We start from the raw sequence: 113,096 nt of genomic DNA, 5'->3' as shown, positions 1-113,096 counted from the left end.
ATAGGCGGTCATCCGCTTCTCGTCGTCGGTCATCACCATCGAACGCCGCTCGGCGCCCATCATGACCTTGTCCTTGGCTTCCTCGAACTCGGCGGCGGCGACCAGGCGCTTGCCCTTGCGCGCGGCCATCAGCGCGGCCTCGTTGACCAGGTTCGACAAATCGGCGCCGGAGAAGCCCGGCGTGCCGCGCGCGATCGTGCGCGCGTCGACATCGGGCGCCAGCGGCACCTTCTTCATATGGACCTGCAGGATCTTAATGCGGCCCTCGATATCCGGACGCGGCACCACGACCTGGCGGTCGAAGCGGCCCGGCCGCAGCAGCGCAGGGTCGAGCACGTCGGGGCGGTTGGTCGCGGCGATGATGATGATGCCTTCGTTCGCCTCGAACCCGTCCATCTCGACCAGCAACTGGTTGAGCGTCTGCTCGCGCTCGTCGTTACCGTTGCCGAGCCCGGCGCCGCGATGACGGCCGACCGCGTCGATCTCGTCGATGAAGACGATGCACGGCGCCGACTTCTTGGCCTGTTCGAACATGTCGCGCACGCGGCTGGCGCCGACGCCGACGAACATCTCGACGAAGTCCGAGCCGGAGATGGTGAAGAACGGCACGCCGGCCTCGCCCGCGATCGCGCGTGCGAGCAGCGTCTTGCCGGTGCCGGGCGAGCCGACCAGCAGCGCGCCCTTCGGGATCTTGCCGCCCAGCCGCGCGAATTTCGAGGGGTCCTTCAGGAACTCGACGATCTCCTGCAATTCCTCGCGCGCCTCGTCGATGCCGGCGACGTCGTCGAACGTCACCTTGCCGTGCTTCTCGGTCAGCATCTTCGCGCGGCTCTTGCCGAAGCCCATCGCGCCCGACCCACTCGATTTCTGCATCTGGCGCAGCACGAAGAACGCGATCGCCAGCATCAGGATGAACGGCAGCGACTGGACGATCAGATATTGCCAGATCGACGGGCTTTCCTCGGGCTTGACGACGACGTCGACATTGCCGGCCTTCAGCTGCGGGTACATTTGCGGGTCGGCGACGGTCGGCAGGTTGGTGCGGAACGTGCTGCCGTCCTTCAACGTGCCGGTCGCGACGGTGCCCGCAATCTCGACGCGGTTGATCCCGCCGGCCTGCACCTGGTTGAGGAACGACGTGTAGGACAGGGTCTTGCCCGTCGTCTGGCCACCCTTTTCGTTGACCAGCGTCACCAGCAGCGCGAGCGCCACCAGGATACCGAGCCAGATCACCAGGCTCTTCACCCAATTGTTGCCGTTCGCATCGGGACCGGGCTTGTCGTTATCGTTCATCACGTACCTTCGCGTACTTCTCGCCGCTTTAGATAAGCGACCAACCCTTAATGGCAATGCAACGGCGCGATCATGCCGTCCGCCGCGGCGGTGCGAGCGAAAAGCGCCATAGCATCGCTGTCGAATCCCCAGCCTGAACCTTAGCTGAAATCCCGGCGATCGTCACGTCGCGGCCGGCATCGAGCGACTGTACCGCGCGCGCGACGGCGCCGCCGCGCGGCTCGGCATCGGGGGCGAGGTGGCGGACGCAGCGCTCGACCAGCCGCCGCCTGAGTTCGAACGGCAGGTCGTCGGGGCGAAGCGTGGCGGACGATTCGTCGAACGCGCAGCGGTCGCCGGCCAGGCGATCGACCGTCCAGCCGATCGCTTCCTCGGCATCGGCCAGCGCGGCGGCGCTCATCGCCCAACGGTCGACGTCGAGCCAGCCGGTGCCGGCCAGCGCCTTGCGCAACCGCGCGCGGTCGAAGCGGTCGCTGACGTTGCTCGGGTCGTCGACGGGTACGATGCCGGCCTCCGCGACCACCGCCGCCAGTTCCGCCTTGCGCCAGCCGAGCAGCGGCCGGATCACACGCCCGCTCGAACCGCGCACCCCCGCCAGCCCGGCGATCCCGGCACCGCGATTGAGCCGCATTACCAGCGTCTCGACCTGATCGTCGGCATGGTGCGCGGTCGCGATTCGGTCGGCGCCGACGCGGTCGGCCTCGGCGGCGAGCAGGGCGTAGCGGAACAGCCGCGCGCGGGCGGACAGGTTGGCGGTGCGCCCGGCGCGGTCGGGCAGCGGGCCGGTCAGGATCGCGTGGGGGATGCCGCGGGTCGCGCAGAGCCGGGCGACCCAGCGCGCCTCCTTACCCGATTCGTCGCGCAGTCCGTGATCGACCGTCGCCGCCACGCACCGTTCGCCGAACACGGCGTGGGCGAGCAGCAGCAGCGCGACGCTGTCGGGGCCGCCCGACACCGCGACCAGCACGCGCGCATCGGGCGCGGCCAGCGCGGCGACGTCGCGCGCGAACCGCGCAGTCGCGTCGCGGTTCAGCTCACTTGCATTTGTAGGTGGCACGGCCCCGCGTCACGTCGGCCTTCTGCGCCGGAGTCAGCTTGTCGCCATAGACCTCGCCGACTTCCTTGTAGACCTGGCAGATGTCGGCGGCCGGCCGCTTCATCACGGTCAGCGCCCTGGCGAGGTTGAGCAGGCTTTCCGACGCGCGATCGCCGTCGGGCAGCTTGGAATAATTGTCGTAGAATTCCTGCGCCGCATCCTTGGGGCGATTGTCGTCGAGCAGGACGAGGCCGAGCACGTTGCGCGCGCGGCTGACCAGGCGATGCTTGGGGAAGCGCGTGTCGAACTTGTCGAGCTGCGCCTCCGCCTCGGGATACAGCCCGGCCTTCCACAGGCGATAACCGTAATTGTAGGCGTACAGCCCCTTGTCGGCGGCGTCCGCGCCGGTCGGCTTCGCCACGGCGGCGACGCGGTCGGCCCGCTCGGGATCGGCGGCCGGCCTGGTCTTGGTCGGCGTCGCGGTGCGCGGCGGGGTCGCGCTGGGCGGCGTGTCGCCATCGGCCTCGCCGGGCGCGAGCGGAGCGGCGGTCGTCGGCGTCGTCGCGGCGGGACGCGCTTCGAGTTGCGCCAGCCGGGCATCGGTCGCACGGCGATAGGCGGCGAAATCGGCTTCGAGCTGGCCCAGACGATGCTCGGCGGTCTCGACCCGGTTGGTCAGCCCCTGCGTCGCGCGCTCGATCACCGCGACGCGCGCGTCCAGATCGGCGAGCGGCGCGGTCGCCGGCGTGCCAGCGACGGCGGTCGTCGGATCGGCCGGCCCGATCTCGGGCTGGACCAGCGGCCCGCCATTCTGCCGCGTCAGCACGCGCTCGACCGTGTTCATCCGCTTTTCGAGCTGCGTCACGCGCGCGTCGAGCGGATAGCCGGTATTCTGCGCGGCGGCCGGCGCACCCGCCAGCAGCACCCCCGCGACAAGAGCCAGTCCCAACCTACGCATACCCGATCCCCGACCGTCCATTCGCTGCGCGATCTACCCCGGATCGAATCGCGGCGCTAGGGTGTCGCCGAGGGCGCCGGGGCGGGAATGTCGGCCGGCGCGGTCGCCATGTCCGGCGTCGTGCGCTCGACCGGGGCGGCGGTGCGACGGGCCAGGGGCGTGACGCTGGGCACGGGCGCCGGACTTGCCGCCGCCGTGCCGCGCGAAAGCAGGGCCGCCGCGCTGATCGGCACGTCCTTCAACGCGCGCTTGCCGTCGCCGAGCGGGGGCACCGCCGAGCCGTTGACGGTAATCTGCAGCTTCTCGGGCTTGGCCGTGTTAATCATCGGATGGTCGGCATCGGCCGGCACGTCGTAGCGCTCGCCCGCCTTCAATTCCTTCATCAGCAGCGTCTTGCCGTTGGCGTCGTAGACGCGCAGCCACACCGTATCGGTCGCCACCAGCGAGACCTGGCCGCCACCGACGGGGGTCGGCGCCGGCGTCGGGCTGGGCTCGGTCGCGATCGTCGTCGATGCGGTCGGCGCATCGGCGGGCGTGCTGCCCGATCCGCGGATCAGCCCGGTGCCGTAATAGACGACCACGCCGACCACGACGACCAGCGCGATGATCGCCGCCACCGTGGCAAGCCCGCGCGACGGCAGCCGCTTGGGATCGGTCGGCTCGTAGACGCTATAGTCGGTGGTGTTGGCGAGCGGCAGGTTCGGGCTCTGCCGCACCGCGTTCGCGATCGCCTTGTCGTCCAGGCCCACCGCGCGCGCATACGACCGCGCGAACCCGATCGCGTAGGTGGGCGAGGGGATCGCGTCGTAGCGGCCGTCCTCGATCGCCTCGAGATGCCGGATCGGCACGCGCGTGCGATCGGCGACGTCGGCCAACGTCAACTTCTGGGCCTCGCGCGCCTCGCGCAATTGCTCGCCGACGCTCTTGGTGAACAATGCGCCCTGCTCGGGTGCCGATTCGTCGTTCATTTCGCTCTCCGGCGACCTCTAATACAGGCCTTCTCCGATCGCTTGGCCAAGGTCAACGTGCGGTTGGTCATCGCATCGCCGATTCACGCCAATTCGACGCCGTTCGTCGTCGCCCATTCGGTCAGCGCACCGCGCATGTCGCGGGGCGGGTGCGCCAGCAGCCCGGTGACGAACGAGGTCGCCGCACCCTGGTCGAGGCTGCGGATCATCGCCTTGATCGGGCCGACCGCCGCCGGGGTGATCGACAGCCGGTGGATGCCGAGCGCGACCAGCGTCATCGCCTCCAGCGGCCGCCCGCCCATCTCGCCGCACACGGTCAGGTCGACGTTCGCCGCGCGGCACGGCGCCACCACCTTCGCCAGGAAGCGCAGGATCGACGGGCTCAGCCAGTCGTAGCGCTCGGCGAGCTTGGGATTGGCGCGATCGGCGGCGAACAGGAACTGGGTCAGGTCGTTGGTCCCGACTGACAAGAACTGGATGTCGGGCAGCAGCAGGTCAAGCTGTTCGGCCAGCGCCGGTACTTCGAGCATCGCACCGTAGCGGATGTCGGTCGGCAGCCGCTTGCCGCGCGCGCCGAGCCAGTCGCGCTGCGCCTCGAACAGCGCCTTGGCCTCGGCGAACTCCCACGCCTCGCTGACCATCGGGAACATGACGTTCAGCGTGCGCCCGCCGGCGGCCTCGATCAGCGCGCGCGCCTGCGCCTTCATCAATCCGTCGCGTTCGAGCGCGAGCCGCAGCGCGCGCCAGCCCATCGCCGGATTCTCCTCGTCCTCGTCATGTGCGTTCAGGTACGGCAGCGCCTTGTCGCCGCCGATATCGACCGTGCGGAACGTGACCGGCTTGTCCCCCGCCGCGTCGAGCACGTCGCGATAGAGCCGCAACTGGCGCTCGCGCTGCGGCAGCGTCGCCGAGACGAGGAACTGGAATTCGGTGCGGAACAGGCCGATGCCGTCGGCCCCCGTCACGTCGATCGCGGCGACGTCGTCGCGCAGGCCGGCATTGACCATCAGCGTCAGCCGCGTGCCGTCCTTCGTGGTCGGCGGCTCGGCACGCAAAGCGGCATAAGCCGCACGGCGCTTCTGGCGCAGCACCAGCTTCGCGTCGAACGCCTCCTCCATCGCCGACGACGGGCGGACCAGCACCGTCCCGGCATCGGTCACGTCGAGCAGCAGCAGGTCGCCGTCGCCGATATGCTGGCGCACCCCGCGCACGCGGCCCAGCACCGGCACGCCCATCGCCCGCGCGACGATCGTGACGTGCGCGGTCAGCGACCCCTCCTCCAGGATCACGCCCTTCAGCCGGCGGCGGTCATATTCGAGCAGTTCGGCCGGCCCCAGGTTGCGCGCGATCAGGATCGTGTCCTGCCGCAGTCCCATCTGCGCCGCCGTGCCCATCTGGCCCGACACGATCCGCAGCAAGCGGTTGGACAGGTCCTCCAGGTCGTGCATGCGATCCTGCAACAGCGGATCGCCGATCTGGCGCATCCGCATCCGCGTGCGCTGCTGAACGCGCTCGATCGCGGCCTCGGCGGTCAGGCCGGAGTCGATCGCCTCGTTGATCCGCCGGCTCCAGCCTTCGTCATAGGCGAACATCTTGTAGGTCGCGATGACCTCTTCATGTTCGCCGCCGACGCCGAACTCGGCCTGCGCCGCTATCCGGTCGATCTGCTCGCGCATCTTGTCGAACGCGGCATAGACGCGGTGCCGCTCGGCCTCGGTATCCTCGGCGACGGTGTGTTCGATCGTGATGCGCGGTTGGTGATAGACGGCGTGGCCGATCCCCATCCCCTCGACCAGCTTCTGCCCGTCGAGCCGGACGGTGGCGGTCGATTGCGGGCGCGCGGTCGGGTCGCCGCGCTGGTCGACCAGGCCGGCATGCGCGATCAATTCCGACAGCACCATGGCGACGGTCTGCAACGCCTCGATCTCGACATCCTCGTACTTGCGCGGGTCCTGGTGCTGGACCGCGAGCACGCCGATCGCCTGTTCGCGGCGGATGATCGGCACGCCGGCGAAGCTGTGGAACTCGTCCTCACCGGTTTCCGGACGATAGGCGAAGTCGGGATGCGCGGCCGCCTCGTCGAGGTTCAGCGTCTCGACGTTCTTGGCGATGGTGCCGACCAGCCCCTCGCCCATCGCCAGCTTGGTGACGTGGACCGCGGCCTGGTCCAGCCCTTGCGTCGCGTAGAGTTCGAGCAGCCCCTCGCGCAGCAGGTAGATCGAGCACACTTCGCTATCGAGCGAAGTGGCGATGATGCGCACCACGGCGTCGAGCTTGGCCTGCGGGCTCGACCGCGCCGCCATCACCTCATGGAGGTTGACGAGGATCGCTCGAGCGGACGCGGCGGCGGTGACGGCCATCCGCGATTCGCTAGCAGGTTGGCGGCGGCGGCGCGAGGCCACCGCCATCTTAAAATCCGTTGGAAATGCGCATCGGCGCAATTCCAACGAAGCCTAAATCGTCAGTGAATGACGCCTGGTGCGATCGACACGGCGGCGGACACCGCGACGACCGCGCTCGGCACGGGATTCGCGGCGATCTGGTCGGACGGCGTCGGCCAGAACGGCTGTTCAAGCTGCGGCAACGCCGCCTCGGCGAAGGCGGGCAGGTCGCTCGGCGGAACGGACGCGATGCGCGCCAGCACGTCCTTCGCCACCGCGCAGAACTGCCCCTGCGCGGCCGGCTGCGCGAAGAAGTTGTAGAGTTGCGTCATCGCATGTTCGCGCGCGCTTTCCCACTTGGCGCCGAACTGCACCTTGTAGCGCGCGTCGACGACGGCGTTGGCGGTGTCGAACACGGCGTCGTCGCGGTGGAGCATGTCGTTATAGGCGGCGACCGTCGCCGCTTCGTCGCCGTCGCGACAGCCGAGCGCGGCGACGTTGAGCGCGGACCGCAGATGCCACACCTTTTCGAGCGGCGGCAACTCAGTGGTCGCGACCGCCGGGCGAAAGCTTTGCGCGGCGGCCGGCGGCGCGACGAACGCACCCGAGACAAGGACAGGCAGCAGGATAGTCAATTTACGCATGATACACCCCCGGAAAACGCCACCCCGATGCGGCGTTGGCGGGAAGGTCACCCCGACGCGGCCAACAACTCCTTCAAAAGATGGATTAACTTTCCACTCACGACGATAGCGATCGCGCAGGTCGAACGCCCGCTTGACGACTCACATAGTGTGTGACACACAGTGTGCATCACACACTATGTGAGAAACAGGTCGTGCCCGATGACGATATCTTCGAGAAGCTGCGCGTCGAGCTGCGGCGCGGGTCGCTGATCGTGGCGGTGCTGGGGGCGTTGCGCGAGGAACGCTACGGCTACACGTTGCGCCAGACGCTCGAGGATGCCGGCCTGCCGATCGACGAGGGCGCGCTGTACCCGTTGCTGCGCCGGCTCGAGGCGCAGGGGCTGCTGACCAGCGAATGGCGCGAGGACGCCAAGCGGACCAAGCGCTTCTACCGCCTGTCCCCCGCCGGCATGGAAACGCTCGCCCGCCTGCTCGCCGAATGGAACGCGATCTCCGCATCGATCGTGCGCATTGCCGAAAAGGACCAGTGAGATGGAACTGCTCGAACGCTATCTGGCGGCGGTGCGCCGCAACCTGCCCGCGACGCAGAGCGACGACATCGTCGCCGAACTGCGCGAGGAACTGCTCGACCGCGCCGACGCCGAGGAAGCGCGCACCGGCCATGTCGACTGGAGCGCGCTGCTGCGGCGAAACGGGCATCCGCTGGTCGTGGCGGGGCGCTATCGCGCGCACCAGTCGCTGATCGGGCCGGAACTCTATCCCTTCTACCTCTATTCGCTGCGGCTGTTCGGCGGGCTCGCCTTGCTCGGCGTCGCGTTCGCGTCGGCGATCGGGGCGGCGACGCACCCGGACGATATCGGGCATCTCGTCGTCCGGTTCCTCGGCTCGCTCTGGTGGGCGACGGCGACCGTGGTCGGGACGACGACGATCGTCTTCGCCCTGATCGAGCGCTATGGCGGCATGTCGAAGCACTTCCAGGACTGGCGGCCCGAGGACCTGCCCGACGCCGATCGCGAGCAGCAGCCCGGGCGGTGGGAAGGACCGATCGAGACGGTGCTGACGGCGATCGTGCTGCTGTGGTGGATCGGCGTGGTGCCGACGCCGTGGGCGATGGGCAATGCCAGCTTCCGCATCGCGGCGGGGCCGGTCTGGCAGCAACTCTACTGGCCGATCCTCGTCCTGATCGCGGCACGGCTGGTGCACAATCTGGTCGCGTGGCTGCGCCCGCACTGGCGCTCGTGGCGGATGCTGCTCGCGATCGCGACGACGGCGGGGGCGATCGTGCTGGCCGTGATCGTCTATCGCGCCGGACAGTGGCTGACGGTGGTGCCGATCGGCGCGCCGACCGCCGACACGGCGGACCTGCAACGCAGCATCGAACTCGCGGTCCGGATCGGCATCGCCGTGGCGGCCGTGGTGTGGACGATTAAGGGCGTGCAGGAACTGTTGCGCTGGCGGCGCGACGGCCGACGCTGAGGCGAGCGGAGCGCGCGCGGATCAGGCCGCGCGCTTCTCCAGCGCGTGGGCGGCCTCGTCCATCAACTGCGCGATGATCGCGGCGACCGGCTCTTCCGTCGTCACCATGCCGACCGACTGTCCGGCCATCAGGCTGCCATGCTCGACATCGCCGTCGATCACCGCACGGCGCAGCGCGCCCGCCCAGTAATGCTCGATCTGCAACTGCGCCTCGGCCATCGCGACGGAGCCTTCATCCAGCGCCTGCGCCACTTCGCGCTGCTTGACGGTGAACAGGTCGGAACCGGCATTCTTCAGCGCGCGGACCGGGATCACCGGCAGGCGCGGGTCGATCTGCACGCTGGCCACTGCGTCGCGGGCATTGGCGCGCAGAAACGCCTTCTTGAAATTGGGATGCGCGATCGATTCGGTCGCGCAGACGAACCGCGTGCCGAGCTGGACGCCCGCCGCGCCCATGTCGAGATACCCCGCGATCGCCTCGCCCCGGCCGATCCCGCCGGCGACGAACACCGGCACGTCGGCGGCGACCTCGGGCAGGATTTCCTGCGCCAGCACGCTGGTCGAGACCGGGCCGATATGCCCGCCGGCCTCCATCCCCTCGACCACCAGCGCGTCGACGCCCGAGCGGATCAGCTTCTTCGCGAGGCTGAGCGCAGGCGCGAAGCAGATCACCTTCGCGCCGGTTTCCTTGATCGCCTCCAGCGACCCCTTGGGCGGCAGGCCCCCGGCGAGCACGACGTGGGTCACGCGATGTTTCGCGCACACCGCGATCAGGTCGAACAGCTGCGGGTGCATGGTGATGAGGTTGACGCCGAACGGCTTCGTCGTCAGCGCCTTGGTCCCGGCGATCTCGGCATCGAGCAGGTCGGGGGTCATCGCGCCGCACGCGATCAGTCCGAACCCGCCGGCATTGGACATCGCCGCGACCAAGTTGCGCTCGCTGACCCAGGACATCGCGCCGCACAGGATCGCGACCTCCGAGCCCAGGAATTCCACCCCGCGCGCCATCCGCCGGGCCAGGCGCTCCGCGCCGATCGATGTGTTTGCCGTCATGCCGCCGTGCCTAGCGTCGCTCGCGGGTTTGGGGCAAGCCCACGCCATGCGCCAATCGTCCCACGAACTCGTCGTCGCCACGCCGGAGCAAGGATTGCACGATTGTACGGAGGCGGTGACACGCTGGGTCGGCGAGAGCGGGATCGCGACCGGCCTGCTGACGCTGTTCGTGCGCCACACCTCGTGCTCGCTGCTGATCCAGGAGAATGCGGCGCCGGCCGCGCGCCGCGACCTCGAACGCTATTTCGCGAGCGTCGCGCCCGAATCGCGCGGCTACGAGCATGACGACGAGGGGCCGGACGACATGCCCGCGCATCTGCGCGCGGCGCTCACCGCGACCAGCCTGTCGATCCCCGTCGCGAACGGCCGCCCGGTGCTCGGCACGTGGCAGGGCATCTACCTGTTCGAACACCGCCGCGCGGCGCACCGCCGGCGGATCGCGCTCCACCTGATCGGCGACTGACCGTTATTGCGCGGAGCGTACGTCGCTACGCCCGCAAGGACGGGCGCTCAGGCGGCTTCCTCGGCGTCCAGCCCGTAGGCGGTGTGGAGTACGCGGACGGCGAGTTCGGTTTCGTCCTCGTGGATCAGCACGCTGACCTTGATCTCGCTGGTCGAGATCGCCTGGATGTTGATCCCGCGCTGGCCCAGCGTCGTGAACATCGTCGAGGCGACGCCGGCATGGCTCTTCATGCCGACCCCGACCACGCTGATCTTGGCGACGCGGGTGTCGTGGATCAGCTCGTCGAACCCGATCTTGTCGCGCGCATCGTTCAGCGCCTGGATCGTCCGCGCGAGATCCACTGCCGGGACGGTGAAGGTGACGTCGGTCGATCCGGCGCGCCCCTGCGACTGGTGCGCGATGTTCTGGATAATCATGTCGACGTTGATCCCCGCCGTCGCCAGCGGCTCGAAGATCGCGGCGACCGAGCCCGGCGTGTCGCTGACGCTGGTCAGCGTGATCTTCGCCTCGTTCTTGTCGTGCGCGATGCCGGTGATGAGCTGTCGCTCCATTTCGTCGATCTCCTCTTCGCCAACGATCATCGTGCCCGGTAACGTGTCCGCCATCGGCGCATCGTCGGCGACGAACGACGACAGCACCTGGACGCGGACGTTTTCTTTCATGGCCAGGCCCACCGACCGCGTCTGGAGCACTTTCGCCCCGACGCTCGCGAGCTCGAGCATTTCCTCGTACGTCACCTGGCGCAGCTTGCGCGCGCGCGGGACGATGCGCGGGTCGGTGGTATAGACGCCGTCGACGTCGGTGTAGATGTCGCAGCGGTCGGCCTTCATCGCCGCCGCCACCGCGACCGCCGAGGTGTCCGACCCGCCGCGCCCGAGCGTGGACACGCGATCGTTATCGGCGACGCCCTGAAAGCCGGGGATCACCGCGACTTCGCCGCTCGCCAGTGCGGCGTCGAGCGCGACCGTGTCGATCTCCTCGATCCGGGCGGAGGCATGCGCGGCGCTGGTATGGATCGGCAGTTGCCAGCCGAGCCAGCTCCGCGCCGGCACCCCGATCGCCTGGAGCGCGATCGCGAGCAGCCCGCTCGTCACTTGCTCGCCCGACGAGACCACGACGTCATATTCGCGCGGGTCGTACAGCGACGACGCCTCGCGGCAGAAATTGACCAGCCGGTCGGTGTCGCCGGCCATCGCCGACACCACGACGGCGACCTGGTTGCCCGCCTCGACCTCGCGCTTCACGCGGCGCGCGACGGTACGGATACGCTCGATGCCGGCCATCGAAGTGCCGCCGAATTTCATGACGATCCGGGCCATGGCGGGAGAGGAAGTCCTTTGGATTGATGCGGCGCGCCTGATAGGGAGCGGTCATGGATGACGCAACCGTAACGTCCGCAACTATCGATCGAGCTGTTGCGAAGATCGACACGACGATCGATCGAGCTGTTGCGAAGATCGACACGACGATCGATCGAGCTGTTGCGAAGATCGAAACGACGATCGATCCGTCGGAGGCGGAGCATTTCGGCAAGCTGGCGAAGGACTGGTGGGACCCCAGGGGATCGTCGGCGATGCTCCATCGGCTCAACCCGCCGCGGTTGCGCTACGTCCGTGACCAGATCGACCGCCACTGGCAGGGCGACGGCGTCGGTTTCACGCCGCTGGCCGGCAAGCGCGCGCTCGATGTCGGGTGCGGGGCGGGGCTGCTGTGCGAGCCGCTGGCGCGACTGGGCGCGGCGGTCACCGGGATCGATGCGGCGGCGGAGAATGTCGCGGTGGCGCGGGCGCATGCGGCCGACAGCGGACTCGCGATCGACTATCGCGCCGGCGGGATCGAGGCGGTGGGGAACGAGGTGTTCGACCTCGTTACCTCGATGGAAGTGATCGAGCATGTCGTCGATCCGGCCGCCTTCGTCGCCGGGCTGGCGCGCGCGCTGGCGCCCGATGGCCTGCTGATCCTGTCGACGCCCAACCGCACCGCGCTGTCGCGGCTGGCGATGATTACGGTCGGCGAGGGCACCGGTATGATCCCGCGCGGCACGCACGATTGGGACAAGTTCCTGACGCCCGACGAGCTGACCGCTCTGGTCGAGGCGGCGGGCTTGCGCGTGACCGACACGGCGGGGCTCGGTTTCTCGCCGGGCAAGGGATTCCATGTCGGCGAGGATGTGCGGCTCGACTATTTCCTGACCGCGGTCCACGGCTGACGGGCGCGTCCGCCATGTCGCGCGTTGCTGGCCCGCGCGGCGGCTGGTAGCAGCAGCGCCCGTGACGCTTCCCGCCTTTCTCAGCCCCGTCGCGCGGCTGCCGCGATGGAGCCAGTTGCTGCTCGTCGCGATCGTGCTGCGCGCGATCACCTTCGGCGATCCGATCGTCCATGTCGACGAGAGCTTCTACTTCACGACCGCGCGCGCGATGGTCGACGGGGCGCTGCCCTATGTCGACGTGTGGGATCGCAAGCCGGTCGGGCTGTTCCTGCTATACCTGCCGGCGGCGGCGTTGGGCGTGCCGCTGGGGATCTGGGTGTACCAGGCGATGGCGCTGGCGGCGGCGACCGCGACCGCGGCGATGGTCGCGCGCCTGGCCGATCGCGCCGGGTGGCGGCGCGGGGCGCTGGTCGCGGGGATCGCCTATCTCGCCTGGCTCGACATGCTGGAGGGGCAAGGCGGGCAGGCGCCGGTTTTCTACAATTTGCTGATGATCGCCGCCGCCGCACTGATCGCGCCGGGCGAGCGCGACGAGGCGGCGAGCGCGCGATTGGGGCGCGGCGTCGGCGCGATGGCGCTGGTCGGCGTCGCGCTCCAGATCAAATATTCGGTCGTGTTCGAGGGGCTGTTCTTCGGCCTGTGGTGGATGTGGCGGGAGCGGCGGCTCGGCAACCCTGTCGTCCGGATCTTCGCAGGCGCGGCGCTCCTCGCGATCGTCGCCTTGCTCCCGACCGCGCTGGCGTACGGCTATTATGCCTGGATCGGGCAGGCGCCGGCGTTCGTCTATGCCAATTTCCGGTCGATCGGGCAGCGTCAGGCCGACCCATTGCTCGAGCAACTGGGCAATCTGGGCGAGATCGTGCTCATCACCTCGCCATTGTTCGCCGCGGCGATCCTGTCGTTCCGGCGCGGCGAGCGGACGGCGCTACGGACCTGGCTGTTCGCGTGGCTGGGTGCGGCGACGTTCGGCGTGCTGATCTTCGGCACCTGGTTCGATCATTACGCCCTACCGCTGATCGCGCCGCTGTGCATCTGCGGCGCCGGGTTCGCCGACGATCCGCGGCGCGCGCGCCTGACCGTGCCGATCGCGCTCGGGCTGGCGCTGGTCGTGGGCCTCACCACCACGGTGCGCAAATGGGCGACTCGCGGCACCGCCACCGAGTTCGCGCGGATCGCCGACGCGGTCGGGCGCGGGCCGGGGTGCCTCTACGTCTATTCGGGCGACGGCGACGTGATGCTCTATCCCTATACCGGGCGCTGCCACCCGTCGCGCTACGTCTTCCCCAGCCATCTGGGGCGGACACGCGAGCGCGGGGCGATCGGCGTCGACCAGCAGGCCGAGATCGACCGCATCCTCGACGGCAAGCCCGCGATCGTGGTGATGCGCACGCCCTATTCGGGCGAACGCAGCGACCTGCGCGCGCTGGTGATCGAGCGGATGGCGCGCGACTATCGCCTGAGCGAGCAATTGCCGCAGGGGAGCGACAGCATCTCGGTGTTCACGCTCAAGCGGCCGTCGCCGATGCCGGCCGCCGACGACGGCGGATCACCGCCGCCGTGACGGCCGCCGCCGATCCGGCGATGCTGCCGCGCCCGGCATGGTGGGCGCGGCCGTCGTGGCGCTTGCTGATGCTGGTCGCCATCGTCGCCCGCTGGCTGTCGTTCGGCAATCCGGTGATCCAGGTCGACGAGGAATTCTATTACGCGACGGCCCACGCCATGTGGCACGGCGCGCTGCCGTTCGTCGACGTGTGGGACAGGAAGCCGATCGGGCTGTTCCTCGTCTACATGCCGGCGGCGTGGTTGCCGTTCGGCTGGGGCGTGACCGCCTATCAGGTGCTGGCGCTCGCGTCGCTGGTCGCGACCGCACGACTGATCGCGGCGATGGCCGCGCGGGTGGGGTGGCAGGCGGGAGCGCTGGCCGCGGCGATCGCCTATCTGCTGTGGCCCGATCTGCTCAACGGCGTCGGCGGGCAGGCGCCGATCTTCTACAATCTGCCGATGGCGGCGGCCGGGGCGCTGATCGTGCTCGCCGAGCGATCCTCACGCCCGCGCCGGCTCGGTATCGCGGCGATGGCATTGGTCGGGATCGCGCTGCAGATCAAGTATTCGGCGGTGTTCGAGGGGGTGTTCTTCGGGCTGTGGCTGCTGTGGCGCGATTCGCGGAAGCGGTCGCTGGCGAGCACGGCCGGATACGGCGTGGCGCTGGTCGCGGTGGCGCTGGCGCCGACACTGCTGGCACTGATTGTCTATGTCGCGCTCGGGCATGGCGACGCGTTCGTGTTCGCCAATTTCGGCTGGCTCGGGCACCGTAACGGCGATCCCTGGCCGGGGATGCTCGGCAATCTCGGCACGCTGGTGCTGATCCTGTCGCCGCTGGTCGCGATGGCGCTGGCGGGAAGCGGCGAGGCGGATGCTGGGCAAGCAGTCGAACGGCGGTTCCTGCGGTTCTGGCTGGTCGCGGCGTTGGTCGGCGTCGCGGTCTTCGGGACGTGGTTCGACCATTATGGCCTGCCCGTGCTGGTGCCGGGCGCGGCCGGCGCCGCCGGGTTCCTCGGCCGACCAAGGGTGCGACGAGCATTTGGCCCGGCGATCCTGCTGATCGTCGCGATCGGCGGACAGGTCACCGTCGCGATCAACCGCCACAATCGCGGCAACGCGGCGCAGTTCGATGCGCTGGCGACATTGGTCGGGCGTGGCCTGGGCGGCCTCTACGTCTATTCGGGGACGACGATGCTCTATCCGGCGACGGGTCGGCCGGCTTTGTCGCGCTACCTCGTGCCGGCGCACCTCAACCGCGTCCGCGAAGACGGTGCGTCCGGCGTCGATCAGGCCGTAGAGGTGCGCCGGATCATGGCGGCCGGCCCGGCGGTCGTGGTGATGCGGCCGCCGTTCCGCGGCGAACGGCCCGACATCCGCGCGACGGTGCTGGCGATGCTGTTGCGCGAGGGCTATCGCCGCGTCGCGGTCACGCCGATGGGGCAGGAAGCCATCAGCATCTACCAGCGGTGAACGCGGTCAGGCGGCGAGCCGGTCGGTCCGGGCGTCGATACGCGCTCGATAATATTCGATCAGATCGGCGGCATGTTCGCGATCCGTCCGAACGCGCGTCGCCGCGACGATGGCGGCCTTGCGCAGGATCGCCGGCTCTCGGGCGAACAGCCGCTCGATCGCCCGCGCCGCGTCGAGGGCGTTGCGCGGAGCGTAGGTCTCGCTGGTCAGCGGGTCGGCGACTTCGGCGCAGCCGCCGCTGCTCGGCACGATCAGCGGCAGGCCCGACGCCATCGCCTCCGACGGCACCAGCCCGAACGGCTCGGCTTCCGATCCGTGGATCAGCGCGTCGCAGCTCGCCATGATCCGCGCGAGTTCGGGGCGCTGATAGACCGGGCGGAACATCTTGATATGCGGACTGCCGGCGATGCGCCGCTCGATCCGGTGGCTCTGCGGGCCGGTGCCGAGCAGCATCAGCCCGACCGGGATGCGCTCGCCCGCGCGCTCGACGGCGTCGATCACCATCGGCCAGCGCTTCTCGCCATGATGCCGCCCCATCCCGAGCAGCAGGTGTGCCTCGGGCGACAGGCCAAGCTGGCGCAGCATCGCCGCGCGCAGCCGCTCGTCGCGGAGTTGGGGCGAGAAATGGCTGCGCTCGATCCCCAGCGTCATCGCCGCGTCGACTCGCACGCCACGCCGCGCCAGCCGCTTCTGCAACGCTGGCCCGTTGGTCACCACGGTGTCGTAGAGCGACAGGAAGCGGTTCATGTAGCGCGCATAGATCGCGCACCGGTCCTCGATCGCCTCCGGGCTCGCCAGTCCCTCAAGCCAGCGCATCGGATAGGCGGCGATATTGTCGTTGTGCATGAAGAACGACTTCAGCGCGCGCCCCTGCCAGCGGCCGACGATCCAGGCCGGGCGCCACGGCGACGACGCCTCGACCACGTCGGGGTCGAGCTCGTCGAGCAGCCGCCAGATCGGCTCGTAGCGCCAGAACACGCCGTAATTCTTGTCGAACGGCATGCCCGGCGATTTGACGAAGACGATCCGGCCGCCGCCCATCCGCTCCTCGACCCGGTCTTCGGTGCCGCAGGCGACGCAGATCAGCTCGTGGCCCATCTCGGCCATGATCGCCATCTTGCGATCGATATAGGTACGGACGCCGCCGCCGGTCGGGGAATAGAATTCGTTGACGTCGACGATCCGCAACCGACGCCCCTCCGTCAGACCTGGCGCTTGACGAGGCTCTGCACGCCGAACCCGGCGGCGAGCACGACATGGACGATCAGCGTCAGCGCGGCGGTGAACGCCATCAGGCTCGACAAGGCGCTGTTGGTGCCGAGGATCGCGATCGCCACGGTCGAGAACACCAGTTCCTTGTTGGGGATGAACGGCAGGCGCCCGACCATCATCCGCGTCGCCGACAGCGTCAGCCACGCGCCGATCGCGACCGACGGCAACGCGAAATGCCAGGCGAGCGCGATGAACACGCACCCGGTCGCCAGCCGCATCATGTGCACCCAGAACACGAACCACAACGTCTTGCGGTCGAGCGAGAAGACGCGGCGGGAAAAGATCAGGAAGGGCAGGCACATCACGATCACGATCGGGATCGCCCACAGCATCGCATTGGCGACCTCGACATGCTCCGGCGTCAGCAGGCGATAGGCATAGGGCAGCGCCAGCGCGGTCGTAATCAGCGTCATCATGTTGCCGGCCATCGCCGACAGGATCATCACGTCCTTCACCGCGCCGAACGGGGCGGCGACCATCTGCGACCGCTGCCGCGCCCAGGCGTAGAAATACGCCTCGCCCGAATAGCCGAGCACGACCTCGTTCGCGATCCGCTTCTTGGTCAGCGCCATCAGCCCTTCGAGCGGGATGCGCCACAATTTGTGGAAGATCACGAAGTCGCCAACCAACGGCGCGATGTAGAGGATAGCGAACGAGAGGTAATAGAGCGGGCTGTCCGGGATCGCGCGGTCGAGCCCCTTCCACCCCGTCGACAGCAATTGCCGGCCGAGCCCGACGATCATCGCCAGCGTCAGCAAACCGGCCAGGATCGCCGGCCAGCGGCTCTTGATCGTCTTGACCGGTTCGAGTCCGGCCAAATCCTCGGCGGCGTCGGCGATCTGGGGAGCCAAAGCAGGCGCAGCGGCCGTTCCCGCGCGAGTCGATCCCCCGACAAAGCCGCTGTTCATCGAGGTCCCAACTTCCTGTTCGTCCACTGGCGGCGCATTTCCGTGCTCGACCGGACATGCCCGGGGATCATGGCGGATTAACGGCAAGAGCGTTCCACCGCAATGACTTGGCATCCGGCCTGCCGAGCTGAGCCGCGACGCAGATGGATACTAACCCTTTTTATACAAGAGTATGTTGAAACGGAATCCCGCCTCGGCGACATCCGGACGAATCGAGCCCGGACGTCGCCGGATTGAGAAACTTTTGACACAAATCACGGTTAGGTCGCGCTGATGCTCAGTCCTTACGCGCCCGTAAGAATCTTGACCTTCGCACAATCGCTTCAGGGCGGCGGGGTCGAGCGAGTGATGCTGCGCCTGGTGCGCGGGTGGGTCGATGCCGGCCAGCGCGTGACGATGGTGCTGGGCCGCGCGTCCGGTCCGCTGACCGCCGAGATCCCCGACGGCGTCGAACTGGTCGACCTGGGCACGAATCACCTGGGCATGATGGCGAGCCTGCCGGGTATTGTCCGGCGGGTGGCGCCCGACATCGTCTTCTGTCCCGGCAACCATTATTCGAGCGCGGCGGGCTGGCTGAAACTGTGCCTGGGGCGCGACTGTCCGCCGATCGTCGCCAAGGTGTCGAACCGGCTCGATCGCGACGACCAGCGCTTTCCGCTGGCGCAAGGGTACAAATTGTGGCTGCGCGCCCACCCCGGCTTCATCGACCATATCGTCGCGATGAGCCCGGCGATGGCGAGCGAAGCGGTGCGGATGACCGGGATCGCCGCCGACAATGTAAGCGTCATCCCCAACCCGCCGAGCCATCAGCCGCTCGACGCGCCGACCCCGCCGCCGACCGCGGGCGATTACCTGATCGGGATCGGCCGGTTGAGCCAGCAGAAGCGCTGGGACCGCGCGATCGCCGCGCTCGCCGGGGTCGAGCGGCGCGACACCCAGCTGATGATCCTGGGCGAAGGCGAGGCGCGCGGCACGCTGGAGAACCAGATCGGCGTGCTGGGCCTGCGCGAGCGGGTGCGGCTGCCGGGCTATTCGACCAACCCGCGCCCGGCGCTGGCGCAGGCGCGCGCACTGGTGCTGACGTCGGACTTCGAGGGCGTACCGGGGGTGATCCACGAGGCGCTGGCACTCGGCACCCCGGTCGTTACCACCGATTCGAGCGTCGCGATCCGCGAGATCGTGTCGAGCCCGCATCAGGGCTCGGTGGTGCCGACCAACGACCCGCACGCGCTGGTCGCAGCCCTCGACCATTGGCTGGTCCCCGGGCGGCCGCGCCCCGACCCGATCCCCGAACGCGGCGGCGATTCGATCGAACGTTATGTCCGGCTGTTCGAGGAACTGGTGCTCGACCGGCGGCTCAGCCGGTTCTGACCCGATCCGGGTGCGCCGCGGCGACGGCCGGCAGCGCGCGCAGGGCTTCGTCGATCGCGACCAGCCGCGGATAGGCGGTGAGCGGCGTTTCCAGCCGGCGCGCATTGTACATCTGCGGCACCAGGCACACGTCCGACAGATCGGGTGCATCACCGCCGAGGTAGCGCCCGTCGCCGGCCATCGCTTCCAGCGCGGCGAACCCTTCCGCGATCCAATGGCGATACCAGTCGTCGCGCCTCGCCTGGTCGATGCCCATCGCGCCCAGCCGCTTGAGGATGCGCAGATTGTCGACCGGGTGGATGTCGGCCGCGATCACCAGCGCCCGTTGCAGCGTCCGCGCGCGCGTCAGCGGATCGGGCGACACCAGCGACGGTTCGGGGTGCGTCGCGTCGAGATAGTCGATGATCGCGAGGCTCTGCCCGATCGTCTCGCCGTCCACCTCCAGCGTCGGCACGAACCCTTGCGCATTGCGCGCGCGATTGTCCGGCGCGGCCTGTGCGCCCGACAGCAGGTCGACGTCGATCCGCTCGTAGGCGATCCCCTTCATCGCCAGCGCGATCCGCACGCGATAGCTCGCCGAGGAGCGCCAGTAATCGTAGAGGCGGATCATGCCGGTTCCCCTTGCGGTTCCTCTTCCATCGCCCGCTCCGAATTGCGCTCCATCGCGACCTTTATCATCGCCGTCAGCGGATCGGCGAGCGCCAGACCCAGGATGCCGAACAGGGTCGAGGCCAGGATCTGCATCGACAGCGTCAGCGCGGGCGGCAGGTCGACGGTCTTCTTCGCCACCATCGGGATCACCACCCAGCCGTCGAACGTCTGCACGACCAGATAGATCACGATCGCCCACAGCCCCTTGTCGACCCCGGCCGAGAAGCCGACCGAGATCATCAGCGCGCCGCTGATGAACGCGCCGATATTGGGGATGAAGGCCAGGATGCCGGTAATGATACCGAGCACCAGCGCCATCGGGATGCCGGCGATGCTGAGCGCGACCCACATCAGCACGCCTTCGAACGTCATCCCGGCCAGCCGCCCGGCGAGCAGGCGGCGCAACTGCTTCGCCATGCGGTCGAGCGTCAGCGCGAACTCGGCGCGCGAATCGAGCGGCACCATCCATTGCAGCCCGCGGTCATAGATGCGCGGTTCGATCGCGACGAACAGCCCGATTACCATAATCATGAAGATCGTGGTGACGGCACCCAGCGCGGTCCCGACCCAGCTCGTCAGCTTGCCGACCGAGCCCAGCGCCTGCTGCACCAGGCTCTTGATCTCGTCCGCGCCGGGCATGAACCCCTGTCCCGCCGCCCAGTGCGACAGCCGGTCGAGCTGGACCAGCAGGGTCGCCTGCAACTGGTGGAACTGGACGACGATGCCAGCCCCGGTCTTGTACACGGTCAGCCCGATGAACCCGACCGTCAGCAGCACGACGATCAGCAGCCGCCAGCCGCGCGGAATCTTGAGGAAACGCCCGAGCAACCGGACGCCACCGTCGAGCATCGCGGCGAACACGATCCCGGCCAGGATGATGAGGATCGGCTGGATCAGCACGACGACCAGCGCCATCGCCGCGGCCAGCCCCAGCCAGACGCCCGCGCGCTTCAGCTCGCGGCGCATCTCGGGATCGCGCATCTCGTGCGGGCTCGGTTCGGTGACGAGGTCGCGGGGTGCCGTGTCGGCCATGCTACTGCCCCCGCGTCGGATGCAGCGAGGTGCCCGCGCGTCCGCCGCGCAAGCCGCTCCACCACGTCAGCGGGTTCCAGGTCGCGTGACCGTTCTTGCTGAAGGTGATGAACTCCGCCCGCCCGCCGATATATTCGAACGGCACCGGCCCGCCGAGCCCGCCCTGGTCCAGCGGCACGCGGCTGTCGGCGGAACGCTCGCGATTGTCGCCCATCAGGAAGACATGGTCGGGCGGGATCGTGACAGGCGCGAAATTGTCGCCGGCGTAGAAGCCGGTGCCGCTCAGATCGACCGTCTCGTAGCTGCGCCCGTTGGGCAACGACTCGCGCACCAGCGGCAGGCGGCAGACGGTCTGGCCGCCCACCTTGATGATCCCCCCGGGGATGTCGCACGTCGTACCGTCCTGCGGATTGGGCAGCGGCATCCCGCCATAATCGGGGACGTCGACGTAATGTAGCGGCCCGCGCTTGACGGCCACGTTATTGATAAGGACGACGCCGTCGCGCACCTCGATGCGGTCGCCGGGCAGGCCGATCACGCGCTTGATGTAATCGGTGTTGCGCCCCGGCGGCGTCACGATAACGACGTCGCCGCGCTCCGGCACGCGACCGAACAGCCGCCCGCGCACGAACGGCAATTGCACGCCCCAGCTTTCCTGCGGCTGGCGCAGCACCACGTCCTTCCAGATCGCGACCGGATTGGGGATGGTCGGCGAGATGAACGACCAGCCATAGGGGTATTTGGTCACCACCAGCTGGTCGCCGACGAGCAGGCCGGGCAGCATCGATTCGGACGGGATGTAGAATGGCTTGGCGATGAAGCTGTGGAAGCCGAGTACCGCCAGGATCAGCCACAGGATGCCGATGATCTCCCGCCGCCATACGGCCGCGCGCGACGGCTTGGCGGGGGGCGTGGCGGCGGCGGCTTCCACGCCGGCGGGCGCGGTCGGGGGATCGGTCGGCACCGGATCGGTGGGGGAGGCTTGGGGGTCGTCGAACGCCAACAGGGTCACTCTCGGTTGGGCGCGGGCAGCGCCTCGATCACGACGAACGCCTGCGCCCAGGGATGATCGTCGGTCAGGGTCAGGTGGACGCGGGCGACGTGGCCCGGCGGCGTCATGGCGTCAAGCCTCGCCCGGGCGCCGCCGGTCAGCGCCAGCGTCGGCGCCCCGCTCGCGGCGTTGACCACGCCGATGTCCTTCATGAACACGCCGGCCTTGAACCCGGTGCCGACCGCCTTCGAGAAGGCTTCCTTCGCGGCGAAGCGCTTGGCGAGTGTTCCGGCCTTGGTGAGCGGGCGCCGCGCGGCCTTGGCGCGCTCGACCTCGGTGAAGCATCGCGCCTCGAACCGCGCGCCGAACCGGTCGAGCGATGCCTGGATCCGCTCGATGTTGCACAGGTCCGAGCCCAGGCCGAGGATCATAGGCCGGCACCATGCGCTTCGACGCACATCATCTCGCGTCGTCCATCAGCGCGCGCATCCGCCGCACTACCGGCGCGAGACCGTCGAAGATCGCCTCGCCGATCAGGAAGTGGCCGATGTTGAGCTCGGCGATCTGCGGGATGGCGGCGATCGGAACGACATTGTCGAAGGTCAGGCCGTGCCCGGCATGCGGCTCGATCGCGTTCTTGACCGCGAGCGCAGCGGCGTCGGCGATGCGGCGGAGTTCGGCGGCCTGTTCCTCGCCGGTCAGTTCGCAATAGCGGCCGGTATGGATCTCGACCACCGGCGCGCCGAGCCGCAGCGCCGCCTCGATCTGGCGGGGGTCGGGTTCGATGAACAGCGACACGCGGACCTTGGCTTCGCCCAGCGCGCGGACCATTGGCGCCAGGTGGTTGTGCTGCCCGGCGGCATCGAGACCGCCCTCGGTTGTGCGCTCCTCGCGCTTTTCGGGGACGATGCACGCGGCATGCGGGCGGTGGCGGAGCGCGATCGCGACCATCTCGTCGGTCGCCGCCATCTCCAGGTTGAGCGGAATCGGCAGCTCGGCCGACAGCCGGGCGATGTCGTCGTCGGTGATGTGCCGCCGATCCTCGCGCAGGTGCGCGGTAATCCCGTCGGCGCCGGCGCTTGCCGCCAGCAGCGCGGCGCGCACCGGGTCGGGATAGCCCGACCCGCGCGCATTCCGCACGGTCGCGACATGGTCGATATTGACGCCCAGGCGAAGGCGGCGGGGGGTGGAACCGGTCATCGACCGCGACAGATACGGACGCCCGGGTCCATCTGCAACGCCGGTGCGACGGCCTTGCCCACGCAAAAACGTGTCGCGAGCCTTGAAGATCGGCGCTCGCGCGGCGTATAGGCCCGGCACGACGGGCGAATAATGCCCGCTGACGATTCAAGCGAGGGACCGCGGCCGCGGCGCCTCGCCATCAACGGGGTGACGCGACACGATGCGCTTTGGGTTCAAAACTGCGATGCTGGCGGCGGGGCTGATGCTCACCGGCGCCGGTTACGCCGCGCCGCAGACGAATACGGTCGCTGCACCGCCGCCCGCGGTCGCACAGCCGACCCCGCCGCCCGCCGTCGGCGCCGTTCCTGCTGCCCAGACGCCGACCACGCCGCGCCCGGCGACCGCGCAGCCGGTCGCGGCGGCAACGCCCGCCGCCAACGATCCGATGCTGGTCCGCGACGGCGCGCCCGAAATGGCGCCGACGCCGGGCATCGGCATGTCGGTCGACGGCGCGATCGGCATCCAGCCGCAGGTGACGAAGAACGGCGAGCGCGCCGCGAACTTCCACAACCACATCCTGGTCTGGCTCATCAGCATCATTTCGCTGTTCGTGCTGATCCTGCTCATCATCGTGATGGTGCGCTTCAACCGCCGCGCCAACCCGGTGCCGTCGAAGACCGCGCACAACACGCTGCTCGAAGTGGCGTGGACGCTGGTCCCGGTGCTGATCCTGTTCGCGATCGCGGTGCCGTCGATCGGCCTGCTCCAGGCGCAGTTCAAGGCGCCGCCGGCCAACGCGATCACGCTGAAGGCGACCGGCAACCAATGGTACTGGACCTACAGCTATCCCGATAATGGCGGGTTCGAGATCACCTCGAACATCCTGAAGGAAAAGGACGAGGCCCAGCCGGGCGAGCGCGCGCGCGTCGACGCGGACGGCCCGCGCCTGCTGGCGGTCGACAATCGCGTGGTGCTGCCGGTCGGCGTGCCGATCAAGCTGCTCACCACCTCGGCCGACGTGATCCACAGCTGGGCGGTCCCGGCGTTCTGGATCAAGCTCGACGCCGTCCCCGGCCGGATCAACGAGACCAGCTTCACGATCGAGAAGCCGGGCCTGTATTTCGGCCAGTGCTCGGAACTGTGCGGGCCGAAGCACGGCTACATGCCGATCGCGGTCGAAGCCGTGCCGCTCGACGTCTACAACCGCTGGGTCGTCGCCAAGGGCGGCACCGTCGCCGGCGCCAAGCCCGCCGCGACCGCGCCCGACGTCAATGCGGTCAACGCGACGACGGGCCCGACCACCAACGCGACCATCACGCCCCCGACCTCCAGTCAGGCGCCAACCAGCAATCCGGCCGGCGCCGGCAACCCCGGAAACTAAGCCATGAGCGACATCGCCCTCACCCCCGAGCGCTTCGAGGCGCACCATGGTGACCATGCGCACCATCACGATGCCGATCACAAGCCCGGCTTCTTCGCGCGTTGGTTCATGTCGACCAACCACAAGGATATCGGCACGCTCTACCTGATCTTCGCGATCACCGCGGGGATCATCGGCGGCGCGATCTCCGGCCTGATGCGGATCGAGCTGGCCAGCCCGCACATCCAGTATCTCGGCCACTGGGCGAACATCCTCAATCACATCCGTGGCGGCGGCGACGTCAATCCCGACCAGGCGCGGCACCTGTGGAACGTGCTGGTGACGGCGCACGGTCTCATCATGGTGTTCTTCATGGTGATGCCGGCGATGATCGGCGGGTTCGGCAACTGGTTCGTGCCGATCATGATCGGCGCGCCCGACATGGCGTTCCCGCGCATGAACAATATCAGCTTCTGGCTGCTGATCCCCAGCTTCACGCTGCTGCTCGCCTCGCCGTTCTTCGGCGGCGCCGATGGTGGTGCCGGCACCGGCTGGACGGTCTATGCGCCGCTATCGACGCAGGAAGCGGGCCCGTCGACCGACATGGCGATCCTGTCGCTCCACCTGGCCGGCGCGTCGTCGATCCTGGGGGCGATCAACTTCATCACCACCATCTTCAACATGCGCGCACCGGGCATGACGCTCAATAAGATGCCGCTGTTCGTGTGGTCGGTGCTGGTGACGGCGTTCCTGCTGCTGCTCGCGCTGCCGGTGCTGGCGGCGGCGATCACGATGCTGCTGACCGACCGCAACTTCGGCACGACCTTCTTCCAGGCGGAAGGCGGCGGCGACCCGATCCTGTACCAACATCTGTTCTGGTTCTTCGGCCACCCCGAAGTGTACATCATGATCCTGCCGGGCTTCGGCATGATCTCGCAGATCATCGCGACGTTCAGCCGCAAGCCGGTGTTCGGCTATCTCGGCATGGCCTACGCGATGGTCGCGATCGGTGCGGTCGGGTTCATCGTGTGGGCGCACCACATGTTCACCACCGGCCTGTCGGTCAACGTGAAGATGTACTTCACCGCCGCCACCATGGTCATCGCGGTGCCCACGGGCATCAAGATCTTCTCGTGGATCGCGACAATGTGGGGCGGGTCGATCAGCTTTCGGACCCCGATGGTCTGGGCGATCGGCTTCATCTTCATGTTCACGGTCGGCGGCGTGACCGGCGTCGTGCTCGCGAACGGCGGCGTCGACGACTACATGCAGGACACGTATTACGTGGTGGCGCACTTCCACTACGTGCTGTCGCTGGGCGCGGTGTTCTCGCTGTTCGCCGGCTTCTACTACTGGTTCCCGAAGATGTCCGGGAAGATGTACAACGAGTTCCTCGGCCATGCCCATTTCTGGGTATTCTTCGTGGGCGTGAACGTGCTGTTCTTCCCGATGCACTTCCTGGGCCTGCAGGGCATGCCGCGGCGCTATCCGGACTATCAGGACGCGCTGGCGCACTGGAACCACATCGCGTCGGCCTGGGGCTATTCGATCATGGTCGCGGGCATGGCGATCTTCTTCGTCAACGTGATCTGGTCGCTGATCGCGGGCAAGAAGGCGCCGGACAATCCGTGGGGCGAAGGCGCGACGACGCTCGAATGGACGCTGTCGAGCCCGCCGCCGTACCACCAGTTCGAGACGCTGCCGGTGATAGACGGTGGTGATTCCAAACATCACTGACCGTTAGCGCGGCACGATTGGAGCGCCCCGGAAAGCGATTTCCGGGGCGCTTTTCGTTGGACGACGGTGGATCGGAGGCCAAATCCCCCGCTTTTCAGCGGCGTCCGCTCCGCCTATAGCGCGCGCATCCCATGACCACGCAGAGCGTTGCCCTTCCCGCCGACTGGCGCGATTTCCTGGCGCTGACCAAGCCCCGGGTGATGACGCTCGTCGTGTTCACCGGGCTGTGCGGGTTGCTCGCGGCGCCGGTCCATGTGAACCCGGTGATCGGGTTCGCCGCGATCCTGTGCATCGCGCTCGGCGCGGGGGCGGCGGGGGCGCTCAACCAGTGGTACGAGGCGGATATCGACGCGCAGATGCGGCGGACCGCCAAGCGGCCGTTGCCCGCCGGGCGGATGGATCGCCAGTCGGCACTGCATTTCGGGGTCGGACTCGGCGCCTTCTCGGTCGCGATGATGGGACTGTTCGTGAACTCGCTGGCGGCGGCGATCCTGGCGCTGTCGATCCTGTTCTACGTCCTGGTCTACACCGTCTGGCTGAAGCCGCGCACGCCGCAGAACATCGTCATCGGCGGGGCCGCCGGCGCGTTCCCGCCGCTGATCGGCTGGGCGGCGGCGACGGGCGACGTGGCACCGCTGCCGCTGCTGCTGTTCGTGCTCGTCTTCCTGTGGACCCCGCCGCATTTCTGGGCGCTCGCGCTGTTCGTGAAGACCGACTACGCCAATGCCGGCATCCCGATGCTGCCGGTCGTCGCCGGCGAGCGCGCGACGCGGCGCCAGATCGGGCTCTACACGATCCCGATGGCGGCGGCGGCGGTGGCGCCCTGGCCGCTCAAGCTGACCGGCGCGATCTATGGCGTGACCGCGATCGTCGCGACGGCGTGGTTCGTGGTGCTGACGGTGCGGGTCGCGACTCGCTCGACCCGGGCCGAGGACACGATGCGGCCCGAAAAGCGGTTGTTCGCCTTCTCGATCGCGTACCTCTTCATCCTGTTCGGCGCCGTGGTCGTCGACCGGTGGCTGGCATGAGCGACGAGCCCGACGACGTGATGCGCGGCCATGTGCCCGACGGGTCGCCGGGCGAGCCCGGCCCGCAACCGGGTGTCAGCCAGGGTCGGTACGTGCCGCCGCCGTTCGTGTGGGAGCAATTGCCGCCCGACGCGCAGGCGCAGCGGCTGGCGGCGCAGCGGCGCAACGCCCGCGTCGTCGCACTGGTGCTCGGCGTGCTGGTCGCGCTGATCTTCGCGCTCGCCATCGCCAAGATCGGGGGGCAGCACAAATGACGCGGACCGGCCGCACCGCCCTGCTCGCCGTCGTCGGCATCGTCGGGATGAGCGGCCTCGCCTGGGCGAGCGTGCCGCTCTATCGCCTGTTCTGCCAGGCGACCGGGCTGAACGGCACCACGGGCCGCGCTTTGCGCGCGCCCGGCGCGGTCGACGGCAAGATGCGGATCGCGTTCGACACCAACGTCGCGCCGACGCTCAAGTGGCGCTTCGTCCCCGAAAACGAGTCCGAGGTGATCGACATCGGCGCCCGCGACATGGCGTTCTTCAAGGCGACCAACCTGTCCGACCACCCGATCACCGGGACCGCGACGTTCAACGTGTCACCGGCGCAGGCGGGCTATTATTTCAAGAAGATCCAGTGCTTCTGCTTCACCCAGCAGACGCTGCAACCCGGCGAGACCGCGCGGATGCCGGTGATCTTCTACGTCGATCCGGCGATCCTGAAGGACCCGGACGCGCGCGACATCCAGACGATCACGCTCAGCTACACGTTTTACCCGGTGGATTCCGGGAAAAGTCCTAGCTAGAGCGAAGGTACAGATAACAGGGAACGAGCCATGGCCGGCGCCAAGAACCACGATTACCACATCCTTCCGCCCAGCCCCTGGCCGCTGATGGGCTCGATGGCCGCGCTGGTGCTCGCGGTCGGCGGCATCATGTGGATGAAGGGCGCAGGCCATGCGCCCGCGGTGTTCGGGCTCGGCGTGATGGCGGTGCTCGCGACGATGTTCTTCTGGTGGTCGGACGTCATCAAGGAAGCGCATGAGGGCGACCATACCCCGGTCGTGCAGCTTCACCTGCGCTACGGCATGGTGCTGTTCATCGCGTCGGAGGTGATGTTCTTCCTCGGCTGGTTCTGGGCGTTCTTCGATTTCTCGCTGTTCCCGGCGCCGGTCACTTATCTCGACCATGTCGTCGACCGCATCCCGGAGACGACCAAGAACATCCTCGGCACGTGGCCGCCCAAGGGGATGGAGGTCATCAACGCCTTCCAGTTCCCGCTGCTCAACACGCTGATCCTGCTGCTGTCGGGCACGACGGTGACCTGGGCGCACCACGCGCTGATCCACAACCAGCGCGGCGGCGAGAAGAAGGGGCTGTGGGGCCTGATCGGCGTCGGCGAGAACGACAGCGTCAAGAAGGGCCTGTGGCTGACGATCCTGCTCGGCCTGCTGTTCAGCTCGATCCAGTTCTACGAATATTCGGAAGCGCCGTTCCCGTTCAAGGGGATCAACTACGGCGCGTCGTTCTTCATGGCGACCGGCTTCCACGGCTTCCACGTGCTGATCGGGACGATCTTCCTGATCGTGAACCTGGTCCGCGTGTATCGCGGCGACTTCACCCCGCGCCAGCATTTCGGGTTCGAAGCGGCGGCATGGTACTGGCACTTCGTCGACGTGGTGTGGCTGTTCCTGTTCGTCACCATCTACGTCTGGGGCGGCTGGGGCGCACCGATCCACGCCGGCTGACGATGCGACTCGCCCGCACCGGGCGAAGCGCGTCGGCCGCGTGACGAGCCGGTGAAGCGCGTACCGATCCTTTCGACCATCCTCGTCGCGCTGGCCGCGGCGGCGATGGTCGCGCTCGGTTTCTGGCAGCTCGAACGGCGGCAGGAGAAGCTCGCGCTGCTCCGCGAACTCGCCGCCAACCCGGCCAGGCCGCCGATCCCGTTCCCCGACCGGGCGACCGGCGACGAACTGCTGTTCCGCCGCGCGACCGCGATGTGTCTGCAACCGGTCGGGTTCGAGACGGCGGGGGCGGGCAATGCGGGTTTCCGCGTGCTCGCGCATTGCCGCACCGGGGCGGAGGGGCCCGGCCTGACGGTGCAGATCGGCACGACCCGCGATCCCGAGGTGAAGCCGACCTGGCGCGGCGGTCTGGTCACCGGCACGATCAGCCACGCGCCGAGTACGACCCCGCTGATCGCGCGGATCGTCGGTCAGGCGCCGCAGCAGACGCTGCTGCTGGTTGCCGACCCGCCCGCGCCGGGACTCACCGCCAACGCGATGCCCAGCCTCGATTCGGTACCCAACAACCACCTCGCTTATGCGGTGCAGTGGTTCATATTTGCAGGCATCGCCGTGACCATCTACGGGCTCGCGCTGCGCAGCCGGGTCCGCAGTCAGACCCGCGACCGGGCGCGGGGGACATGACGATGCGTTACCAGAGCACGCGGGGAACCGCGCCGATCCTCGATTTCCGCGACGCGACGCTGGCCGGGCTGGCGAGCGACGGCGGGCTGTACGTGCCGGAGACGTGGCCGACCCTGTCGCGGGCGGCGATCGCGGACATGGCGGGATTGTCGTACGTCGAGACTGCGGTGCGCGTGATGCTGCCGTTCGTCGGCGACGCGCTGGGCGAGGACGAGCTGCGCGCGCTGTGCACACAGGCGTACGGCCGGTTCTCGCACGATGCCGTCACGCCGCTGGTCCAGCTCGACCGGCGGCAATGGCTGCTCGAACTGTTCCACGGCCCGACGCTGGCGTTCAAGGACGTCGCGCTGCAACTGCTCGGGCTGCTGTTCGAACGGTTCCTGACCGGCGCCGACCGCCCGCTGACGGTGATCGGCGCGACCAGCGGCGACACCGGCTCGGCGGCGATCGACGCGCTGGCCGGGCGTGAGCGCGTCGAGATCTTCATGCTCCATCCCCGGGGGCGGGTGTCCGACGTCCAGCGCCGCCAGATGACCACGGTGCTGGCTCCCAACGTCCACAACATCGCGATCGAGGGCGATTTCGACGACGCGCAGGGCCTGGTGAAGGCGATGTTCAACGCGCAGGCGGCGGGCGACGGGCCGCTCGGGCATTTGCGGCTGTCGGCGGTCAACTCGATCAACTGGGCGCGGCTGATGGCGCAGGTGGTCTATTATTTCTACGCGGCGGTGCGCCTCGGCGCGCCAGACCGCGCGGTCGCCTTCTCGGTCCCGACCGGCAATTTCGGCGACGTGTTCGCCGGCTATGTCGCGAGCCGGATGGGCCTCCCGGTCGCGCGGCTGATCGTCGCGACCAACGTCAACGACATCCTCGCGCGGGCGCTGGCGACCGGCGACTATTCGGCGCGCGCGGTGGTGGCGACGCCGACGCCGTCGATGGACATCCAGGTCAGCTCGAACTTCGAACGCCTGCTGTTCGACCTGGGTGGCCGCGACGGGCAGGCGATCGCCGCGCAGATGGCGGGGTTCGAATCGGCCAAGGCGATGCAGCTGACCAATGCCCAGCGGGAGGGCGCGAGCGCGCTGTTCACCGGCACCCGCGTCGACCTCGACGATATGGCGCTGGCGATGCGCTGGGCGTGCGAGCGGGCGGGGCAGGTCATCGATCCCCACACCGCGATCGGCCTCGCCGCGGCCCGCGCCGGCGACCTCGACGTGCCGGTGGTCACGCTCGCGACCGCGCATCCGGCGAAGTTCCGCGACGCGGTCGAGCGCGCGACCGGCGTGCGCCCGGCGCTGCCCAGCCGCGTCGGCGACCTGTTCGAGCGCGAGGAACGCTACGAGACGCTGCCCGCGACCTTTGACGCGGTCGCCGGCTACGTCGCCGTCACCGCGGCGCGATGACGCTCGCCACGCTGATCGGCGAGCCCTGGCCCGATTACGGGCTGGTCGACAGCGGGCATGGCCGCAAGCTCGAACGCTACGGCCGCTTCCGCTTCATCCGGCCCGAGCCGCAGGCGATGTGGGCGCCCGCCAGCCTCGACTGGAAGGCCGATGGCGAGTTCATCCCCGGTTCCGACGAGGAAGGCGGTGGACGCTGGCAGTTCACGGGGCAAATCCCGCGCGACGGCTGGCCGATGCGGTGGGACGACGTCGCCTTCACCGCGCAGACCACGCCGTTCCGCCACCTCGGCTTCTTCCCCGACATGGCGCCGGTATGGAGCTGGATGCGCGAGCGGCTCGACGGCGTGGACGAGGCGGAGGCGCTCAACCTGTTCGGCTATACCGGCGTCGGCACGCTGGCGCTGGCGGCGCGCGGCGTGAAGATGGTCCATGTCGACGCGTCGAAGAAGTCGGTCGAGGCGGCGCGGGCGAATGCGCGGCTGGCCGGGCTCGACGACAGGCCGGTGCGCTGGATGGTCGACGACGCCACCAAGTTCGCCGCGCGCGAGGTGCGGCGCGGGCGCCGCTACGACGGCATCCTGCTCGACCCGCCCAAGTTCGGGCGCGGGCCGGAGGGCGAGGTGTGGCGGCTGGAGGAGGGGCTGCCCGGCCTGATCCACGATTGCCGGCAGTTGCTCGACGAGCGGTCGCGGTTCCTGTTCCTGACCGTCTATGCCGTGCGGATGTCGGCGCTGGCGATCCGCGAGCTGCTCGCGCAGGCGTTCGCCGATCTGCCCGGCACGGTCGAGGCCGGCGAACTCGCGGTGCGCGAGGAAGCGCGCGGCCTGCTCCTCCCGACGGCGATCTGGGCGCGGTGGAGCATCGGATTATGAAGTACGTGCTCGCGCTATTGGCGATGATCCCGCTGCCAGCCTCTGCACAGGCGCGATCTTATGTCGAAGGACAAGTCTGGGCGTACAAAACTCGACCCGGCGACGATGGGTCGCTGCTAAAGATTCAGAAGATCGAGACGGACAAACGCGGCCGGCCAATCTATCATATCTCGGTCATCGGTTTTCACTTGTCGGACCCCCATTACGCACCGATCTTGCCGCACGAACCAGTGTCGCAGCAAAGTCTGGACGAGAGCGTGACCGAGCTCAAGGCCGATCCCGGCACGTTTCCATCGGCGGATAGCGGCATCGCGGAGTGGCGCAGCGCGAATGGCGGCGTCTACACGATCTCGATCGCCAAGACGATCGACGTGCTGGACCAAACGCTGCGCAAGTAATTTTTCCCAGTACCTACTCCAGGCCCGCGCGGATCGCGGCGCCGGCGACGAACGGCGCGCCGGCGACGAGGAGGAGGCTGGTCGCGGCGAGGAGCTTGAGCGCGCCGCTGCCGCCGTCGAGGCTGCCGGCGCCGAAGATCAATAGCGGGATCGCGAGCGGCAGCACCAAGAGCCCGGCAATCGCGCCGGCGCCGCGCAGGCTGGCGGTCAGCGCCGCCGTGACCAGCGCCAGCGCCGCCAGCCCGGGCGTGCCGATCAGCAGGCCGAGCTCGATCCGCGCCAATGCCTCCCCCGACAGGCCGAGCAGCGCGCTGGCCGGGAGAGCGGCGGCAAGCAGCGGCGGGGCGAAGGCGAGCCAGTGGGCGGCGAGCTTGGCGGCGGCGATCGTCGCGGGCGGGACCCCGCGCGCGATTAGCTGATCGAGCACCCCGCTCGCGCGGTCGGGCGCGACCAGCCGCTCGATCGGGATCAGCGCGGCGAGCAGGGCGGCGGCCCAGAGCACGCCGCCGCCGATCCGCGCGAGCAACCGCGCGTCCGGGCCGACCGCGAAGGGAAACAGGATCGTCACCAGCAGGAAGAACGCGACCGGCAACAGCGCGCCGCCGCCCAGCCACGCGCGGCGCAGGTCGCGGCGGATCAGCGCGGCGATCATAAGTGGGCGCCCTCCGCCGATCCGGGTGAAATGTTGGATGGTCGGACCGGCAAAGTTGGATCGGCGAGCGCGATACTGTGCGCGGAAGGTAGCGCCAACGGCGTGTGGCTGGCGACGAGCACCGCGCCGCCCGTCGAACGGTGGCGGGCGATGGCGTTCTCGAGCAGCGCGAGGGCGGCGGCGTCGAGCCCGTTGGCAGGTTCGTCGAGCAGCCACAACGGCGCGCCGCTCGCGACGACCCGCGCGATCGCGGCGCGGCGGCGCTGGCCGGTCGAGAGCAAGCGGACGGGGATGGCGGCGAGGTCGGTGAGGGCCAGCGATGTCAGCGCGTCGGCGATGGCGTCACGGCGACCATCGAGTTCCGCCCAGAAACCGAGCGTCCGGCCGAGCGGCAGGTCGTCGTCGAGCGCGGCCTGCTCGGTCAGCAGCGCCCGGTCGGTCGCGGCCTCGACGCGGCCGGCGGCGGGGGTCAGCAGGCCGGCGGCGAGGCGGATCAGGCTCGACTTGCCGACGCCGTTGGCGCCGGTGACGAGCAGGGCGTCGCCGGGCGCGAGCGCGAAGGACAGGTCCGCGAACAGCATCCGCCCGCCGCGGACGCAGGTGACGGCGGCGAAGGTCAGCATGCGCGCACCCCCCGACCGTCACCCCCGCGATGGCGGGGGCCCATCTCCCGCGCCGTCCACCAACACGCCGATCGTGACTGAGGCTTGTCGCAGGGGATGGGTCCCCGCCTGCGCGGGGATGACGTTGGTGAAGGCAGCGGCACTTGCCTCACTCCGCCTCCAGCCGGTGCATGTCATCGTCGCTGAGCCCGAAATGATGTCCGACCTCGTGGATCACGATGTGCCGCACCAGCGTCGCCAAATCCTCGCCGTCCGCCACCCATTCGTCGAGGATCGCGCGGCGATAGAGGTGGATGCGATCGGGCGGCGTGCCCGAATCGAACGCCGATTTCTCCCCGATCGGGCGGCCGTGATAGAGGCCGGTGAGCTCGAACGGATCGTCGATGCCGAGCGCGGCGAGCGTCTCGTCGTCGGCAAGCTCCTCGACGATCAGCACGACGTCGCCGAGGTGCCGCGCGAACGCCGCGGGCAGCGACGCCAGCGTCGCGCGCGCGTGTCCCTCGATGTCCGCCGCGCTCGGCGCGCGTCGCTCTTGCCCGCTCATGGTCCTCCGCATAGGCTTTCGGTGGGTTTCGGCATAGCCGAAACCCGGCGGCACCAGCCCGCTCCACCCGGTGGCGAAAGGAAACGCGCGATGGTCGATCAGCTGAGCGAGGAGGAACGCGCCGCGGCGCTCGACGAGCTCGACGATTGGGACTTCGACGAGGGGCGCGACGCGATCGGCCGCTCGTTCACCTTCGCCGATTTCTCCGAAGCGTTCGCGTTCATGACGCGCGTCGCCTTGCTGGCGGAAAAGGCCGACCACCATCCCGAATGGTCGAACGTGTGGAACCGCGTCGATATCACTCTCACGACGCACGACGCCGGCGGCCTGTCGCACCGCGACGTCGCGATGGCCGAGGCGATCGACGCTTTGGTCGATTGACGGCGGCACCGGCCCGCTCCCCCACCCGACCACCCACAGGATAGAATGTCTGGGTGGTCGGGTGGGGGAGCGGGCCGGTGCCGCGCCTTGCCGACGCAATCATTGCGGCGCCGCGATCCCCCGCCGCATCTGCTTGCGGATCTGTTTCGGCAGCCAGCGCGCGGCGAATTTCAGGCGGTGGGCGGTCTTGCCGACATACGTGTGGACCGCATCACCGTGCACCGCCGCCCAGGCCGCGTCGGCGACGTCGGCGGCGCTGGTCAGTTCGAGGCCGGCGCCGGTCACCACTTCGCGGATGTTGTGGTTGCTGCCCTCGACCGCGCCGTCGAGCAGCGGCGTGTCGATGAAGCCGGGGACGAGGTCGCGCACCTTGATCCCGTCCGCGAACCATTCGCCGTCGAGCCCCTCGGTCAGCGCGCGCACCCCGAACTTGGTCGCCGAATAGACCACCAGCCCCGACGTGCCGTAGATCGCCGACGCGCTGGCGGTGTTGAGCAAGCACGAGCCCGGTGTCTTCGCCAGATAGGCATGGCCGATCTTCGCGCCGTTCAGCACGCCCATCAGGTTGATCGCGACGACCCGGTCCATGTCGTCGAAGCTCATCTGTGCGATCGGGCCGCCGGTGCCGATCCCGGCATTGTTGAACAGGACATCGAGCCGGCCGCCGGTCTTCGCGGTGAAAGCGTCGAGATTGGCGCGCCACGCGTCGCGATCGCGGACGTCCATGACATAGGTGTCGGCCATGCCGGCGGGCAGCGTCGCGGCGGTCTCGGCCAAGCCGGCGGCGTTGACGTCGGCGAGCCCGACGCGCCAGCCCTCGCGCGCGAAGCGCTGCGCGACGGCGCGGCCGATCCCCGATCCGCCCCCGGTGATGAAGATCGCCTTGGTCGTCATGCCGCTCTCCATGCCCTTGTCGTGCGACGCATCATCCCGCATCGTCGCGCCGGATGCCAGAGTCTTCGCGAGCCCCCGGTCCTTTGGTCACGCTGACCAGCGTGACCAAGACCTATCCCGGCGGGACGGTCGCGGTCGACGGCGTGTCGCTGGACGTGGCGGGGGGCAGCTTCGTCGCTTTGGTCGGCGCGTCGGGATCGGGCAAGTCGACCCTGCTCAAGACGATCAACCGCCTGATCGATCCCAGCGCGGGCAGCATCGCGATCGACGGCGCGGACGTGACCGCGGACGATCCGTTCCGGCTGCGGCGGCGGATCGGCTACGTGTTCCAGAATGTCGGGCTGTTCCCGCACCTGACCGTCGCCGAGAATGTCGCGATCGGGCTGCGGCTGGCGGGGGAGGCGGGGCAGGCGGCGCGAGTCGCCGAATTGCTGGCGCTGGTCGATCTGCCGGGCGAGCTCGCGACGCGGATGCCCGATGCGCTGTCGGGTGGCCAGCGCCAGCGCGTCGGCGTCGCCCGCGCGCTGGCGACCGAGCCGCGGCTGCTGCTGATGGACGAGCCGTTCGGCGCGCTCGACCCGGTCACGCGCGACCAGCTCGGTCGCCGCGTGCGCGAGCTCCACGACCGGCTGCGGCTGACGACGATCATGGTGACGCACGACATGGCGGAGGCGCTGATCCTGGCCGACCGCGTGCTGGTGATGGAGCGCGGCCGGATCGTCGCCGATGCCGCGCCGGCCGCGCTGCTGGCGGGCGAGGGCGGCGTGGCGGCGCAGGCGCTGGTCGCGGTCCCGCGCGACCAGATGCGGCGGTTGCAGGCGCTGGCAGCCGATGCCAGCCGTCACCCCCGCGAAAGCGGCGGCCCATCTCCCGACCGTTCCGCCCAGCCCGACCCTCAGGAGATGGGTCCCCGCCTTCGCGGGGATGACGACGGTGGGGAGGGGAACGCGTCGTGACCGACTTCCTCGATGCCCTGTCCCGTGCCCCGGACCTGCTCGCACAACATCTGTTGCTCGCGTTCGCCGCGCTGGCGCTGGGGATCGTCGTTAGCCTGCCGCTCGCGGTGGTGTCGGCGCGGGTGCCGGTGGTGGGACGAGTCGCGCTCGGGCTCGCCAGCCTGATCCAGACGATCCCCAGCCTCGCGCTGCTCGCTCTGTTCTACCCGCTGCTGCTGTCGCTGTCGGCGCTGGTCGGGGGCGGCATCCCGGCGCTCGGCTTCCTGCCGTCGCTGCTCGCGCTGACGCTTTATGCGGTGCTGCCGATCCTGCGCAACGGCGTCACCGGGCTCGCCGGGATCGACCCCGCGGTGATCGAGGCGGCCGACGGCGTCGGCATGACGCGCGGGCAGAAGCTGCGGCTGGTCGAGGCGCCGCTGGTCGCGCCGGTCGTCATGGCCGGCATCCGCACGGCCGCCGTGTGGACGATCGGTGCCGCGACGTTGTCGACCACGGTCGGCCAGCCGAGCCTCGGCGACATGATCTTCGCCGGATTGCAGACACAGAACTGGGCGCTGGTGCTCGCCGGATGCTTCGCCGCCGCCACGCTGGCGCTGGCGGTCGATGCCCTGCTCGGCGTGATCGAGCGCGGCATCGCGCGGCGTAAGCGCGCACGCGTGTGGCTGGCGCTCGGTGTGCTGGCGGCCGGGGTCGCGGTGGCGCTGGCGCCGATGCTTCGGCCACTGGTCGCGGGCGAGCGCGCGACGGTGACGGTCGGCGCCAAGGGCTTTTCGGAGCAATATATCCTCGCCCGGCTGATCGGGCACCGGCTGGAGGCGGCGGGGTATCGCGTGCGGTACAAGGAGGGGCTCGGCTCGGGCGTGCTGTTCGCGGCGCTGGCGGCGCGCGATGTCGACGTCGCGGTCGATTATTCGGGCACGGTCTGGGCGAACGAGATGAAGCGGACCGACACTCCGCCGCGCGACGCGATGCTCGCCGCGCTGACGCGGTGGGAGGCGGGGAAGGGGCTGACCCTGCTCGGGCGGCTGGGGTTCGAGAATGCCTATGCCTTCGCGATGCGGCACGATCGGGCGACCGCGCTGGGGATCGCCACGCTCGACGATCTGGCGGCGAAGGCCGGAGACCTGAAGTTCGGCGCCGACCTCGAATTCCTGGAGCGGCCCGAATGGCGCGCGGTACGCGACGCCTATGCGATCCGCTTCGGCAGCGCGAACGCCTACAATCCGACCTTCATGTACCGCGCGCTGGCGAGCGGGCAGGCCGACGTGATCTCCGCCTTCTCGTCGGACGGGCGGATCGCGGCGGACCGGCTGACGGTGCTGCGCGATCCCAAGGGGGCGATCCCCAATTACGACGCGATCCTGACGATCGCGAAGGAGCGCAGCGGCGACGCGCGGTTCGTGACGGCGCTGCGCCCACTGATCGGTCGCGTTCCGGTCGAGGCGATGCGCGAGGCGAACTACATGGTCGATCGCGATGTGGGGAAGGTCAGCCCCGACGCGGCGGCGCGGTGGCTGGAGAAGCGGGTGGGGCTTTGACGACGACACGATCTCGCGCCGCGGCATAGCCGCGTCGTCGAACGGCGCGATGGCGCCGCCGGCCGGGTCGGCGCGTCGATCGGAATAGCGTGCGCTATTCCGGCGCGCGCTCGATCTAGAAAATGAGCTTCCGGATACTCAGGCTCACCGTCCGGCCCAGCGGGTCGAGATAGTCGGGCTGGTAGCTGACCGGCGTCGCGCCGGTCGCGTCGCGGACGCGCTGGCGGCTGTCGAACACGTTGCTGATGTTGAGCGACACGCGCATCCCCGCCGCCCATTTGTGCTTCGCCAGGAAGTCGATCCGGCTGGACGGATCGAAGAACAGCCGCAGGTTGAGCGTGGTCAGGCTCGAGAAGTTGAGCGTGGTCGGCGCGCCGATCGTGCCGCCGTCGACATGCGTGCCGCTCTGGAAATTGACCGAGGCGCGCGCACCGATGCCGTTGTTGATGTAACCGGCCTGCCCCTCGACCTCGTGGCGCGGCTGGCCGCCCGATCCGATCGCGCCGCCGTTGAGCAGGTCGATGGTCGGGCCGCCCGGCGCGACCAGCACGCGGTCGGTGAAGTGCCACGTGTGATAGATCGCGAATTGCAGCCGCCCGCCGCCGCGCCCGCCGAAGCCGCCGCGACCACCGCCGCCGCCCGGCCCGCCGAAGCCGCGTCCGCCACCCGGCGGACCGCCCGCGGCCCCGCCCGGCGGTGGCGGCGTCGCGCCGTTGGCCGCCGGCGGCGTACCGCCCGGAGCGCCCTGGCCGGACTGCCCCGGCTGGCCGTTCTGGCCGCCTTGGCCACCCTGCCCGCCCTGACGATTGCCGCCCGGCCCGCCGAACCCTTGCGCGACGGTGCCGCCGAAGATGCTCTGCTGGCTGCCGAGACTCCGCAGCCCGGCGAGATTGGTGAACGGATTGGGCCCCTTGCCCGCGCGGAACGCCTCGATCTCCTTCTGGACCTTCGACTTGAGCGGCTTGGAGAAATTGATCCCCCAGCGCAGCTCGGACCGCTCGGTCCGCGCGAAGTTGATCGGCCGCGCGTCGATCGCGGTCAGGTTGCCGTCGCCGTCGCGGGTGAAGCGGCCGGGGAACGCCGCCTCGATCTGCGCGGTCGCGGTCGGGAACGAGACGATCGCATTCTCGGTATGCGCGCTGACATAGTTCGCCGTCAGCGTCAGGTCGGTGTCCTTCAGCGGCTTGATCGTCAGCCCCAGCTTCATCGTGTGCTGGCGGTCGGCGATCAGGTTGCGGTTGCCGCCGCTGGTCTGGGTGACGTTGACCGTGGTCCCTTTCAGGAAATCGAACACCGGCACGTTGGGCGTGACGATCACCGGATTGCCGAGCTGCGCGGCGGTCGGCGCGTCGTCCTGGTCGGTGACCGACGCCAGGAACCGCACGCCCTCGATCGGCGACCAGTTGGCGCCGTAGCCGATCGTCTTCAGCGTGCCGAAATCCGACAGATGATCGAGCGCGACGTTGCCGTTGACCGACAGGTCGCCGAGGAACGCGAGCACGTCCTTGCCGCGGCTGGCGATCGGCACGTCGACATTGACCTGCCCGTTGACGATGTTGCGCGTGACGGTGCCGCTCTGCGCGATCCCGAAGCGATAGGACGAGCTGTCGAGGCTGGACAGCGATCCGCCGACGCGGAAGCTGGTCGCGATGTCGCCCGCGGGCAGCTTGAACAGCGTGCCGTTGACCAGCGCGTCGACCTCGCCGGTGTTCGAGCTCGAATTGCCGCGGCTCGACGGCAGGACGACGCCCGCCGACGAATTGCCGGTGTCGGTGAAGGTCTTCGAATCGACTCGGTCGTAATTGCCGGTCAGCGACCAGCGCCACGTGCCGACGTCGCCGCCGGCGGTCCCGCCGAGATGATAGGTCAGCGACTGGTTGTGCTGGCCGAGCGGCTCGCCGGTGCCGCCCAGCTGCAATCCCTGGGCGCTGTTCGAATCGGTATAGGCGAACGTGCCGTTGAGCGTCGTCGTCACCTTGCCGATCGGCTGCGACAGCACCGCGCCCAGGTTGAGCGTCTGGGTGCCGGGCAGCAGCGTGCGGTACGGCCGCTGGTCGATCGTCGGGGTGCCGGTCGTCGTACTGGTCACCGGCAGGATGTCGCGCTGGCTTTCGTACAGCGCCGGGCTCGACGTATAGCCGGTGTGGAGGCTGAAGCGGCCGTCATTGTGCAGGTTGAGCACGTCGACGGTGCCGTTGGGCGTGTTGCGCCCGCCCTCGGTCGCCAGCTTGTCCGATCCTTCCAGCACGAGCGAGCGGAAGCGGCGGCGAAGCACGAAGTTCACCACCTTCTGATCGGCGCGATAGCCGTATTTGAGCGCGACTTCCTCGGGCAGGATGTCGACGCGCGCGATCGCTTCCGTCGGCAAGTCGCGGATTTCCGAGAAGCCCGAAATGCGGCGACCGTTGAGCAGGATCACCGGCGGGCCGCCGCTGCCGCGCCCGCTCGTCGTCTGCGGGCTGAGCTCGTTGAGCAGGTCGGACACGCTGCTGACGCCGTACGAGCGGATGTCGCTCGGCCCGAGCGACTGTTCCGGCGGGATGTCGCCGATCGCCGAGCCGGGCGGCTTGCGCGAGCCGACGACGACGACGTCGGGCTCGTCGTCGTCGGACGACTGCGCCGACGCGGCCTGCTGCTGTTGCTGGGCCGGCGTCGCGGTCTGGGTGGGAGTGGTTGCCGTCGGCGCGGTCGCGGTCGCCGGCTCGGCCTGTTGCGGGGCGGGCGTGGTCGGCTGGACCGGCGCCGGTGCGGTCTGCGCATGCGCCGCCACGGGCGCGATGCCGGACAACAGGGTGAGACGAAGCGATCGGCGCATGGTTAGGCTTTCGTGTTGGCGCTACTGGTCGGCTGGGGGTGGAGCCCCTACAATCGATTTGTCGCAAAATTGTGCCGGGCGGAGAGGCGATGCGGATCACCATAAACGGGACGACGTATGAACGGGACGTTGATGTCCGGACGACCCTGCTCGATTACCTGCGCGAGCATTGCGGGCTGACCGGCGCCAAGAAAGGCTGCGACCACGGCCAGTGCGGCGCGTGCACGGTGCTGGTCGAGGGGCGGCGGATCAACGCCTGCCTGACGCTCGCCGCGATGCACGAGGGCGACGCGGTAACGACGATCGAGGGGCTGGGCACGCCGGAGCGGCTGCACCCGTTGCAGGCGGCGTTCGTCGCGCATGACGGGTTCCAGTGCGGCTATTGCACGCCCGGCCAGATCTGTTCGGCGGCCGGGATGCTCGACGAAGCGGCGCGAGGCTGGGCGAGCCATGTCAGCGACGACCTCGACACGGTCACGCTGACGCCGGCGGAGATTCGCGAGCGGATGAGCGGCAACCTGTGCCGCTGCGCCGCCTATCCCACGATCGTCGCGGCGATCGCCGACGTGGCGGGGGTGGAGGTCGCATGAGGCCGTTCGATTTCGCGCGCGCGGCCGATCTCGACGCCGCGCTGGCAGCGGGGGCGGCGGGTGCCCGCTACATCGCCGGGGGCACCAACCTGATCGACCTGATGAAGTTGCAGGTCGAGACGCCGGCTCGGCTGGTCGATATCGGGCGGATCGGGCTCGACGGCGTCGAGGAGACGGCGGCGGGCGGCGTGCGGATCGGCGCGCTGGTGCCCAACAGCGACCTCGCCGCGCATCCGATGATCCGGTCGCGCTATCCGATGCTGGCGCGCGCGATCCTGGCCGGCGCGTCGGCGCAGTTGCGGAACAAGGCGACCACCGGCGGCAATCTGCTCCAGCGGACGCGGTGCTATTATTTCTACGAGACCGCCGCCGCCTGCAACAAGCGCGCGCCCGGCAGCGGGTGCGCGGCGATCGGCGGGGTGACGCGGATCCACGCGATCCTGGGCGGGTCGGCGCAATGCATCGCGACGCATCCGTCGGACATGGCGGTGGCGCTGCTCGCGCTCGACGCGACGGTGGTGACGGCGCGCTGCGGCGGCGCGGGCCGGCGGATTGCGCTCGGCGAGCTCCATCGCCTGCCTGGCGACACGCCGGCGATCGAAACGGTGCTCGAGCCCGGCGAGTTGATCGTCGCGGTCGAGCTGCCCGCGCCACCGCCCGGCCGGCAGGCGTACCGCAAGGTTCGCGACCGTGCGTCCTATGCCTTTGCCTTGGTGTCGGTCGCGGCGGCGGTGGCGGTCGAGGACGGCGTCATGACGTCGGCGCGCCTCGCCTTCGGCGGCCTCGCGCCCAAGCCGTGGCGCGATCCGGCGGTCGAGGCGGCCTTGGTCGGCCAGCCAGCCGGCACCGCCGCCTTCGAAGCCGCCGCCGCAGCACTCCTCGCCGATGCGAAGGGCCAGGGCGGCAACGACTTCAAGATCCCGCTGGTACGCCGCACCCTGATCGCGACGTTACGCGACCTGACGAGCTGAACCGTCATTCCCGCTTTCGCGGAAATGACGGCGCGTCGGTTAGTTGATCCGCTCGAACTTCAGCGTGCGCTGCACCGGATCGATTGCGTCGAGGCGGACGCGCAAGGGGTCGCCTGGCGCGACGCCGTGGGCGTCGACGCGCGCGACGACGGGCTGGTCGCGGAGCTGGATGCGCGCGCCATGCTCGTCGAGGTCGGTGACGATCGCGGCGAAGATCGTGCCCTCCTGCCCCTTCAGCAGCACGGTCTCGGCTAGATCGATCACCGCGCGGTCGATCCGCCCGGCCAGCGCATCGGCGCGCGCCATCACCGCGGGCAGCCTGGCGAAGGCATCGGTGACGACCCCCGGCACCGCCTGGCCGTTCGCCACCGCCAGCGCCGCGCGCACGACGTAGCGGTCGGCGAGCCGGCGTAACGGCGCGCTGGCATGGGCATAGGTCGCCGCCATCGCCGAATGCCATGGCGTCACGCCCGGCCGGTAGGGGGCGTAGCTCGCGCCCTCGCCCGCGCGCCGGATCGCGAGCATGAACGCTGCCTGGCGCGGATCGTGCGCGTCGAGCGTCTTCTCGTAATCTGCCAGCGATTGCGCCGCCGGCCAGTCTAGCCCGAACGCGGTCGCGGTATGGCGCAGCCGCGCGACCGCCCCCGCATCGGGCTCGGCCATCACCCGGAACAGCCCGGTATGCGCGGCAAACAGCGCATCGGCGACGGCCATGTTGCTGGCCAGCGACAGCGCGGCATTGGCCTGTTCGGACGGCGAATACGGGCGGAACGACAGGCCGTAGCCGCCACCGTCGGCGGCATCGACTTCCTGCGACGGCGGATCGACGCGCGCCGCGCCGCGCGCATCCTCGGCGGCGGCGATGCGGCGGGACAATTCGGCGAAGCCGGGCGGCAATTGCGCCTCGGTCGCGCTTTCATAGGCGAGCTTGGCCGTGCTGCGGACGATCGCGCGCTCGGCGCCGTCGAGCTTGACCGCGCCATCGGGCGCGACGCGCACCGCGAACACCACGGCGGGGCGCGGGCCGTCGGGCAACAGGCTCGCCGCGCCCTGGCTCAGCGCCGCGGGATAGAGCGGGGCCTTGCCGTCCGGGAGGTACAGCGTCTCGCCCCGCGCCCACGCCTCGACGTCGAGCGGCCCGCCATCGTCGACGAACCAGGCGACGTCGGCGATCGCGTAGTGGAGCAGCAGGTCGTTGCCCGCGGCCTGAATCGCGAACGCCTGGTCGAGGTCGGTCGAACTCGCTGGGTCGAGCGTCACGAACGGCATCGCGGTGCGGTCGACATGCGCGGTGGGCTGGCGTTTGGCGGCGTCGTCGGCGGCGGCGAGGACGGCGGGCGGGAAGGTGTCGGGCACCTTGAACTGCGTGCGGATCGCGGCGAGCCCGCGGCCGAGCGCATTGTCGGGGTCGAGCATCGCTTTCATGCCGTGCCGCTACACCGCCGCGCGCGTTCGAGCCACGCCGAAAGTGTCGCCGGATGTTGATGTCGCCGTCATTGCTTCGCTTCGCTCGCAATGACGGACGAGCATCCGTCACGCCAGCGACGATTCCCGCTTGCCTTGCCGAGGCTTAAGCAGGCACGGCATCGCCCATGAAGACCGAAAGCACGCGTGTCCTGCTGATCGCGCTCGCCGCCAATGTCGGTATCGCGGTGGCGAAGTTCGTCGCCGCGGCGATCACCGGATCGTCGGCGATGCTGACGGAAGGGGTGCACAGCCTGGTCGATTCGACCAACCAGCTGCTGCTGCTCTATGGCCAGAAGCGCGCGGCGAAGCCGGCCGATGCCCGCCACCCCGGCGGCTATGGCCGCGAACTGTATTTCTGGAGTTTCGTCGTCGCGCTGCTGGTGTTCGCGCTGGGGGCAGGCGTGTCGGTGTACGAAGGCATCGTCCACCTGCTCGAGCCCGAACCGGCGGTGTCGCCGCTGATCGCCTATGGCGTGCTGGCGGTGGCGTTCCTGCTCGAGGGCGGATCGACCGTCGCGGCGTTCCGCGAGTTCGACGCGGCGCGCAAGGGCAAGAGTTGGTGGCGCGCGCTGACCGACACCAAGGATGCGGCGACGGTGATCGTGCTGCTGGAAAACGGCGCGGCGATGGCCGGCATCCTGGTCGCCGCGATCGGGCTGGCGGCGTCGCAACTGACCGGCGACCCGCATTTCGACGGCATCGCGTCGATCCTGATCGGCCTGCTGCTCGGGTTCGTCGCGATCTTCCTGGCGCGCGAGGCGAAGGGGTTGCTGATCGGCGAGGCGGCCGACCCGGCGCTGGTCGCGGGCATCCGCCGCGCCGCGACCCGCGATGGCGTGATGGGAGTCGGCGAGATCATGACGATCCACAACGCCCCGACCCAGATCGTCGCCGCGCTCAACGTCGATTTCGACAACCGGCTGTCGGCGGGCGATGTCGAGCGGATCGTCGGCGAAATCGAAGCGGCGGTCCGTGCCGACTTCCCCGCGGTCAACCGCGTCTATGTCCGCCCGCACGAGGATGCCGGCGTGAAGTTCGGCGAGGGACGGGGGTTGATGCGTTCCTGAGCTGATTCAGCGGGGCTGAATCAACCGCTATCCGCGCCAGCGGGTCAGATCACAGCGGCGAGAAGCCGAACCCGTTCATGTACTGCATCTTGATGTTGAGCGTGGTCAGGCCGTTGCCGGCATCGACCGTCGCCTTGTCCAGCGTCGGCTTGCGCATGCCGAGCGACTTGTTGGTCGGGACGCCCGCGCCGTCGGACCAGATCGAGAACTTGTCCTTGCCGACGCGGTTGTGGCGCAGCACCAGCGCGTAGCGGCCCGGATGTGGCACGCGGACGCAGATCGAGGTCGCGCCAACCGCCGGGATGAAGCCGCGGGTGCGGCGGAAGGTCTTGTGCTCGGCCATCAGGCTGGTGTCGTCGCGCAGGAAATCGGTGTCGTTGGCCGGATAGAGCTCCAGCCAGATCTCGCCCTTGCGATCCTTCAGCCCCAGGATGTTGACCTGGATCGCGGGACCCTGGCCGGTGCGGCACGCCTGGGCATCCTGGCCGATCGTCTCGGCCGACAGCGGCGTCGCGATCAGCACGCTGAAGAACAGGAGGAGGAAAGCGGGAAACTTCATCGGGTCGACCTGTCGCAAGGGTTAACGGTTCGTCAACCAACAGACGACACCGGGCGGGGCGACCCGCACCGGAAACGGGGTAAAAAAATGCAAGGGGCTCAGCGGCGCCGATAAACCAATAGGCGATCGCCCTCGCGCGGGGCGGACAGGATCAGGCGGTAGTCGCGGGCCAGCGCCGTCGCGACGATCGCCTCGCTCGCCTGGTTCCACGGCGCGAGCGGGTGGTCCATCGTCACCACCACCGGCGGCCGCCTGGCCATGATCCGCGCGACCTCGGCCGCTTCGTCGATCCCGGTCGCGCCGCGCTCAGGCTCGTAGGCGAGCGTCGAGGGGAAGGCGTAGGCGGTCGGCAGGCAGGCGTGCGCGAGGTGGTAGAGGATCGAATCGCCGGCGAAGACATAGGGGCAGGCGCCATGGTCGTTCGCCGCCATCGCCGCGGCGACGGCATAGGCCGAGCGGCGCTCGTCGGTCTCGGTCGCGACGTGGAAACCGAACAGGATCAGGCCGACCGCGACCACGCCGGCCAGCGCCGCGCGCCAGCGGCCCATCACCGGCGCCGCGATCATCGTCAGCGGCACCATCAGCGGCAAGGCGTAATGGTCGAAGAACGCGCCGATCATGACGAACGCGACCAGGGCGGCGGCGAGCCAGCCGAACGCGATCCGCTTCTCTGGCGTCCAGGGCAGCGCGCGCCAGGCGACGACGGTGCAGACGATATAGGGCGACAATTGCGTCGTCGTCCCCGCCAGCCGCGCTGCGATCTTGGCCGCGGGATAGCCCTTGCGCAGCGAGATCGAGGTGAAGTTGGAGAACCAGAACGCGTCGAACACCGCCGGCCCGCGCCGCCAGTAATCGGCGACGATGATCGCGGTCGGCAGGATCGCCAGCGCTATCCAGAGGAGCGCGGCCGCGACGATCGTCGCCCAGCCGCTCTCGGCGCGGCGCAGGTACCAGAGGTGCACGAGACCGAAGAATGCGCCCTCGACCACCGGCGTGTATTTGGTCTGGATTGCCAGCCCCGCGAGCAGGCACGCCGCGGCTCCGTTCACGACGATCGCGCGCCTTTCGCGCCGCTCGGCCAGCGCCGGCAACCGCAAGGTCAGCACGGCCGCGCCGGCGGTGAACAGGTTGTAGAAGACCGGCGATTGCCCGCCGCGCCCGCTCAGCAGCGACAGCCACAGGATATAGGCTATGCCCGCCGCCAGCGCGCCGCCCGGGCTCGCCCCCAGTCGCCGCCCGCCGGCCGCGACCAGCGTCGCGGTGGCGGCGGCGAACATCGTCGCGACCAGCTGGTACGCCAGGATACCGTCGCCCGGCAGCAGGCGGATCGCCGCGAAGATCGCGAACAGCCCGACCGGCTTCCTGTCCCACACATCGACATAGGGCACCGCGCCGTGAAGCATGCGGTCGCCGACCAGCAGGTAATATTGCTCGTCGACATGGACCAGCGGATTGCCGAAGTCGCGCGCCCGGATCGCGATCGCGACGACCAGCAACAGCACGAACAGCGCTGCGCCCCGCCGCGCCGCGGCCCATCGCCCGATCCTCACCGCCCCGCTCGTCACGCTTCGCCGCTTACGCCACACGGCGCGCCCCGCATTAAGGAAAAAGCAGGCAACATAAATTTTTCTTCAACCATTGGTGCGGGTGGTCCGACATGGTGTCGTCATTCGATCGGGGCACTGATGTCGGTGTCGGAAACGGTCGAGCGATGGGGGGACTGCGGGAGGGCAGCCATCAGCTTCCGGTTTCGGCACCGACACTTTCGCTGACGTAAAGTAATAACGGACGTTTCGATGTATCTCGATCTCGATCAGGCGCGTGGTTCCGATTTCCGCCTGATGACCGTCCGTCCCACCGCCGCCACCTGGTCGGTGCTGGTCCCGTTCTTCAACGAGGCCGATTTCCTCGGCGCGACGATCGCCAGCCTGGCGGCGCAGTCGGTCGCGTTCCGGCTGATTCTGGTCGACAACGGCTCGACCGACGGCAGCGCGACGATCGCGCGCGACGCGGCCGAGCGGCACGGCCTCGACTACCTGCTCATCACCGAACGGACCCCGGGCAAGGTCGCGGCACTCCGCGCCGGGCTCGGCTGGGTGCGGTCGACCTATGTCGCGACCTGCGACGCCGACACGCTCTATCCGCCGCACTATCTCGCCGCCGCCGAGGCGCTGCTCGTCGATCCGGGCTGCGTCGTGGCGGGCGCCTATTTCGTCGCGCCGGGCGCCGACGAGGCGACGCGTGCCGCGAAAGCGCGCTCGTTCCTCGCCGGTGCCCGCATCCTGTCGCGGCAATGCCATGCCGGCGGCGCGGGCCAGGCGTTCCGCACCGCGGCGTTGCGCGCGGCGGGCGGGTTCGACGGCGACCGCTGGTCGTACGTGCTGGAGGATCACGAGGTCATCAACCGCACGATGAGGCACGGCGCGATGCGTTATGCCGCCGACCTGTGGTGCACGCCGAGCCCGCGGCCGCGCAATCGCGCGTCGATCCGCTGGACCGGGTTCGAGCGGCTGATGTATGCGGCGAGCGCGCCCTTTGCCGGGGACTGGTTCTTCTACACCTTCCTCGCGCGGCGACTGGCGAAGCGGCGGCTGTCGAGCGACCGCATCCGCGAGCGGCCGTTCCAGGGCGCGGAAGGGACCGCGTTTGCCACGACTTATCCTGTGCGCTGACGATTTCGGCTATTCGCCCGAGATCAGCGCGACGATCGCCGGGCTCGCCCGGACCGGGAAACTCAACGCGACGAGCTGCATGGCGCTGATGCCCGGCTGGGCGACCGATGCCGCCCTGCTCGCGGACCTGCCGGACACTGTGCAGGTCGGGTTGCACCTGACGCTGACCGGGGAACGCCCGCTGACGCCGATGCCGCGCCTCGCGCCCGACGGCGTGCTGCCGGCGATCGATCCGCTCGGCCGGATGGCGGCGCGCGGGCGCGTACCGCTCGACGAGGTGGCGGCGGAGGTCGCCGCGCAGTTCGACGCCTTCGTCGCGGCCCGCGGCAAGGCACCCGACTTCGTCGACGGCCACCAGCATTCGCACGCGCTGCCCGGCATCCGCGCGATCGTCCTGGCGGAGACCGCGCGCCGCGCGCCCCATGCCTGGGTGCGCGATTGCAGCGAGCGGCTGTCGGCGATGCTGGCGCGCCCGTTCTTCGGCAAGGCGATCGCCAGCGCGTGGCACTGTCGGGGCCTGCGCGCCGATGCCGCGACGCACGGCCTGGCCTGCAACGACAGCTTCGCCGGGCATTACGATTTCCGCAGCGACTGGCGCGCGCTGTTCCCCAAGTTCCTCCGCCGCCCGCGCGATTTCCACCTCGTCATGTGCCATCCCGGCGCCGGCCGCTTGCCCGGCGACGGCATCACCGCCGCGCGCCCGCGCGAGGCGGAGGCCTTGCGCGATTGGTCGATCGCGGACATGGCTGGCGCCGAAGGTCTGGCCTTTCCGGCTTGATCCGCCGCCAGAGAGGAGCGATCGGCGAGCGTGACGGATGCGGGCCTCCGGGCCATCTTCCTCGAACAGCGGCCGATGCTGTTGCGGCTGGTGACGGCGCGCCTGGGCAATCGCGACGATGCCGAGGACGTGTTGCAGGACATGTTCTTCAAGATCGACAGTCTGGCGACGCAGCCGATCGCGCAGCCGGCGGCGTTCCTCTATCGCGTCGCCAGCAACCTGGCGACCGACCGCCGCATCGCGGAAGGGCGGCGCGGCGCGCGCGATTCGGCGTGGCTCGACGTGCAATCGACCGCCGACGAACTGCCCGATGCCGAACGCGCCGCGATCGCGCGCAGCGAGCTCCGGGTGGTCGAAGGGGCGATCGACGACATGCCCGAACGCATGGCGACCGCGCTGCGCCTGTTCCGAGTCGAGGGGCGCGCGCAACGCGACATCGCGGCCGACCTGGGCATCACCGTCAGCGGCGTCGAAAAGCTGTTGCGGCGTGCCTATAAACAAATTCACGATCGCCTGTCCGAAAATGGTGCGGGTCCGGCGAAACTGAATCGTCTATCAGACGAAAGGGGCACCTGACGTGCAGCTCGAACGGGCGGACATTGTCGAAACGGCGATCGGCTGGCATCTGCGCCAGGCCGAGATGTCGACGCTCGACTGGGCCGCTTTCGTCGACTGGCTTGAGGCCGATCCGGCGCACGCCGCCGCGTTCGACGCCGTCGCGCAGGCCGACCGGATGGTCGCCGACGCGACCTTCCCTGTGGTCGCCGCCAATGACGACGCGCCGCTCGCGCCGCACGAACGAGGCCGCTGGCGCTGGTTCGCCGGCAGCGGCGCGGTCGCCGCGCTGATCGCGGCGCTGCTGGTCCCGGCCGCGCTGGTCAAGCATGGCGCACCCTACGACGTCTCGACCAAGGCCGGCGAACGCCGCACCGTCGCGCTCGGCGATGGCACCAGCATCGAGATGAGCGGCGGCACCACGCTGAAGCTCGACCGCAACGACGCGCGCGTCGCGACGCTGGAAAACGGCGAGGCGACCTTCCACGTCCGCCACGATGCCGGCGCGCCGTTCACGCTGACCTCCGGCGCGCTGACCGTTCGCGACCTCGGCACGGTGTTCAACGTCGCGCGCGACGGGCAGCGGTTGTCGGTCGCGGTGTCGGAAGGCGCGGTGATGTTCCAGCCCGACCGCGAGGCGGTGCGGCTCGGCGCCGGCGACGTGCTGACCGCGCACGAGGATAGCGGCCGCGTCACGCGCGAGAAGGTGTCGCCCGACACGGTCGGCGGCTGGCGCAGCGGTAGCCTGAGCTTCCAGGGGCAGTCGCTCGGCGAGGTCGCGGCGACGCTCAACCGGCTCTACGCCTTCGACATCGTGGTCGACGCCGACTTGTCCGCGCGGCCCTTTACCGGCATGGTTCGCCTTTCTGGCGCCGCCGATCGGGACGTTCCGCATCTGGCCGCTTTGATCGGGGCGGGATGGCGGCGTGATGGCAGTCGGTGGATCTTGTCGAGCGGGGCGGCGGCGACGCGCTGACGCCGTCGCGCTGACGATCCTGCTGGCGGCGGCGTGGCCCGCACCGGCTTTTGCCCGCGACCCGATAATTGCCCTTCCCGCGACGACGCTCGACATCGCGCTGACCACGCTCGCGCGGCAGGCGGGGGTCGAGATCATCAGCACCGAGCCCGGATTGCGATCGGTGCGGACGCGCGGCGTGCAGGGCGCGCTGCCGGTCCGGGCCGCGCTCGACCGACTGCTCGACGGCACCGGCTACCGCGCGGTGTCGCTCGCCGGCGGCGGCTATCGCGTGGTCCGCGGGCAAGCGACCAGGATCACCAAACCGCCCCGCCGCCCCGCCCCGCCGCCGCCTTCACCGACCGAACCGGCCAGGCCGGCCTCCGACATCATCGTCACCGCCAGCAAGCAGCGCATCCCCCTGCTGCGCTATCCCGGCAGCCTGACCTCGGTCGGTGGCGCCCCGGCTTTGCAGGCGCAGGCGACCGGCGACGTCAGCGACACCGCGCGCGCCGTCCCGATCCTGCAAAGCACGCAGCTCGGCATCGGCCGCAACAAGGTGTTCATCCGCGGCATCGCCGATTCGAGCTTCAACGGCGCCAGCCAGGCGACCGCGAGCGTCTATCTCGACGACGTCCAGATCAACTATACCGGCGCCAATCCGGGCCTGCGGCTCTACGATATGCGCGCGATCGACGTGCTGGAGGGGCCGCAGGGCACGCTCTACGGCTCGGGCGCGATCGGCGGGGTGATCCGGTTGACGTCGAACCCGGTCAATCTCGGCCGCGTCGCCGGCTCGGTCGCGGGCGGCACCACGCTGACCGAGCATGGGTCGCCCGGCGGCGATATCGCGGGCATGCTCAACGTGCCGCTGGTGCGCGATACGGTCGGCTTGCGCGCCGTCGCCTATGGCGTCCATGACGGTGGCTATATCGACGATTCCAGCCGCAAGCTGACCGACATCAACCAGGTCGACACGGTCGGCGGGCGGCTCGCGCTGCGCGTCGCGCCGGGTACCGGCTGGCGGATCGAGCTGAGCGGCGCGGCGCAGCGGATCCACGCGGCCGACGGCCAATATGCCGACAGCGACACGCACCCGCTGGAACACCGCGCCCGCTTCGCCCAGCCGTTCACCAGCGACCTGCTGCTCGGCCGGCTGCTGGTCGAGAAGAACTGGTCGAGCGGGCTCAACTTCGTCTCGGCGACCGGGTTCGTCGTCAACCGCGCGCTCGACACGTTCGACGCGAGCGCGCTGGGCGCCGGCGCGAACCCGCCGGCGGTCGTCTACAACGCGGACAACAACAAGCAGCTGCTCGCGACCGAGGCACGGCTGTCGCGGTCGGTCGCCAACGGCGATTCCTGGGTGCTCGGCTTCACCCTTGCCAGCGCGCGCGATATCCTCAACCGCTCGGTCGGCATGCCGGGCGCGGAAGCCGAGATCATCGGCGTGACCAACGTCACCAAGGCGGCATCGGTGTTCGGCGAAGGCACGATCGCGATCCTGCCCAATTTCTCGATCACGGTCGGCGCGCGCGCGACGACGGCGCGCGTCGACGGCCAGCCGTCGAGCCGGCCGCGGTCGAACGACTATGTCGCCGGGCGCTCGACCCGGCGCGTCGATCCGACGGTCGGGCTGTCGTGGCGGATCGCGCGCCGCTTTGCCGCGTTCGCGCGGTTCCAGACGGGCTATCGCACCGGCGGCCTCGCCGTCGCGACGGGGGTCGGCCGCGTCGCCGATTATCAGGCGGACAATATCGCGGTCGGCGAGATCGGGGTGCGCCGCCTGCGCGACGGGCCGACCGGGATCGCGCTGTCGGGCAGCGTGTCGATCGCCAAGTGGAACAACATCCAGGCCGACCTCATCAGCCGGCGCGGCGCGCCCTACACCGCCAATATCGGCGATGCGACGATCCAGACGGTCGAGGGCAATGTCGACTGGGTGCCGCTCGCCGGGCTGCATGCGGGTGCCGCGTTCCTCTACACCCACAATCAGGTCAGCGGCCCGATCGCCGATCAATCGCGGCGCGACAATCGTCGGCTGGCGGAGACGCCGCCGTTCGCCGCGCATGCCGAACTCGGCTACGAATGGCGTGCCGGTGCGGTGACACCGCGGCTCGCGGGATCGGTCGGCTATGTCGGGCGTTCGGTGCTGGGAACCGGCGACCTGTTCGACATCAGTCAGGGCAATTACGCGACGGTCGGGCTATCGGGCGGGGCGAAATGGCGCAATCTCGATCTCTCGGTGACGGTCGACAACCTGACAGACGTGCGCGCCAATCGTTTCGCCTACGGCAACCCCTTCCTGTTCGCGTTTCGCGGGCTGGTGACGCCGCCGCGCCCGTTGAACGTCCGCTTCGGCATCGCCGCATCGTGGTGAGCCGCGCCCGCGCCGCGCTCGTCCTCGCGCTGGCGAGCGGGGGGTGCGCGCCGGCGGCGGTACTGGACCCGGCGGGGCCGGTGGCGGCGCACGAGCGGCTGATCCTGCTCGATTCGCTCGGGATCATGCTGGCGATCGTGGTGCCGACGATCCTGGCGACGCTCGCCTTCGCCTGGTGGTATCGCGCCGGCAACGCCCGCGCCACATACCGTCCCGACTGGGCCTATTCGGGGCAGCTCGAGCTGCTGGTGTGGTCGGTTCCCGCGCTGGTCGTGATCTTCGTCGGCGGGATCGCGTGGGTGAGCAGCCACGACCTCGACCCCGCGCGGCCGATCGCCGGTGCCGCGCCGCTCGACGTGCAGGTCGTCTCGCTCGACTGGAAATGGCTGTTTCTCTATCCCGGCCAGAACGTCGCGAGCGTCAACCGGCTGGTGGTGCCGACGGGGCGGCCGGTGCGGCTGACGCTGACCTCGGCGAGCGTCATGAACAGTTTCTTCGTGCCGCGATTGGGCAGCCAGATTTACACGATGCCAGGGATGGCGACGACGCTCAACCTGCGTGCGGACGCGCCCGGCCGCTATCGCGGGCTGTCGGCCAATTACAGCGGCAAGGGATTCTACGGCATGCAGTTCGCGGTCGATGCCGTGCCCGCGGCGCAGTTCGACGGCTGGGTGGGACAGGCGCGCCAGGCGCAGGCGGTGCTCGACGTTCCCGCCTATCGCGCGCTGCTCGGCGACGGCGAACGCGTCGCGCCCGCCACGTGGCGCGGGGTCGCGCCGGGGCTGTTCGACGCGATCGTGCGCAACGCCGGCACCGCCAAGGCACGGCCCGCCGTCGACGGACGGAGCCAGTGATGCTGGGGCGGCTGGGCTGGAGCGCGTTTCCGCTGCACGATCCGATCCCGCTGGTCGCGTCGCTGGTGGTCGCGATCACGCTGATCGCGACCTTGCTGTGGACGTGGCGCGCGGGGCATTTCCCCTATCTGTGGCGCGAATGGGCGACCAGCGTCGATCACAAGCGGATCGGCGTGATGTATTGTGCGCTGGCCGGGGTGATGCTGCTGCGCGGCTTCTCCGACGCGCTGCTGATGCGCTCGCAACAGGCGCTGGCGTACAACGCGCCGGGCTATCTCGAGCCCGACCATTATGCGCAAATCTTTTCCGCGCACGGCACGATCATGATCTTCTTCGTGGCGATGCCGTTCATGATCGGGCTCATCAACTTCGCCGTGCCGCTCCAGCTCGGCGTGCGCGACGTCGCCTTTCCGACGCTCAATTCGGTCAGCTTCTGGCTGACCGCGACCGGCGCGCTGCTGGTCAATATCAGCCTGTTCGTCGGCGAGTTCGCGAAGACCGGCTGGGTGATCTACCCGCCGCTGTCGGAGCTGCGCTTCTCGCCCGGGGTCGGGGTCGATTACTACCTCTGGGCGATCCAGATTTCGGGGCTCGGCACGCTCCTGACCGGAGTCAATTTCGTCACCACCATCCTGAAGACCCGCGCGCCAGGCATGGGATACTGGCGGATGCCGATGTTCTGCTGGACCAGTCTCGCCACCAGCCTGCTGATCGTCGCGGCCTTCCCGATCCTGACCGCCGCGCTCGGCATGCTGACGCTCGACCGCTATCTCGGCTTTCACTTCTTCACCAACGAAGCCGGCGGCAACGCCATGATGTTCGTCAACCTGTTCTGGGCCTGGGGGCATCCGGAGGTCTACATCCTGATCCTGCCGGCGTTCGGCGTCTTCAGCGAAGTGGTCGCGACCTTTTCGGGCAAGCGGCTGTTCGGCTATCGTTCGATGGTGATCGCGACGCTGGCGATCTTCCTGCTGTCGTTCCTGGTCTGGCTCCACCATTTCTTCACGATGGGGGCGGGGGCGGACGTCAACGGCTTCTTCGGCGTGACGACGATGATTATCGCGGTGCCGACGGGGGTGAAGGTCTTCAACTGGCTGTTCACGATGTACGGCGGACGGCTGCGCTTCACGACCGCGATGCTGTGGTCGGTCGGGTTCATGGTGACGTTCGTGATCGGCGGGATGACCGGCGTGCTGCTCGCCGTGCCGCCGGCCGATTTCCAGCTGCACAATTCGGTGTTCCTGGTCGCGCATTTCCACAACGTCATCATCGGCGGCGTGCTGTTCGGCGCGTTCGCGGGGGTCAATTACTGGTTCCCCAAGGCGTTCGGGTTCCGGCTCGACGAGACCTGGGGCAAGCGCAGCTTCTGGCTGTGGATCACCGGTTTCTACGTCGCGTTCATGCCGCTCTACTGGCTTGGGCTCGACGGGATGACGCGGCGGCTGGTGCGTTATGACGTGCCCGAATGGCATGTGTGGCTGCTGGTGGCGGGCGGCGGCGCGCTACTGATCCTGGGCGGGATCGCGTGCCAGATCGTCCAGCTGGTCGTCAGCATCCGCCATCGCGACGCGTTGCGCGACGCGACCGGCGATCCGTGGGACGGCCGCACGCTCGAATGGTCGACATCCTCGCCGCCGCCCGAGTTCAACTATGCGATGCTGCCCCGGGTCGATGGCGAGAATGCCTATTGGAGCATGAAGCGCCGCGCCGAGGCGGAGGCCGCACGGCCGGATTACGAGGATATCGAGCTGCCGCGTAATTCGGCGACCGGGTTTGTGTGCGCGTTCTTCGCGACGCTGATGGGGTTCGCCTTGGTGTGGCACATCTGGTGGCTGCTCGGGCTCGGCTTCCTGGGCGCGTGGGCGACGTTCGTCGTGTTTGCCTGGCGCGACGAGGAGCATCGCGTGATCCCGGCGGTGGAGGTCGCGACGATCGATCGCGCGCACCGCGCCGCCGCGCGAAAGGCTGCGGCATGAGCGCGCATGCCGCCGATCCAAATGCGATCCCGATCAGCGAGCGCGGGCCGGCGCCCAAGGAGATCGTCGTCGCCTATGGCTTCTGGATCTTCCTGCTGTCCGACTTCGTGCTGTTCACCGGCTTCTTCGCGGCGTTCGCCGTGTCGGTTCCCGCGACCGCGGGCGGGCCGGGGCCGCGCGACATCGTCGAGCTGCCGCTGGTCGCGACCGAGACCGCATTGCTGCTGCTCTCCACTTTCGCCTGCGGGCTCGCCGGCGTGGCGATGGCGGTCAAGCGGCCGGGGCTGTTCCAGCTGGCGATGGCGGCGACCGCGTTGCTCGGCGCCGGCTTCCTCGCGATCGAGGTCGGCGAGTTCGCGCACCTGATCGGCCAGGGCAACGGGCCGCAGCGCAGCGCCTTCCTGTCGAGCTTCTTCGCCCTCGTCGGCTGTCACGGCGTCCACGTCACGCTCGGTCTCGTCTGGCTGACGACGATGATGGCGCAGGTCCGCACCAAGGGCTTTCGCGCCGACATCCGCCGCCGCACCGCGTGCTTCATGCTGTTCTGGCACGCGCTCGACATTGTCTGGGTCGGCATCTTCACCCTGGTCTATCTGTTCGGAGCCTATGCATGAGCGAGGACGAGACCGGCGATACCGCCCCCGGCGATCATGAGAGCGAATCGCCCGCGAAGGTCATTGGCGGCCTGACGGTCGGGTTCGTGCTCGCGAGCTTGCTGACGGTTGCGGCGTTCGTGCTGCCGACGACGGGGCTGGTCTATGGCCCCGCCATCCCGGTCGCGCTGATCGCGCTGGCGGTGGGACAGATGGGGGTCCACCTGGTGTTCTTCCTCCACATCACGACCGGGCCGGACAACACCAACAACGTGCTGGCGCTGGCGCTCGGCGTGCTGATCGTCGGGATCGTCCTGATCGGGTCGGTGTGGATCATGTGGCACCTGAACCATAACATGATGCCGCCCGGCATGCTGGAGCGGATGCAGCGGTAACACCGCGCCGCGGGGTCTTTGCCGCGTCGTCGCTGCGCGCTAGACCTGCGGCATGAGGTTTGCGTGGATGCGTTGGGTCGCCGCCGTGTTGCTGCCCGCGCCGGTCGTGGCGCAAGTCGTGCCGCCAACCGTCACCACAACCATCGAGACGCCCGCCGACGCGATCCGCCAGGATGCCGGCGAATATGCCAGGGCATTCGGCGTCGGCGCCGCAGAGGCCGAGCGCCGGCTGATCGCGCTCGACGCTAGCGTCGTGGCGACCGACCGCATCGCCGACGCGTATCGCGACCGGCTGGCCGGCATCTCGATCGAGCATCGCCCCGCGCTGCGCATCGTCGTCGCGCTGACCGGCGACGCGCCGGTGCCCGACGAAGCGGTGAGCGCCGGCGGGCTGACCCTGCCGATCATCTTCCACACCGGGGCGAAAGCGACGCGCGACCGCGTGATCTGGGCGATGACCTATCACCAGGCGGCGATCCGCGCCGCGCTGCCGCGCCCGCCCGCGATGGGGCTCGACCCGCGGACGGGCGAGCTCGTCGTGGTGATCGGTTCGACCGGCGGCCAGCCGCGCGAGGCGTTGCGCGCGCGGATCGCGGCGATCGCCGGGGTGCCGACGCGGCTGCGCGTGCTCGACCAGGTCGACGTCAATCTGAGCGCGCCGGTGCCGTTGGCGCCCGTACCACTCGCGCTGGGCGGCGCGCGGCTCGAGGGGACCAGCCCCGACGACGGCAAGCGCTATCTCTGCACCGCCGGCTTCGCGGTGACCGACGGCACGCGCTACGGCATCGCCACCGCCGCGCATTGCGTCGACCAGCTCGACTATGTCGCCGCCGACCACAGCATCGCGCCGCTCCCCTTCGTCCACCAATGGGGCTGGGGCTATCAGGACGTGCAGATCAACCAGGCCGCCGGTCCGCTCCCCGGCCTGCTGTTCGCCGACACCGCCAAGACGATCGAACGCCCGGTGCTGGGGCAGCGCGCGCGCGACAGCACTCGCGCGGGCGAGTTCGTCTGCCATCGCGGCGAACGCACCGGCTATAGCTGCGCGACGGTCGAGCTGACCGATTTCGCGCCGGCGGGCGACCTGTGCGGCGGGCCGTGCCTGCCGACCTGGGTCACCGTTGCCGGCCCGACGTGCAAGGGCGGGGACAGCGGCGCGCCGGTCTTCGTCGGCACGACCGCGTTCGGCATCGTCAAGGGCGCGACCTATCGCGACGGCGCGTGCGCGTTCTACTTCTACATGTCGACCGACTATATCCCGCAGCCATGGCATCTGGTGCTCGGGGCGCCCATCCCCCCTGTCGCGCCGCCGGTAATTGGGGCAAGGGGGTCGCCATGACCGCGATCGGCATCCTTGGCAGCGACGGGCGGATGGGGCGTGCGATCGCCGCCATCGCCGCGGATCTCGGCGCGAGCGTGGCGGGCGGGATCGACGCCGGCGGCGATCCGCTGGCGCTGGCGCGGGCGAGCGACGTGCTGGTCGATTTCTCCGCGCCGTCCGCCCTGCCCGAACATCTCGACGCGGCGGCGGCGGCGGGGACGGCGATCGTCGTCGGCACGACCGGGCTGTCGGCGGCGCACCACGCCGCGATCGACGAGGCGGCGCTGCGCGTCGCGGTGCTCCAGACCGGCAACACCTCGCTCGGCGTGACGTTGCTCGCGCGATTGGTGGCGGAGGCGGCCGCGACGCTCGGCGCCGACTGGGACGTCGAGATCGTCGAGGCGCATCACCGGCATAAGGTCGATGCGCCGTCGGGCACCGCGCTGCTGCTCGGCGAGGCGGCGGCGGCCGGGCGCAACAGCGCGCTCGGCGACCTGAGCGTGGTCGATCGCGCCGGGCTGACCGGGGCGCGGGCGGAAGGGACGATCGGCTTCGCCTCGGTGCGCGGCGGCTCGATCGTCGGCGACCATCAGGTGATCCTGGCCGGGGCGGGCGAACGGATCGAGCTGATCCACCGCGCCGACAACCGCGAAATCTTCGCGCGCGGCGCCGTACGCGCGGCGCTGTGGCTCGCGGGCCGGCCGGCCGGGCGCTACCGCATGGCCGAGGTATTGGGGTTGTGAAGAAAGAAGACGTCTTCGAATTCTTCTCCCGCCTCGCCGCCGACAATCCCCATCCCGAAACCGAGCTCGAATACGGCAACGCCTACCAGTTGCTGGTCGCGGTCGTGCTGTCGGCGCAGGCGACCGATGTCGGGGTCAACAAGGCGACGCGGCGGTTGTTCGCGGACGTGACGACGCCCGCGCAGATGGTCGCGCTGGGCGAGGCGACGCTGAAGGAACACGTCAAGACGATCGGCCTGTTCAACACCAAGGCGAAGAACGTCATCGCGCTGAGCGAGCAACTGATCGCCGACCATGACGGCCAGGTGCCGGCCGATCGCGATGCGCTCGAACGGCTCCCCGGCGTCGGCCGCAAGACCGCCAACGTCGTGATGAACGTCGCGTTCGGCGCGGAGACCTTCGCCGTCGACACGCACATCTTCCGCGTCGGCAACCGCACTGGCCTGGCACGCGGCAAGACCCCGCTGGCGGTCGAGCTGAAGCTGGAGAAGGTCGTCCCCCAGCCGTTCCGGGTCCACGCGCATCACTGGCTGATCCTGCACGGCCGCTACGTCTGCAAGGCGCGGACACCCGAATGCTGGCGATGCGTCGTTTGCGACCTGTGTGCGTTCAAACCCAAGACGCCCGCGCCCAAGGTCAAGGGTGCGGCAAAGCGAGGAGAAGGCTGATGCGTCCGATCATCTGGCTGGCCGCCGTCGCGGCCGTCGTCACCCCCGCGATCGCGCGCGACCGCGGCGTTCCCGCCGCCACTCCGGCCGGCAAGGCGGTCGATTGCGTCAACACGACCGACATCCAGCAGACTCACGTCCGCAGCGACCAAGTGATCGACTTCGAGATGCGCGGCGGCCGCACCTATCGCAACACGCTGCCCTATGCCTGCCCGTCGCTCGGGTTCGAGCAGCGGTTCGGCTACAAGCTGTCGACGACGCAATTGTGCTCGGTCGACACCATCACCGTGCTGCAGTCGGGCGGGATGCGCGGGCCGAGTTGCGGGCTCGGCCAGTTCCAGCCGGTGACGATCGCGAAGTAACGGCGCGAACCTGGCTCGACGCAAAAGGCTGGCGCGCGCGCCCCCGCTTTGCTAGCGCACGCGCCCAGGCACCCGTAGCTCAGCTGGATAGAGCGCTGCCCTCCGAAGGCTGATGTCAAGCGGAACGAATGTGAGAAGGAGGTCGAAAAACACTTGAAATACAGCGCTTTGAGAGCACCGAGGTTGGCGCTTTCAACTCTCAGATTTTTCGCGTAAGCACCGCGTAAGCATAATGCACCCGTAGCTCAGCTGGATAGAGCGCCACCCTCCGAAGGTGGAGGCCACACGTTCGAATCGTGTCGGGTGCACCAAATTCCGCCGCCGGGCGCCGTTTATGCGCGTAAGCCGCACAGGCTACGATCGGCGCAAACTCAGTGTTTGCATGATCGTAGGCACGGCGGTCATCGACGGGAAAAAAGTTCGAGTCCTGTGGGGTGCAACGAACTTTCATTACATGAAGAATCGGAATTGGTAGGGTGTGCTGCCAAGATTCGTCATGCGCTTGAGGACACGCGCAAGCACCTTCGCATAACTCATCGTTACGGGTAGCGGATCATACAGCCCATCATTGTTCCAGTTCATCTTCGACAAGGCGAGCGCCGCGCGGGCGCTGTCGTCCCACGTGCCGTGCCCGGCATGGCGGACAAGTCGGATCGGACGCGGCGTGCCGCGCTGACCCTGAAAATAGGTTTTCGATCCCAAAGTCTCCACGGCGCCGTGCATCCACAGTAGTGCCTCGCGCTCGCCAAGCCCGATCAGTGAGCCACGCTTGACTGGAAACGCCGCCGCCTTACCTCCGGGACTGGCCTGGTCGCGTTCCCAACGCGCGCCGCGCCAGCCCACATCCTCGACCACTTGGATCAAATCGACCGCTTCGCACAGCGGTAGCGCCTCGAAACAGCCGAGCACTTCGGCATCTTTGAACTCGGTTGATTTGTGGACCATCACCCGGCGCGGCGAGCGTCCGCCATGTCGGTGGCGATACAGCGTCATCGACCGCGTGATGACACGGAACATCTCGGCCTGTGACAAAAAGGGATTATCGCGTTGCACCTGCACATCTGCCGTGTCGTAGGCGATAAATTCCAGGCCAGCGCCCTCCGCGTCGAACACCTGGCTACAACAAGTCACAAATCGCGGTTTGTCGGCACCGTTCGACCGCACCGCATAGGAAATGCCGATATAGGCTGTTTCTGGATCCACGTCGGCTAGCTTCCAGGGAACGCCGCCGGCCTTGGCATACAGCGCCAGCCCGACTCGCCACATCACGCTCGCACGGCAGCGATAAGCGAGCGCCTTGTCTTCGCGAACGATCTGGATCGGCATCCCGCGCGCGGCCGTATAGGCTTTGAGATGATCGTGGAGATCGAAATCGTCCCCCGTGCCATAGAAGCCACGCTCCCATCGCTGCGGTAGGTAGATGAACAAGACGTCGAACTCGCTGCGGAACGCCTCAAGCGGCTGGATCGCACGAACGAGCTGTTCGGCGAGCAACACGTGCGGCATCGCCGATTGCGCCATCTCGCTCTCAAACGATCCGTCCAGCTCGACACGGCATTTCTTGGTTGCCGCCGTCACGCGCATGTCGAACACGGTATTGAAGCCCGGCCAATCCGGCAGATAGTCGGTTCGCTCGACCGGGCGCACGCTCTGGCTCAGCTCACGCATGAATGCGAACAGTCGCTCGGACTCGCCCTTCGGGGCCAGCGTCGCTACGCGGATCGGCGATTGCACCAAACCGCGCGAATGGGGGCCGAACCGCTTGAGCCCGCGCAGCGGATGAATGTCCCGCTCGCTCGTTCGCTCGGGATGAAACACCAGCTCGGGTTCCGGATACCATATGGTCGGGGCGATCTCGCTCGTCATGGCTGTACCAGCTTAGAGAAGGCCGTGTTTTTCCCGACTGCGAAGCGAGCATCGATCCCGTCGCCAATCGACAGCGCCGGAAGCGCTTCGCCGGCAAGGTGCTTTGCCCAAAAATCGATAAGCCGATCGAGGTCACGATTATAGCGTTTCACCGTCCGTTCGCGCGCGAAATCGGCGGTGATCGCTTTGGTCGCGTCCGTGACACCCTCAAACACGATCTTTGGATCAAGCAGCAGCCAAAGACCGTCGTCCGCCCAGTCAAGCCGGACCCCGACCCCCTCGTGCCATTTCAGGTCCGGGTGTTTGGGCATGGTGCCAGTCGTCTGACGAGTTATCGCGCGAAGCCCATCCCATGCGCTGTCGGCGGCATCTACTGGCACGAGCAAATCAGCGCTGCGGCGGCGGATCGCACGAACATTCTTGGCGGCACACAGCGCCTCTACCAAGGCGTCGCGTAGCAGGCCACGTTCGCCGGACTCATAGCGCAGGCGCCGCTTCTCGAAGGTGGCCAGATCGAACGCAGTGATTCCGAACGGGTCGAACACTCGACGGAACTCGGCATCGCTGCCGAAACCGAGCACGCCCGCTTGCGTGCGCGTCACGATCAGGCGTGCGTTCGCCTCGGCGACAGCGGAGCGCGCCGCTGCGACACCCTCGATCGTGCATACCAGCTTGCGGCAATTGGCCGGGATGGTGACGGCAAGCCCGTTGAGCCGAATGAGGGGCCAGCCCCGCTGGCCGGAGGGCTCGGGAGCGCCCGACACGCGCGACCGTCCTGTTGCCAGTGCGTTGAGAGCGGATGTGTCGAGCGCGGGCAGCAGCCGCACGAGATCACGCAATATCTCATCGAAGCTCTCAATCCGCACCAGCCCGCACTCAACGCCCGCGTCGCTGGCGCGCTGGAGAAGTCGGATGACCCGTCCGAGCGGTGGATCGCTGCCGCGATGCAGCCAGAACAGTCCGCCAGGATAACCGCCCGGCTGATCGAGCGCCGTTTCAAGCGCGTCCATCACTGAATCGTCGCGTCCGCTGTAGCCGGCGGCTACGAGGCCGGATCGTCGGCAGGTATCCACGAGCTGCTGACGAAGCGCGGCGTCCTGCTGACGCAGCTCATCGGTCGTGTTCTTAAGCCGACGCGAGCGGAAATCGCCGTGCAGCTTCACTGCGATCGGCCATTTTTGCGCGCCGATCAATTGCCCCGCCAGTTCCGGAGCGTCGAGTGCAACGACGCTCAACGTGCCAGTTGTGCCATACGTTCTCGCGCAGGCATCTTCGATCAAGTGGTCGAAATTGGTCGTCCAGACGAGCTGAGTGTGGCCCGCTTTTAGAAGCGAGGCGAGGGCAAGATGGCCATAGGCCAGCTTCGCGCCGCTAATCATGCCTTGAATAAAAGTCGTGCGATCGCGCTCTACCGGGTAGGTTGCTTCGAAGAGCGCCGCGTATTCATCCGGCGAGCCCGGCGACGGTAGTCGCTCGGAACTCGCAATGTGCGAGTCTAGCAGCGCGCGGATCGCAGGATTTCCGAGATCGGCGACACTCTGCGGCGACGCCTTGCGTTGGGCAACGAACAACGTTTGCTTGAATTGCCAGATCATATCCCAAGCGCTGGGGATGCCGGCTGAAACCGACGCACCCGCGCCAAGGAGCCACATTAATTGGCCGGGGCGCAGCGCGAAGCGCCGCGCAAAATCATCGCTCGATAGCTCGCTCGGGCTCGTTATGCTCTCCATTCGACCTGCCTAACCGATCCACAAGCCTTCGCTAGCAGATTTTGTTCTCTAATGGTTCTTAGCCGGTCAAGCGCGAAGCCGCCGATTGCCGCCATGCCCCGGGCAGGCTGCGGCACTCTCGGCAACGATCCGGTCCTAGGAGTTCACAGACGCCAGCAAGATGGCGCTCGGGGACACGCATACGTGCGACCGTCAGCGCCAGGAACAAACATTTGCTGAGACCATCGGCCTGAAAGGACGACACGATCGGATCGGCAAGAAGCAGATCCGTCGTGCTCATGACGATAAGCGCGGGATAGCGGTCGGCGCACAAGTCGGTGGCTTTACGCTCATCGATCAGCGCGCCCGCTCCCGAACCGAGCGCATATGCGATTGTTGCCGCCTCGCCATCATCAAGTGTGAGGCTCGTCGGACCAGCGACGAGGTCCAGAAACACAGCTTCGTCGGTAGAACTGAGCGAAACCTCGCGGATCAAACCTACCTCGATCAGCCTTGCAACCTCGGCGGCAGTTTGCCGACCTTTCGCGCGCCCATTCTCAAGCTCGCCGAGCGCAGTCGTCGTGATGACGAGTTCCGCCGGCGACGATCGGAGAATGTCCTCGGCGCAGCCTGTCGCGACGAGGTTGATCCAGACGCTGGCATCGCCGACGAGCGATGCCGCCCGCTCAAGCCAGGAGGATTGGCGACTCATCGTCGACCGCTCCTTCAGCTTCAAATTCATCGATCATCTCGCGTGCTTCGACGCGGTCGATATGAAGAAGGCGCGCCAACTGCCCCTCGCTCAGAAGACCACGCCGCCACGCCTCACTCGCAAGGAGGCTCATGCGCATCGACACTTGCCGAGCGGCATCGGTCTTAGCTGGATCGGGCGGTATCGCGTCGCCGAGCACTTCGTGTGCTTGCTCGTCCGTGATGCCGCCGTGCTCCTTAAACCAGTCCCAGGTGCCGGATTTAGTAAGGCCGAGTTCCTCGAGTCTCCGCACCATTGCTTCGCGCGACACACCGAAGGCGTGTGCAAGAATAATGATATGGCGGCGAGTGAGCCGCGCGGCACCGGCGGTGACATCCTGAAAGCGGGCGGCAACCGCTCGGGCGGGCGTCAGAAAGCAGCGCGCGAAGGCGTTAGCGTAGCGCTCTTCCCGCGAAGCTTCAGGCGAATCCGCATAAAGCGCATCCGGTGCGCGGCGGGTGGAAATGAAGTGGCCGGTCTCATGGGCCCCGGTCTGCGTGCGCCGGTCGCGAGGATGCAACGCGTTCAACAGAATGCAGGCACCGGCAACTTCGTCGAACGCATAGAGTCCCGAAATCCGGGCCGGCAACTGCCGGACGAAGACGCGCGCGCCCAGTTGGACTTCCAGCAGGCTGACCATATCGTGGACCGGTGCCATGCCAAGCCCTAGCCACTGGCGCAGTTCGCTCGCGTCCTGCTCGGCTTGGAGCAAGACGTTGCCGGGCAGCAGGGGGCGCTCCGGCGGGTCGTTGCGCGCGCGCTTGATACCGAGCAGGTTTTCCAGTTCCAGCTCCGCCTGGACGAGGCTGTTAAGCAAAGCGACGGCCTCTTCGACTTCTGCATCGCCTTCACCGGCCCGCCGGAAGCGGGGGCGCAAATCGACCTTCGCACTGCCCTGGCGCAGCAGCACGTTGAGTGACACGCGATACAGGGCAGCGAGCTTCTGAAGTTCTTCGAGGCGCGCGCGGCGCTGCCCTTGCTCGATGGCGACTAGCGTGGTGCGCGCGACATTCAGCGCCTGGGCCGCCGCGGCCTGGGTCAGCTTCGCATTCTCCCTGGCGTCGCGTAGCAGCTCTCCAAGCGCTTCCGAGGTCAGGCTGCCTGTCACCGCTGCCACGGCGAGACCTGCGCGAGCTTGGCGACGAAGGAATTCGGCCCGAGACTCTCTTGGAACGCGAGCCATTCGGCGCGATGACGCGCAAGCAACGCCAAGAGGTTCGCCTCCGCCTCGGACGACGACATCCTGAGAGCATCGGCGGTTTCACGGGCGACGCGGGCAACCGCGCGACTATGGATAGCAGAACCGGAGAGCGAGGCCAGATGGTCGAGGTGGAGTACGCCGGCGATGGCATGTTCGCGGAGCGACGGGGTCATCAGCGTGAAGCCCGCGACCGCGCCTTTCTCGATCTCGGGGGCGGACAGGTCCTCCCAGATGTAGTTGGCGGCAGGCTCCTCAACGCCGGCCGCATGCATGCTGAGGCGGCGCAACATGCAGGCAGCGCAGATACCGCATTGCCGGCGCTTGTGCTCAAAGCTTACCTGCCGAGCACCCTGCCAGCACGAGCGGGTGTTCGCCCAGTTGGGCGGCTGCGCGAGGTTCTGCGCCGCTGTGACGGTCTCGCCCTTGGTCGACCAGATGCGGGGATACTCGTAGTGCGGCGCCTTGCCGGTCAAGGCTGCGAACAGCGCTTCGATCCGACGGGTAAAGGCGGGATGGACCCGATAGTCAGGGTGGCTTTGCCCCAAGGTGACGAGGATCGGACCAAGGGCGCCCTGACCGCTCTCGGTCACTACGATCCGCTCTACATTGGCGAGCGCCGCAGCGATGCCTGTAATCACTGCGAACTTGAAACCCCGCGACCGCGCCGACGATTCGACCCTTTGGCCGACATCGAACCGCACCTGATAGGGCACCGACATGAAGCGGCGTTCGCGGGGATCCTTTGAGTGAGTGTCGCCGCCCTTGGTGCCAAGGCGGACGCGCACGAGCCCGCCCTTTTCGGCCTCATCGACGAGCGCCGAAACAGCGCGGGAGTCCACACCGTCGCTATACGGCATGATCACGCGGTCGCGAACGTCGAAGCCGAGGGAGCCCTGTCCCACGCGCTCAATGTCGCGCATGCGTTGCACGAAGCTGACGATCCACTGATCGCCCGTTAGGAACGAAAGAGCATCCTCGAGTGCATTGTGGACTGCGGAATCCTCCCAACGATCGAGCGAATGGACGCCAACACGTAGGTCGAAGGACCGCGCCCAGCCCCACGCCGGGCGTTTGACGCTAAGATCGCAATATTCGACAGCGGCCGCGATGACGAGGAGGTCGACAAGTTCTGGACGCCAGCCGGTATAGAAATAGCTCTCCAGCCCAGCGATTGAGAGATTGATCGCGGACCCGAGGTTGGCGGCGATCGCGCCGTCGCGAACGGCCGCGTCAAGCTCAACCGCATCGACCACGAACGCGGTCTCGCGTGAGGCATGATAGGTGCGGGCGGTCATAGCGGAACTCCAGCGTCGAGATCGGTGAATTGGGCGCGGGTGCGGCGCGTCAGCGGCTCGCCCGTCCGCAGTGCGGCACGCGCAAGACCAGACAGATCGATTTGGCCGTGCGCCGCCTCGAAGCGGTTCCGCACAAACTCCGCGTTGCGGATGCTGTCGTCACGGCGGACATGCTCTTCGACCTGACGGTAATTGCAGAGCAGGCGGTCGGAGAGTGCTTCCTCGGCGGCGAACTGGACGGCATCGGCGCCAGTGCGTCCGGTTACTACGGCATCGATCGCGTTGCGAACGAACGACGCCTCCAGCGGCGAGGCGCAGCCGCGCCGGAGCGCACCGAGATCTGCCAGAACCTGGTCCGCGAAGAGGGCCTGCTGCCCCAAAGGAGCAACAACGGAGGTGACTGACCCAACAAGTGCCTGCCGGACTTCGGCGCGCCAGTCGGCGTGTGACGCGCGCGTCACGCTTTCGACGATCTCGTCTTGAGAGAACGCCTCCTTGTAAGCGCACTTTGCTGCATGCCGCCAACGAGGCTTCATCGGAAGAGATTTGTACGGGCCATCGCTCATCGAATCGTGCTCCCCGCACCTTAAATGAAACGACCTTCTGACATTGTCAATATAGACTGATCGATAACCTGACATCTCGCTGTTCTGGTAGGTGACGCGTGACCGCGGCGGATGAGGCGTGGACGCCTTAAACTTCAGTGTGTTGCGCGTGAGCGAGCAACAAGTTGCCACCCCCACGCTGGAAAGCGATGGCGCCATGTGTATCCATCGGGTACACGTGGCGCCATGAAGGACACGGGGCTTCGCATCCGCATCGAACGCGATCTAAGGGAGAAATTCCTTGCAGTCTGCCGCGATCAGGACCGACCCGCCGCGCAAGTCATTCGCGAATTCATGAAGGGCTATATCAGCGCCCACGGTAGTGATGCGGGTGCGGCAAGTGGCGGGCTTGAAAGGAAATGAACGCGGTCGAGATCGAGGAAGCTGTCAGCGCACTGGCCGAACGTCCGTTCGACCCCGCCGAGTTTCCGTTCGCGTTCCTGCAAGCCTTCGGCAACAAGGAAACTACCATCAAGCGCCTGCGAAGCGGCGTTTCGAATAAATCCGACCTCGGCGGCGTCCTTCAAACCAACAACATCCATATCGTCACCTGCGCTGCGGGTGAGGTCACACATACCCTTTCCACGCTCAAGGCGAGTTCCGCCACCTTGCGGGCCAAGGCGCGGTTTGTGCTCGCGACCGATGGAGACACGTTCGAGGCGGAAGACCTCGAGAGTGGCGAGACTGTTGCATCCGCCTATGGCGAGTTTCCTGACCATTTCGGCTTCTTCCTGCCGTTGGCGGGAATTTCGACCGTCAAGCAAATCCGCGATAACTCGTTCGACATCAGGGCGACTAGCCGCCTCAATCGCCTCTATGTAGAGCTTCTGAGGGACAATCCCGATTGGGGTACGGCCGAGCGCCGCCCCGACATGAATCATTTCATGGCGCGCCTGATCTTCTGCTTCTTTGCCGAAGACACGGACATCTTCAGCAAGACAGGGCTATTCACCGACACCATCGATCAGATGAGCGCGAAGGACTCCTCGAACACCCATGAGGTGATCGGCACGCTCTTCCGCGCTATGAACATCAAGAGCGAAGACAGGAGTTCGGCGTCGCTGCCCCGTTGGGCCGAGCCCTTTCCCTATGTGAACGGCGGACTGTTCTCGGGGAACATGGACGTGCCGCGTTTCAGCCGTATCGCACGATCCTATTTGATCCATATCGGCAAGCTCGACTGGAAACAGATCAATCCCGACATTTTCGGCTCGATGATCCAGGCCGTCGCCGACGACGAGGAGCGCGGCGCGCTCGGGATGCACTACACCAGCGTTCCTAATATCCTGAAGGTGCTTAACCCGCTGTTCCTCGACGACCTGCGCGAGCGCCTTGAAGAAGCGGGTGAAAACCCGCGGACGCTTCTCAACCTGCGCAAGCGCATGTCGAAGATCAGGGTATTCGATCCTGCCTGTGGCAGCGGAAATTTCCTCGTGATCGCCTACAAGGAAATGCGCGCCATTGAAGCGAAGATCAACAAGCTGCGGGACGAAGCCGATCGACCGTCCGAAATTCCCGTGACGAACTTTCGGGGGATCGAGCTGCGCGACTTCCCAGCGGAAATCGCGAGGCTTGCGCTCATAATCGCGGAATACCAATGTGACGTGCTCTATCGCGGCCAGAAACTGGCACTTGCGGACCTACTGCCGCTTGACGCCCAGAACTGGATTTTCCGAGGCAATGCCCTGCGACTGGATTGGCTGAGCATCTGCCCGCCGACCGGCACGGGCGTGAACCTGGTAGGCGATGACCTCTTCAGCACGCCGCTGGATCAAGCCCAGATAGACTTCGAGAATGAGGGCGGCGAAACCTACATCTGCGGAAACCCGCCTTACCTCGGAAGCAAGTGGCAGAACGACGATCAAAAGGACGATCTGAAAGCGATTTTTGATAGCCGCACGCCGGCATGGAAGTCCCTCGACTATGTCGCCGGCTGGTTCATGAAGGCGGCAGATTACGGTCTGAGATCGAATGCCTCTGCTGCATTCGTCTCCACCAATTCCGTGTGCCAAGGACAACAGGTTCCGATCCTGTGGCCCTTGATTTTTGAGACGGGCCACCAGATTTCCTTCGCCCATACCTCGTTCAAATGGGCCAATCTGGCAAGCCACAACGCCGGTGTGATTGTGGCCATCGTCGCCATCTCACGGGATGCGCCAGCCTCCAAGCGGCTGTTCTCCATTGCCGATGATGGTGCGGTGATCGAACGGCAGGTAAGCAACATCAACGCCTACCTTGCGGCAGGCTCCAACACTTCGGTCGAGGCGGCACGGAGCCCGATCGGAGGGCTATCTCCGATGCTCTTTGGGAACATGCCACGAGACGGCGGCCACTTCATTTTGTCCGCAGATGAGCGGAGGCAGGTCCTCGACCAATATCCCGAGCTGGCTCGGTTCGTTCGGCCGTATCTGGGCTCCGAGCAGATGATCCAGGGGAAGCCCCGCTGGTGCGTGTGGATCGAGGCTAAAGATTCAGAGTTCGCGGCCGAGCACCCTTTTTTGCAAGCGTTATTAGGCCGAGTGCGCGATTTCCGTACCAGCAGTGCAGCCGCATCGACGCGGGATTTCGCTTCCAAGCCCTATCGTTTTGTCCAGATCGCGGGCACAGCCGAGCGCTACACACTGGCCGTGGCGAAAGTGTCGTCCGAACGACGGTCCTACCTACCGGTCCACCTATTCGATCGGGAGACGATCGTAAGCGATCTGTTGTTCGCCCTCTACGATGCACCATTGTGGAATATGTCTATCGTGGCGTCGCGGCTTCACCTGGTCTGGGTCGCTACCGTCTGCGGAAAGCTGAAAACAGACTTCCGATACTCCAATACGATCGGCTGGAATACCTTTCCGGTTCCGATCCTCACCAACAAAAACAAGGCCGACCTGACACGATGCGCGGAAAATATTCTCCTCGCCCGTGAGGCTCATTTTCCTGCAACGATCGCCGATCTCTACGACCCTGAGCACATGCCGACTGACCTGCGGGAGGCGCATGAGCACAACGACGAGGTTCTGGAGCGCATTTATATCGGGCGGAGATTTCGCAACGATACGGAGCGGCTGGAGAAGCTGTTCGATCTTTACACCAAGATGACCACCGCGCAGGGCGAAACCAGAAAACGCAGGGCGGGGGCAAGCGCATGACCGACGAGAAGAAATCCGTACCCTCCGTTTCGGTTTCCTATGCCCGCAACGGTGCTTCGACAAAAGCCAATGCACTCGGCATGCGGCCCATGCAGGAGCGCGCCTACGAAAAGCGCGGCGAGCAATACCTTCTTATCAAATCGCCGCCCGCATCGGGAAAAAGCCGCGCGCTCATGTTCATCGCGCTCGACAAGCTGGCGCATCAGGACGTGAGGCAAGCCATCATCGTCGTGCCGGAAAAATCGATCGGCTCAAGCTTCAACGACGAGCCCCTCACCAGATACGGCTTCGAGGCCGACTGGCACGTCGAGCCGAGGTGGAACCTCTGCAACGCGCCAGGCGGGGACAACGGCGGGAAGGTCAAATCCGTCGCCGCCTTCCTCGAAAGCGACGACAAGGTGCTGGTTTGTACCCACGCCACGTTCCGCTTCGCTGTGGACGAGTACGGCGTCGAGAAATTCGACGACCGGCTGATCGCAGTGGACGAGTTCCACCACGTGTCCGCCAATCCCGACAACAAACTCGGTCAACACCTTGGTCAGTTCATGGCCCGTGACCGCGTGCATATCGTCGCCATGACGGGCTCATATTTTCGCGGAGATGCCGAAGCTGTTCTCGCCCCCCACGACGAGACCAAATTCGAAAGCGTCACCTATACCTATTACGAGCAGCTCAACGGCTACGAGTATCTCAAGCAGCTCGACATCGGATACTTCTTCTACTCCGGCTCGTATGCCGACGACATTCTCGGCGTCCTCGACCCTGCTGAGAAGACCATCATCCACATTCCGAACGTCAATTCGCGTGAGAGTACGAAGGATAAGATCAAGGAGGTGGAACACATCATCGGCGAGTTGGGCGAATGGCAGGGAGCCGATCCGCTCACAGGTTTCCAGCTCGTCAAAACGCCCGAGGGGCGCATCCTGCGCATTGCCGATCTCGTCGATGACGATCCGGCCAAGCGGGATCGCGTGTCGCTGGCGCTCAAGGATCCCGCGCAGAAGAACAACCGCGATTTCGTGGACATCATCATCGCGCTCGGGATGGCGAAGGAAGGCTTCGACTGGATTTGGTGCGAGCATGCGCTGACAGTCGGATACCGCTCCAGCCTTACCGAGATTGTCCAGATCATCGGTCGTGCGACGAGAGACGCGCCGAATAAGACCCGCGCGCGCTTTACCAATCTGATCGCGGAACCCGACGCTTCGGAGGCGGCTGTTACCGAAGCGGTCAACGACACGCTCAAGGCCATCGCCGCCAGCCTTCTCATGGAACAGGTGCTTGCGCCGCGCTTCGAGTTCAAGCCGAAGAATCCGGCAAGCGGCCCTACGCCTGGCTTCGACTATGGCGAAGGCGGGTACGATCCCGCGAAGTGCAATGTCGGCTTCAACGAGCAGACCGGCCACTTCCAGATTGAGATCAACGGGCTTGCCGAGCCCAAATCCAACGAAGCCGCGCGCATATGTCAGGAAGACCTCAACGAGGTGATCGCGGCCTTCGTGCAGGACAAGACCGCGATCGAGAGAGGCCTGTTCGACGAGGAGCTTGTGCCCGAGGAACTTACGCAGGTGCGTCTCGGCAAGATCATAAAGGATAGGTATCCCGAGCTGAGCGACGAGGACCAGGAGGCCGTGCGCCAGCACGCCATCGCCGCGCTTACCCTGACGCAGCAAGCGAAGAAGCAAACCGATGGCGAGCCGAGCGCCAACACCGCCCTGATCGACGGCGTGCGTAAGTTCGCGCTCAGTGTCACAGAACTCGACATCGATCTTATCGACCGGATCAACCCGTTCGGCGAGGCCTACGCCATCCTTGCCAAAACGATGAGCGAGGAAAGCCTCAAGCAGGTCGCCGCCGCCATCGCCGCCAAACGCACGACCCTCACGCCCGAAGAGGCCAAGGAACTGGCCGTGCGCGCCGTGAAGTTCAAGAATGAGCGCGGACGGCTTCCCTCTATCAGTTCGACCGATGCGTGGGAAAAGCGCATGGCCGAGGGCGCGGCCGCCTTTGTCCGCTTCAAGGATGAGGGACGCTATGAGTGATCTCGACCTTGATGAGCTGCGCGAAGAACTGGCGGAGTTTGCCCAGCCGGAAAAGAAGGGCGGGCGCACCCCGCGCGAGGAGCGCATCATTGCGGGTTTCGAGGAAATCCAGCGATTCACTGAGGAGCATGGCCGCGCTCCGAAACACGGCGAAGACGGGGATGTCTTTGAGCGGCTCTATGCCGTCCGGCTCGATCGCCTTCGCGGTCTGGAAGAGTGCCGCTCCCTTCTAGCGCCGCTCGACCATCAAGGATTGCTGTCTGGCGGGGAGAACACTTCCGCTTCGCCCGTCGAGGAAATGGACGAGGACGAGCTGTTCGCCGAGCTGAAAGGCGCGGCAGGATCGGCGGACATCACCGAGCTTCGTCATGTGCGAACGACCGCCGAAAAGCGTGCAGCAGAGGAAATTGCTCACCGCGAGCGGTGTGACGATTTTGATCGGTTCAGACCGTTATTCGAAGCCATTCAGGCCGAGATCGATTCCGGCCTGCGCGAAACGCGTCCGTTCGAAATGAAAGCGGAGATCGGCTCTGGCGCATGGTTCATCGTCAGCGGGCAAAAGGCCTATGTCGCCGATATGGAGGAGGTCTTCATCAACGCGCAGGGCAAGACCGATGCGCGGCTCCGTGTAATTTTCGACAACGGCACCGAGAGCAACATGCTCATGCGCTCGCTCCAGCGGGCGCTCCATAAGGACGAGGCCGGAAGGCGCATTACCGACCCTGTTGCAGGGCCGCTGTTTTCCGGTGAGCACGCCGGCGATGATCTGGCTTCCGGCACCATCTACGTTCTCCGGAGCAAGTCCGATCATCCCACCGTCGCCGCCAATCGCGATCTGGTTCACAAGATCGGCGTGACGAATATGAGCGTCGAACAGCGCATCGCGGGCGCGCGTTTGCAACCCACATTCATCATGGCCGACGTGAAGATCGTCGCCACCTACGACCTCTTCAACATCAACCGTGCGAAGCTGGAGCGTCTCATCCACCGCGTTTTCAATCCCGCGCGGCTGGACATCACCATCACCGATCGCTTTGGAAATCCTGTCGTGCCGCAAGAATGGTTCCTCGTGCCGCTGTTCGTAATCGACGAAGCGGTCGAGCGCATCAAAGACGGCTCGATCACGGGGTTCGTTTACGACCCGAGCAAAGCCGCGCTCGTTCCATCGGGGGACGGGGCATGAAGCTACGCACTTTCCTTCATAGCGATCAGAATTCGCCGACGACCTTGTCGGAGATACAAAGAGCGCACGATTGGATCGCCTCTGAGGAATTTTTCGGGATATTCGCGTACGCCACCCAATCCGGAGCTTCCTCATTCAGCATCGCCATGGCGCCTGCCTTTTGGGTCGGAACGCAATCGCGCTGGCTGTTCGGACTAGATTACGGACGGACCCAGCCTCAAGCTCTCAGGATCATTAGCGGAAAACCGAATGCCGAGGTTCGCGTTTATGATGGTGCCTGGATCGTCGAGCAGAACGGATTTCTACCGCGCCGGGATTTTCACGCGAAATCATCGATATTAGCGAACCGGACCAACGGGCGGTTTGGCATGATCGTCGGTTCCGGAAACTTTTCCTCGAATGGCCTGCGTAAGAGCATCGAGGCGGGTGCCACTCTTCGCACCGACGTTCAGGCTGAATACGAAAGCAAAATCCGCAACATCGAGACGATGGCAACTGACCTTTGGGCGCAAGCGACGCCTTTGGCCGATATTCTTGATGTTTACGAGGAACGCTGGAAGGCAGACTTTGCGGCAGTAACGGCGGAGGAAGAAGCGCAAGCCGACCAGCCAGCTTCCGATATTTTCTGGATTGAGGCTGGTTACGTCACGCAAAATCGCGGGCCGGATCATCCTGGCAATCAGATTGATTTCCCGAGAGGCATGAGCCGGTATTTCGGCTTCAATCCACCTGACGATCTGGCCAAAAACTCAGTGATTGGAACCATCACCTTTGACCCGCCGAGTGGCGGTCTTGTTTCGCGAGACCTCAGACTCGGCAACAATCTGATGGAGAAGATCACTCTACCGATCCCCGAAACCCACGGTCTCGATCTCTATGACGGCAAGGTTCTGGTTTTCCAGCGCTCGGCAAATCGCTTTAAAATGTGGGCGCTGGAAGCTGACGATTTCGTCACGGCCTTCGGTAGCAGACTATATGACGTCAAGGCCATGGGAAGCGGGAGACGGTACGGACAAATCGCTGCTTAATAGATCAATATGGCCGCCCCCTTGACGGAGCCCGCTTGCACCCCTGCAGTAGTGGTCAAAGGCGGTGACGGCGGCGTTATGCGCGGCTTGTCGGTCCGAGACGGCTCTAAGGTAGTGCAAACGGCGATTCGTATTCGTTATCTTTATCCAGGGTGGGGCGCCACGCCCCTCAGGGCTGGCGCAATGGGTTAGAGCGAAGCTCCCCAGTGTCGGCTAAGACGGAGAGATTTCAGGCAGGTTCGTAAGTTCGCGATCAGCGACTTTTTGCTGTCGTGTCTCGTGCCGGTTGGATCACCTTTACGACGCTCAGCGTGCGTTCGTGTCCATCGCGATCTGGCCAGAGTATTGAGTCACCTTCGCGCAAGCCGATGAGCCCGGCGCCGACAGGAGTGATTACGGAGATCCGGTTCGCAGCAATATCGGCCTCGGCAGGGTAGACGAGTTCGACGGTGCGACGGGTGCCGGTTGCCTGATCGACAAACTCGACCGTCGAATGCATGGTCACGACATCCGGAGGAATGTCCTCGGCGGTGTGAATCCTGGCGCGTTCGATCTCGGCCATCAACAGGCGGCTAACATCTGACTGGCGGGCGTGGGCACGCATTCCGAGATCGGCCAGGGCATCGGCTTCGGTGTCGATCATATGAATGGGAGGGCGCGCGGCAGCTTTAACGATGGTCATCACGAAGGCTCGTAGTGTGAGGGTTGCGAACGCTGGCGAGGCGTGGCGGATCGGGCTATGCCCTTACCCCGAACCCAGCACGCGAACGTCCGGACCCGGGGCTAACAGCCCGACATGAGCTGGCACCCGCGATTGCAGAATCGGACGTGAGCCTTCGGCGCTTGCATAACCAAGCGACCATGGGCTGCGGCCAAAGCCCCGTCAATCGCCCCGCGAGGCGCAGAGCGATGTGTTACGTAACCCGGTGAACCCGGCTTGGCTGAGAACGGCGAGCGCACAGCCTTAGCTGACAAGCATTCTGAGTGCCGCGGAACTGATCAGCATCAGGAGCAGCATGGCGAAGACGTGATCCCACATGCAGAGGCTTGTACGCGAAACTGGCTGTCGCGTGACCAGCGCGACACCAACGAGAACAAGTGCGGATGCAGCAAACAATAAATGCACGAAGAACAGGAAAAGAAAGGGCGGCCGATGATCGAGCGCAAAGGTAGGTGCGCAGAGTAGGAGGATCAATCCGACTTGCCCGCAAAACGCGCGGAGATGTATCCGCGAGCGGCTGTCCTGCTCACGCAACAACCTCATCCACCGGAATCGCGTGACCGCTTCCCACATGGTCGGCGAGTGCCCTATCATTGCTCCAAGGCTCGCCGGTCACGGCCGCGCGAGGCCAATGCAACGAACGGTAGCTCGACCGACATCAGGATGGCGTATGATCGGGCCAAACCGCGCAAATATTGCGTTAGGGCAGATTAGCTTCGTCTAAGACCTTCGCTTTCAGTCTTTCTCGTCCTGATATCCTTTAAGTCGACCTCGATCTCCAGCTAGAGGTTCTTTTGGAGCCTCGGTTACCGACCGGTCTTTGGCTTTGTTGATGAGCCGAGACTTCGCGAGCGTGTCGAGCTTCGCCATTATGCCTCGGGTGACTTGGCGCCGCCGTACGAACAACGCCATTAGCGACACGAGTAAAGCGAAGCGCGCGAGCATGAGGATCCAGTCGCCGATATCAGCGTGAAAGCTGTTCAACGCCATGGACGGCGACCAAGGAAGGAGCGCCCGCTTCGTTTCCCCGGGATCAGAACGTAGATGATCCCGAGCGCAAGAAACCAAAGCAAGGCGACCGCGCGCAACGGCGGCGCGGCCGCTGGTATATGATGAGCCGCCACGAGCAGGCCGATCAGGCCTGAGACGCCGATGATCTTAACGGCCGCGGAAAGAATGCTGAGGGGCGACATTCTAGGGTCAGGACCCATTGATGTGAGCGTCGCGATCTGATTCAGGCTCCGCAAGGAGACCGGGATGAGCGACCTGTTTTGGCTGACGGACGAGCAGATCGAGCGGCTGCGGCCGTTCTTTCCCAAGAGCCACGGCGAGCCTCGAGTGGATGACCGGCGGGTGCTGAGCGGCATCGTGTTCGTCAACCGCAACGGGCTGCGCTGGCGCGATGCTCCTGGCGCGTACGGCCCGCACAAGACGCTGTACAATCGGTGGAAGCGTTGGGGGGAGGCCGGTGTGTTCACGCGAATGATGGAAGGTCTGGCTGCAGCTGGCGCCGAGCCGCAGACGGTCATGATCGACGCAACCTACCTGAAGGCGCACCGCACGGCATCGAGCCTGCGGGTTAAAAAGGGGATCTTGGCCGCCTGATCGGCCGCACCAAAGGCGGCATGAACACCAAGCTTCACGCCATCGCCGATGCGAACGGGCGCCCCTTGAGCTTCTTCATGACCGCGGGCCAGGTCAGCGACTACACCGGCGCGGCAGCGCTACTCGATGACATGCCGAAGGCGCAGTGGCTGCTTGGTGATCGCGGCTACGACGCCGACTGGTTCAGGGACGCCCTCCAGGCCAAAGGCATCCAACCCTGCATCCCAGGGCGCAGGTCGCGCAACGAACCGATCCGGTACGACAAGCGCCGCTATCGGCGTCGCAGCCGCATCGAGATCATGTTCGGCCGCCTCAAGGACTGGCGCCGGGTCGCTACCCGCTACGACCGCTGCCCCACCGCCTTCTTCTCCGCAATCGCCCTCGCTGCCACCGTCATCTTCTGGCTGTGATCAACGAGTCCTGACCCTAGAGCACCCTGGGCGGGGTCGGTGCAAAGGCCCTTATGAGCCGAAGGAAGCTCAGGCGGCAGCGCGCAGCATGGATTGACGGGGCGATCACTCCACCGCTCCCTGACGGCCTTCGGCCTGGGCATAGGCGAGCAGAACTGAGGCCTCTGGCGAGAGGGTCTCCGGCCGCCAAATTGCGTAGACCGCAGCGTGAGGCTCCGGGGCGCTGATCGGTCGGTAGATGACGCCGGGATAATAAACGCCTAGTGCGCAAGAGCGTGTCAGCGCGATCCCGAACCCCAATCCTACGAGATGCATGAGAGTGTCGCGATGGACCTGGGTTGGAATGATCAACCGTGGCCGGCCTTCGAGTATTGTCGCTATTTCGTTCGCCGTGCGGATGACGCGTGTTTCATCGATCGCCATCAGAAACGTTTCGCATCTGAGTGCTTCGCGATGAAGGGCGTGGTGACCGGCGAGCCGATGACCCTCCGGCAAGGCCACTACTATCGTCTCGTTCCAGCAGTGCTCGGACACGATGGAAGCGTTATCCACCCGCTCTTGTATGAAAGCGACGTCAATTGTTCCGCGCGCAACTTGATCGACGATATCGTCGTCGTCACCCTCGACAAAACGTACATCTATCGCTGGTTCTGTTTTTTGGAGCCGAGCGAGCACGTTTCGAAGCGGGCCATAGCTCAGGGAGGCGTCCAGTCCGATCCGAAGCGATGCCGATGTGCTGCCGCCGGTGAAATGACTGCAAGCGTCGCGCAGGCTATGTGAGAGCCTCTTTTGAGGCCCACCGGAAGGGGCGGACAACTTGAGAAAGCGGCGATTGTTGCTTGGCTCAAACGTTGTAGGGCGTGTTCCAACTGGTCTATCCATACGTGGAATGCCTTCGGCTTTTTGGCTCGCGGGGACCGGCGGTCGGCGCTCCGGGCGAAGCAACAGGCGTGCTGCAATCAAGAGCACTGCCAAGAAGATGATGAAGACGGACGCGCCAGACATTGGTCATTCCGTGTAATCGAGCGGACGGTCAATCGAAGCCGCGACGTTGATCGAAGTTCGCTTGCTCTCAGGTTGATCGCGGCTGCTCCAATCATGTTTGCGATTTTTTCAGGCGGAGCGTTCCTCCGATCCGCGGTCTTTTGTTGCTTTGCGCCTGTCCCGGCGGCTCGCCAGAAACAGCTTTACGCGGAGGTAGATGTTCAACCACAGCAACCCGCCGATGATGAGCAGGAGCATCAGGAGGCCTTCTGGATTCATCATTGTGCCTCATCGTGCTCCCCGCAGCAGAACCTGGTTTCTGGCGCGCGGCGGGCGCGGAAACACCGATGATGGATTGGCAGGCGCCACGGTCCATCTCATTGCGTCCGAGGCCTCCTCGGAGGGAATGTGAAGAGGTGTCGCCGGGGAGCGCCTCGGTAGCTCGATCTGATCAAAGATGTGGCGACCGAGCACGAGCAAGGCGCTGCCCGCGCTCATGCCGACGAAGCCCAACGCCGCCAGAAGCATCTCAAAGGGCGTGGCTTCATGCAGCGGAAGCGCATGGACAAGTGCGTAGAGGCGGCTCAACGCAAGTGCGGCAATGATCACGCCCAGCAAGCCCGCTAGTCGTAACCCTGCATCCCTTGCAACAGTTGCTGCGATTGGCATGCCGCCCTCCATGATGGCGGCAATCCAACTAAAGGCACGATCATAAAGATTCGAGATCAGATTTTCGGGCTAGACGTAAAGATGGTATATATATGCGTCCTACTAATCAAAGGCGGCAGCCGTGAGGTATGCCGCGTCTTTGGCTTCAATTCGTGTGAGCTATAGCCATCCAGTTTTTCGGAAGCGCCGATAGAGTGTGAGGCATATCACGGCGATGACCGACATAACCGCAGGGTAGCCATAGACGGAATGCAACTCGGGCATATGCTCGAAGTTCATCCCATAAATGCCAGCCAAGGCAGTCGGCACGGCCAGGATCGCCGCCCATGCCGCCAGTTGGCGGGTGATGGCGCCAGTGCGTTGTTGCTCCATCAGATTGCTGAACTCGAAAACCGAAGTCAACACCTCGCGGAGACCAGTGTTCATCGTCTCCACCCGCCGCACGTGATCCAGCACGTCGCCGAAATAGTGGCGAGCCTCGGCATCGATGCAAGGAAGGTTGGTCTGAGCCAACTTACGGGCCACCTCCTCCATGGGTATCAGGATGTGTCCAAAGCGAGTGAGCTGACGCCGAAGCGTGAATATTCGGGCGATCTCGGTCCGACCCAAGAAGGCGTCGAGCGTGTGCTGCTCCATCGCCGAGACTTCTTCCTCGAGCGACTCGACCAGTGGAATGTACCCGTCGACGATGAAATCCAGCACTGCGTGCAACACATAGTCCGTGCCTTGGCCGAGGAGATCTGGCGACTCTTCCAGGTGCTTGCGCAGCGGAAGGTGTGATCGGGTTGAGCCTTGGCGCACCGTGATGATGTGACTGTGACCGAGGAACACGGCGGTCTGTCCGTAGGCAATGACGCCGTCGTCCAGTTGCGCGGTGCGCGCGATCAGGAACAACTGATCGCCGTAGATGTCGACCTTCGGCAACTGGCCGTCTTTGAGCGAGTCTTCGACCGCGAGTGGGTGAAGATTATAGAGGGCCTGTAACGCCATGACGTCCTCCGCGCATGGGTCCGACAAGCCTATCCAAACGAACTCGGAGCGATCCGTCGGGCAATCAACCCGTTCGCCGATGTCGACTTCGCGAACCCGACGACCGTCGCGGTAGAGATACGCTGCGATGACTGGCATCAGTCCTCTTTCTTTATGAGGAGGTGCGGCCCGCGCTTAGTCGCCTGACCTGCAGTCGTCATCGCCATGACCGGCGATCGTGTGCGGCTACAGCGCTTGTGACGTGCGGCTGATTGGCTCGCCGTGGTCCGAGCGGCGCGGACATTGCGGTCGATGCCGGCTTGGGGAGCACCTCTGGTCGGGGCTTGGTCTCGCTCTCGGCGGCCGGCGGTAAAATCATGTTCGACCGATTGGATGACTCGACTCGACGTCGCGCGCAGCCAACTCCCGGCGCGTTGCATATCGCGCGGCGAGATCGAGATGAAGTCTCTTGACCGCTACATCTGAAGCGTTGGCCGCTAATTCCAGTTCCTGTGCCGCCCGGCGGGCGAAGTATGCTTCGTCCGATACCGGATCGGTGCTCCTCGCGTCGGTGCTCCGGACCGAGGAAGCAGCCTCCGATGGGCTGGCGGGAACGGGCTCTTCTTCAGCCGCCATGACCGCGCAACCAGGCCCGTGCAGCCTCTTCGTCGCCAGCCGCGAAATGACGGGCTTCCATCTTGAGCAGCGGGTCGAAGAGGTTGGTGAGGCGACTTATCCAATCGGGCCCGCCGACGAGCGCATATCGCTCGATATGGCGTAACAGCCCGATCTTCAGTTCAAGGAGTCTCGTATCAACGAGCAGCGACGGCTCGAAGCCGTCGTAGTGACGTACGATGCCGAGGAGGCGGCGACCGCCCCCGCCGCTGAACGCGGCCGAAAGCCTCTCGGCGAGATTTCGCGCATCCGCGCTGGTGATACGGCCGTCGATCTCGAAGGTGAAAATATCGGAATCACCGTTCTCCAAGACCCGCAGGCTTTCGGGATGCGCGGAATCGACGTCACCTCGAACCCAGGCGAGGGCGTGCTCCCGACGATCGGGCGTATAGGCCTGATACCTGACATAGGGCAGCAAGGCGTTTTCGATCCGGGCAGCGTTACGGATCCAAGCCTGGTCGCTGACGATGGCGATCCGTCCGAATTGCCTGAGCCGTGCCAGGTAGCGGAACGCGTTGCCAAGATCGCTACGCCACGCCTCCGAGGACATGCCCTTGAAGTTGCGGACTTCCGCGAAGACATGGACGGTGTCGCCGCGCTCAAGCGCCGTATCAAGCTGCCGCATGGCGGTTTCGACGTCAGCTTTCTCGATACGGCCGTCGGTGGCCAACTCAATGACAGTTTCATTCTGCTTCTCGGCCATGATCTGGTCCTTGCGGATCGTCGGATTGATCCGGTTGTTCAGCGTCAGCTATGACGTGTCTCGGCGGCCTCCAGGCCGGACAAGCGGTATCCGACCTGCAATTCCGTCAGGAGGTGCTGGGGTTGCGACGGCTCCTCTTCGAGCTTTTGCCTGAGCTGCGCCATGTAGATGCGAAGGTAATGGGCGCGTTCCGAGTATCCGGGACCCCACACCTCCATAAGCAGTTGGCGGTGGGTTAGCACCTTGCCGTGGCCACGGACCAACGCCGTCAGAAGTCGAAACTCGTTGGGCGTGAGATGGACGGGTATGCCCGCGCGCGCAACTTCGTGCGTGGCGAGATTGATGGTGACCAACCCGAACTTGGCTATGGGCGACGCTGCGCCGCCGTTCGATACGGTGCCCGCGCGCCGCAGTTGTGCCCGCACGCGCGCCAGGAGTTCGGGCACGCCGAACGGCTTGACCAGATAGTCGTCGGCGCCGGCGTCAAGCGCCTCCACCTTTTCGGCTTCCTGCTCGCGCGCGGAGAGTACGAGAACGGGCGCTGACATCCAGCCGCGCACTTCTCGGATCAGCGTCTTGCCATCGCCGTCGGGTAGTCCGAGATCGACGATCATCAGGTCGGGCTTTCGACTGCCCGCATTCAGACGTGCTTCCTCGGCCGTCGCCGTCTCGAAGACATTCATGCCCTCTTTTTCCAGCGCCATGCGGATAAAGCGCCGAATGTCGGCTTCGTCTTCAACGATCAGAATGCGCGGCTTGATCATGGATCGGTTCACTTTCGATCGCAGGCGGCGTCCCAAGCGGCAGTCGTATCTCGAACGCGGCTCCGTTTGGTTTGCGCTGTTCGGCTCGGATGGTTCCGCCGTGAGCCGTGATGATACTGCGGCAGAGCGCGAGGCCCAATCCGACGCCGGCGACCGACGACTCCTTCTGCCCGCGCGCGAACGGCTCGAACAGCGTTTCCGGATCTCGCACGGGGAGCCCGGGGCCATTATCTTCAACGATGAGATACATGGTGTCCGCCGTAGCACCGGCCCGAACGTTTATCGTGCTATCGCGCGGCGTATACTTGGCGGCGTTGTCGAACAGATTGATCAGAACGCGCTCGATGAGCGTGGCATCGGCCTCTATGAGCGGAAGATCAGCCGGCAGATTGGTGCGAACCTTGCGAGGTTCGAGGATCGCGCGCGATTGTAACACGGCGCTGCCGACGATCTCGCTCAAGGAATTCCATTCCTTATTGAGCCGCACGCCCTCGCTTTGCATGCGTGCCAAGTCGAGCAGGTTGGCGACGAGGCGCTTGAGCTCGTCGGCCTGAACCCGGATCGAGCGTGCCAGGTCACTGCGATCTTCGACTGCAAGCTCTTTGCGATGCTCCAGCGTCTCGGCCAGGCCGCGGATCGCGGTCAGCGGCGTCTTGAGGTCGTGCGATACGGCCGACAGCAGCGCGTTGCGGAGCTTCTCACCCTCCATCCGGACCAAGGTTTCCTGTGCGACTTCCATGAAGTGGATGCGCTCGAGCGTGAGACCAATGGTCGAGCAGCAGGCATCCAGCAGACGGCGATCGTCTGGATCGTCGGGCAGCGGTGCGCCGACCGGCACGACCGCCAGCACTCCGCGCATGGCCATCGACGCTTTCAAGGGAAGGTACAGGGCGTGGGCGGCGCTCAAGGTCTGAGTGCCAAGGCCCGCTTGCTGTCCATGATCGAAAGCCCATTGTGCGGTCGATGTATCGACAAGGCCGGGGTCCTCGGTAGGCATCAGGCGCTCGTTCCTGTCGGGAACCAGAAGGATGATCCGCGCTTCGAACAGTGGTGTCAGCGCTTCCCGGCAAATCGCGACAACTTGGTCTATCTTGATCGCGCTTGAGAGGTCGCGGGCGATCCTGGCCAAGGCCGACGCCCTTCGTTCTCCGGCCCGCGCTACACGAGCTTCCGATCGGAGCCGCGCCGCGAGTTGGCTGATCACGACCGCGACTACCAACATAAGCGCGAAAGTGAATATGTATTGCGTGTCGGTGACCGCGAACGAGAGCTTCGGCTCGACGAAGAAGAAGTCGAAGCAGCCCACCGAAAGCAGGGACGCCCACGCCCCGGCGAGGCGGCCGAGTCGCAAGGCGATGAACACGGTCGTCACCAGGAAAAGCATGACGACGTTGGAAAGATCGAAAAAGCCTACGAGCTGGGAGGCGAGGAAGGTCGCCGCGCCGCATGCGAGCGTGGCGATGCCAAGCGCCGCGATCTGCGTCTGCGGCTCCTCCGGTATCCAGCGAACTCGGCGGGTCGCCCGGACTTCGTCAACGCTCAGCAGCAGGAGCCCAATTTCCGGATTGGCGCGGGCAAGCCGTTCCTGCAATCGACGTTTGAACGTAAATATGCGTCGGCGAGCTGTGTTTCCGATGATGAGCTTGGTGGCGTTGCGCTTTCGAGCATAGTCGAGGATCGCCTCGGTAATGTCTTGGCCAGGGACGTTGGCAAACTCCGCGCCCGCCGATTGCGCGGTCTTGGCGATGGCCAGCAGCGCCTCGCGGGATCGCGCGTCGTTGTTTTGATAAGGCTGATCAACGTGGACGACGATCCATTTGGCCTGGAGCCGCTGCGCGAGGCGCCCGGCCTCGCGCACAAGCTTCTCCTGCGACCGGTCCGCGCTGACGCAGACCATCAGCAGCTCCTGCGTCGGCCAGACCGTCTTGATCGCGTGCGAGACGCGGTAGGTCCGGACGTCGGCGTTGACCCGGTCGGCGACGCGGCGGAGCGCAAGCTCGCGTAGCGCGATCAGATTGCCGCGGCGGAAGAAGTTCTGGCGCGCGCGCTCGATTGACACGGGCAAGTAGACCTTGCCGGCGTTCATGCGGGCGAGCAGATCGTCCGGCGGCAGGTCGACCAGCACGACATCGGTCGCGGAATCGAAAATGCGATCGGGAACGGTTTCACGGACGCGAATGCCGATAATGCCGCCGACGATGTCGTTGAGGCTGTCGAGGTGCTGTACGTTGAGCGCGGTGTAGACGTCGACGCCGGCGTCGAGCAGCTCTTCGACATCTTGCCACCGCTTGGCATGGCGGCTGCCGGCGACGTTGGTGTGGGCAAGCTCGTCGACCACCAGCAGCTTGTAGTCGGACGCCAGGGCGCCATCGAGATCGAACTCGGTGACCGGCCTGCCATTACCCGGCAACGTCTTGCGCGGGAGAATGGCAAAGCCGTCGATCAGCGCCTCGGTTTCCTTGCGGCCGTGCGTCTCGACGATGCCGATTCCGACCCGCACGCCCTCAGCCTGAGCCTGCCGCGCCGCTTGAAGCATCGCAAAGGTCTTTCCCACCCCAGCGCAGGCCCCGAAGAAAATCTTGAGCTGTCCGCGTTTGGAGTGCTCTGCGTTTCCTCTTACGGCCTCCAGAAGAGCGTCCGGATCAGGTCGCTGATCGTTCATCGTCTAGTGCCTCACGCCACTGCCGCACGCCGTTCGTCTAAAAGAACGGCGTGAGCACGAGGTCGATGAGCTTTATACCTATAAATGGCACGATAATCCCGCCTAATCCGTAGATGAGCAGGTTCCGACCGAGAAGCCGCGCCGCCGGTTCGGCGCGATACTTCACCCCGCGTAGGGCGAGCGGGATTAGCACGACGATGATCAGCGCGTTGAAGATGACCGCAGAGAGAATCGCCGAGGCCGGGCTGTGCAGTCCCATCACGTTGAGCGCGGCCAGCGGCGGATAGGTCGCGACGAAGGCGGCGGGAATGATCGCGAAATACTTGGCCAGGTCGTTTGCGACGCTAAAGGTCGTGAGCGCGCCGCGCGTCATGATCATCTGCTTGCCGACTTCGACGACGCGCAGCAGCTTGGTTGGGTTGCTGTCGAGATCGACCATATTGCCGGCTTCCTTGGCCGCCTGTGTGCCGCTGTTCATCGCGACGGCGACATCGGCTTGGGCGAGCGCGGGCGCGTCGTTGGTGCCGTCGCCGGTCATCGCGACGAGCCGTCCCTCAGCTTGGTACTGGCGAATAAGACGAAGCTTGTCCTCCGGCGTCGCCTCAGCCAAGTAATCGTCGACGCCGGCTTCGGCCGCGATGGTCGCTGCCGTCAACTGGTTGTCGCCGGTGATCATCACGGTCTTGATGCCCATCGCGCGAAGCTCGGCGAAGCGCTCCTTGATCCCGCCTTTGATGATGTCCCTGAGCTCGATCACGCCCAGGACGTTGGTTCCGTCGCTAACGACGAGCGGTGTGCTGCCGCGGCGAGAAACTTCTTCGACGGTCGTGGTCACTTCCTTGGGAAAGACACCGCCCATCGCCTCGACATGGGCGCGGATCGCACTGGCCGCACCCTTCCGGATCTGGCGGCCGTCGATGTTGATGCCGCTCATTCGGGTTTGCGCGGTGAAACCGATTGTCTCCGCGCCCTGCAGCTCGCGGCCGCGGATGCCGAAAGCGTTTTTGGCCAGGATCACGATAGAGCGCCCTTCGGGCGTCTCGTCGGCAAGGGATGCGAGCTGCGCCGCGTCGGCCAGCGCGGGCTCTTTGATGCCGGGCGCGGGATGGAACTTCGTCGCCTCGCGATTGCCGAGCGTGATCGTGCCGGTCTTGTCGAGGAGGAGGACGTCGACATCACCCGCCGCCTCGATCGCGCGGCCAGAGGTGGCCAGCACATTGGCCTTCATCATCCGGCTCATACCGGCGATGCCCACGGCTGAGAGCAGTGCTCCGATCGTCGTCGGGATGAGGCAAATGAGAAGCGCAATGAGCACCGTGATCGTCACCACCGTGCCCGAGCCGTTGATAATCGTGCTGAAGCTGGAGAACGGCAGGAGGGTCACGCAGACGAGCAGGAAGATGATCGTGAGTGCGACCAATAGGATCGTCAGTGCGATCTCGTTGGGTGTCTTGCCACGCTTAGCGCCTTCGACCATCGCGATCATGCGATCGAGGAAGGCCTCGCCCGGCTTGGCAGTGACCTCGACAACAATCCAGTCCGAAAGCACGCGTGTGCCGCCCGTCACGGATGCGAAGTCGCCGCCTGCCTCGCGGATGACGGGGGCGGACTCGCCGGTGATTGCGGACTCGTCCACCGAAGCTGCGCCTTGCAGCACTTCGCCGTCGGCCGGGATGATCTCGCCGGCCTCGACAAGCACGTATGCTCCCACACCCAATTCGTCGCTCGCCTGAGGCCAGGATTCGGCGTCACGTCGCGGCTCCTTGAGCATCCGGGCGAGAACGCGCTGGCGGGTGGCGCGCAGCGCATCGGCCTGCGCCTTGCCGCGCCCTTCCGCCATGGCCTCGGCAGCGTTGGCGAAGAGGACCGTGAACCAAAGCCATGCGGCGATCGCGAAGATGAAGGGAGCGGACGCCTCGCCCTTGCCGGTCACGGCCTGAATGAAAAGCAAAGTTGTGACGATGCTGCCGAGAAACACGACGAACATCACCGGGTTCTTGATCTGAACGCGCGGCGACAGCTTCTTGAAGGCTTCCGCGGCCACTGAGGCCCACGGCACTTGCTTGACGTTTCCGCCGAGGACGGCGGCGCTCTGCGCCGTAGGAGTCTCTAGATCGGACATGATGCCACCTCGGGTTTATTGGGCAGCCGGACGGGCCGGCGCGGCAGCCGCGTCGAGCGCGAGATTGAGTGCAAGGACATTGACGCGTGGATCGCCGAACAGACCGAACTGCGGTCGATCGACATTCTCATTGATCAGCGCCAGGACGCGGTCCACGGCCAGCCCTCGGGCGCGAGCGACCCGCTGCGCCTGGATGTTGGCGTTGGCGATCGAGATATGCGGGTCGAGACCTGAGGCGGACGCGGTCACCGCGTCGACCGGAACGGCGGCGTTGGCCGCCAATCCGTTTTCCTGACGGTAGGCGATGGCGCGCTCTTCGACCGCGGTGAGGAGCTTCTTGCTGAGAACACCCTGGTTGCTCGCGGCGCTGGCTCCAGCGTTATACGGCTGGTCGACCGTCTTGGAGGAGTCCTGCGGGTCGGGACCCGACGTGGCGCTTGGCCGACTATGGAAATATTCCGGACGGGCGAAATATTGTCCGATCTGGCGAGACCCGATGGCCTGCCCGTTTCTCTCGATCAGGCTTCCCTGAGCCTGGCTCGGGAAGAGCAGATTGGCGACGCCGGTCGTCGCCAGCGGATAGGCCAGACCTGTCACGACCATGAACAGCAGGGCTGAAACAAGCACCGGCCGGGCGATGCCCTTGAAGGCGGAGGCGGCAGAGAGGTCGGCGGATGTCGATTGATCGTTGTGCATGGCGATGTCCTCAGAATGTCGTGCCAGACAGCATCAGCAGATGCTCGACGATCGGGCCGAGCGCGAGCGCGGGGAGGAAGGTCAGACCCCCGACCACCAGCACCACGAACACGAGAAGCCCTGTGAACAGCGGTGTTGCGGTCGAGAGCGTCCCTGGGCCGGCCGGCACCGTCTTCTTCGCCGCCATCACGCCCGCGACCGCCAGCATCGGCAGCAAGGTCAGATAGCGCCCGACCAGCATCGCGAGCCCAATGGTTGTGTTGAAGAAGGGAGTGTTGGCGTTGAAGCCGGCGAAGGCCGAACCGTTGTTGGCGGTGCCCGAGGTATAGGCGTAGAGCACTTCGCTGAAACCGTGGGGCCCCATATTGGCCAGACTGTCGACGGTGGAGGGCATGACGCATGCGAGCGCCGTGAAACCGAGGATGCTGAAGGCATGGGCCAGAACAGCCAGCATCACGAACTTCATCTCGCGCGCCTCGACCTTCTTGCCGAGGAATTCGGGCGTTCGCCCGATCATCATGCCGACCAGGAAGACGGTCAGGATTGCATAGGTGACGAGATTGATGAGGCCGACGCCATCGCCGCCGAACACGTTGTTGAGCATCATCTGGGCGATCGGGACGAGGCCGCCAAGCGGTGTCAGCGAGGCGTGCATCGAGTCGACCGATCCCGTCGTCGCCGCCGTCGTGGTGGTCACGAACAGGCTGGTCTGGGCGATGCCGAAGCGAAGTTCCTTACCCTCCATGTTGCCGCCGCCGAGCGTTGCGGTCTGCGCCTGATCAATTCCCAGCGGCGAAAGCATCGGATTGCCCGCATGCTCGGCGCCGTAGACCAGCGCTAGGAAGCCGAGAAACATGACGAAGAAGGCGGCGAAGAACGACCAACCCTGCTTGCGGTTGGCGATCATCGATCCGAAGACGTAGGTCAGGGCCGACGGGATCAACAACATGCTCAGGATATGCAGCGTGTTGGTGAGCGGTGTCGGGTTTTCAAACGGATGCGCGGCATTCATGCCGAAGAAGCCACCGCCGTTGGTGCCGATGTGCTTGATGGTCTCGAGACTGGCCACCGGCCCGATGATGAGCTGCTGGCGAGCGCCTTCGAGCGTCGTGACCACCGTGTCGGCCGTCAGCGTCTGCGGCATGCCCTGCCACACATAGATGAGCGCCAAGACGAAGCAGACCGGGAGCAGCAGGCGGTAGGTGACGCGCGTGAAGTCGACCCAATAATTGCCGATGTCGCCGGCGCTCTTGCGGCTAAGGCCCCGGATGAAGCCGCCTGCGGCGGCAACGCCGGTCGCGGCGCTGACGGTCATCAGGAAGGTGATGACCGCCATCTGCGACAGGTTCGAGAGGCTCGTCTCGCCAGAATAGGCCTGCCAGTTGGTATTGGTGATGAAGGAGGCGACGGTGTTGAACGCGAGGTCGGGTGTCTGCGAAGAGCGACCGAGCGAATCGCCGGGCAGAAGTTGCTGGATGCGCAAAATCAGGTAGCCGAGCAGCATCATGGCGGCGTTGCTGAGGAGCAGCACCGCGCCATAGCGTTTCCAGGACATTGCCTCGGCGGGATCGACGCCCAGCAACCGGTAGGTGCCGCGCTCGATAATATTGTGTCCAGGCGCGGTGAAGATGCGCGTGAGCCACGGGCCAGCCACAAAGACGAGGCCCGTCATTATCGCCAAAACGACGATGAATTGATTCAGATCGTATCCCATCAGAGCCCCCTCAAATTCGATCGAGGGCCACGATGAACCCTGCTGTGATTGCGAAGAATCCGAGCGTTACCGCTACGAAGATGAGGTCGCCCATATTTGCCACCTGCCGGTTAGAATGGATGGTTGACGCTCAGAAGCGCTCGGGCTTCATGAGGGCGTAGAAAAGGTAGATGAAGAGGCCGACCGCGCAGGCGCCGGCCAGAACAATCATGAGGGTTGCGGTCACGAGGGTTCTCCAAACAGCGCGACGACGCCGAACGATCGTCTCTTCGTGCGCGAGCGCGAACGCACGCGGCTCAGTAGACGCGCAGATCTCGGCTCCTCGGCCAGAAAGTTGCTGAGCATTTTGGCTGCAGCTCCAGTTTAGTGTCAGTCTGCGGGACGCCTTTAAGACGTTGCACGTAAAGGCGGCGCTGAGTTTTTACGCCCGTGTATAAGGATGGCGTAAGGAAGCATGTCACAGCCACCGCCCGCGACGTTTCTTGGCCGACCATGAATAGATGAATGCGAGTGAAGCGGAGTACGCTCTGGAACTGGCGAATGAGGGCTGCGCTTTACGCGATCTTTGCGGTCGCCCCTCGAAACTCTACGTGATCCTTATGTCACGCGGGGTAAGCAGCGTCCTATAGCATCGCGTTCGGCTCGACGCGTTCCAATTACAGGTAACGCCGAGATGCGCTGTAGCTTCCATCCCCACCGACATCGCTGCGTAGCCCGGCCCTTCTGGCGGTGAAGGCCTTTGAGCTAGAGCTTAGGCACATACGATACGTTGTGACGGCCGCCCGGTTCGGAAGCTTTCGCAAGGCATCTTCACGCCTTGGCGTGCGGGAGTCGACAATCAGTCGGCAGGTCAGAAACTTGGAAGACGGGTTAGGCTCCAGCTTATTTCTTCGCAAAAGGTCCGGCGTTTCGCTAACGCAAGCTGGGTCTATTTTTGTCGAGCATGCCCAAGCCGCGCTGAACGAGATTGATCGTGCGGTAGGCGATGTCGGCACGATCGGCCGCGGCAGGTCCGGTACGGTTCGCGTCGGCCTGTCATCTCCGCTCGCAACCGGGTTCCTCGGGGAGCTGCTTATTCGCTTTTGTCAGCAACATGAAGCAGTGCAGCTTGAGTTTGTGGAAGGCACACATACACAGCTCTTCGAGGACTTAGAGCGCGGCAATCTCGATATCGCGTTCATGGCCGCGCCGCTTGACACTGGCAGCCTCGCCACCAAACGGCTGTGGACCGAGGATGTGTTTGTCGTCTTGTCGGAGAATGATGCACTCACGAAAAAGAGCGAAATCGCGTGGAGTGACATCAGGCTGAAGCAGTTTCTGGTGACCGAAGCTACGCCGGGACGCGACATCGAAGCGTTCGTTTTCCGGCACCTCTCCTCCATTGGATATTCGCCACGGATACAGCGTGACCGCGTGTCGTCACAAACCCTGATGCAGTTGGTTGCGATCGGCAGAGGCATCTCGATAGCAAGCCAATCGGTCGCGGAGACGTCGTTCCCCGGCATCACCTATCGGAAGCTCGAAGGTTGCGCGCTGCCCTTCTCCGCGGTTTGGTCGACCGAGAACGATAACCCGCCCTTTCGCCGGCTGCTGAGCTTGACGGCCGGGCAAGCCGCTACCGCATAATGGTCAAAGTCGCCCGTGCTGAGGTTCGTTACCGCCAGGCGGTCTAAGCCGCGTCAAACAGGGCTGACGCTGCTCAAATATATATGCAATCCTTACGGCCCAACGTCAGATAAAGCGCCGACTTTATACGCGTAAAATTAGTGCTTCGCTGCATCTGCCCAATCAAATGGGGATGCATATATGCCCGAACGTGCCGATTTCTCTGCTATTCGCAAGTCGACGCCGCGACACAAATGGTGGTTGACGTCGCCCTCGACCCTGGCGCTTGGAGTGGCGTACGCTACGCTCTTCGGCGCGAGCGCGGCATATGCAGATCCGGTTCCGGCACCGAGTTTTGCTGGCCCCCTCGTCCCTAATCCTGACGCCATCGCGCTTGAGGCAGGACCGTTCGGTCAGGTTCTGGTGTCGGGCCAAGTGACGGGCATTGGCGTCGCGCAGACCAATGCAACGCACGCCGGCGGGATCGGCAACCGCGACGGCTTCGTCGATATCAGCAACGCGCAAGTCCAGTTTCAAACGACCCGGGGCCCGCTACAGTTCTATGTACAGACGGGCATTTACTCCATCCCTTCGCTGGGTACGTCTTACCTGAAGGCAACCGAAGCGACGGAGCAGCTTTTTGGTCCGGTTCCGGTGGCGTACGCGAAAGCGGTGATATCGCCCGAACTATCCGTGTCTGCCGGATTACTGCCAACGATGGTCGGCGCGGAGTCGACGTTCACCTTCCAAAACGTCAATATCGAGCACGGCTTGCTGTGGAATCAGGAGCCGGCCATCAGTCGCGGCGTCCAAGTGAATTACGCCAAGGGAGCCGTCAGTGCGGCGGTCTCGCTTAACGACGGCTATTTTTCGGGAAAGCTGAACTGGCTCTCGGGCACGCTTTCCTACGCGTTTGATTCCTCGAATTCGCTGAGCTTCGTCGGCGCTGGTGCGCTATCGCGTAATGACAAATCCTCCTTCGCGACGCCTTTGGCGCAGAACAACAGCAGCATTTTCAATCTCATTTACACCCATACGAGCGGTCCGCTCACACTGACGCCGTATCTCCAATACAGCCACGTTGGCCGCGATGATCAGCTCGGCATCAATCGTTCCGCAGATACCTACGGCGGGGCGCTGCTCGTTAAATACGCGATCGACAAGGAGTGGTCGCTCGGCGCGCGGGCTGAATATCTGAAGACTAGCGGGGGAAGATGCGGATCGGATGCGTCGTGTGCGCCAACGAACTTGCTTTATGGTCCCGGAAGCAGTGCCTGGTCGCTGACCTTCACGCCGACTTATCAGAAAGGCATATTCTTCGCGCGAGGAGAGGTGTCGTACACCCGGATCGGGAACCTCGAGGCGGGCTTTGGCTTCGGTCGTGACTTCGATCGACGCGATCAGGTGCGCGCGCTGATCGAGACAGGCATACTTTTTTGAAGGCCGCACCGCGCTATCGCGCACGTGCGAGGTGATCGATGGGACCCGCGAACGCATAGTTGGCGCGATGATGGCAGCGAGCATTCATGATGCCGCATCTAGACGCGGAGTCGCGCTTGACGCTTCGACGCTTCGCTACAAAACTCTGCGTCTCCTCTATTATTGGGCTATACGGCCGGGCGCATTATTTCCCAATGGTGTCGCTCGTACTCTCGCTTTACTCGATCTGTAGCGCCGTCTTTGCGATCACGCTCGGTGAGAAATTCCTGAGGCGTGATGGGTTCAACCATTGGGACGAGGCGCTGTGGCTGCTTTTGGTTAGCACCGCCGTTCGCGTCATATACGGAATATACTGACGGGGTCGCCCCCGTTAGTCCGGAGCTGACTTCCTGGCAGCTGCGAACGCGCGATCGGTCGCGATGAAACGCTGCAACATCGGCGCTATGAGCTTGACCGGATCTGAAATGGTTTGCCCCTGTTCGCGCCCCAGGACCTCCGCGTAGAGCACCAAGTCGCGATGCAGCGAGGCCGGCAGTTCGAGCGACACTTTGACAGCCTTGTCTTCCAAGAGCGCGCCAAGCTTGAGCTTCGCCATGATCACCCTCCATATGGTTCGAGTACCAGATCTCGCGTCACGATCACCCTGACCGGGAAGCCCGGCCGGATCGTGAGCGTCGGAGCGACGTTAAGCTGGCGGCGAACGATCTGCTGACCGGCATCGTTGATCGTGTCCTGGCCACCGTTGCGGATGGCTCGCAGCAGCCGGTCTTGATCATCGACCGCAAGTTCAGCACCGACGTTGAGGAGTGTGGACAGACCAGCGGCCTTGGCGAGATCCCACCAGTGGTAATCCACGCCGTCTTGAAGGCCGGCAAATCCTTGGGCGTCTGCGCCTGGTTGGCGCTCCAACACGATCGAGCGGCCGTTCGGAAAAATCAGCCGGTTCCAGACCAAGAGCACGCGGCTCTGTCCAAACTGGACGCTGTTGTCGTACTGGCCCACGACGCGCGTGCCCTGCGGCACGAGAAGGATGCGTCCGGTGGGACTGTCGTAGATGTTCTCGGTGACCTGCGCGGTGATCTGCCCAGGCAGATCGGAACGAATTCCGGTGATGAGCGCGGCTGAGATGACGGCGCCGGCTTGCAGAACGTTCGGCGACGGCGGCGCGACGACTCGATCGGGCGCTACCGTCCTGCGATCGGCGGCCGCATTCAGGAAGGCATTCTGACGATCTTGGGCCGAAGGGGTCGCAGGCGGCGGCGCGAGCCCGAGGCTGGCGAGGTTCGGCGCCGGCGGAGGCACGAGGGTCGGCGTCGTTGCGGGGGAACCGGCGCGGGACTCCGACCCGGAGAACAGCCGGCTGGTCCGGGCGGTCTCGATTTCCTGAAGGCGTCGCTGCTCCTCCTGACTTAGCCCGGGATTCGGCGTTGCGATGCCAGGAGCCGGAACAGGCTGTCCGCCGTTCGCCGGGCTGAGCATCGGCCGGCCGAGATCGCCCGGAAGCGGCGGACCGAGCCGAGGAACGCCGCTGTAATCGCGCGGCAGGCCCGCAAGCCCGTCGGCCGTCGAGCGGTTCTCTGTCGAGTAGAGTTCCTCATTGGGTCGGCCGCTGTCGCGGGTTTGAAGCGCGTAGATCAAGGCGCCGCCGAGGCCGAGGCTCGCGACCAGGCCCACGCCAGCCAGGACCTTGCGCGATAGCCGGGTGACGCGGGGTGGATCCGCGCGCAGCCGCATCGGCGCCGCGCTGGCCGGCTCGCCGGTCAACGGCTGCGCGTCGTCGTCGGGCGCACCCTCATTCCGGGGAGGGTTCTCGCTCACGAGGTCGGCCTCCCGTCGGTGCGGGTGATGCGAACGCGCCGCTGCCGATCGCCGGAACCAAACCGCAGCTCGGCGGCGGCGAAAAGGCGGTCGACGATCATGTGGTGCCCGCGCACGCGGTAGTTCACCAACTCCGAAGTGTCGCCCTCCGCGCCAACGACGAAGAGCGGCGGCATTTCGCCTTGACCGATGCCGCGGGGAAACTCGATGAAGACCTGGCGACCATCATCGAAAGCGCGCAAGGGACGCCAGGGTGCCCGATCACCTTCGATCGCATAGCGGAAGTTGACGTTGGCAAGATCAACACCGCTCGCCACAGGCTGCGCCGCCTGGGCCTCGGCGTTCTGCCGGCGTAGCGCAATGAGCTGGTCCTGCGGATACTGCCAAGACACGGAGGCCATATAGGTTCGCTCGGTCGAGCGAAGCTCCATGTGATAGGTGCGCAGGTTGGTGTTGATGACCAGGTTCGTCATCAGGTCGGCCCGCGTCGGCTTCACGAGGATGTGGATTTGGCGCGTGGCGCCCGATCCGCTCTCGGTGTCGCCGATGATCCAGCGGACCGTGTCCCCGGCCGCCACCGGACCGGCGCCGACAAGCTGCTCGCCAGGTTGGAGCGCGATATCGGTGATCTGACCGACGGCGGTATAGACCTGATAGAGCGCGCCTTGGGTAAAGGGATAGACCTGCATCGAATTGATGAAGCCGTCGCGCACCGGCTGGATGCGCGCGGCGGCGTTGGCCTGATTTACCCGCGCCGTCGGATCGGTGGGTTCGGGCGTGCGCCGCGATGGCTCGACCCGCTGCAACTGGCCGGGCAGCGGTAGCGGTCGCGGCAGCTCGACCACAGTGACGGGCGCAGGCGGGTCGACCGCCTGCACGGCGGGAGCCGCGTTGTCGTAGGAAATCTCGGGCGGCGGCGTGGTGGTGGCGCAGCCAGCGAGGGCGGTCGTTGCCAGCAGGATCGCCGGAATTGCGGCTCTGTGGAGAGCCGGAAATACGAGACTGTGTGAAGCCGGGTTTCCGGCTTTACGGAAAGACGGCTTCATTGCCCAAGCTCCCGTGACCAATTTATTGCGTTGACGTAGATGCCGAGCGGGTTTGCTCGGAGGCGATCGGCGTTGCGGGGGATCTGGACCACGATCGTCAGGATCGCGGTCCAGCGCGTGGTCTCGGCGAGTTGGCCGTTTTCGTAGCGGCGCTCGACCCAGGCAACGCGAAAGCTGTCGGGTGACGCGCGAATGACGCTGGAGACATCGACGGCGATCTGCTGGCGGCCTACCTTTGCGAACGGGTCGTTCGACCGCGCGTAGTCGTTCAGGGCCGCAGCGCCGCGATCGGTCGTGAAATCGTAAGCTCGCAGCCAGTTTTGGCGGACGATAATGGCGTCCGCGGGAATCGATCGGACCTGCTCGATGAAGCGCGCGAGGTGAAAGGCGATTTGCGGATCGGTCGGACGATAGTCTGCCTGAGCGGGGGCGACCGCTTGCGCCTGGCCGAGCCGGTCGACTTGGACCACCCAGGGCACGATGGTCCCGCGGGCTGACTGTACGACGAGCGCGGTGGCGAATCCGGCTGACAGGAGCAACGAGCCAAACGCCATCAATCGCCAATTTTTGGCCTGGATGCGTGATGCGCCGATGCGCTCGTCCCAAACTTGGGCGGCGCGCTGATAAGGCGTCTCCGGCTCGGGGGCCTTGCCGTAATGGGTAGAGGGTCGTTTGAACATCAGCGATCGCCTTCGGACAGGTTGACGGACAAGCCACCGCCATGTGCGTCGCCTGAGCGAACGGCATGGGCTGTGGCCTGCGCGGCGTGGGTCATGTGTTGGGAGCGCCGCATGCGTTGCGCCCAGGCCGGAGCGCCGCCAGCGCTCGCGGGCGCTGCTCCGTCGCCGGCGGCATCACCGCCGATCGAGCCCATGGTGGAAGTTCCGCCTGTGGCTTCGAATGCCGCCTTGCCGCCAGCGCTGAAGCTGGAACGCATGCTTTCGGCAGCGCGCGACGCGGCACGGCGCAGCGGCGACACGGCGGCGCTGCCGCCGGCGCGGGCGACCCCGCTGAGCCCGGAAGCGACGCCGGCTGCACCGGACTGTCCGGCTGCGCCAAGGCTATATGCGGTCGATGCGCCACCCGCGAGCGCGGCGCCGCCCCGAGCGGCGGCGGCGGCGCCACCAGCCAGTGCGGCACCGCCGGATGCGGCCGCGCCGACGGCGCCAGCGCCGAGAGCGACCATGCCACCGGCGGCAAGGCCCGTCCCGACGGCGGCGCCGGCGCTGAGTTGAGGACCGCCTGAGACGATCCCGCTGGCGATGCCGGGACCGAAGATGCCAAGACCGAGTAGCGACAGAGCGGCCAGCACGATCGCCATCGCTTCATCAATCGAGGGGTTCTGGCCGCCGAAACCGGACGTGAATTCGGAGAAGAGCGTCGAGCCGATGCCGATGATGACGGCCAGCACCAAGACCTTGATGCCGGACGAGATCACGTTGCCAAGCACCCGCTCGGCCATGAAGGCAGATTTGCCGAACAGGCCGAACGGGATCAGCACGAAGCCGGCGAGCGTTGTCAGCTTGAACTCGATGAGCGTGACGAAGAGCTGGATGGCGAGGATGAAGAAGGCGAGAAGCACCAGCGCCCAGGCCAGGAACATGCAGGCGATCTGGATAAAGTTCTCGAAGAACGACCAGTAGCCCATCAAGCTGGAAATGGAATCGAGCAGCGGCCGGCCGGCGTCCAGACCCGTCTGTGCGACCTTGCCCGGACGCAAGAGATCGGCCGTGGTGAAGCCTGTTCCACTGGCTTTGAGGCCGAGGCCCGCGAAGCTTTCGAAGATGATGCGGGCGAGGTTGTTCCAGTTGCCGATGATGTAGGCGAAGACACCGACGAACAGCGTCTTTTTGACCAGCCTGGCCAAGATGTCGTCGTCGGCGCCCCAGCTCCAGAACAGCGCGGCCAGCGTCACGTCGATCACGATCAACGTGGTCGCAATGAAAGCGACCTCGCCGCTGAGCAGTCCGAAACCGCTATCGATGTAGCGGGTGAAGACCTCGAGGAAATGGTCGATAACGCCGGTGTTGCCCATGACGTTACCGAGCCTCGTCGAGCTGTGGGGTGACGGTTGGCGCGGCGGGCGGCGGCATCGGAGGGTTGCGCTCATCAGGCTGAGGGGTGAGGCTCTCTCGCGGCGCGGACGGCATGTCCGGCAGACGCTCGGCCGGGCGGGCACCGGGCGCGAGGAAGCGGTTTCGGTTCTCGGCCCATGCGCGGCGGCACGCCGGATCGCGCGGCCCGTCTTCGCCGAGCGCCTGGCAGCGGATCAGGGCGTCGCGCAGCGGATCGACCCGCGCTTGAACGGCGCGGCCTGACGACCAAGACGCTGGCGCCTCCTCTTTCCGCGTCATCTCGATCGCGGTCGCGGTGATCGCGACGGCGACGAACACCGCGGCGCCGATCCTGGCGAGCATCTTGCCGTCCATGGCCGCGGTCTCAGTTGCCGTTCGGGAACATACGGGCGTTGCCCGGCTGGTAGCCGCTGCCAGGCGTCAGGAAGCGACGGCGTTGCTCACGACCCTGCTCGGCCGCGGCCGCACGCTCGGCCTCGGACAGACTCTGCGCACGGCCGTTGGCGGCCACGACCGCGGTGAGGTCGGCAAGCTGCTGCGCCTGCAGGGCGAGAAGCTGGTTGCCGGCCTGGGTCGCCTGCAGCGCACCGGTCGCGCCCTGGCTCTGCCCGACAAGCGCGGACATCTCGCTACGGTTGGTGTCGATGTTGCCAACAACGCCGGCCTGGACGCGCATGGCGTCCTGCAAGCCGCCGACGGTGTTCTGCCAGCGTTCACGCGCCTGCGCGACAAGCGCCTGATCGGAAGCCGACATCGATGCATTGCCGTAGGTGGTCTGAAACGCGCGATCGATTTGCTGGACGTTGAGGGCGATGCCCTGCGCCTGTTGCAGGAGCTGCTGCGTGCGCTGTACCGATTGCTGAAGCTGCTGAAGCGACGAGTATGGCAGGCTCGCAAGGTTGCGGGCCTGATTGATCAGCATTGTCGCTTCGTTCTGAAGCTGCGTGATCTGCTGGTTGACCTGCTGGAGCGTCCGCGCAGCCGTCAGCACATTCTGCGCGTAGTTCGTCGGATCGTAGACGATGCCGCCGAATTGGGCCGCCGCTGGCGTGCTGATAAAGATCGAGATAGCGACTGGTGTCGCAGCGATGATCGTGGCGAAACGCAGTGCGCGTGAGCGCGAACGGAATGAGCGTGTCATGAGAATACCTCCTGATTGGCTTGGGGGATGACGTTGGTGAGGTTGGCAATGAGATCGGCAGCCCAGGCGAGCCGGCTCGAGATCAGCCATTCGGAGAGGAAGCCGTCGGTGCCGCTGCGGGCGTGAACCTCGGCGATCAGCGCCTGGTGCTGCTTTGATGAGACTGCGCACAGCGCCAGCGCGACATCGGATAGCCCGAGTTCGAACAAGCGGTTGCCGCGCCGCGACTGGCAGTAATAGTCGCGCTTCGGCATGGCGCGGGCGAGGATCTCGATCTGCCGGTCATTGAGACCGAAGCGGCGATAGATGGCGGTGATCTGCGGCTCGATCGCGCGCTCGTTCGGAAGAAGGATGCGGGTCTGGCAGCTCTCGATGATCGCCGGTGCAATCGCCGAGCCGTCGATGTCGGAGAGCGACTGGGTCGCGAAGATGACGCTGGCGTTCTTCTTGCGCAGCGTCTTCAGCCATTCGCGGAGCTGGCCGGCGAATCCCTCATCGTCGAGCGCGAGCCAGCCTTCATCGACGATCAGGAGCGTCGGCCGTCCGTCGAGGCGGTCCTCGATGCGATGGAAGAGATAGGCGAGCACGGCGGCGGCGGCGCCGGTTCCGATCAGTCCTTCAGTCTCGAACGCCTGGACGTTGGCCTCGCCGAGATGTTCGGCCTCTGCGTCGAGGAGGCGACCATAGGGTCCGCCGACGCAGTAGGGTCGCAACGCCTGCTTCAGGTCGTTGGACTGGAGCAGGACGGACAGCCCGGTCAACGTGCGCTCGGAGACCGGCGCCGACGCCAACGAGGACAGCGCCGACCACAGGTGTTCCTTGACCTCGGGCGTGACGGACACGCTCTCCCGCGCCAGGATTGCGATCAGCCAGTCCGAGGCCCATGCGCGCTCTGCAATGTCGTCGATCCGTGCAAGCGGCTGGAGTGACACGCTGTCTTCGGCCCCTTCGGTGAGGCCGCCGCCGAGATCATGCCAGTCGCCGCGCATGGCGAGCGCCGCGGCCCGGATCGAACCACCGAAGTCAAAGGCGAAAACCTGAGACTGCGGATAGCGCCTGAATTGCAGCGCCATGAGCGCGAGCAGTACGGATTTGCCGGCGCCGGTTGGGCCGACGACCAGCGTATGGCCGACGTCGCCGACATGGATGGAAAGCCGGAACGGGGTCGAGCCTTCGGTTCTGCCGTAAAGCAGTGGGGGTGCATCGAAGTGCTCGTCCCGTTCCGGTCCCGCCCACACCGCTGACAGCGGGATCATGTGGGCGAGATTGAGTGTGCTGATGGGGGGCTGGCGGACATTGGCGTAGACATGGCCGGGCAAGGAGCCGAGCCAGGCGTCTACGGCGTTGATGGTCTCCGCCATCGCGGTGAAATCACGTCCCTGAACGACCTTTTCGACTAGACGCAGTTTCTCGGCGGCGATGCGCGGGTCGTCGTCCCAAACGGTGATGGTGGCGGTGACATAGGCTTGGCCGGCATAGTCGGCGCCGAGTTCCTGAAGCGCCATGTCGGCGTCGGCCGCCTTGTTGGCCGCGTCGGTGTCGACGAGCGCCGAGGCCTCGTTGGTCATCACCTCTTTGAGAATGGCGGCGATGGACTTGCGCTTGGCGAACCATTGCCGACGGATCTTGGTCAGCAGCTTGGTCGCGTCAGTTTTGTCGAGAAGGATGGCCCGCGTCGACCAGCGATAGGGAAAGGCCAACCGGTTCAACTCGTCGAGGATTCCGGGCGTCGTCGCGGTCGGGAAACCGACGATGGTGAGGATGCGCAGGTGCGTTTCCCCGAGGCGCGGTTCGAGTCCGCCGGTCAGCGGTTGATCGGCCAGAAGAGCGTCGAGATACATCGGCGTCTCGGGGACGCGAACACGATGACGCTTCGTCGAGATAGTCGAATGCAGATAGGTGAGTGTTTCGGCGTCATCGAGCCACGCGCATTCCGGCATGAAGGCGTCGATCAGGTTCAAGATACGATCGGTACGATCGACGAAACCGCGCAGCACTTCGCGCGCGTTGACGCCGCCATGGTCGCGACCCTCGTATAGCCATGCTTCGGCACGCGCCGCGTCTTCGGCCGGCGGCAGATAGAGGAAGGTGAGGAAATAGCTGGACTCGAAGTGCGCGCCTGCTTCCTCGAAGTCGGCCTTGCGTTCGGCGTCGACCAGCGCAGAGGCGCTGTCGGCGAACATGCTCGAGGGATAGGTCGCGGCGTCGTGGCGTTGCGCTTCGACGAAGATGGCCCAGCCGGAGCCGAGACGTCGGAAAGCGTTGTTGAGCCGGCCCGCGACTGCGACGAGCTCGGCCGGCACGGCGCTGTCGAGGTCAGGACCGCGGAAGCGCGCAGTACGCTGCAGGCTACCATCCTTGTTGAGGACGACGCCTTCGCCGACCAGGGCGACCCAAGGCAGGAAATCGGCAAGCCGGGTATTGCGATTACGATATTCGGCAAGGTTCATCATCGCGTCGTTCCCTCAGACCGACAGGTGGCCGGGGACGCGCAGATGCTTGCGCACGACGTCGACGAACTGCGGATCGCGTTTGGCCGCCCAGACCGCCGCGAAATGCCCCACAGCCCAAAGCCCGAGGCCGACTAGCCATAGGCGAAGGCCGAGGCCGAGCGCGGCCGCCAGCGTGCCGTTGAGGATGGCGAGCGAACGCGGCGCGCCGCCGAGCAGGATGTGCTCGGTCAGCGCCCGGTGCACGGGAACGGAGAAGCCCGGCAGCTCGCCGCCATGATCCGCGCCGTCAGCCATCAAACGAGCGCCCCGCCGCCAAACGAGAAGAACGACAGGAAGAAGCTCGACGCCGCGAACGCGATCGACAGGCCGAACACGATCTGGATCAGCTTGCGGGCGCCGCCCGACGTGTCGCCGAACGCGAGCGTCAGACCAGTGATGATAATGATCATAACGGCGATGATTTTCGCGACCGGCCCCTCGATCGATTCGAGGATTTTTTGAAGCGGCGCCTCCCAGGGCATGGACGAGCCCGAAGCGTGGGCGGCGGGTGCCAAAGCGAGCGAAAGAAAAATCATGCACACCGCTGAGGCGATGTGCCGGCGGATACGCAAAGCGTGTTTGATCATGACGGGTCTCCTGCGGAGGGCTGGCTTGCGGGGGTGATGCGGTAGTCGCCCTCAGGGCCGAGACCTTCGACGCGGGCGAGTTCGGCTAGGCGACGCGAGGCGCCGCGGCCGGAGAGCACGGCGACCAGATCGATCGTCTCGGCGATCAGCGCGCGCGGGACGGTGACGACGGCTTCCTGGATTAGTTGTTCGAGACGCCGCAGCGCTCCGATCGCGGTGCCGGCATGGATCGTTCCGACGCCGCCTGGGTGCCCGGTGCCCCATGCCTTCAACAGGTCGAGTGCTTCGGCGCCGCGGACCTCGCCGATCGGAATGCGATCCGGCCGCAGGCGGAGCGAAGAGCGGACCAGATCGGAGAGCGAGGCGACGCCGTCCTTCGTCCGCATCGCCACCAGATTGGGCGCAGCGCATTGCAGCTCGCGCGTATCTTCGATCAGGACCACGCGATCCGAGGTCTTCGAGACTTCGGCAAGCAGAGCGTTGGTGAGCGTGGTTTTGCCGGTCGAGGTGCCGCCGGCGACGAGAATGTTGCGCCTGTCGGCAACGGCCTGACGGAGGGTTTCGGCCTGACCAGCCGACATGATCCCGGCCGCCACATAGTCGTCCAGGGTGAACACCGCGACGGCGGGCTTGCGGATCGCGAAGGCCGGCGCGGAAACGACCGGGGGCAACAGCCCTTCGAACCGCTCTCCTGTTTCGGGCAGCTCGGCCGAAACGCGTGGAGCGCCGGGATGCACCTCGGCGCCGACATGATGCGCGACCAGGCGAATGATGCGCTCGCCATCGGCGGGCGACAGTCGTTCACCCGTATCGGAAAGACCTTCCGACAGCCGGTCGACCCAGAGCCGCCCATCGGGGTTGAGCATCACCTCGACGATCGCGGGATCTTCCAGAAACGTGGCGATCGCAGACCCGAGGGCTGTGCGCAGCATTCGCGCACCGCGAAGAATCGCTTCCGATTTCTGGTGAGTTGCCGCCACGTCGTCCCCGTTCTCTTGCGGGTCCGCGATGTGCGGCCCTGGATCGGGGATGAGTAGAAGAGGCAGAAATCATGGCCTGACAACAACCGTCATGTGGTAGTCGTACTGTGGCGTACAAAGACAGGAGAACGGCGGAACGCTCGAATACTTGCGGCGCGCGCGTCAATGATTATTCCGCGTCGCGCGCGGGCGGGATGTCTTCCGAAATCTCCTGTCTGAGCTTCGGTCCTGTTGCGAGTCGACGGCCGAGCGCGGTCACGAAGGCATCATAGCGCTCCCCCGCCTTGGCGCGCGCCGCGAGCTGGGCCGGCTCGGGCAAGGGCGGATTGGACGTCAGCCAAAAGCGGATGAATACGGCGAGCGTCTCGACCGATATGCCGAGATCGCGCTCCATGCGCGCCATACGCCGATCGAGCTGGTCGAGCCGCTTTGTCGTCGCCGCTTCCTGCCGCTCCGCAGCGTCGGGTGATAGGAAAGACGCGATGCCGGCCTCGGCGACCAGCGAAAGGGACACGTCGCGCCGCGCGGCATGGACAGCGAGCGCCTTCATGACGTCCGGATCGAGATAGACGGACAGACGCTGCTTCTTCGGAGGCTTGCTCATCGGCGCCTCCTAAAGCTCGATGCCGTCGCCCGGATCCAGCGACGCCTGTCGAGCGACCTGGCGCATGGTCTGGGTCATGCGGCTGAGGCGAGCGGCGTCCTCCTCGACTTCATCGCGAGGATCGATCTCGAACTCGTTCTCGATGACCGGCTTACGCTCGACTGTCTTGGTGCGGCTCAGCTCAGGCTGGTGCCTCCGCTCCGAATCCGTGGGATCATCATCTCCTGCATCCTCCGCGGCGACGGGCGTGTTCAGCACAGGGCGTTCGGGCAAAGCGAGCGTGCTCCAATCGTCGGCCCTCGCGGTTGTCGGCTTGGTGAGTGCGGGCGGCGTCAGGATGCGTTCCTGAAACCTGCGATCCTCGTAATAGCGCGCCTTCTTGGCGCGGATCGGTGGAATGCCGGCGACCATGACGATCTCGTCCGACGGCGGGAGCTGCATGATCTCGCCCGGCGTGAGCAGTTGCCGTGCGGTCTCCGAGCGCGACACCATCATGTGGCCGAGCCAGGGCGACAGACGATGGCCGGCATAGTTCTTCATCGCCTTCATCTCGGTGGCAGTGCCGAGCGCATCCGAAACGCGTTTGGCGGTTCGCTCGTCATTGGTGGCGAAGCTCACCCGAACATGGCAGTTGTCGAGGATCGAGTTGTTCGGGCCGTAGGCCTTCTCGATCTGGTTCAGCGATTGCGCGATGAGGAAGGCCTTCAGGCCATAGCCTGCCATGAAGGCAAGCGCGCTTTCGAAGAAGTCCAGGCGGCCGAGCGCGGGAAACTCGTCGAGCATCAGCAGCAGACGATGGCGCTGGCCCTTGGCGTGCAGGTCCTCGGTCAACCGGCGCCCGACCTGATTCAGGATGAGACGGATGAGCGGCTTGGTCCGGTTGATGTCGGAAGGCGGCACGACGAGGTAGAGCGTGGTCGGATGCTTGCCGCCGACCATGTCGGCGATGCGCCAATCGCAGCGGCGGGTGACCTCGGCGACGACGGGATCACGATACAGGCCCAGGAACGACATCGCGGTCGACAGCACGCCGGACCGCTCGTTGTCGGATTTGTTGAGCAGCTCGCGGGCCGCGCTGGCGATGACGGGATGCGGGCCGGCCTCGCCGAGATGGGCGGTTTTCATCATCGCCGCGAGCGTCGACTCGATCGGCCGCTTCGGATCGGACAAGAATGCGGCGACGCCGGCCAGGGTCTTCTCAGCCTCTGCATAGAGGACATGCAGGATCGCACCGACCAGGAGCGCATGCGATGTCTTCTCCCAGTGGTTCCGCTTCTCGAGCGAGCCTTCCGGATCGACGAGGATGTCGGCGATGTTCTGCACGTCGCGGACTTCCCACTCGCCGCGCCGCACCTCGAGCAGCGGATTATACGCGGCTGACTTCGCGTTGGTCGGATCGAACAGCAGCACGCGACCATGGCGGGCGCGGTAGCCGGCGGTCAGCGTCCAGTTCTCGCCCTTGATGTCGTGAACGATTGCCGAGCCCGGCCAGGTCAGCAGAGATGGCACGACGAGCCCGACGCCCTTGCCGGAGCGGGTTGGCGCGAAGCACAGCACATGCTCTGGGCCGTCATGACGAAGATAGTCGCGATCATGCTTGCCGAGCACGACGCCATCCGGGCCGAGCAGGCCCGCGGCCTTCACCTCGTCAGGCCGGGCCCAACGGGCAGAGCCATAGGTCTCGACATTCTTTGCTTCGCGCGCGCGCCACACCGACATGCCGATCGCGACCGCGATGGAGATGAACCCGCCCGACGCGGCGATGTAGGCGCCCTCGACGAAGATCGGCGGGGCGTAGGCGTCGTAGAAGTACCACCACCAGAAGAAGGAAGGCGGATAATAGATCGGCCAGCCCGCCAACTCGAACCAGGGGGTGCCGAGCTGAGGCTGAAAGCCCAGACGATAGGCGGTCCACTGCGTCGCGCCCCAGGTCGTCATCAGCACGATCAGGAAGACGGTGAGGATCTGGCCCCAGAGGATTTTCGTCGCCGACATGGCGGGCACTCCTTGTCTAGGTTGGGCTACATGCCGAGGCCGCGATTGCGACCGAAGCTCCAGTCGACGCCGCCGGCCCCGCGCGAGATGCCGGATACGTGCTGGCCGACGTGGCGTTCGAGGGATGGCGACCAGGGGACGAGCTGGAAGCCGAGGCCGTCGTCGATCATGGCGAAGCGGCCGGAGGCGAGCGCGAAGCGCTGGCGGTAGGTGCCCGCGACATACTCGCCCGCTCCAGCCTTCGAGAATGGCCGGCCGGTCTCGACCGCGAGTTTTTGCCCCAGCGCTTCGACCTCACGTTGGCGCAGCCCTTCGATCAGCCCCGACGAGAAACTGACGCCCCGGCTCTGCCGCTCGGCGAGCCCTTCGCTGATGAGATGGTCAGCCCGGCGGTCCATCGCCTGACGCACCTCGGCGCCGAAGCCGCCGCCGCCAAGCGCGACCGGGTCTCGGGCAATCGCCTGCCGGTCTAGCCAGGTGGCGCCGGTCGCATGAACCTGCCGCTCGATGTCGAGATCGGAGCGGACGGCGAGCGCGACGCGGCGACGGCCCTGCGCGTCGTCGAACTTGCGCAGCTCGACGATCGAACCTGGGGCGCTGTCGCCGGCTGCGTCGAGATCGGGAAGCTTGATGTGATGGGTGCGCCCGTCGGTGCCGTCGACCACGGCGTAGGCTGTCCCCTTCAGCTCGTCGTCGAGGCCGCGATCGACCAGCCGACCGATGACGGGATCGTCGAGGCTCTCGCCGGCGAGCACATAGCTGGCCGTCCCGCGTTCGATACCGCGCTCGCTCAGGCCGCGATGAATGCGCTTGATAATGTCGCCGCGCTCGCCCAGCTCGCGCAGCGTCGCCTCGGCGTTATCCGAGACGACCCATTGGCCGGGGCCGATCTGATCTGCAAGGCCGAGCGTCTCCAGCTTCCGCAAGCGGCCAACCTTCATCGCATGGAATTCGTCCGGCTGGCGGTCGGGATGCGGGGCGAGGTCGACGACGCCGGTGCGATAGGCATCACGCGAAAGCTGGCGGTCTAGGTTGGTCCAGCGCTCTGCGCCGACCTGCCGCTCAAGGTTGCGGCGGATCTCGTGGTCGGTCCGCGGCCCTAGCTCCTGGGTGACGAGTTCCTGCGCGCGGGCGCGCATGCCTTCCTTGATGTAGTCGCGGGAGATGACGAGGTCCTGGCCGTCGTCGGTCCGACCCCGCAGGATAATGTGGACGTGGGGATTGTCGGTGTTCCAATGATCGACGCCAACCCAGTCGAGTTTCGTGCCGAGATCCTTTTCCATCTGCCCCATCAGGTCGCGGGCGTAGGCCTTGAGGTCGGACATCTCCGTGGCGTCCTCGGGCGAGACGATGAAGCGGAAATGATGACGATCGTCATGGGTCCGCTCGGCGAAGGCCTTCGGGTCGGCGTCCTCGGTCTCGGGACCGAACAGGCGCGCCTTCTCTCCATCCCGGGTCACGCCCTCGCGCTTGAGATAGCTGAGGTGCGCGCTGAGCGGCGCGGTCCGAGCGCCATGACGGACGACTCGCGTCTTGATCACCGTGTTGCGCGATCGGCTGGTGAGCAGCCGGTTGGCCTGGACGGTCGCGCGCTGACCGCGCCCGAACCGCGAGCGGTTGCCCGAGCTGATCTTGCCGGAGCGGGAGATGCTGCCGCCGGCCCGCTGCGCGGCCGCCAAGGCCTGCGCGATGAAGGGCCGCGCCTGCTGAGCCCGGGTGGAGCGGATGCGACCAGGCCGGATGCGGAAATCGTCCTCGCCGCTCATGGCCGAGGCCCCGCACATCGCGCGAAGCCGCCGAAATTCTTGCGGAAATCGCGAAAGCGCAGGCTGTGCCGATCAGGCGCACCTCGCGCGGACGCGGAATAAGTCTTTGAAAACACACGACCGCACCCAGCCGCACCTCGCGCGCTTTTATCTCGCCATCGTGCGGTTGTGCTGACTGCTCCTTCTTCCCGGACCGCCTTCCGTCCGCGAGACCACGCTATGGTGCGATCCGGCACGAACGCCGTCATCGGGGGCCTCCATAGGCATTGCGCGCCACGAAAAGCCCATCGGGTTGGGATGCGATCGCGCCCTGATCGCGCGCCGGATCGGTCGTTGCGGCGTCGCCGGGCGCGCTTCCGCGACGCACTGGCGTTGCAGTCGCGCTGCTGGCCGACTGCACGACGAAGAGCGGCGCCCGTGTCCATGCGAGCGGATCGGCCGCGGCCACCCTGACGGGCCCGGCGAGTTCGCCGCCGCCGACAACGGGGGCGAGCGCGGCGACATAGGCGCGCGTTTCGGCAGGTAATGGTCGGCCGGCGAGATACTCCTCGTAACGACCGGGACCGGCGTTATAGGCCGCCAGGAAGCCGGGCGAACCGTAGCGATCGTGCATCTCGCGCAAATACGCCGCGCCGGCCAGGATGTTGTCGCGCGGGTCGTAGGGATTGCCGCCGAGCCGATGCCGGACGCGGAGTTCGGCCCAAGTGGCGGGCATGACCTGCATCAAACCCATCGCGCCGGCCGACGATATCGCGCGCACATCGCCCGCGCTTTCGACGCGCATCACTGCACGGATCCACGTTTCAGGAACGCCGAAACGCTGTGCGGCCTCGGTGATGTAGGTGGCGTACGGATCGCTTTGCGACGACCGCTCTGCCGGCGTTTGTTGCGCGCTGGCGGGGCCGGTTACCGGCATCGCTAGTAACAGGCCGGAAAGGAGGAGGAAGGTTGTACGTCGGAGGGCGATCCTCCCCCCGACGACAGGTTGAATGCGGGCAGCGGACATCGCTCAGTCCCGCTCGCCGCGCTTCGGCGGGCGGTTCCAGTGCAGGCCCCAGGCGGATTTGTCGTCGGCCGACTGAAACAGGTTGGCGCGGATCGGATGTTCAAAGGTCGGATCGTCGAGTTGCAGCGATACGTACTCGCCAGCTTTCTCGCCGGTGCGCTTCCAGCCGGCGCCGATCTCCGCGCCGGTCTCGTTGCTGTTGGTGTCGAGCACATGGACGCGGAAGTCTGGCGCGTTCTCCGCATCGGACGGTTCGGCCGCGACGATGATGATGTCTTGGTGCAGAGACAGCGTCGTCAGGTGGCCGATGAAGCCGTCATTTTCGCGTATGAATTGACCGATCACGGGCATTGGTCGTCTCCTTCAGATTGCGGTGGACAGGGTCATGGGCGTGCCGTCACCGCGTCGGCGCGCGCCAGACGAAGCGGCCATCGCCGTCCTCGTCGGTGTAGAGAGGGGTGGCCCGGCCGATCACGGCGGAGGCCGGGAGCGGGCCGAAATAGCGACCGTCGAGGCTGTCGCGGACTTGCCAGTTCATCAGGAACAGTTCGCCGGCCGCGACCGAGCGGCAGCCCTGCCACACCGGGAGCGGGCGACCGCGACGATCGCGATCGAGCGCGTCGCCCATCGGCACGGCGTCGATGGTGATGGCGAGCCCGGTCCGGCAAACGCGCTGACCCGGGACCGCAGCGACGCGCTTCAGAAGCGGCACGCCGCGCGGCAGGTAGCCGCCATCGGACAGGAAGGTTGCGAGCGGCTCGGGCGCGTCTACGGCCACCAGATCGGTCACGTCGACCGCGCCCACATCGCCGATCGTGTAGAAGCCGACCGGCGTGCTGGCGGACGCGTTCCAGATCAGGCGCGGCGCGAACGAAGCGATCGAAGCCACGCCGATAAGCGAGACGGCCGCCGTCGTGATGATGGCGTAGGAGAGCCGGGTCATGCGCCGATCTCCCGGCGCAGGAGAAAGGCGCGGTGCTGGCGCGGACCATAAGTGCGCGGCGTTTCGCCGACGGTCATTCGGTTGTGGACATGGCGCCAATGGTCCGGCGAGACCTCGATCGGGTCGATGCCGCGCGCCTCGATGGCGTCGATGAGCTGGAGCATGCGCTCCACCTTCGGCCAGCCATCGACGTGCAGCAGGACCTCTGCGCCGGGCGTCACCGTCGGGACGGTCTGACACGGCGCGTCGCACTCGACCGTGCGCAGGATGTCGAGGCGCGAGACCACGGTGCCGTGCTCGTTCGCCGCCCAGCGCACCAGCGCGAGAACGCTGCCTGGAGGGAAGAAGAGAATGCGGCGGCGGCGGTCGAGGATCTGCTCGCGCCGCTCGCGACCGAAGCGAATCCAGTGCTCGGTCTGCTTCTCGATCCAGACGAGTTCGACCTGGGTGAAAGCTTCGGGCGGCGGCTCGGCGGCAGCACGGCCGAAGCGCATTGGCGCGGCGACAAGGCCGGTCATTGTCCTTCTCCTGACGGGGGTGGGAATTCACGCTCGAACAGCGCGCGCAGCATGTCGGCGACGGTCTGGCCGCGCTGGAAGGCGGCGATTTTGATGCGGCCCCGCATGTCGGCGGTGACGTCGATCGTCAGCCGCGCCGAGAAATCCTCGATGGGGTGAGACCGGGGGGAATGGCGGTCGGGCGCCTTGATCCAATCTTCGGGATCGGCAGGACGTGCCGCAAAGCTGCGCTTGGAGGACCGCTCTCTCATGCACCGACCCTCGCCACTTCCGCCGCGAGCGCGGTGATCTCGCGCGCGCCAGGGCAATCCTCGTCCTGCTCGGCGGCGAGCCGACCGGTTTGCACGACGTCGGCAAACACGATGCGCTGGCCGATCGTGGTCGAGAGCAAAGGCGGGTCTTGATCCGCCAGCGTCTCGGCGGTCTCGCGGGCCAGGATCGTGCGAGCGGCGCAGCGGTTCAGCACGAAGCGCGCGGCGAGCTGCGGGCGATAGATGCGCGCCTCGCCGAGCAGCGCCAGCATTTCGGCTGACGCCCAGCCATCGAGCGGCGACGGCTGCACCGGGATCAGCACGAGATCGGCAGCAAGCAGCGCCGAGCGCATCAGGCCGGCGACGCGCGGCGGTCCGTCAATGACGACGTGGTCGACATCGCGCGCCAGCTCCGGGGCTTCTCGGTGGAGCGTATCGCGGGCCAGACCCACGACACCGAACAGCCGCTCCAGCCCTTCCCGGGCGCGCTGCTGCGACCAGTCGAGCGCTGAGCCTTGCGGATCGGCGTCGACCAGTGTGACACGCTGCCCACGGCGAGCCCATTCACCGGCCAGATGCAGGGCGAGCGTCGTCTTGCCGACGCCGCCCTTCTGGTTGAGCAGCGCCACGATCATGACGGTCTCCCGGCGATCGGGGACTCGTCCACAGCGGCCGAAAAACGCGGTCGCGTTAGAAAGATTCCGTAGGAATCTAGGTTAGATAAGTTACGGGGCTCGCAAGCTGCTGATTCAGCGCGAGGAATCGACGATTCCGGTCCCTGATAGCACGAGAGTCCGGTCCCCGATGGCACGATAGTGCCGGTCCCTGATAGCACGAGGCGATTCACAGCTTATCCCCAGGGTGCGATTTGGCGCGGCGACGGCGGCGCGGGATGCCGAGGGAATCCGGATCGGTCGGCACGAAGGAGAGGATTTCCGGACCGCCGAGGCACTGCTCGATCGTCAGCCGGTAACCGGGCAGCGGCTGGCGCTTGACGATGTCCCGCAGGTCGTAGGCAAAATGCTTGAGCGGCGAGAGGCTGCCCGACTTGGCGTGCAGATGGGGGAAGTCGAAGCTCCAGCCGAACTCCTGCTTGCCGCCATGTTTGCGCACCAGGCGGTACAGCCAGCGTTCGAGGCCGCCGGTCAGGCCGAAGTAATTGCGGTCGATCGTCAGCACGAGGGCGTCGTCGAGCACCGCGCCATAGAACCAATCGGGCACGATCAATTCGAGACCGAGCGGGCGGCCGCGATGATCGGCGCGCTCCTTCCATTCGTTGATCCAGGAGAAGCGATGCATTCGCCGCTCGGTCGGTTGGCGGATCGAGGTCGCGACGGTGGTCGACTGGAGCCGGTCGAGCGCTGCCTTGAGGCGGTCGTAGTCGCGCAGCGACACGCCGCGGCCGATGAAGTTGAGGATTTCGTAGGGGGTGGTCGCCATCAGGCGCGACGGGCGGAGCCCAAGGTCGCGCGCCTCGACGATCTGCGAGGCAGCCCAGATCAGGACGTCGGCGTCCCAGATCGTCGCCATGCCATGCTCGGCGACGGCTTCGACACGAATCTTCACCGCGCCGGCCTTGAAGTCGATCGGCGCCAGGCGCTTCGACTTGGCGAGCGAAAAAAACGGATAGGCCATGAGATCCTGCGCGTCGCGGGGCGCGAGATCGCCGGGCAGCGCCCGGAACAGATCGAGTTGCGCGCGCTCGCCGCTGTGATGCTGATGACGGGACGACATGCGACCGTCTCAGCGCAGTGTGCGGCCTACGGCGAGCGACGCGGCCTTCTGGGGCTTGGCGGGTGGAACGTTTCCGCTCGGATCGGAGGTCGAGGTGACGAGACCGCGATCAGCCCAGGCTTGAAGGTCGTTTATGGAATAAACGACGCGGCCGCCCAGCTTGCGATAGGTTGGACCAGTGCCATACGTACGGTGCTTTTCAAGGGTGCGCTCCGATAGGCCCAAGAAGCGCGCTGCTTCCTCGGTGCGCAGGTATCGTGGCGGTAGATTGGCGGCTTCCTCGCCCATGATCGAACCTCCGTGCTCTCGCGGCGGCCGCTACGGATGAGCGGCGGCCTGCGGGTACGGTGGCGAAAGAAGGCCGGTCAGTTGTCGTGGAGATTTGGGGGGAGCCTAATTCCCACACCGTGATCGGATCGTCGTCCGAGGCCGGCGGTCTGCGGCGCATCGCATGGCGGGCTGAGCCGGTTAGCCGCGGCGGCGGCGATGCCGAAGGAGTTTACGGTAACCACCCTCGATCATGCGTCTAGCTTCGCGTAGCAGAGACATGATTGCATGTCGGCGCGACGAGGCTTGCCATTCGTCGCGACTGACATCGCCGATATCGAAGATCACCTGCGCAATCGACTGCTGCGTGGCGCCGTCGCGGAAACCGTCGAATGCTTGGAGCATTCTGCGAGCTCTGGCACGTTGCTGGGCTGTCAACCGCGTGTCTGGTGGCACGGCGCGGTGATGAAGCGTCGCGAGCAGGCGTTCAACCGACTCCAGACGGTCGAAGCCGCTGATGTCGAGCGGGATGACCGCGACCAACGGGGTGATCGTCGCCGACTCGCCGATCTGGATAAGCTGCAGCGATGGGACGCCAGCGTCATACAGTCTGAAATCTGCGCCGATTGAATCAGATGCAAGCGGCGGCGGTAAGATCGGCGCTGTTGTTGTCGTCGAGAGAAGGTCTGGCGCCGTGTCGAGAATAACAGTGCTGGTATCGTCCGTAGGCGACCAAAGCACGGGAGCGGCCGGCGGCGGATCCAGCGGATCGACAGGGAAATCGCAACCCCCAACGGAGTCGGAAGTCTTCAAGATCTTGTTCGGGAGAGATGTCGCGATGCAGGAGCGCCGTGAAGTCACGGTCGTAGGCGTCATTGCGCCGAAGCCACTCCCAAGCAAGGTCAGACGCGCTCAGTCTATCGACGTGATCATAATTTGCCGAGGCTCGCCACTGAGAGGAATCCGGCGTCACAGCTTTGCTCCTCATCGTCTTCCGATCGAGTTCGGACTGACAATGATTACCGTGAGTTGCGTTGCGCGGAAGTCCAGGTTGAAGCAACAGGTGTTGCTCCCGAGGCATCGCGGGCGCTAACGGGCAAGGCTCTCTCTCGCGACTTCGCGGTAGCCGTGCTCGGACATCCAGCGCGCCCGTGCGAGGTGTGTCGCATGAACGCGACGGCAACGCTCCGGATCAGCGTCAGGATCGAGGCCGAACAACGTGCGTGTGGCTTCTCTCCAGTCGGCTCCGTCGCGCCATGAATCGATCAGGCGCAGGTACAAGGCCATATGCGCCCGGTCGTACGGCGTGAGAGCCGATCCCGTTGGTGCTTCATCCTTGAAGTCGTGCGTCGTCACCGCATCCCCCTGATGTCCGAAATATCCACTGTGGAGGGATTTGTTAACGATGATCTGACGCCGTTACGAATGCAAGGCGTGTCGCCGGACAATCGCGTCACGGCGGCGATATGCCGATAATCAGCGACGAACCTTGTGATCGACAAGCATGACCCCTACGCCTTGGTCGGAGCTCAAGAAGACGATCCCATCTCGTTCCAAGGCCCGTCTCACCTCGTCGCGCGTGCTTTCGTAGATCCCGAGATTGCTCTCGGATTCCAATCGCTTGAGTGCAGTGAGGGATACACGGGCCTTGTCCGCGAGCGTCTCCTGTGTCCAACCCAGCAAAGCGCGTGCGGCCCGCGATTGTCGGGCGGTGATCATGCATGATCACCTCCCACTTGGACCTACGCGCACGCCAGAACTACGACTTCTCTATTCGGATCAGGCCGCTAACACGGTCCAATCCCATATCCAATCGTCATTTACATACTATAGTTGATAAACTCAAAGTATGTAAATCACGATCCTCCTGCGCATGGATATGCGCAAATTGGTCGGC

General features: G+C 66.3%; 110 protein-coding genes, 1 tRNA gene and 2 pseudogenes (1 of these 113 running past the window's edge). 45 read left to right on the top strand and 68 right to left on the bottom strand.

Annotated features, from left to right (window positions below; translation table 11 throughout):
• From ftsH to J0I47_RS12255, 6 genes are all read right to left on the bottom strand, one after another.
• Positions 1–1,293 carry the 5' portion of an ATP-dependent zinc metalloprotease FtsH gene (ftsH, locus tag J0I47_RS12280; protein ID WP_294047271.1) on the bottom strand. It extends 669 nt beyond the left edge of the window, so 1,293 of the gene's 1,962 nt are visible here — the first part of the coding sequence; the start codon lies at positions 1,291–1,293; the stop codon falls past the left edge of the window.
• Between the two features lie 70 nt (positions 1,294–1,363).
• On the bottom strand, positions 1,364–2,350 hold the full coding sequence (gene tilS, locus J0I47_RS12275) for a tRNA lysidine(34) synthetase TilS (RefSeq protein WP_294047270.1): 987 nt from the start codon (positions 2,348–2,350) through the stop codon (positions 1,364–1,366).
• Positions 2,328–3,287, bottom strand: a complete 960-nt coding sequence (locus J0I47_RS12270; protein ID WP_294047269.1) for a hypothetical protein — start codon at positions 3,285–3,287, stop codon at positions 2,328–2,330. Before J0I47_RS12270 ends, tilS begins: the two co-directional genes overlap by 23 nt.
• Positions 3,288–3,343: 56 nt before the next feature.
• Positions 3,344–4,255, bottom strand: a complete 912-nt coding sequence (locus J0I47_RS12265) for a helix-turn-helix domain-containing protein (protein ID WP_294047268.1) — start codon at positions 4,253–4,255, stop codon at positions 3,344–3,346.
• An 83-nt stretch (positions 4,256–4,338) separates the two neighbouring features.
• Positions 4,339–6,615 carry a phosphoenolpyruvate--protein phosphotransferase gene (gene ptsP / locus J0I47_RS12260; protein WP_294047267.1) on the bottom strand — a complete coding sequence of 759 codons (2,277 nt, stop codon included), beginning with the start codon at positions 6,613–6,615 and terminating at the stop codon, positions 4,339–4,341.
• Between the two features lie 101 nt (positions 6,616–6,716).
• Positions 6,717–7,280 carry a hypothetical protein gene (locus tag J0I47_RS12255; RefSeq protein WP_294047266.1) on the bottom strand — a complete coding sequence of 188 codons (564 nt, stop codon included), beginning with the start codon at positions 7,278–7,280 and terminating at the stop codon, positions 6,717–6,719.
• Between the two features lie 194 nt (positions 7,281–7,474).
• On the opposite strand from J0I47_RS12255, the gene J0I47_RS12250 reads away from it, so the two are divergent.
• Positions 7,475–7,813: a helix-turn-helix transcriptional regulator gene (locus tag J0I47_RS12250; RefSeq protein ID WP_294047265.1), complete on the top strand. Its 339-nt coding sequence runs from the start codon at positions 7,475–7,477 to the stop codon at positions 7,811–7,813.
• 1 nt (position 7,814) lies between these two features.
• Positions 7,815–8,759, top strand: coding sequence for a hypothetical protein (locus J0I47_RS12245; RefSeq protein WP_294047264.1), 945 nt, complete (start codon positions 7,815–7,817; stop codon positions 8,757–8,759).
• Positions 8,760–8,780: 21 nt separating this feature from the next.
• Here the strand turns inward: J0I47_RS12245 and J0I47_RS12240 are convergent, their stop codons facing one another.
• Positions 8,781–9,812, bottom strand: a complete 1,032-nt coding sequence (locus J0I47_RS12240; protein WP_294047263.1) for a nitronate monooxygenase — start codon at positions 9,810–9,812, stop codon at positions 8,781–8,783.
• Positions 9,813–9,858: 46 nt separating this feature from the next.
• On the opposite strand from J0I47_RS12240, the gene J0I47_RS12235 reads away from it, so the two are divergent.
• A complete protein-coding gene (locus tag J0I47_RS12235) occupies positions 9,859–10,275 on the top strand; it encodes a secondary thiamine-phosphate synthase enzyme YjbQ (RefSeq protein WP_294047262.1) in 417 nt (138 codons plus the stop codon).
• Between the two features lie 47 nt (positions 10,276–10,322).
• Here the strand turns inward: J0I47_RS12235 and J0I47_RS12230 are convergent, their stop codons facing one another.
• A complete protein-coding gene (locus J0I47_RS12230) occupies positions 10,323–11,594 on the bottom strand; it encodes an aspartate kinase (RefSeq protein WP_294047261.1) in 1,272 nt (423 codons plus the stop codon).
• Positions 11,595–11,647: 53 nt separating this feature from the next.
• On the opposite strand from J0I47_RS12230, the gene ubiG reads away from it, so the two are divergent.
• The 3 genes from ubiG (at position 11,648) to J0I47_RS12215 (ending at position 15,496) form a co-directional block, all read left to right on the top strand.
• Positions 11,648–12,484: a bifunctional 2-polyprenyl-6-hydroxyphenol methylase/3-demethylubiquinol 3-O-methyltransferase UbiG gene (ubiG, locus tag J0I47_RS12225; RefSeq protein ID WP_294047260.1), complete on the top strand. Its 837-nt coding sequence runs from the start codon at positions 11,648–11,650 to the stop codon at positions 12,482–12,484.
• Between the two features lie 61 nt (positions 12,485–12,545).
• A complete protein-coding gene (locus tag J0I47_RS12220) occupies positions 12,546–14,045 on the top strand; it encodes a hypothetical protein (RefSeq protein WP_294047259.1) in 1,500 nt (499 codons plus the stop codon).
• The gene (locus tag J0I47_RS12215; RefSeq protein ID WP_294047258.1) at positions 14,042–15,496 is read left to right on the top strand and encodes a glycosyltransferase family 87 protein; all 1,455 of its coding nucleotides are present in this window, start codon (positions 14,042–14,044) and stop codon (positions 15,494–15,496) included. Before J0I47_RS12220 ends, J0I47_RS12215 begins: the two co-directional genes overlap by 4 nt.
• A gap of 6 nt (positions 15,497–15,502) precedes the next feature.
• Here J0I47_RS12215 and J0I47_RS12210 read toward each other — a convergent pair whose 3' ends face one another.
• Together J0I47_RS12210 and J0I47_RS12205 are read right to left on the bottom strand one after the other, a co-directional pair.
• Positions 15,503–16,684 carry a glycosyltransferase gene (locus J0I47_RS12210; RefSeq protein ID WP_294047257.1) on the bottom strand — a complete coding sequence of 394 codons (1,182 nt, stop codon included), beginning with the start codon at positions 16,682–16,684 and terminating at the stop codon, positions 15,503–15,505.
• 14 nt (positions 16,685–16,698) lie between these two features.
• Positions 16,699–17,676: a hypothetical protein gene (locus tag J0I47_RS12205; protein WP_294047256.1), complete on the bottom strand. Its 978-nt coding sequence runs from the start codon at positions 17,674–17,676 to the stop codon at positions 16,699–16,701.
• A gap of 303 nt (positions 17,677–17,979) precedes the next feature.
• On the opposite strand from J0I47_RS12205, the gene J0I47_RS12200 reads away from it, so the two are divergent.
• Positions 17,980–19,047: a glycosyltransferase gene (locus tag J0I47_RS12200; RefSeq protein ID WP_294047255.1), complete on the top strand. Its 1,068-nt coding sequence runs from the start codon at positions 17,980–17,982 to the stop codon at positions 19,045–19,047.
• On the opposite strand, the gene maiA is transcribed toward J0I47_RS12200, so the two are convergent.
• The 5 genes from maiA to J0I47_RS12175 form a co-directional block, all read right to left on the bottom strand.
• A complete protein-coding gene (maiA, locus tag J0I47_RS12195; protein ID WP_294047254.1) occupies positions 19,034–19,657 on the bottom strand; it encodes a maleylacetoacetate isomerase in 624 nt (207 codons plus the stop codon). The genes J0I47_RS12200 and maiA overlap by 14 nt on opposite strands.
• On the bottom strand, positions 19,654–20,730 hold the full coding sequence (locus J0I47_RS12190; RefSeq protein WP_294047253.1) for an AI-2E family transporter: 1,077 nt from the start codon (positions 20,728–20,730) through the stop codon (positions 19,654–19,656). Before J0I47_RS12190 ends, maiA begins: the two co-directional genes overlap by 4 nt.
• A gap of 1 nt (position 20,731) precedes the next feature.
• Entirely contained in the window at positions 20,732–21,661 is a 930-nt protein-coding gene (lepB, locus tag J0I47_RS12185; protein ID WP_294047532.1) for a signal peptidase I, read from the bottom strand.
• A 77-nt stretch (positions 21,662–21,738) separates the two neighbouring features.
• Positions 21,739–22,152: a holo-ACP synthase gene (gene acpS / locus J0I47_RS12180; protein WP_294047252.1), complete on the bottom strand. Its 414-nt coding sequence runs from the start codon at positions 22,150–22,152 to the stop codon at positions 21,739–21,741.
• A 28-nt stretch (positions 22,153–22,180) separates the two neighbouring features.
• Positions 22,181–22,921: a pyridoxine 5'-phosphate synthase gene (locus J0I47_RS12175; RefSeq protein ID WP_294047251.1), complete on the bottom strand. Its 741-nt coding sequence runs from the start codon at positions 22,919–22,921 to the stop codon at positions 22,181–22,183.
• Positions 22,922–23,123: 202 nt separating this feature from the next.
• On the opposite strand from J0I47_RS12175, the gene coxB reads away from it, so the two are divergent.
• From coxB to J0I47_RS12125, 10 genes are all read left to right on the top strand, one after another.
• Positions 23,124–24,284 (top strand): cytochrome c oxidase subunit II, encoded by a 1,161-nt coding sequence (gene coxB, locus J0I47_RS12170; protein ID WP_294047250.1) that lies wholly within the window; start codon positions 23,124–23,126, stop codon positions 24,282–24,284.
• 3 nt (positions 24,285–24,287) lie between these two features.
• Positions 24,288–26,000 carry a cytochrome c oxidase subunit I gene (gene ctaD / locus J0I47_RS12165; protein WP_294047249.1) on the top strand — a complete coding sequence of 571 codons (1,713 nt, stop codon included), beginning with the start codon at positions 24,288–24,290 and terminating at the stop codon, positions 25,998–26,000.
• Positions 26,001–26,131: 131 nt separating this feature from the next.
• Positions 26,132–27,028: a heme o synthase gene (locus tag J0I47_RS12160; RefSeq protein WP_294047248.1), complete on the top strand. Its 897-nt coding sequence runs from the start codon at positions 26,132–26,134 to the stop codon at positions 27,026–27,028.
• Positions 27,025–27,282 carry a hypothetical protein gene (locus tag J0I47_RS12155; protein ID WP_294047247.1) on the top strand — a complete coding sequence of 86 codons (258 nt, stop codon included), beginning with the start codon at positions 27,025–27,027 and terminating at the stop codon, positions 27,280–27,282. The genes J0I47_RS12160 and J0I47_RS12155 overlap by 4 nt, the downstream gene beginning before the upstream one ends.
• Positions 27,279–27,812 (top strand): cytochrome c oxidase assembly protein, encoded by a 534-nt coding sequence (locus J0I47_RS12150; protein WP_294047246.1) that lies wholly within the window; start codon positions 27,279–27,281, stop codon positions 27,810–27,812. Before J0I47_RS12155 ends, J0I47_RS12150 begins: the two co-directional genes overlap by 4 nt.
• Before the next feature lie 30 nt (positions 27,813–27,842).
• The gene (locus J0I47_RS12145; protein ID WP_294047245.1) at positions 27,843–28,754 is read left to right on the top strand and encodes a cytochrome c oxidase subunit 3; all 912 of its coding nucleotides are present in this window, start codon (positions 27,843–27,845) and stop codon (positions 28,752–28,754) included.
• Positions 28,755–28,805: 51 nt separating this feature from the next.
• A complete protein-coding gene (locus J0I47_RS12140) occupies positions 28,806–29,438 on the top strand; it encodes an SURF1 family protein (RefSeq protein WP_294047244.1) in 633 nt (210 codons plus the stop codon).
• Between the two features lie 2 nt (positions 29,439–29,440).
• Positions 29,441–30,841, top strand: a complete 1,401-nt coding sequence (thrC, locus tag J0I47_RS12135; RefSeq protein ID WP_294047531.1) for a threonine synthase — start codon at positions 29,441–29,443, stop codon at positions 30,839–30,841.
• Positions 30,838–31,713, top strand: a complete 876-nt coding sequence (locus J0I47_RS12130) for a class I SAM-dependent methyltransferase (protein ID WP_294047243.1) — start codon at positions 30,838–30,840, stop codon at positions 31,711–31,713. The genes thrC and J0I47_RS12130 overlap by 4 nt, the downstream gene beginning before the upstream one ends.
• Positions 31,710–32,111 carry a hypothetical protein gene (locus tag J0I47_RS12125; RefSeq protein WP_294047242.1) on the top strand — a complete coding sequence of 134 codons (402 nt, stop codon included), beginning with the start codon at positions 31,710–31,712 and terminating at the stop codon, positions 32,109–32,111. The genes J0I47_RS12130 and J0I47_RS12125 overlap by 4 nt, the downstream gene beginning before the upstream one ends.
• 13 nt (positions 32,112–32,124) lie before the next feature.
• Here J0I47_RS12125 and J0I47_RS12120 read toward each other — a convergent pair whose 3' ends face one another.
• The 3 genes from J0I47_RS12120 to J0I47_RS12110 all read right to left on the bottom strand — a co-directional run bounded on the left by J0I47_RS12120 (position 32,125) and on the right by J0I47_RS12110 (position 33,930).
• Positions 32,125–32,760, bottom strand: a complete 636-nt coding sequence (locus J0I47_RS12120) for a heme exporter protein CcmB (RefSeq protein WP_294047530.1) — start codon at positions 32,758–32,760, stop codon at positions 32,125–32,127.
• Positions 32,760–33,386, bottom strand: coding sequence for a heme ABC exporter ATP-binding protein CcmA (ccmA, locus tag J0I47_RS12115; protein WP_294047241.1), 627 nt, complete (start codon positions 33,384–33,386; stop codon positions 32,760–32,762). Before ccmA ends, J0I47_RS12120 begins: the two co-directional genes overlap by 1 nt.
• Positions 33,387–33,534: 148 nt before the next feature.
• Positions 33,535–33,930 carry a metallopeptidase family protein gene (locus J0I47_RS12110; protein ID WP_294047240.1) on the bottom strand — a complete coding sequence of 132 codons (396 nt, stop codon included), beginning with the start codon at positions 33,928–33,930 and terminating at the stop codon, positions 33,535–33,537.
• Positions 33,931–34,020: 90 nt separating this feature from the next.
• Between J0I47_RS12110 and J0I47_RS12105 the strand changes: the two genes are divergently transcribed.
• Positions 34,021–34,311 carry a 4a-hydroxytetrahydrobiopterin dehydratase gene (locus J0I47_RS12105; protein WP_294047239.1) on the top strand — a complete coding sequence of 97 codons (291 nt, stop codon included), beginning with the start codon at positions 34,021–34,023 and terminating at the stop codon, positions 34,309–34,311.
• 99 nt (positions 34,312–34,410) lie between these two features.
• Here J0I47_RS12105 and J0I47_RS12100 read toward each other — a convergent pair whose 3' ends face one another.
• Positions 34,411–35,247 carry an SDR family oxidoreductase gene (locus tag J0I47_RS12100; RefSeq protein ID WP_294047238.1) on the bottom strand — a complete coding sequence of 279 codons (837 nt, stop codon included), beginning with the start codon at positions 35,245–35,247 and terminating at the stop codon, positions 34,411–34,413.
• 11 nt (positions 35,248–35,258) lie between these two features.
• Between J0I47_RS12100 and J0I47_RS12095 the strand changes: the two are divergent.
• Both J0I47_RS12095 and J0I47_RS12090 read left to right on the top strand, forming a co-directional pair.
• Positions 35,259–36,041 (top strand): annotated as a pseudogene (locus J0I47_RS12095) (ATP-binding cassette domain-containing protein); the annotation flags it as partial.
• Between the two features lie 116 nt (positions 36,042–36,157).
• The gene (locus J0I47_RS12090; RefSeq protein WP_294047237.1) at positions 36,158–37,699 is read left to right on the top strand and encodes an ABC transporter permease/substrate-binding protein; all 1,542 of its coding nucleotides are present in this window, start codon (positions 36,158–36,160) and stop codon (positions 37,697–37,699) included.
• Positions 37,700–37,814: 115 nt separating this feature from the next.
• Here J0I47_RS12090 and J0I47_RS12085 read toward each other — a convergent pair whose 3' ends face one another.
• Positions 37,815–40,514 carry a TonB-dependent receptor gene (locus J0I47_RS12085; RefSeq protein ID WP_294047236.1) on the bottom strand — a complete coding sequence of 900 codons (2,700 nt, stop codon included), beginning with the start codon at positions 40,512–40,514 and terminating at the stop codon, positions 37,815–37,817.
• Positions 40,515–40,603: 89 nt separating this feature from the next.
• Between J0I47_RS12085 and J0I47_RS12080 the strand changes: the two genes are divergently transcribed.
• Positions 40,604–41,104 carry a 2Fe-2S iron-sulfur cluster-binding protein gene (locus J0I47_RS12080; RefSeq protein WP_294047235.1) on the top strand — a complete coding sequence of 167 codons (501 nt, stop codon included), beginning with the start codon at positions 40,604–40,606 and terminating at the stop codon, positions 41,102–41,104.
• Positions 41,101–42,075, top strand: coding sequence for a xanthine dehydrogenase family protein subunit M (locus tag J0I47_RS12075; protein ID WP_294047234.1), 975 nt, complete (start codon positions 41,101–41,103; stop codon positions 42,073–42,075). The genes J0I47_RS12080 and J0I47_RS12075 overlap by 4 nt, the downstream gene beginning before the upstream one ends.
• 39 nt (positions 42,076–42,114) lie before the next feature.
• Here J0I47_RS12075 and J0I47_RS12070 read toward each other — a convergent pair whose 3' ends face one another.
• Positions 42,115–43,500 carry an RNB domain-containing ribonuclease gene (locus J0I47_RS12070; RefSeq protein ID WP_294047233.1) on the bottom strand — a complete coding sequence of 462 codons (1,386 nt, stop codon included), beginning with the start codon at positions 43,498–43,500 and terminating at the stop codon, positions 42,115–42,117.
• A gap of 167 nt (positions 43,501–43,667) precedes the next feature.
• Here J0I47_RS12070 and J0I47_RS12065 point away from each other — a divergent pair, with 167 nt between their 5' ends.
• Positions 43,668–44,609, top strand: coding sequence for a cation diffusion facilitator family transporter (locus tag J0I47_RS12065; RefSeq protein ID WP_294047232.1), 942 nt, complete (start codon positions 43,668–43,670; stop codon positions 44,607–44,609).
• A gap of 49 nt (positions 44,610–44,658) precedes the next feature.
• On the opposite strand, the gene J0I47_RS12060 is transcribed toward J0I47_RS12065, so the two are convergent.
• Entirely contained in the window at positions 44,659–45,168 is a 510-nt protein-coding gene (locus J0I47_RS12060; protein ID WP_294047231.1) for a DUF2141 domain-containing protein, read from the bottom strand.
• 98 nt (positions 45,169–45,266) lie between these two features.
• On the bottom strand, positions 45,267–46,718 hold the full coding sequence (locus tag J0I47_RS12055; RefSeq protein WP_294047230.1) for a hypothetical protein: 1,452 nt from the start codon (positions 46,716–46,718) through the stop codon (positions 45,267–45,269).
• Positions 46,719–47,009: 291 nt separating this feature from the next.
• Here J0I47_RS12055 and J0I47_RS12050 point away from each other — a divergent pair, with 291 nt between their 5' ends.
• The 14 genes from J0I47_RS12050 to J0I47_RS11985 all read left to right on the top strand — a co-directional run bounded on the left by J0I47_RS12050 (position 47,010) and on the right by J0I47_RS11985 (position 59,728).
• The gene (locus tag J0I47_RS12050) at positions 47,010–47,840 is read left to right on the top strand and encodes a glycosyltransferase family A protein (RefSeq protein WP_294047229.1); all 831 of its coding nucleotides are present in this window, start codon (positions 47,010–47,012) and stop codon (positions 47,838–47,840) included.
• Complete coding sequence (locus J0I47_RS12045; RefSeq protein ID WP_294047228.1) at positions 47,815–48,618, top strand: ChbG/HpnK family deacetylase; 804 nt, start codon at positions 47,815–47,817, stop codon at positions 48,616–48,618. Before J0I47_RS12050 ends, J0I47_RS12045 begins: the two co-directional genes overlap by 26 nt.
• Before the next feature lie 30 nt (positions 48,619–48,648).
• The gene (locus J0I47_RS12040) at positions 48,649–49,194 is read left to right on the top strand and encodes an RNA polymerase sigma factor (RefSeq protein WP_294047227.1); all 546 of its coding nucleotides are present in this window, start codon (positions 48,649–48,651) and stop codon (positions 49,192–49,194) included.
• 1 nt (position 49,195) lies between these two features.
• On the top strand, positions 49,196–50,149 hold the full coding sequence (locus J0I47_RS12035; protein WP_294047226.1) for a FecR domain-containing protein: 954 nt from the start codon (positions 49,196–49,198) through the stop codon (positions 50,147–50,149).
• Positions 50,103–52,505 carry a TonB-dependent receptor gene (locus tag J0I47_RS12030; protein WP_294047225.1) on the top strand — a complete coding sequence of 801 codons (2,403 nt, stop codon included), beginning with the start codon at positions 50,103–50,105 and terminating at the stop codon, positions 52,503–52,505. The genes J0I47_RS12035 and J0I47_RS12030 overlap by 47 nt, the downstream gene beginning before the upstream one ends.
• Complete coding sequence (cyoA, locus tag J0I47_RS12025; protein WP_294047224.1) at positions 52,502–53,359, top strand: ubiquinol oxidase subunit II; 858 nt, start codon at positions 52,502–52,504, stop codon at positions 53,357–53,359. The genes J0I47_RS12030 and cyoA overlap by 4 nt, the downstream gene beginning before the upstream one ends.
• Positions 53,359–55,335 (top strand): cytochrome o ubiquinol oxidase subunit I, encoded by a 1,977-nt coding sequence (gene cyoB / locus J0I47_RS12020; protein WP_294047223.1) that lies wholly within the window; start codon positions 53,359–53,361, stop codon positions 55,333–55,335. The genes cyoA and cyoB overlap by 1 nt, the downstream gene beginning before the upstream one ends.
• Entirely contained in the window at positions 55,332–55,949 is a 618-nt protein-coding gene (locus J0I47_RS12015; RefSeq protein WP_294047222.1) for a cytochrome (ubi)quinol oxidase subunit III, read from the top strand. Before cyoB ends, J0I47_RS12015 begins: the two co-directional genes overlap by 4 nt.
• Positions 55,946–56,323, top strand: coding sequence for a cytochrome o ubiquinol oxidase subunit IV (gene cyoD / locus J0I47_RS12010; RefSeq protein ID WP_294047221.1), 378 nt, complete (start codon positions 55,946–55,948; stop codon positions 56,321–56,323). The genes J0I47_RS12015 and cyoD overlap by 4 nt, the downstream gene beginning before the upstream one ends.
• Before the next feature lie 52 nt (positions 56,324–56,375).
• Complete coding sequence (locus tag J0I47_RS12005; protein ID WP_294047220.1) at positions 56,376–57,662, top strand: hypothetical protein; 1,287 nt, start codon at positions 56,376–56,378, stop codon at positions 57,660–57,662.
• Positions 57,659–58,387, top strand: coding sequence for a 4-hydroxy-tetrahydrodipicolinate reductase (gene dapB / locus J0I47_RS12000; RefSeq protein ID WP_294047219.1), 729 nt, complete (start codon positions 57,659–57,661; stop codon positions 58,385–58,387). Before J0I47_RS12005 ends, dapB begins: the two co-directional genes overlap by 4 nt.
• Complete coding sequence (gene nth / locus J0I47_RS11995) at positions 58,384–59,055, top strand: endonuclease III (protein WP_294047218.1); 672 nt, start codon at positions 58,384–58,386, stop codon at positions 59,053–59,055. The genes dapB and nth overlap by 4 nt, the downstream gene beginning before the upstream one ends.
• Entirely contained in the window at positions 59,055–59,417 is a 363-nt protein-coding gene (locus J0I47_RS11990) for a hypothetical protein (protein WP_294047217.1), read from the top strand. The genes nth and J0I47_RS11990 overlap by 1 nt, the downstream gene beginning before the upstream one ends.
• Positions 59,418–59,651: 234 nt before the next feature.
• Positions 59,652–59,728 (top strand) — tRNA-Arg (locus J0I47_RS11985).
• Between the two features lie 139 nt (positions 59,729–59,867).
• On the opposite strand, the gene J0I47_RS11980 is transcribed toward J0I47_RS11985, so the two are convergent.
• From J0I47_RS11980 to J0I47_RS11955, 6 genes are read right to left on the bottom strand one after another with little or no spacing between them, the layout of a single operon-like run.
• Positions 59,868–61,283 (bottom strand): hypothetical protein, encoded by a 1,416-nt coding sequence (locus J0I47_RS11980; protein WP_066514271.1) that lies wholly within the window; start codon positions 61,281–61,283, stop codon positions 59,868–59,870.
• Entirely contained in the window at positions 61,280–63,013 is a 1,734-nt protein-coding gene (locus tag J0I47_RS11975; protein WP_203310738.1) for an SIR2 family protein, read from the bottom strand. Before J0I47_RS11975 ends, J0I47_RS11980 begins: the two co-directional genes overlap by 4 nt.
• Before the next feature lie 58 nt (positions 63,014–63,071).
• Positions 63,072–63,734 carry a hypothetical protein gene (locus tag J0I47_RS11970; RefSeq protein WP_294047216.1) on the bottom strand — a complete coding sequence of 221 codons (663 nt, stop codon included), beginning with the start codon at positions 63,732–63,734 and terminating at the stop codon, positions 63,072–63,074.
• Positions 63,679–64,851: an XRE family transcriptional regulator gene (locus J0I47_RS11965; RefSeq protein WP_294047215.1), complete on the bottom strand. Its 1,173-nt coding sequence runs from the start codon at positions 64,849–64,851 to the stop codon at positions 63,679–63,681. Before J0I47_RS11965 ends, J0I47_RS11970 begins: the two co-directional genes overlap by 56 nt.
• Entirely contained in the window at positions 64,848–66,239 is a 1,392-nt protein-coding gene (locus J0I47_RS11960) for a 7-cyano-7-deazaguanine synthase (protein WP_203310735.1), read from the bottom strand. The genes J0I47_RS11965 and J0I47_RS11960 overlap by 4 nt, the downstream gene beginning before the upstream one ends.
• Positions 66,236–66,805: a hypothetical protein gene (locus tag J0I47_RS11955; protein WP_203310734.1), complete on the bottom strand. Its 570-nt coding sequence runs from the start codon at positions 66,803–66,805 to the stop codon at positions 66,236–66,238. Before J0I47_RS11955 ends, J0I47_RS11960 begins: the two co-directional genes overlap by 4 nt.
• Before the next feature lie 225 nt (positions 66,806–67,030).
• Here J0I47_RS11955 and J0I47_RS11950 point away from each other — a divergent pair, with 225 nt between their 5' ends.
• The 5 genes from J0I47_RS11950 to J0I47_RS11930 are packed head-to-tail and all read left to right on the top strand — an operon-like array spanning position 67,031 to position 74,237.
• Positions 67,031–67,207 (top strand): hypothetical protein, encoded by a 177-nt coding sequence (locus tag J0I47_RS11950; protein WP_203310733.1) that lies wholly within the window; start codon positions 67,031–67,033, stop codon positions 67,205–67,207.
• Entirely contained in the window at positions 67,204–69,984 is a 2,781-nt protein-coding gene (locus tag J0I47_RS11945) for a DNA methyltransferase (RefSeq protein ID WP_294047214.1), read from the top strand. Before J0I47_RS11950 ends, J0I47_RS11945 begins: the two co-directional genes overlap by 4 nt.
• Positions 69,981–72,026 carry a pseudomurein-binding repeat-containing protein gene (locus J0I47_RS11940; protein WP_294047213.1) on the top strand — a complete coding sequence of 682 codons (2,046 nt, stop codon included), beginning with the start codon at positions 69,981–69,983 and terminating at the stop codon, positions 72,024–72,026. Before J0I47_RS11945 ends, J0I47_RS11940 begins: the two co-directional genes overlap by 4 nt.
• Positions 72,019–73,209 carry a GIY-YIG nuclease family protein gene (locus J0I47_RS11935; protein WP_203310730.1) on the top strand — a complete coding sequence of 397 codons (1,191 nt, stop codon included), beginning with the start codon at positions 72,019–72,021 and terminating at the stop codon, positions 73,207–73,209. Before J0I47_RS11940 ends, J0I47_RS11935 begins: the two co-directional genes overlap by 8 nt.
• On the top strand, positions 73,206–74,237 hold the full coding sequence (locus tag J0I47_RS11930) for a hypothetical protein (RefSeq protein ID WP_203310729.1): 1,032 nt from the start codon (positions 73,206–73,208) through the stop codon (positions 74,235–74,237). Before J0I47_RS11935 ends, J0I47_RS11930 begins: the two co-directional genes overlap by 4 nt.
• Before the next feature lie 253 nt (positions 74,238–74,490).
• Here J0I47_RS11930 and rnk read toward each other — a convergent pair whose 3' ends face one another.
• Together rnk and J0I47_RS11920 are read right to left on the bottom strand one after the other, a co-directional pair.
• Positions 74,491–74,919, bottom strand: a complete 429-nt coding sequence (gene rnk, locus J0I47_RS11925; RefSeq protein WP_203310772.1) for a nucleoside diphosphate kinase regulator — start codon at positions 74,917–74,919, stop codon at positions 74,491–74,493.
• A 282-nt stretch (positions 74,920–75,201) separates the two neighbouring features.
• Positions 75,202–75,492, bottom strand: coding sequence for a hypothetical protein (locus tag J0I47_RS11920; protein WP_294047212.1), 291 nt, complete (start codon positions 75,490–75,492; stop codon positions 75,202–75,204).
• Positions 75,493–76,215: 723 nt separating this feature from the next.
• On the opposite strand from J0I47_RS11920, the gene J0I47_RS11915 reads away from it, so the two are divergent.
• Positions 76,216–76,973 (top strand): IS5 family transposase gene (locus J0I47_RS11915; protein ID WP_203310728.1). Its coding sequence is split into 2 segments (ribosomal slippage): positions 76,216–76,549 and positions 76,549–76,973, totalling 759 coding nucleotides; the frame shifts between segments, so codons are not numbered across the junction.
• 105 nt (positions 76,974–77,078) lie between these two features.
• On the opposite strand, the gene J0I47_RS15780 is transcribed toward J0I47_RS11915, so the two are convergent.
• The 11 genes from J0I47_RS15780 to kdpF form a co-directional block, all read right to left on the bottom strand.
• Entirely contained in the window at positions 77,079–77,855 is a 777-nt protein-coding gene (locus J0I47_RS15780) for a LysR family substrate-binding domain-containing protein (protein ID WP_366810174.1), read from the bottom strand.
• A gap of 231 nt (positions 77,856–78,086) precedes the next feature.
• On the bottom strand, positions 78,087–78,215 hold the full coding sequence (locus J0I47_RS11905; protein ID WP_275298328.1) for a hypothetical protein: 129 nt from the start codon (positions 78,213–78,215) through the stop codon (positions 78,087–78,089).
• Positions 78,216–78,245: 30 nt separating this feature from the next.
• Positions 78,246–78,626: a hypothetical protein gene (locus J0I47_RS11900; RefSeq protein ID WP_294047210.1), complete on the bottom strand. Its 381-nt coding sequence runs from the start codon at positions 78,624–78,626 to the stop codon at positions 78,246–78,248.
• Positions 78,627–78,785: 159 nt separating this feature from the next.
• Complete coding sequence (locus tag J0I47_RS11895; protein WP_294047209.1) at positions 78,786–79,754, bottom strand: magnesium and cobalt transport protein CorA; 969 nt, start codon at positions 79,752–79,754, stop codon at positions 78,786–78,788.
• 466 nt (positions 79,755–80,220) lie between these two features.
• Complete coding sequence (locus tag J0I47_RS11890) at positions 80,221–80,973, bottom strand: STAS/SEC14 domain-containing protein (protein ID WP_203310724.1); 753 nt, start codon at positions 80,971–80,973, stop codon at positions 80,221–80,223.
• A gap of 44 nt (positions 80,974–81,017) precedes the next feature.
• Positions 81,018–81,737 carry a response regulator gene (locus J0I47_RS11885; RefSeq protein ID WP_203310723.1) on the bottom strand — a complete coding sequence of 240 codons (720 nt, stop codon included), beginning with the start codon at positions 81,735–81,737 and terminating at the stop codon, positions 81,018–81,020.
• Complete coding sequence (locus J0I47_RS11880; RefSeq protein WP_294047208.1) at positions 81,709–84,399, bottom strand: sensor histidine kinase KdpD; 2,691 nt, start codon at positions 84,397–84,399, stop codon at positions 81,709–81,711. The genes J0I47_RS11885 and J0I47_RS11880 overlap by 29 nt, the downstream gene beginning before the upstream one ends.
• Positions 84,400–84,436: 37 nt before the next feature.
• Positions 84,437–86,521 carry a potassium-transporting ATPase subunit KdpB gene (gene kdpB / locus J0I47_RS11875; protein WP_294047207.1) on the bottom strand — a complete coding sequence of 695 codons (2,085 nt, stop codon included), beginning with the start codon at positions 86,519–86,521 and terminating at the stop codon, positions 84,437–84,439.
• A 15-nt stretch (positions 86,522–86,536) separates the two neighbouring features.
• A complete protein-coding gene (gene kdpC, locus J0I47_RS11870; protein WP_203310720.1) occupies positions 86,537–87,217 on the bottom strand; it encodes a potassium-transporting ATPase subunit KdpC in 681 nt (226 codons plus the stop codon).
• Between the two features lie 10 nt (positions 87,218–87,227).
• Positions 87,228–88,931 carry a potassium-transporting ATPase subunit KdpA gene (gene kdpA, locus J0I47_RS11865; protein WP_203310719.1) on the bottom strand — a complete coding sequence of 568 codons (1,704 nt, stop codon included), beginning with the start codon at positions 88,929–88,931 and terminating at the stop codon, positions 87,228–87,230.
• A 130-nt stretch (positions 88,932–89,061) separates the two neighbouring features.
• Positions 89,062–89,157, bottom strand: coding sequence for a K(+)-transporting ATPase subunit F (gene kdpF, locus J0I47_RS11860; RefSeq protein WP_194246536.1), 96 nt, complete (start codon positions 89,155–89,157; stop codon positions 89,062–89,064).
• Between the two features lie 503 nt (positions 89,158–89,660).
• Here kdpF and J0I47_RS11855 point away from each other — a divergent pair.
• Both J0I47_RS11855 and J0I47_RS11850 read left to right on the top strand, forming a co-directional pair.
• A complete protein-coding gene (locus J0I47_RS11855) occupies positions 89,661–90,557 on the top strand; it encodes a LysR family transcriptional regulator (RefSeq protein WP_294047206.1) in 897 nt (298 codons plus the stop codon).
• A 180-nt stretch (positions 90,558–90,737) separates the two neighbouring features.
• The gene (locus tag J0I47_RS11850; protein WP_294047205.1) at positions 90,738–91,976 is read left to right on the top strand and encodes an outer membrane beta-barrel protein; all 1,239 of its coding nucleotides are present in this window, start codon (positions 90,738–90,740) and stop codon (positions 91,974–91,976) included.
• A 370-nt stretch (positions 91,977–92,346) separates the two neighbouring features.
• Here J0I47_RS11850 and J0I47_RS11845 read toward each other — a convergent pair whose 3' ends face one another.
• The 26 genes and pseudogenes from J0I47_RS11845 to J0I47_RS11720 form a co-directional block, all read right to left on the bottom strand.
• Positions 92,347–92,571: a DUF2274 domain-containing protein gene (locus J0I47_RS11845; protein WP_203310716.1), complete on the bottom strand. Its 225-nt coding sequence runs from the start codon at positions 92,569–92,571 to the stop codon at positions 92,347–92,349.
• 2 nt (positions 92,572–92,573) lie between these two features.
• Complete coding sequence (locus J0I47_RS11840; protein WP_203310715.1) at positions 92,574–93,794, bottom strand: TrbI/VirB10 family protein; 1,221 nt, start codon at positions 93,792–93,794, stop codon at positions 92,574–92,576.
• Complete coding sequence (trbG, locus tag J0I47_RS11835; protein WP_203310714.1) at positions 93,791–94,840, bottom strand: P-type conjugative transfer protein TrbG; 1,050 nt, start codon at positions 94,838–94,840, stop codon at positions 93,791–93,793. The genes J0I47_RS11840 and trbG overlap by 4 nt, the downstream gene beginning before the upstream one ends.
• On the bottom strand, positions 94,837–95,520 hold the full coding sequence (trbF, locus tag J0I47_RS11830) for a conjugal transfer protein TrbF (protein WP_099957426.1): 684 nt from the start codon (positions 95,518–95,520) through the stop codon (positions 94,837–94,839). The genes trbG and trbF overlap by 4 nt, the downstream gene beginning before the upstream one ends.
• Positions 95,520–96,875, bottom strand: coding sequence for a P-type conjugative transfer protein TrbL (gene trbL / locus J0I47_RS11825; RefSeq protein WP_294047204.1), 1,356 nt, complete (start codon positions 96,873–96,875; stop codon positions 95,520–95,522). The genes trbF and trbL overlap by 1 nt, the downstream gene beginning before the upstream one ends.
• Positions 96,876–96,879: 4 nt before the next feature.
• Positions 96,880–97,269 (bottom strand): putative entry exclusion protein TrbK-alt, encoded by a 390-nt coding sequence (trbK-alt, locus tag J0I47_RS11820; protein ID WP_203310712.1) that lies wholly within the window; start codon positions 97,267–97,269, stop codon positions 96,880–96,882.
• Between the two features lie 10 nt (positions 97,270–97,279).
• Positions 97,280–98,056: a P-type conjugative transfer protein TrbJ gene (trbJ, locus tag J0I47_RS11815; RefSeq protein WP_203310711.1), complete on the bottom strand. Its 777-nt coding sequence runs from the start codon at positions 98,054–98,056 to the stop codon at positions 97,280–97,282.
• Positions 98,053–100,509, bottom strand: coding sequence for a conjugal transfer protein TrbE (gene trbE, locus J0I47_RS11810; protein ID WP_203310710.1), 2,457 nt, complete (start codon positions 100,507–100,509; stop codon positions 98,053–98,055). The genes trbJ and trbE overlap by 4 nt, the downstream gene beginning before the upstream one ends.
• A gap of 12 nt (positions 100,510–100,521) precedes the next feature.
• Positions 100,522–100,803: a VirB3 family type IV secretion system protein gene (locus J0I47_RS11805; protein WP_099957431.1), complete on the bottom strand. Its 282-nt coding sequence runs from the start codon at positions 100,801–100,803 to the stop codon at positions 100,522–100,524.
• On the bottom strand, positions 100,803–101,135 hold the full coding sequence (locus J0I47_RS11800) for a TrbC/VirB2 family protein (protein WP_168074010.1): 333 nt from the start codon (positions 101,133–101,135) through the stop codon (positions 100,803–100,805). The genes J0I47_RS11805 and J0I47_RS11800 overlap by 1 nt, the downstream gene beginning before the upstream one ends.
• Positions 101,132–102,115, bottom strand: coding sequence for a P-type conjugative transfer ATPase TrbB (gene trbB, locus J0I47_RS11795; RefSeq protein WP_171131289.1), 984 nt, complete (start codon positions 102,113–102,115; stop codon positions 101,132–101,134). Before trbB ends, J0I47_RS11800 begins: the two co-directional genes overlap by 4 nt.
• A 169-nt stretch (positions 102,116–102,284) precedes the next feature.
• Complete coding sequence (locus J0I47_RS11790) at positions 102,285–102,719, bottom strand: CopG family transcriptional regulator (RefSeq protein WP_203310709.1); 435 nt, start codon at positions 102,717–102,719, stop codon at positions 102,285–102,287.
• Positions 102,720–102,728: 9 nt separating this feature from the next.
• On the bottom strand, positions 102,729–104,714 hold the full coding sequence (locus J0I47_RS11785; protein ID WP_294047203.1) for a conjugal transfer protein TraG: 1,986 nt from the start codon (positions 104,712–104,714) through the stop codon (positions 102,729–102,731).
• 26 nt (positions 104,715–104,740) lie between these two features.
• On the bottom strand, positions 104,741–106,480 hold the full coding sequence (locus tag J0I47_RS11780) for a VirD2 family relaxase/mobilization nuclease (protein ID WP_294047202.1): 1,740 nt from the start codon (positions 106,478–106,480) through the stop codon (positions 104,741–104,743).
• Positions 106,481–106,724: 244 nt separating this feature from the next.
• Positions 106,725–107,486, bottom strand: a complete 762-nt coding sequence (locus J0I47_RS11775; RefSeq protein WP_203310706.1) for a lytic transglycosylase domain-containing protein — start codon at positions 107,484–107,486, stop codon at positions 106,725–106,727.
• A 3-nt stretch (positions 107,487–107,489) separates the two neighbouring features.
• Positions 107,490–107,837: a DUF736 domain-containing protein gene (locus J0I47_RS11770; RefSeq protein ID WP_099957438.1), complete on the bottom strand. Its 348-nt coding sequence runs from the start codon at positions 107,835–107,837 to the stop codon at positions 107,490–107,492.
• A gap of 46 nt (positions 107,838–107,883) precedes the next feature.
• Complete coding sequence (locus J0I47_RS11765) at positions 107,884–108,429, bottom strand: S26 family signal peptidase (RefSeq protein ID WP_203310705.1); 546 nt, start codon at positions 108,427–108,429, stop codon at positions 107,884–107,886.
• Positions 108,426–108,947, bottom strand: a complete 522-nt coding sequence (locus J0I47_RS11760) for a DUF2840 domain-containing protein (RefSeq protein WP_203310704.1) — start codon at positions 108,945–108,947, stop codon at positions 108,426–108,428. Before J0I47_RS11760 ends, J0I47_RS11765 begins: the two co-directional genes overlap by 4 nt.
• The gene (locus J0I47_RS11755; protein WP_203310703.1) at positions 108,944–109,198 is read right to left on the bottom strand and encodes a hypothetical protein; all 255 of its coding nucleotides are present in this window, start codon (positions 109,196–109,198) and stop codon (positions 108,944–108,946) included. Before J0I47_RS11755 ends, J0I47_RS11760 begins: the two co-directional genes overlap by 4 nt.
• Entirely contained in the window at positions 109,195–109,833 is a 639-nt protein-coding gene (gene parA, locus J0I47_RS11750; protein WP_168073994.1) for a ParA family partition ATPase, read from the bottom strand. Before parA ends, J0I47_RS11755 begins: the two co-directional genes overlap by 4 nt.
• 208 nt (positions 109,834–110,041) lie before the next feature.
• Positions 110,042–110,932, bottom strand: coding sequence for a replication initiator protein A (locus tag J0I47_RS11745; protein WP_203310702.1), 891 nt, complete (start codon positions 110,930–110,932; stop codon positions 110,042–110,044).
• A gap of 9 nt (positions 110,933–110,941) precedes the next feature.
• Positions 110,942–111,220 carry a helix-turn-helix domain-containing protein gene (locus tag J0I47_RS11740; RefSeq protein WP_099957444.1) on the bottom strand — a complete coding sequence of 93 codons (279 nt, stop codon included), beginning with the start codon at positions 111,218–111,220 and terminating at the stop codon, positions 110,942–110,944.
• Positions 111,221–111,400: 180 nt separating this feature from the next.
• Positions 111,401–112,012, bottom strand: a complete 612-nt coding sequence (locus J0I47_RS11735; protein WP_238941051.1) for a DUF2285 domain-containing protein — start codon at positions 112,010–112,012, stop codon at positions 111,401–111,403.
• A 13-nt stretch (positions 112,013–112,025) separates the two neighbouring features.
• Positions 112,026–112,187, bottom strand: a pseudogene (locus J0I47_RS11730) (DUF6499 domain-containing protein); the annotation flags it as partial.
• A 101-nt stretch (positions 112,188–112,288) separates the two neighbouring features.
• Positions 112,289–112,555 (bottom strand): DUF2285 domain-containing protein, encoded by a 267-nt coding sequence (locus J0I47_RS11725; protein WP_099957446.1) that lies wholly within the window; start codon positions 112,553–112,555, stop codon positions 112,289–112,291.
• 120 nt (positions 112,556–112,675) lie between these two features.
• Positions 112,676–112,918 carry a helix-turn-helix transcriptional regulator gene (locus J0I47_RS11720; protein ID WP_168073986.1) on the bottom strand — a complete coding sequence of 81 codons (243 nt, stop codon included), beginning with the start codon at positions 112,916–112,918 and terminating at the stop codon, positions 112,676–112,678.
• Between the last annotated feature and the right edge of the window lie 178 nt (positions 112,919–113,096).

The organism is Sphingomonas sp. (assembly GCF_017304635.1).
In the GTDB taxonomy this organism is placed as follows: domain Bacteria; phylum Pseudomonadota; class Alphaproteobacteria; order Sphingomonadales; family Sphingomonadaceae; genus Sphingomonas.
The sequence above is the reverse complement of the archived record's forward strand: the minus strand, read 5'-3'. Positions and strand labels throughout refer to the sequence as shown.

Bases quoted from the DNA above. Each gene is read 5' to 3' on its own strand.
- J0I47_RS12270 (WP_294047269.1), bottom strand. From the start codon at position 3,287: ATGCGTAGGTTGGGACTGGCTCTTGTCGCGGGGGTGCTGCTGGCGGGT.
- J0I47_RS12265 (WP_294047268.1), bottom strand. From the start codon at position 4,255: ATGAACGACGAATCGGCACCCGAGCAGGGCGCATTGTTCACCAAGAGC.
- ptsP (WP_294047267.1), bottom strand. From the start codon at position 6,615: ATGGCCGTCACCGCCGCCGCGTCCGCTCGAGCGATCCTCGTCAACCTC.
- J0I47_RS12255 (WP_294047266.1), bottom strand. From the start codon at position 7,280: ATGCGTAAATTGACTATCCTGCTGCCTGTCCTTGTCTCGGGTGCGTTC.
- J0I47_RS12245 (WP_294047264.1), top strand. From the start codon at position 7,815: ATGGAACTGCTCGAACGCTATCTGGCGGCGGTGCGCCGCAACCTGCCC.
- J0I47_RS12240 (WP_294047263.1), bottom strand. From the start codon at position 9,812: ATGACGGCAAACACATCGATCGGCGCGGAGCGCCTGGCCCGGCGGATG.
- J0I47_RS12235 (WP_294047262.1), top strand. From the start codon at position 9,859: ATGCGCCAATCGTCCCACGAACTCGTCGTCGCCACGCCGGAGCAAGGA.
- J0I47_RS12230 (WP_294047261.1), bottom strand. From the start codon at position 11,594: ATGGCCCGGATCGTCATGAAATTCGGCGGCACTTCGATGGCCGGCATC.
- ubiG (WP_294047260.1), top strand. From the start codon at position 11,648: ATGGATGACGCAACCGTAACGTCCGCAACTATCGATCGAGCTGTTGCG.
- J0I47_RS12205 (WP_294047256.1), bottom strand. From the start codon at position 17,676: ATGAACAGCGGCTTTGTCGGGGGATCGACTCGCGCGGGAACGGCCGCT.
- maiA (WP_294047254.1), bottom strand. From the start codon at position 19,657: ATGATCCGCCTCTACGATTACTGGCGCTCCTCGGCGAGCTATCGCGTG.
- J0I47_RS12190 (WP_294047253.1), bottom strand. From the start codon at position 20,730: ATGGCCGACACGGCACCCCGCGACCTCGTCACCGAACCGAGCCCGCAC.
- acpS (WP_294047252.1), bottom strand. From the start codon at position 22,152: ATGATCCTCGGCCTGGGCTCGGACCTGTGCAACATCGAGCGGATCCAG.
- J0I47_RS12175 (WP_294047251.1), bottom strand. From the start codon at position 22,921: ATGACCGGTTCCACCCCCCGCCGCCTTCGCCTGGGCGTCAATATCGAC.
- coxB (WP_294047250.1), top strand. From the start codon at position 23,124: ATGCGCTTTGGGTTCAAAACTGCGATGCTGGCGGCGGGGCTGATGCTC.
- ctaD (WP_294047249.1), top strand. From the start codon at position 24,288: ATGAGCGACATCGCCCTCACCCCCGAGCGCTTCGAGGCGCACCATGGT.
- J0I47_RS12160 (WP_294047248.1), top strand. From the start codon at position 26,132: ATGACCACGCAGAGCGTTGCCCTTCCCGCCGACTGGCGCGATTTCCTG.
- J0I47_RS12155 (WP_294047247.1), top strand. From the start codon at position 27,025: ATGAGCGACGAGCCCGACGACGTGATGCGCGGCCATGTGCCCGACGGG.
- J0I47_RS12150 (WP_294047246.1), top strand. From the start codon at position 27,279: ATGACGCGGACCGGCCGCACCGCCCTGCTCGCCGTCGTCGGCATCGTC.
- J0I47_RS12145 (WP_294047245.1), top strand. From the start codon at position 27,843: ATGGCCGGCGCCAAGAACCACGATTACCACATCCTTCCGCCCAGCCCC.
- thrC (WP_294047531.1), top strand. From the start codon at position 29,441: ATGCGTTACCAGAGCACGCGGGGAACCGCGCCGATCCTCGATTTCCGC.
- J0I47_RS12130 (WP_294047243.1), top strand. From the start codon at position 30,838: ATGACGCTCGCCACGCTGATCGGCGAGCCCTGGCCCGATTACGGGCTG.
- J0I47_RS12125 (WP_294047242.1), top strand. From the start codon at position 31,710: ATGAAGTACGTGCTCGCGCTATTGGCGATGATCCCGCTGCCAGCCTCT.
- ccmA (WP_294047241.1), bottom strand. From the start codon at position 33,386: ATGCTGACCTTCGCCGCCGTCACCTGCGTCCGCGGCGGGCGGATGCTG.
- J0I47_RS12110 (WP_294047240.1), bottom strand. From the start codon at position 33,930: ATGAGCGGGCAAGAGCGACGCGCGCCGAGCGCGGCGGACATCGAGGGA.
- J0I47_RS12105 (WP_294047239.1), top strand. From the start codon at position 34,021: ATGGTCGATCAGCTGAGCGAGGAGGAACGCGCCGCGGCGCTCGACGAG.
- J0I47_RS12100 (WP_294047238.1), bottom strand. From the start codon at position 35,247: ATGCGGGATGATGCGTCGCACGACAAGGGCATGGAGAGCGGCATGACG.
- J0I47_RS12085 (WP_294047236.1), bottom strand. From the start codon at position 40,514: ATGCGCCGATCGCTTCGTCTCACCCTGTTGTCCGGCATCGCGCCCGTG.
- J0I47_RS12080 (WP_294047235.1), top strand. From the start codon at position 40,604: ATGCGGATCACCATAAACGGGACGACGTATGAACGGGACGTTGATGTC.
- J0I47_RS12075 (WP_294047234.1), top strand. From the start codon at position 41,101: ATGAGGCCGTTCGATTTCGCGCGCGCGGCCGATCTCGACGCCGCGCTG.
- J0I47_RS12070 (WP_294047233.1), bottom strand. From the start codon at position 43,500: ATGAAAGCGATGCTCGACCCCGACAATGCGCTCGGCCGCGGGCTCGCC.
- J0I47_RS12065 (WP_294047232.1), top strand. From the start codon at position 43,668: ATGAAGACCGAAAGCACGCGTGTCCTGCTGATCGCGCTCGCCGCCAAT.
- J0I47_RS12060 (WP_294047231.1), bottom strand. From the start codon at position 45,168: ATGAAGTTTCCCGCTTTCCTCCTCCTGTTCTTCAGCGTGCTGATCGCG.
- J0I47_RS12050 (WP_294047229.1), top strand. From the start codon at position 47,010: ATGACCGTCCGTCCCACCGCCGCCACCTGGTCGGTGCTGGTCCCGTTC.
- J0I47_RS12030 (WP_294047225.1), top strand. From the start codon at position 50,103: ATGGCAGTCGGTGGATCTTGTCGAGCGGGGCGGCGGCGACGCGCTGAC.
- cyoB (WP_294047223.1), top strand. From the start codon at position 53,359: ATGCTGGGGCGGCTGGGCTGGAGCGCGTTTCCGCTGCACGATCCGATC.
- J0I47_RS12015 (WP_294047222.1), top strand. From the start codon at position 55,332: ATGAGCGCGCATGCCGCCGATCCAAATGCGATCCCGATCAGCGAGCGC.
- cyoD (WP_294047221.1), top strand. From the start codon at position 55,946: ATGAGCGAGGACGAGACCGGCGATACCGCCCCCGGCGATCATGAGAGC.
- J0I47_RS12005 (WP_294047220.1), top strand. From the start codon at position 56,376: ATGAGGTTTGCGTGGATGCGTTGGGTCGCCGCCGTGTTGCTGCCCGCG.
- dapB (WP_294047219.1), top strand. From the start codon at position 57,659: ATGACCGCGATCGGCATCCTTGGCAGCGACGGGCGGATGGGGCGTGCG.
- J0I47_RS11990 (WP_294047217.1), top strand. From the start codon at position 59,055: ATGCGTCCGATCATCTGGCTGGCCGCCGTCGCGGCCGTCGTCACCCCC.
- J0I47_RS11980 (WP_066514271.1), bottom strand. From the start codon at position 61,283: ATGACGAGCGAGATCGCCCCGACCATATGGTATCCGGAACCCGAGCTG.
- J0I47_RS11975 (WP_203310738.1), bottom strand. From the start codon at position 63,013: ATGGAGAGCATAACGAGCCCGAGCGAGCTATCGAGCGATGATTTTGCG.
- J0I47_RS11970 (WP_294047216.1), bottom strand. From the start codon at position 63,734: ATGAATTTGAAGCTGAAGGAGCGGTCGACGATGAGTCGCCAATCCTCC.
- J0I47_RS11960 (WP_203310735.1), bottom strand. From the start codon at position 66,239: ATGACCGCCCGCACCTATCATGCCTCACGCGAGACCGCGTTCGTGGTC.
- J0I47_RS11955 (WP_203310734.1), bottom strand. From the start codon at position 66,805: ATGAGCGATGGCCCGTACAAATCTCTTCCGATGAAGCCTCGTTGGCGG.
- J0I47_RS11950 (WP_203310733.1), top strand. From the start codon at position 67,031: ATGAAGGACACGGGGCTTCGCATCCGCATCGAACGCGATCTAAGGGAG.
- J0I47_RS11945 (WP_294047214.1), top strand. From the start codon at position 67,204: ATGAACGCGGTCGAGATCGAGGAAGCTGTCAGCGCACTGGCCGAACGT.
- J0I47_RS11940 (WP_294047213.1), top strand. From the start codon at position 69,981: ATGACCGACGAGAAGAAATCCGTACCCTCCGTTTCGGTTTCCTATGCC.
- J0I47_RS11935 (WP_203310730.1), top strand. From the start codon at position 72,019: ATGAGTGATCTCGACCTTGATGAGCTGCGCGAAGAACTGGCGGAGTTT.
- J0I47_RS11930 (WP_203310729.1), top strand. From the start codon at position 73,206: ATGAAGCTACGCACTTTCCTTCATAGCGATCAGAATTCGCCGACGACC.
- rnk (WP_203310772.1), bottom strand. From the start codon at position 74,919: ATGACCATCGTTAAAGCTGCCGCGCGCCCTCCCATTCATATGATCGAC.
- J0I47_RS15780 (WP_366810174.1), bottom strand. From the start codon at position 77,855: ATGGATAGACCAGTTGGAACACGCCCTACAACGTTTGAGCCAAGCAAC.
- J0I47_RS11905 (WP_275298328.1), bottom strand. From the start codon at position 78,215: ATGCTCCTGCTCATCATCGGCGGGTTGCTGTGGTTGAACATCTACCTC.
- J0I47_RS11900 (WP_294047210.1), bottom strand. From the start codon at position 78,626: ATGCCAATCGCAGCAACTGTTGCAAGGGATGCAGGGTTACGACTAGCG.
- J0I47_RS11895 (WP_294047209.1), bottom strand. From the start codon at position 79,754: ATGCCAGTCATCGCAGCGTATCTCTACCGCGACGGTCGTCGGGTTCGC.
- J0I47_RS11890 (WP_203310724.1), bottom strand. From the start codon at position 80,973: ATGGCCGAGAAGCAGAATGAAACTGTCATTGAGTTGGCCACCGACGGC.
- J0I47_RS11885 (WP_203310723.1), bottom strand. From the start codon at position 81,737: ATGATCAAGCCGCGCATTCTGATCGTTGAAGACGAAGCCGACATTCGG.
- J0I47_RS11880 (WP_294047208.1), bottom strand. From the start codon at position 84,399: ATGAACGATCAGCGACCTGATCCGGACGCTCTTCTGGAGGCCGTAAGA.
- kdpB (WP_294047207.1), bottom strand. From the start codon at position 86,521: ATGTCCGATCTAGAGACTCCTACGGCGCAGAGCGCCGCCGTCCTCGGC.
- kdpC (WP_203310720.1), bottom strand. From the start codon at position 87,217: ATGCACAACGATCAATCGACATCCGCCGACCTCTCTGCCGCCTCCGCC.
- kdpA (WP_203310719.1), bottom strand. From the start codon at position 88,931: ATGGGATACGATCTGAATCAATTCATCGTCGTTTTGGCGATAATGACG.
- J0I47_RS11850 (WP_294047205.1), top strand. From the start codon at position 90,738: ATGCCCGAACGTGCCGATTTCTCTGCTATTCGCAAGTCGACGCCGCGA.
- J0I47_RS11845 (WP_203310716.1), bottom strand. From the start codon at position 92,571: ATGGCGAAGCTCAAGCTTGGCGCGCTCTTGGAAGACAAGGCTGTCAAA.
- trbG (WP_203310714.1), bottom strand. From the start codon at position 94,840: ATGAAGCCGTCTTTCCGTAAAGCCGGAAACCCGGCTTCACACAGTCTC.
- trbF (WP_099957426.1), bottom strand. From the start codon at position 95,520: ATGTTCAAACGACCCTCTACCCATTACGGCAAGGCCCCCGAGCCGGAG.
- trbL (WP_294047204.1), bottom strand. From the start codon at position 96,875: ATGGGCAACACCGGCGTTATCGACCATTTCCTCGAGGTCTTCACCCGC.
- trbK-alt (WP_203310712.1), bottom strand. From the start codon at position 97,269: ATGGACGGCAAGATGCTCGCCAGGATCGGCGCCGCGGTGTTCGTCGCC.
- trbJ (WP_203310711.1), bottom strand. From the start codon at position 98,056: ATGACACGCTCATTCCGTTCGCGCTCACGCGCACTGCGTTTCGCCACG.
- trbE (WP_203310710.1), bottom strand. From the start codon at position 100,509: ATGATGAACCTTGCCGAATATCGTAATCGCAATACCCGGCTTGCCGAT.
- J0I47_RS11805 (WP_099957431.1), bottom strand. From the start codon at position 100,803: ATGGCTGACGGCGCGGATCATGGCGGCGAGCTGCCGGGCTTCTCCGTT.
- J0I47_RS11800 (WP_168074010.1), bottom strand. From the start codon at position 101,135: ATGATCAAACACGCTTTGCGTATCCGCCGGCACATCGCCTCAGCGGTG.
- J0I47_RS11790 (WP_203310709.1), bottom strand. From the start codon at position 102,719: ATGAGCAAGCCTCCGAAGAAGCAGCGTCTGTCCGTCTATCTCGATCCG.
- J0I47_RS11785 (WP_294047203.1), bottom strand. From the start codon at position 104,714: ATGTCGGCGACGAAAATCCTCTGGGGCCAGATCCTCACCGTCTTCCTG.
- J0I47_RS11780 (WP_294047202.1), bottom strand. From the start codon at position 106,480: ATGAGCGGCGAGGACGATTTCCGCATCCGGCCTGGTCGCATCCGCTCC.
- J0I47_RS11775 (WP_203310706.1), bottom strand. From the start codon at position 107,486: ATGTCCGCTGCCCGCATTCAACCTGTCGTCGGGGGGAGGATCGCCCTC.
- J0I47_RS11770 (WP_099957438.1), bottom strand. From the start codon at position 107,837: ATGCCCGTGATCGGTCAATTCATACGCGAAAATGACGGCTTCATCGGC.
- J0I47_RS11765 (WP_203310705.1), bottom strand. From the start codon at position 108,429: ATGACCCGGCTCTCCTACGCCATCATCACGACGGCGGCCGTCTCGCTT.
- J0I47_RS11760 (WP_203310704.1), bottom strand. From the start codon at position 108,947: ATGACCGGCCTTGTCGCCGCGCCAATGCGCTTCGGCCGTGCTGCCGCC.
- J0I47_RS11755 (WP_203310703.1), bottom strand. From the start codon at position 109,198: ATGAGAGAGCGGTCCTCCAAGCGCAGCTTTGCGGCACGTCCTGCCGAT.
- parA (WP_168073994.1), bottom strand. From the start codon at position 109,833: ATGATCGTGGCGCTGCTCAACCAGAAGGGCGGCGTCGGCAAGACGACG.
- J0I47_RS11745 (WP_203310702.1), bottom strand. From the start codon at position 110,932: ATGTCGTCCCGTCATCAGCATCACAGCGGCGAGCGCGCGCAACTCGAT.
- J0I47_RS11740 (WP_099957444.1), bottom strand. From the start codon at position 111,220: ATGGGCGAGGAAGCCGCCAATCTACCGCCACGATACCTGCGCACCGAG.
- J0I47_RS11720 (WP_168073986.1), bottom strand. From the start codon at position 112,918: ATGATCACCGCCCGACAATCGCGGGCCGCACGCGCTTTGCTGGGTTGG.